This is a genomic window from Foliimonas ilicis (genome assembly GCF_039939195.1).
Taxonomy (GTDB): Bacteria; Pseudomonadota; Alphaproteobacteria; order Rhizobiales; family Rhizobiaceae; genus Foliimonas; species Foliimonas ilicis.
Window position 1 is genome coordinate 173,015 of sequence record NZ_JBDUUH010000005.1, and the last position, 114,652, is coordinate 287,666.

The following is a 114,652-nucleotide window of genomic DNA, read 5'->3' on the forward strand; positions in this document are numbered from 1 at the left end:
TGGGGCTCAATATGATCCTCTACATTGCTGCTTTGCAGGCTATCCCGCGCGATTATGAAGAGGCGGCGCGCCTCGAAGGCGCCTCGCGCCGGCAGATATTCAGTATGATTACCTGGCCGCTGCTCGCCCCGGCGACGCTTGTCATCATGGTCATCACCACGATCGGCTCTTTCAAGGTCTTCGATCACATCTATCAGATGACCGGCGGCGGACCGGAAAACGGTACGTTGGTGCTGGCCTTCTACATCTACCAGCAAGGCTTCAAATTCTTCAATGTGGGTTACGCTTCTGCGCTTGCGATGATCATGTTCGTCATCGTGATGGCCTTGACCCTGGTGCAGGTAATGCTCAGGCGGAAAGGCATGCAATGACGCAGCGGCAGATTCATATCCTTTATCGCATCTGCTGGACATTGGCCTTGCTGATCGTTGCAATACCCTTCGTCTTCCCGTTCATCTGGATGGTGTCGGCAGGCTTCAAGAGCGTAACAGAGATATTCGGTGCGCCAACTCTCATTCCGCGTGTTTGGCGCGGGCAGAATTTCGTCGAGGTCTTCACCTATCAACCGTTTGCGCGGCAGTATTTCAACTCGCTCTACATTGCGATTGTTGTAACCGTACTGACACTCCTGATCGCATCGCTGGCAGGCTATGCGCTGGCGCGGATGCGTTTTGCCGGTGCCGGGCTGCTGATGGTTTTCCTGATTTCAGCACTGATGGTGCCGGAAGAAGTAACGATCATTCCCAACTTTTTCCTGATGCGCGGGATGGGACTGGTGGACAGTCACTGGCCTTTGATCCTGCTGCCGACCTTCGGCCCGCAAGGCGTGATGGCAACATTTCTGATGCGCCAATATTTTCTCGCATTGCCGAAGGAGCTGGAGGACGCAGGAAGAATGGATGGCCTCACTCGCTTCGGCATTTGGTGGAAGATCGCGCTGCCCATGTCACGCCCGGCTCTGGCGGCAGTTGCCATCATCACGTTCCTCCACTCGTGGAATCTGTTCCTCGAACCTCTGATATTCGTGAGTTCGCTTGAGATGTTCACGCTTCCTTTGGCGCTCTCCAACTTCAACGACAGCTATGGTCTTCCATTGTGGAACCTGCAGCTTGCCGCAACCAGCATTGCCGTGGTGCCGATCCTGATCGTCTACCTGATCGCCCAGCGGCAAATCATCGAAAGTTTCGCGCTATCGGGCGTTAAGGGGTGAGGTATCTACTTTCATGACAAGTGTATCAATCAGAGGCCTTGAAAAGCGGTTTGGCACGGTGGACGTCATCCGTGGAGTGGATCTGTCGATCGAGGAGGGGGAATTCGTTGTTTTCGTCGGCCCTTCCGGCTGTGGCAAGTCTACGCTGCTCCGCCTCATCTCCGGGTTGGAATATATCAGCGGCGGCGAACTATCGATCGGTGGCCGGGTGGTGAATGAGGTGCCTGCATCGCAACGGGGAGTGGCGATGGTTTTTCAGTCCTACGCGCTTTATCCGCATCTGACGGTCAGGGACAATATGGGTTTCGGGCTGAAGGTTCGTAAGGTGCCTGCCGCCGAGCGTGAAAGGCGAGTTGGCGAAGCGTCCGCCACTCTCAAGCTTGAAGCGTTGCTTGATCGATATCCACGCGAACTCTCTGGCGGCCAACGCCAGCGTGTCGCCATTGGCCGGGCAATCGTCGGTAATCCTGATGTTTTCCTCTTTGATGAGCCTTTATCCAATCTTGACGCGGAGCTTCGCGTTCACATGCGCGCGGAAATTGCTGCTCTCCACAAGCGGCTTGCGACGACTATGATATACGTTACGCACGATCAGATTGAGGCAATGACGCTTGCAGACAAGATCGTCGTCCTGCGCGACGGCAGAATAGAGCAGGTCGGTTCACCCAGAGAGCTCTACGAGGCCCCCGCCAACGTCTTCGTGGCGCAGTTCATCGGCAGCCCAAAAATGAATGTGTTGCCGGCGGCAAATGCGATTCTGCTGGCGGCCGGATCTGAAGCACCTTCTTCCGCCGAAAATCTGGGTATCCGTCCGGAGCATCTCGTCATTACCGAACCGCGAGAAGACGCGCTGCAGGGAACGGTCAAGCTGTGTGAGTACACAGGCGCGATTTCTCTGCTGCACATTGTATTGCCTGACGGAAAAATATGCCTTGTCACTCACGACAAACAGGAAATGCCTGTTATCGGGAGCGCAGTCGGGCTGACGGCTCACGCGGCCAACCTGCATTTTTTTGGCAGTGACGGGCGTGCCGTCGGCCGTATGGCTGAATAGCTTAGACAATAAGCTCTCCGCTGTTCGTGCATGATCTTCAACGCCAGAAAAAGATGCGTGGCGCTAAAATAAAACTGCAGCGTGGAATCCCTCGGATACCCGACCGGCACTTTCAGACCGCAGCCAATTAGCGAATGACGATCAAAGGGCCAATCCGGGTTGCTTTCACGGCGAGCGCTTGTTTGATGAAGGCAAGGGCGGCGTCGGTGTCGGCAATCGCTATGGTGCCGCTCACTCGGCGTTGAGCGAGTGTGGTGCCGACGATGACGATCCGCCCGGGAAAGTGACGATTCATCTCTTCCACGACATAGGAAAGCGGAGCGTTTTCCACGGCGATCTGTCCGCGCTGCCAGGCCAAGGCCACGAGGCTGTCAATAGGCTGGACTGCCGTCTTGCCGCTGCTTCGGTCATAGGTGGCCTGTTCGCCTTGGGTGACGCGTACGGGCGAGTGGGGGGCGTCGTTCGAGACGACCAGAACGGAGTTTTCGGTCACGGTCACATCCGTATCGGCTTCGCCCAAGCGTACGTCAAAGGCTGTTCCCAGTGCCGTAACACGCGTAGTGCCGGCTTGAACGGTAAAAGGTCGCTCAGGTGCATGCGCCACCTGAAAAAACGCCTGTCCGCGCAGGAGATGAATATTTCGCTGCTTCCCGTCGAAGTCGACGGCGATCGCCGAGGAGGCGTTGAGCTGTACGATGGAGCCGTCTTCGAGAGCAAGGACAGGCATTTCCTCGGTTCCTGCAATCGCATCCGCCTGCAGGCGCATCGGCCCGTCAAGCAGCAGGAAGGCCATACCGAGGCCGGCGAGCAAGAGTACGGAGGCCGTAAGCGGTTTGGCTGTGCTGCGTGGTTTGACGTTGATATTGAGCAGTGCCGGGTCGGATTCAATCGCCGTTCGCGCATCGCCCAGCAGGCGCTCTGCGGCCCGGTAGGCGCGACCGTTTTCCGGGTCCCGGTCCAACCATTCCCTGAAGCGATCCTTGTCTTCGTCTGGTTGCTCGGTATCGGCGTTGCGCAGAATCCAGTCTGCTGCCTCTCGGTTGCGTTTTCGCTGAGCTCGGGTCGCGCGATTGCCCGGCATTGGCTTCTCCAGCAGCATACAGTCCTGCCTAGTAGACGGTTGGCATCGCCAATTAGGGACTCGTACCCGATCTAAAGAAGGCAGTCGAGGCAGTGCGAGAACGCACGACGAAGGTGGCGATCGACCATATTCCGGGAAATGTTGAGTTTTGCGGCAATTTCATCCGGCGAAAGGTGGTGCAGCCGATGCAGGACGAACACGACGCGACGGCGGGTCGGCAACTCGGCAATAGCATCGCGAAGAATAGCGACACGAGCCTCGATCTCGAGCAGACGGTCCGGCGCTGTCCCGACGCTGGCGACAGACAGAGCCTCCCGTGCAGTGCCGGAGAAGAGGCGCGCTTCCATACTTTCTCGCCGTAACCTGTCTATTCCCAGATTGATTGCAGAACGGCACAGGAAAGCCTTTATCGACCGCTTGTTGCGCAGGATATCGGGCTGTGCTGCAAGCTTGATGTAAAGATCGTGAACGACATCCATCGCGGTGGAGCGTGGATGGCCTCTGCGTTTCACTGCTGCCGTGATGTCTGCGTAATACGCTTCCATCGCCCGATTCAGGAGATCATTGCTGTCCAGACTGTCCCAAGCCAGCGGAGAGGAGGGGCTCGACATCGGCACTTTAATTCCCGATCCAAAAATGATGAACGCTCCCCATGAGTGATTTCTAACCCGGACAGCAATATGAAAAATGGCTATAGAATCCGTAAAAAGCCTGCAAGCGCAATAGGTTAGAATGGTTCCAAAGTCACTGAGCACGCGGCGTTAAAACAAGACTAAAAAAGTCATCTTTATATCTGATTTCGTTGGCCGATTCCTTCGATTCCTATGAAGCGGAATGCGATCTTTGACCTTGTTCAGCGTCGAGAAAAGGCGACCGGTGTTGTATATTTGTAACGTAGGAGCGATGGGCTCTCGGTCTTCATACCTACAGAGGTACGCACAGCGGCGTTCCGGCAACCGGGTCGCGGATAATGACCGACTTGACGCCGAACACATCCGCAATCGCTTCCGCTGATATGACATCCTCGGGTGGTCCGGCGGCCGTAATCTTCCCATCTTTCAGCATAACGACATGCTCGGCATAGCGAGCCGCCTGATTGAGATCGTGCAGGACGGCAACGACGGTCTTGCCGTGCTTATGCACCAGCATGGTTATCAAGTTCATCAGTTCAATCTGGTGCGCAAGATCGAGATAGGTCGTCGGCTCATCGAGCAGGAGAACCTCCGCCTGCTGCGCCAATGTCATGGCGATCCATGCGCGTTGTCTCTGGCCGCCGGATAGAGTGTCGAGCGCTGTCTCTGCAAGCGTTGTCATCCCGGTCAGCATCAACGCCTCTTCGCAGGCGTCCTGATCCTGTTTTGACCAGCGCCCGAATAATGACCGGTGCGGGTAACGGCCCTGCTGGACGAGGTCGCGCACGGTCAATCCCTCCGGCGGCACCGGTCCCTGGAGAAGAACACCGACACGTTTCGCCATCTCCTTGGTGGACAAGGTATCGATGTCATGGCTATCCAGCAGGATGGTCCCTTCCGTCGCCGCCATCAGACCAGCAAAGGTGCGCAGAATCGTGGATTTGCCGCTGCCATTCGGGCCGATCAGTGCTGTGAACCGGCGTTCCGGCACGTTCAGATCGAGATTCTCGACGATCCGGTGTTGACCATAGGCAATGAATACCTGCTGTCCTGCGAGTTTCGCCGACATGTTCTTGTCATCTCCGGGCATGACGGCGACCCCATAGAAGATATGCGAAGAAGGGAGCCCCGATTAGACCCGTGACGATTCCTGCCGGTAGTTGGGCAGGCGCAATGATCACGCGTCCCGCAAGATCGGCTGCCGTCACGAGACATGCCCCGATCAGCGCAGCGATCGGGAATATTTTTGTATGAGATGGGCCAACCAACCGGCTTGCAATATGCGGCGCGACAAGGCCGATAAAGCCGACCAGTCCTGCCGCCGCGACTGCTGCGCCGGAAATGAGCGTGCACAGCAGGATCATAAGACCGCGGATCAGGTCGACCGGCTGGCCGAGGCTTCGCGCCGAATTGTCTCCGAAGCGGATGAGGTCGAGTTCGCGGGCCGACATCCATGCCAGCACCAAGGGTATGATCAGCCAGAAAAACAGCAGCCGTACCTTTAGGAAATTGGCGTCGTAAACACTTCCGGCCAACCAGACCATTGCCCGCTGAACATCCCCAATCTCGCCAAAGGCCGAAAGGAAGGTCGTGGCGGCGCTGGCAAGTGAACTGAGACCGATGCCGATCAGAATGATGCGCAGCGACGACGTGCCGCCACGCCAGGACAAAAGATATACTGCCGCTGCCATTGCGACCGCTCCAAGAAATCCGGCAGCGGGCAGCAGCGCGGCGGGAGGATCTTGAAGAAGCACAATAACAACCATCACTGCTGCAGCAGCACCGCTGTTGATCCCCAGCACGCCCGGTTCCGCCAGCGGGTTGCGCATGACAGCCAACGTGATCGTGCCGGCTGTCGCAAGCGCGGCACCGACAAGAAGGGCGAGCAGCACGCGCGGCAGACGCAGGTCGAAAACGATCATCGTATTCTGCACGCTTGCCGCCGGCGAACCGGTGATCGTTTCGAAGAGTTCGTGCCACGATAGGGATATGTCACCCAATGCGAGGCTGGCTGACACCAGACCGATCAGGAGGAGGATGAGGACGGCGAGCAGACGCGTCATGCGGCACTCCCGGCTTTGTTTCGGGCAAGCCAGAGAAAGAAAGGCGCACCGACCAGAGCGACCGTGACGCCCACTGGAAAATTCTGGCTGGCGAAGAGCATGCGCCCGGCCGTATCCGCACCAACCACGAGCAGGGCGCCGCCAAGCGCGCTGAAGGGAAGTATCCAGCGATAATCGACACCGATGGTGATGCGCGCGATGTGTGGAACGACAAGCCCGACAAAGCCGATCGGGCCTGCGAGGGCGACCGCGCTGCCGGCAAGCAGGATGATGAGGACGACGGCGACCGCACGCCAGACCAGGGGGTTTTGCCCAAGGGAACGTGCCGCATCGGCACCAAGACTCAATGTCACAAGATGGCGCCCGAGGAAAAGGGCGCCCGCAAGTCCCGTCAGGATATAGGGCGCCACCGCGGAAGTCTGCGCCATAGTTCGCCCTGATACGGACCCGGCAGTCCAGAGCCGGACGGTATCCAGTGTGCTCTCGTCAAAGATGAGCACGGCGCTCGTCAGGGCTGTCAGAAATGTCGCGACGATCGTGCCGGCGAGAACGAGCCCGACGGTCGACTGGCCAGCCAGGCCGAAGGAGCCGAGCCCGTAAACCACGATGGCGGCGCAGCCCGCGCCACAGAAGGCGAACCACAGATAAATGTCGCTGGTTCCCGCGCCGAAAAGTGTCATGACCAGCACGACGGCAAAAGCTGCACCAGCATTGATGCCGAGTAGCCCCGGCGAGGCGAGCGGGTTGTTGGTCACCGCCTGCATGATCGCGCCGGAGACCGCGAGCGCACTACCGGCAAGCATTCCGGCAAGCACGCGCGGGAGGCGGATTGACATCACCAGCAAATGCTCGCGCGCGCCGTCAAAATGGCAAATGGCATCCCAGACGGTGAGAAGCGGAATATAGACCGTTCCCAGCGTGACGGCCCACATCGATGTCGCGCCCAGCAGACAGAAAAGCAGGAGCAGGGCGAAAAGCCTGCTCCTGCCGGTCATGGCTGCGCGGCCCGGAGGCCTTGCGGCTGCCGTAATCCTGCTGCTGTTCATCGCTCCGCCAGGATATAGCGCTCGATGTCATCGAGCACCCGATTGGCGGAACCGATGCCGTGGAAGCTTTGCCAGGCTGCACGATCGACGCGGTGAGCACGGCCGTTTTGCACGGCGGGCAAGAACTGCCAGAGCGGGTTCTCGGTGACTTCCTTTTCGAGCGCATCGTCCAGCCCCCTCTCAAAGCCGCTGGCAGAAACGTAAAGAAGAATGTCGCCGTCGAGATTGGCAAGTTCCTCCCAGTCGGGCCGCTTGACGATCGTACCGTCGCTCACCGTCTCGTAGGCGGTACGCTTGACGCCGGCTTCATGCAGCACAGCAAAGGGCGCATAGGCGGCAGGGCCGTCGACGAAGACGACGAACCGGCCCGGCGCGAAACGGACGGTAGAGACGGTCACGTCCTTGCCCTTCATGCGTTCACGGATCGACGCGACGCGCTTCTCGTAAGCAGCGAGTGCTTCGTTAGCCACGCCTTCGCTGCCGGTGGCGACTGACAAGAGCTGGAGATATTTCTTCCAATCCATGTGATTGAAAAAGACGGTTGGCGCGATCTTTGATACCTGCTCATAGATGGGCGAATGCCCCTCTGCGCTGCCGATAATGAGATCGGGCTTCAGCGCGGCAATCCGTTCGAGGCTTGGTTCCTTCGGATTACCGAGGTCCACCATCTTCGACTGCTTGATGAAGTCGAGCACCTTGGCGTCCTGGATGGCCATATAGGGCGTGGCGACGACCGGAACCTCAAGTTCGATCAGGAGCCCGAGGGTCAGCAGAGGATCCAGCGTGACGATTCTCTTTGCCTCTACTGGTACGCAGAACGGCGCATTGTACACGCCTTCCGTGATCTCTTTCCCGTGACAGGCAGCGTGCGCAATCGAGAGGGGGAAGAGGATGAAAAGAAGGGCGAGACAGAAGCGCAAGACGGATACCGTTTCAGATGGACATGAAAAAAGGCCGCAGGGCTTTCGCCCCGCAGCCGAAGGCAATCAGAACTTCGTGCGAAGGTTCAGTCCGAACGATCGTCTTTCGCCAGTCTGACCGAAGGGCAGGGCTGCATCCGGATCGACGATGGTGAAGTATTTTTCGTCGGTGAGATTTTCCACGAAGGCAGTGATCTCCCAATTGTCCTTCTTGAAGCCGGCTTGCGCGTTCAGCAGGAAGCGAGAGTCGATCTTGTACATCCCACCCGTGCCGAAACGGGAATTGTAGTCGGTGACGTACTTGGCATCGGCGCCGACAAAGACGCCATTTTCAAATTCGTATCGACCGCCGAAGCCGAACGTCCATTCCGGTGCTTCCGGGAAAGCTTTTCCAGACTGGTCGCCCAAGCCGCCATGATCGAATCTGAGGAATTTGGTGTTCAGGTATCCAATCGATGCGAATGCCGAGAACTGGTCGGTGACCCGATAAGTTGGTTCGATTTCGAAACCCCAGGCGCGAGAGGACGCTGCATTTTCCGTTATCCGATAGCCCGGAATTGGAGATGGGGGGCGGATTTCGATCTGCTGGTCCTCATACTTCGTATAGAAAAGGTTGGCGTTGAGGATGAGCCGGTCGTCCAGCAGTGTGCCTTTGTAAGAGAGCTCGAAGCTCTGCGAATATTCTGGATCGTACGATACGAGCGGGAATGCCGGATCGCTGCGATTGACATACGAGCCACCCGAACGAAAGCCCTGCGTATAGGTAAAGCCAATCCGTTGGTTGTCACCGAATTCCTTCGCCAGGCCGATTTTCGGAACGAAATTCACTTCGTTGAAAGATGCCGGATCTCCAGTAAGAACCGGCGTGCCGGGGAAAGAGATAAAAGAATTTCTCTCGGTGTTTTTCTCTTCCAGATAGTCCAGCCGCCCACCCACGGTCGCAAACCAGGTGTCCGCGAACTCATATGTCGCCTCGCCGAACACCGCCAAGTTGGATGTCTTGCGAACTTGGTCGTCGTCGAGCTGCGCAACGAAGCCCGGCCCGAAAGGCTCTGCAATAAAGCGCGACCAACCATCAAAGTTCTGATGGCTGCCGAAAACGCCTGCAACCCACTTCCAGCGGTCTCGTTCGTAGTTCAGGCGAAGTTCCTGGGTAAATATGGAGTCGTTGTCCGTACCCCAGATTCCGGTGACATAGCCGGGCGTGCCTGCATCGACGGAGCGCCGCTTGTTTGTACCGTACTGAAAGCCGGTCTGCGAAGTGAATTGCAGTGCGTCGGAGAAATCATGTTTGACTTCAAGGCCGAGATTATGGACCTCGGTCCAGCGGAATTCCGTGTAGGTGTCGGGATTATTGTTGAAATCACCGCGTCCGCTGTAAAGGCCAACCAATCGATCGTTCGGACGATCCTTGGAGTAGGCGTAGGTCAGAAGAGCGCGAGTGTCTGGCATTTCCGACGGAGTGATGAGCAGTTTTGTGCGAATGGTGCCGCTGATGTCTGTGGTCAGATCGTCAAAGCCGGCGTAGTTCTTGAAGTTCGCGTAGGAAACGTCCGTATGGGAACGCTCGAACGCACCCGAAATGCGCAGCGCGACCTGTTCCTCGACGAGCGGCGTGTTTATGACGAAGGCTGAGCCCGCCAAATCGTTGCTGCCGACGGTGCCTGACAATTCGAACTCCTTGTCGAAGGTCGGGTCCTTCGACTTGATATAGACTGCGCCCGACATGGCGGCGCGGCCGGAGAGGGTCGACTGCGGGCCACGATAGACCTCGACCTGTTCGATGTCCCAGAGGTTTCTTGCACCGAAACGGGCATTGTAGCGGGTCTGGAGAATGCCATCGACATACAGAGAGCCGACCGGCGCTCCGCCCGGAACGAAACCCTCGGAACTCATGCCGCGGATGACGAAACCGGAGTTGACCGTCGCGCTGTCCAGCACGTTCGCAAGACGCCGGTAGGCGTCCTGCGTATGTCTGACCTGGCCGTCTTCGATAGCCTTGGCATCGACGATGCCGACGCTCGCGGTCGTCGCGTTCAAGGTCGTCGCGTCGCGTGCGCCATAGATCGTGATCGCAGAAAGCGCGATTGCCCCACTCGCGTCTACGTCAATTCCCTCAGCCGACGATGTGTCGACGCTGAGAGTTACCTGATTGCTGCCGGCAAAACGTGCATCGAGGCCCGTACCTGCGAGGACCGCGTTCAAGGCCTGCTGAGACGTCAGATTCCCGCTTACCCCGGCAGTTCTCTTTCCTTCGGCAACAGTTGCATCATAGAGAATTTGAAGCCCGGTCTGGGCGGCGAGGCTGTTCAAAGCCGGAGTAAGAGATCCTGCCGGGACCGAAATCGAACGCTCGGCGGACGCTGCAGTCTGCGCTGCAGCCGGCGTTACCGGATTGAACACCAGCATCGCCGTACTTGCCAGAAGCGCGGCGCGCAGGCTGGCCTGTGCCGTCTGTGAAATTGCCCTGACGGAAATATTAATGGTCATTAAACCCCCAATCATACGGCGTTCAAGGCGCCGCAGTCACCACAAGAAGCGGTCACACACTCCGCTCGTTGAGGAGACGGTTGGCATCGGGTATTTGGGACTCAGGCTAGAAAAAATCTTACGATTTTGGCACCTGCGCAAGCCGAGATCCGCGCCACACTGGCTCGGTGATCGTCGTTGGGGGTGGCAGGTTCTTATGATTACGCATTTATCCGATCTGAAGCCGGTTGGCAGGTCTCGCGCATGACGCTTCATCTTGGCGAGGAGAGCGGCGATCGTGAGCTTGTCGAACTGCTGCCGCCAGGGTCGCAGATGCCAAATGATTGACAGGCTGATCAACATGGGCGGAGAGATGTGGTGGTCAGCGTGCAGAGGGGGAGCACCACTGGATGGAACTTACTTGGTAATGGAGCGGTCACCGTCCTCATGAGAGGACCGAGAAACGGTACAGTGGGGTTTGAAAACAAGTGACTGATATCGGTATGATGTCAAAAGAGAGTGTAATTTCCAAGCTTCGGCCCATCCCCGTGGGGAAAGGAATATCGATCTGTGTACGTGGATCAGGGAGTTCGGTTCCGACACAGGTTCTTTACCGCAAATCGATGTCGAATACCTGATCTCTATATGGACGAACCGGACTGAGGCGTTCGAGATGGCGTTCCTGCCATCGCGGTTCCGCGAGATTGGATCGGCGCATAGAGACCCTGAGTTTTATCGAATTCGATTGGCAAGCTGAGCGAGGCTTGCGACTGTCATTGATCCCGAAACGATGGTGCGGCAGACGCTCTGTCGGCCTCGGGCACATTGAAGGTCCATCGGCCGAGCAGGTCGATCAGATGGGTGCAAAACCCTTCGCTCATCGGAGGCAGGGATCGTCCCCGCAAGGTCACGACCGAGACTTCGCGGGTGAGACGCGGTTCCACCACGGGTACACTGTCGAGATCCGGGAACGCGAGCACCTCCCGTGCCGAGGCTGGTAAGAGCGCTATGCCAAGGCCGGCGCTGACCATGCCGGCGACCGTCATCATATAGGTCGCCTCGCAGGCGATGACCGGCGCGCGCGGTGCACCTTCCAGCCATTCATCGACCACCGACCGTACGCTGGTTGACGGTTGGAGCGCGACCAGCGGATACTTTACCAGGTCGGAACGGGTGACCGAACTCCGGCCTGCCAATGGATGGTTGCGCGGGAAGACGACGTTGAACGTTTCCGCGGTTCTGAAGACCTGAACGAGATCTGCGCCGACAAGATCGCCGCCGGTTATCCCGAGGTCCACCGTTCCGTCGCGGACGAGTTCCACCACCCGGCTGGCCACGACGTCGCGAACGACGAACGATGCTCCCGGATGATGGCTGCGAAACGTGTCGATCGCCTGCGGAAGGATTGCGGCCGCGACGGAGGGCAGGGCGGCGATGCGCACGACGCCGCGCGTCATCGCGGTGACTTCTTTCGTTTCGTCAATCGCGGCATCGAGGTCGCCGACCATGCGCTCGAACACGGGAAGGAGGTTGGTGCCGAGACGCGTCAGAGCCACGCTTCGCGTCGTGCGATCGAACAGGCGAATATCGAGCGCTTCCTCCAGCCGGCGGATTTGTACCGTTAAAGTGGGCTGGGTGAGATTCAACGCCGCCGCCGCACGCGTGAAACTGCCAAGGCGGGATACAGAGACGAAGGCACGAATCTGACGCAGGGTAATATCCATAGAGTATGTCTATTAATTCAATACAAAAAATTCAATTGTTTAAATTGTCGAGAGATGCAATTTCTCCCGCCGGGAAGAGAGGGAGACTGCCGTGGGAGGAATCGGGTCAGAGCCCGTACCAAGTCGCCGTGATCGCGACGCCTCGGCAACGAGGCCGGTGCGGATCGGTGCCGGTGCCGGCTATTCCGGTGACCGTATCGAGCCTGCGATCGATCTCGTTGAACGTGGTCGGCTCGATTATCTGGTGTTCGAGTGCCTGGCCGAACGCACGATCGCCAATGCCCAACAGCAGCGCTCTACAGTGCCGGATGGCGGGTATGACCCGTTTCTCGACGCGCGAATCCGCGCTGTGCTCAACCCCTGCCGCAGGAACGGCACGCGGATCATCTCCAATATGGGGGCTGCCAATCCGCTTGCGGCGGCGCGGCGCGTCCGGGAGATCGCTGTCGACCTCGGCCACCCGGATATCGTCATTGCCGCTGTTACCGGCGATGACGTTCTTGCTGCATGTCGCACGCAGGATGTTGCACTCGACAATGGGCTGACGGTCGGCGTACTTGGCGACCGGATAATTTCCGCAAACGCCTATCTCGGCGCAGGTCCGATCGCCGAAGCCTTGGCAGCAGGAGCGGATGTCGTGATCACCGGCAGGGTTGGCGACCCTTCGCTGTTCCTCGGTCCCCTCATCCACGAGTTCGGCTGGAGCCTCAAGGATTGGAGCAGCCTCGGCAAGGGCACGCTCGTCGGCCATCTCCTCGAATGTGCGGGCCAGATCTGCGGCGGCTACTTCGCGGACCCGGGATACAAGGATGTTCCCGGCATGGCGCAACTTGGCTTTCCCTTCGCTGACGTTGCCTTCGATGGAACGGCAGAGATCGGTAAGCTCGACGGCACCGGCGGACGGATCGATGCGGCGACCGTTAAGGAGCAGATTCTTTATGAGATCCACGATCCGGCGCTGTACTTCCAGCCTGATGTCGTGGCGGATTTCAGCCGGGTATCCGTCGCTGAAACCGGCCCCGACCGGGTCCGTGTCTCGGGCGCTTGCGGTTCGCCGCGCAGCGGGACACTAAAGGTCTCCGTCAGCTATCACGACGGCTATGTCGGCGAGGGGCAGATTTCCTATGCCGGACCGGGCGCGGTGGCGCGTGGAAGACTGGCGCTTGAGATTGTGCGGGAGCGGCTTGCCAACGCGTCGGCTCTCAAAGATGCGCGATACGAGCTGATCGGTGTCGACTCCCTGCATGGCACGAAATTCGGCCAAGACAGGGATCCGTACGAGGTGCGTGCGCGCGTCGTTGCACGGGCAGCGGCCCGCGTCGATGCCGAACGCATCGGCAACGAAGTGGAAGCGCTTTACACCAATGGCCCGGCTGGCGGCGGCGGTGCGTTCAAGTCCGTTCGCCAGGCCGTTGCTCTGGCCTCGGCTCTCATTGATGAAAGTCTGGCGACGCCGACCGTTACCCTGCTGCAGGGAGAGTTCGCATGATCCTTCGCGATATCGCGCATAGCCGCAGCGGCGATAAAGGCAACACCGCCAACATTTCGGTCATCGCTTACCGCGCGGAAGACTATCCGCTGCTCGTCCGCACGGTCACCGCCGAGCGGGTCGCCGAACATTTCAGCGGCATCGTGCTCGGAGAAGTCGTCCGCTACGAAGTCCCGTCTCTCGCGGCGCTCAACTTCGTCCTTTCGGACGCGCTGGCTGGTGGGGTCGTCGGTTCGCTCGGCCTCGACACACACGGAAAGTCCCTTGGCTCCGCCATCCTTTCGATGGAAATAGACGAACCCCAGGAAAGATCAGGAGATCACCCATGAACGTATCGGCGCGTGACACTGCGATCGTGGACCACGGTTGTCTGATTGACGGCACCTGGCGGCCGGCGGAGAGCGGCGAATGGATCGAGATGAGCGATCCTGCTGACGGGACGACGCTTGCGCGCATAGCTCGCGGCGGAGCGGCCGAGATCAACGCCGCGGTGGCAGCGGCGCGGCGCGCGCAGCCGGCCTTTACCATGCGGCCGCCCGTCGAGAGAGTCCGCATCCTCAATGCTATTGCCCGGCGCATCACTGCCGACGCCGAGCGGCTGGCCCAGATCGAGAGCCGCGACACAGGCAAGCCAATTACCCAGGCGCGCAACGATGCGGTCGCAGCGGCCCGGTTCTTCGAATTCTATGCCGGCTTGGCGGACAAGGTGCTCGGCACCTCGATACCGATGGGCAGCGACTTTGTGGATTTCACGGTGCGCGAGCCGCTGGGCGTCACAGCCCAGATCGTACCATGGAACTACCCGCTGCAGATCGCGTGTCGAGGCATAGCGCCGGCGCTCGCTGCGGGCAACGCGATCGTGGTGAAGCCGGCCGAACTTGCTTGCCTCAGTGTTCTGGAGATCGCACGGATTTGTGAGGCCGAAGGTCTGCCTAAGGGCGTGCTCAATGTGGTTCCCGGCTACGGCGCCGAGGCCGGTGCCGCACTTGCCTCCCATCCCGATATTGATCTCGTGGTCTTCACCGGCTCCGTCGCCACCGGCAGCCAGGTAATGCAGGCCGCCGCGAAGAACATCGTCCCGGTGTTGCTGGAGCTTGGCGGCAAGTCGCCGAACATTCTGCTTGCCGATACCGAGCTCGATGCGGCGATCCCCATCATCCTCACGGCGGCCTTCCCTCATTCTGGCCAGACTTGCTCCGCCGGAACGAGGCTGCTCGTCGAGCGGCCGATCCTTGGCGAGGTGATGGACCGGCTCGCCGCGCGATTGCCGAAGCTGACGCTCGGACGCGGGCTGGACGACCCTGATCTTGGTCCTCTGGTCAGTGCCGAACAGCGGCGCAAAGTGGAAGATTACATTTCCCTCGGCATGAAGGAGGGTGCGGATGTGCTGTCTGGCGGTAGCTTTATTGGTGATTGCGACCACGGCGTTGGTCACTTTGTCCGCCCCACTGTGCTTTCGCTCGACACTGCGGATGCACGGGTCGCGCGCGAGGAGATTTTCGGCCCGGTGCTGACGGTCCTGCCGTTCGATACGTTGGACGAGGCCGAGACGATAGCGAATGCCACGGAATACGGTCTCGTGGCCGGCGTATGGGGGCGGGATATCGGCCGTCTGCATCGGCTCGCCCAGAGAGTCCGCTCCGGACAGGTCTTCATCAACTGCTACGGAGCAGGGGGCGGCGTGGAGATTCCTTTCGGCGGCACGCGCAAGTCCGGCTTTGGCCGGGAGAAGGGCGTTGAGGCGATTGCGTCCTACACGCAGGTCAAGAATGTCTGTCTGCGCGTCGACCTCCCGGCGGAGGGCTGATCCCATGGCTGGTATCGCTGAGTTCGGTATCCCTACGCGTATCCATTTCGGCATTGGCGCCCGTGACCGGATTGCCGGTATCGTCGCCGCGCGGAGCTTCCGCCGCGTGCTGCTCATCTGCGATCCGGCATTGCTCGGCGGCGAAATCTACGACGCAGTCATCGGCAATTTGAAGGGTGTCGAGACCGCCCTGTTTTCGGGCATAGACCCTGAGCCGAAGGACAAGAACGTCGTGGCCGGGTTCGATGTCTGCCGGTCCCATGATGCCGATGCGATTGTCGTTCTTGGCGGTGGCAGCGCCATCGACGTTGCAAAGGCGGTCGCCATTCTCGCCACCAATGGCGGTGTCATCTCCGACTACGAAGGCGACCAGAGATTTTCGACGCCACCACTGCCGATCATCGCTATACCGTCGACAGCCGGGACGGGCTCGGAGGTATCGGGTGCCGCCGTGATCTCCGACACTGTACGCAACGTGAAGATGGCGATCCGCCATCCCCTCTATGGGCCGACCGCCTATGCCGTGCTCGATCCGCTCGCCATCCGTACCACGCCGCACAAGGTCGGCGTCTATTCGGGCATTGATGCGTTCGTCCACGCGCTTGAATCGTATGTGTCGAAACTTGCCAATCCGCTGACCGACGCGATCAACCTTCATGCCATGCGCCTGATCTCCGGCAACATCCGTGCCTATATTGCCGATCCGGCGAATGAGGAAGCGGCGCTGAACATGCTGTGCGGCTCGTCGATGGCCGCGATGTCCTTCGGCATCACGGGTACCGGCAATGTCCACTGCATGGCCATGTCGCTCGGCGGCTTTCACGCAGTGCCGCACGGGTTGGCGATCTCGCTGATCCTTCCACATGTGGCCGCCTTCAATCTTCCAGCCGTTCCGAACCGGTTCGCCAATGTCGCCCGCGCCATGGGCGAGAATGTCGACAACCTGTTCGATGAAGAGGCTGGCGCGAAGGCGCTCGATGCGATCGGCCGAATGTGCGGCGATCTCGGCATCCCCTCCGGCCTGCGCGAGGTCGGAGTGGTGCCGGAGACGCTGCCCATGGCAGCCGATCGCTGCTTCGAGATCAACTACAACCGCTGGAATCCCCGTTTCACCACGCGTGACGAATATTTCGATCTCTTCGAGCGCGCCATGTGAGGCGTACGCGAAATTTCACAATGGGCAACAAGGAGGAAACGTCCATGAAATTCAGATATACGCTTACCGCAGGCCTCGCCTTAGCGCTGCTTGGCACTAAAACTTCATGGGCGGAAACACTCGACGTCGCCTCGACCTATCCGAAGAACATGCCGTTCCTTGGCGAAAGCGCCGAGGTGCTGGCAAAGAACGTCGAGATCGTCACTGGCGGAGCACTGAAGCTCACGATTCATGGTGCCGGTGATCTGGTGCCGCCGCTGGACGTTCTGCCGCAAGTAAGTTCCGGGGCCATTCCTGCGGGCTGGGACTGGATCGGCTACTGGGGCGGAACCCTCCCTGTGACCAGCCTTGCCGGCGCGATGCCGTTCGGCCTCAGCCCCGCCGAATTCGTCGGCTGGATGTGGGAAGGCGGCGGCATGGAAATTGTCCAGAAGGCGTATGATCCGCTGAACGTGAAGTTCCTGCCTTGCTCGGTCACTGCTCCCGAACCTGGCGGGTGGTTCAATAAGGAGATCAACTCCGTCGAAGACCTGCGAGGACTGCGCATGCGCATCTCGGGACTTGGCGGCCAAGCCCTCAATAGACTCGGCGCGTCCACGCAGATGATCCCGGCAGGAGAACTCTACGTGGCACTCGAGCGTGGTAGAATCGACGCCACCGAGTTCTCGCTACCTTCGATCGACAAATCCCTCGGCTTCGCCCAGATCGCGAAATACTACTACTTCCCCGGCTGGCACCAGCCCGCAAGCTGGAACAGCTTCATCATCAACATGGATGTGTGGAACGGCTTCGACGAAACGACTCGCAACGCTGTCACCATCGCATGTCAGGCTACCGTAGCGTGGTCGCTGGCAGCGGGGCCGCAGCCGCAGCCCGACGTCATCGAGGAGTTTAAGGAAAAGGGCGTGGAGGTGCGGCGCTTCCCCGACAACGTGCTCTTGGCGCTGCGCGAAGCCTCGACTGCCGTTCTCGAGGAAGAGGCCGCGAAGGATGCCGTGTTCAAGGAAGCCTATGAATCGATGATGGCTTATGCCGAGAAATCCAGGACATGGACCGATCTGCAAGTCCTGCCGGTTTCCGAGTGAGCGCCATCCAATCCATTGGCCTTGGGCTCGTCCGCACCGGACGGGCCCTTGCCGCTGCCGGTGCCTGGCCCGGACGGTACGTGGGTTGGCTGCTCGTTCCGCTGACTGTGCTCGTCATTGCCAGCGTCGTCGGATCGCTCCTGCGGCTGAGCGACATCGTTCGCTGGGGCGTTGACCTGCCAGTGCTGGGGACGGGCCTCAACCTGAACGGCCTCACCGAACTGCAATGGCACCTTCTGGCGGTCATCACCATGCTGGCGCTGCCCTATGCGCTGGTCGAAAACCGGCACATCCGCGTTGATATTCTCTACGAGACGCTATCGCCAAGATCAAAGGCAGCGATCGACCTGGTCGGCGACCTCATACTGCTCCTGCCCTTCTGCATGGTGATCGGCTATCTCAGCATCAACTTCGTTGCTTTTGCCTATAAGACCGGTGAGCAATCCACCTATGGCGGCCTCGTCGATCGGTGGGTGGTCAAATCCTTCCTGCCGCTGGGGCTCGGACTTCTCGGCCTGACGGCGGTCGGCCGGATCATCGCCGGCATCGGCACCCTCCTGGCTTCTCGATCCGAGGTAACTCATGACTGAGATTCTTCTGCCACTCGGCATGGTCTTCGCCTTGATTGCGGGTATTTTCAGCGGCTATCCGGTTGCCTTCATCCTCGCCGGCACCGGCATCCTGTTCGCCTTTCTGGGCGGGATCCCTCTGGCTTTCCTGAATACGGCGTCTGCGCGCATCTTTACCGGCACGCTGACGAACTGGATCATGCTCGCTGTCCCCCTCTTCGTCTTCATGGGGCTGATGCTCGAGAAGTCGGAGATCGCGAAGAACCTGTTGCTCAGCCTCGAACGGCTCTTTGCCGGGCGACCGGGCGGCCTGGCGCTGTCCGTCACTATGGTTGGAATCATCATGGCAGCGGCGACCGGCATCGTCGGCGCGTCGATCGTCATGCTCGGCCTCATGGCTCTGCCGGTCATGCTGAAGAACAACTATTCGATGTCGCTCGCCGCAGGAACGATCTGCTCGGCGGGGACGCTGGGGATTCTGCTTCCCCCTTCCATCATGCTGGTGCTCGTCGGAGACATACTCTCAATCTCCATAGGGGACCTGTTCATGGGCGCTGTGTTCCCCGGCCTGTTGCTGGGCGTTCTCTACCTGGTCTACATCTTCGTCGTGACGACCATCTGGCCGGAAATGGCACCGCCGGTCGTTCGGGAAGATGAATCTCCCCTGAGCCGTTCCGAGATGGTGATGGATCTCCTGCGCAATCTCGCTGCGCCGATCGCCCTGATCTTCGGCGTTCTCGGATCGATCATCGCGGGTATCGCCACACCGACCGAAGCGGCCGCGATTGGAGCCGTGGGCGCAACGCTGTTGGCCCTTGCCACCCGGCGGCTCACCATTGCCACCTTCGTCCAGTGCATCCGTGACACGACACTGACGACGGCGATGATTCTCGCCGTGGCGATTGGCGCGACGGTGTTCAGCGCCATCTTCAAGCGGCTGGGCGGCGACAAGATGATCGCCGATGCGGTATTCTCCGTGGCTTCTGGCCCTTACGAGACGCTGTTCCTTGTTATGGCGCTGGTCTTCGTGCTGGGCTTTTTCCTCGAATGGATCGAGATCAGCTATGTCGTCCTGCCGCTGTTCGCGCCGATCATCGCCGGCTTCGACTACGGCATCGGTGGAACGGCGACAGTTTTGACTTGGTTCGCCGTGTTGGTGGCAGTCAATTTGCAGACGTCGTTTCTTACGCCGCCCTTTGGCTTCGCGCTCTTCTATTTACGAGGCATCGCTCCGCCGGAGATGGGCATCGGCCAGATTTATCGAGGGATTATTCCTTTCGTGCTGATCCAGCTTTTCGCTCTCCTCCTTTGTGTCCTCATGCCGGGAATCATCCTGTGGCTGCCGGGACTGCAATGAGGGGTCATTCCATCATGGCGAACGCATTATCCGGGTTGTCAGGGTCGTCGACGAGATGGGCGAACACCTCTCCCCTACTTCAGCTTTGTCCCCGCGGGTGGAGTGCTTGTGGGCGGTTTTGTAGCTGCCCCAGCAGGTTCGCGGGAGCCCCGAGCGCTCGACCCGTAGAGCTAAAGAGACCTTGGGCAGACGCAACGTCAGTCTTGGCCACCGTTACGATCGTTTTTGAATAGCTGTACGGCGGTCCAGTTGCGCAGAAGAAAAAGCTGGATCCGACAATCTAGGGATTGACCCGGACAAAGTGATCACTAATGATCACGGTATGGATCATGAAGCCCGAAGAGAAGTCCGGTTTCCGCAAGAGCGCCATCGGCGGATGGGCAATTTGATCCTTGAGCGCGGCCATGTGAGCGTCGACGAACTTATCGACCTTTTTTCCGTTTCAGGCCCTACAATACGTCGCGACCTTGCCTTTCTCGTGCAGGCTGGAATCGCCGTGCGCACGCATGGCGGCGTGACGGCTGCAAACAGGTCCGGCGGACAAGAACCGCTTTTCATGGAAAAGTTGCGCCGACAGCAGTCGGCCAAGAGTTGCATTGCAAGGGCCGCCGCGCGCCATATTCACGATGGCATGCGGGTTGTCCTGGATTCTGGCACCACCTGCCTTGCATTGGCTCGTCTTATCGCTGGCCGTCCAGTGACGATTGTTGCGCTCGATATCAAGACTTCGGAAGCGGTTGCAACGGGGGAAACCGAGGTCGTGGCGATCGGCGGGCGGTTGCGCAACGGCTATTTCAGCGTCGTGGGAGATGAGGCCGTGGCCGCGGTCGCCATGCAGGAGGAAGTCGACATCTTCTTTCTGTCGGCAGATGCGGTGGATCGGCAGGGCATTTCCAATGTGACGCTGGAAGAAGCGAGCGTGAAACAGGCGGCGATTGCGCGCGCCCGCCGTACAATTCTCGTAGCAGACCACACGAAGCTCGATCTCCGCGAAAAGGCTGACGTCTGCGCCTGGGATTCAATCGATATATTCATAACCGACCGGCATCCGGCCGCCGTATCCTACGAGAATGCGGCGTCTAGGATCGAATACTGCAATCCCGATGCCGGCAAGCAAGGAACAAAGACGAAATGACGAAATTCAGCGCCCTTTTCGGCAAGCGCAAGCCGGTAATTGCCATGATGCACCTTGCTCCGCTGCCGGGCACACCGCTTTATAATGCCGATGGTGGTATCGACGCCATCGTTGAGGCGGCGCGGCGGGATCTCAAGGCTCTTCAGGCGGCCGATGTGGACGCTGTCATGTTCGGCAACGAGAATGATCGCCCCTATGAATTGCAGGTCGATACGGCTTCGACGGCAACGATGGCCTATGTGATCGGTCAATTACGCAATGAGATCGAGAAGCCTTTCGGGGTGAATGTGTTGTGGGACCCGATGGCCTCCGTTGCGCTTGCTGCCGCGACGGGCGCGTCCTTCCTGCGGGAAATTCTGACCGGTACATATGCATCCGATATGGGTCCATGGACGCCGAATGCCGGTGCTGCGATGCGCTACAGCGACCGCTTGCGGCGACCCGATCTGGTGATGATGGCGAATATATCGGCCGAATTCGCCTATTCGCTCGACCGGCGCGAGCTCCCAGACAGAGCCCGTTCGGCCGTGTTTTCCTCGATCCCCGACGCAATTCTGGTTTCCGGCACAATCACGGGTGAGGCGGCGGAAATGTCGGACCTTATCGCGGTGAAGAAGGTGTTGCCGGATACAGCGGTTCTGGCAAATACCGGAGTCAAACACGCGACCGTCGCCGATGTCCTCAAGGTGGCCGATGGATGCATTGTCGGTTCCTCCTTGAAGGTGGACGGCGATACGTGGAAGGCTGTCGATGCTGAACGAGCCGCCGAATTCATGCGGCTTGCCAAGGCAGCGCGAGGAGAGTGAGCGCATGAATGCACGGCGCGACACGATCGGCGCTTATATTCTTGGCCTTGGCATGCTTGCCCTGGCGATATTCATAACGCTGAGTTTTTACGCGCCGAACTTTCTGTCGAGGGCCAATCTGAGTTCGATGGGGTCACAATTCCCCGAATTCGGTGTGCTCGCGCTCGCACTTCTGCCGACGATGATCTCAGGCGGAATAGACCTTTCCGTTGTTGCCATTGCGAACCTGTCGTCGATTATTGCCGCGCTGCTTTTGAGGGCGGGACCGGAGTATGCCTGGATGGCAATCCCGGCCGCTTTACTGACGGGACTCGCGTGCGGGGCGCTCAATGGCTGTCTGATCGCCTATCTGCGACTGCCGCCGATCCTGGCAACGCTCGGCACGCTGCAACTCTTCGGCGGGATTGGCATCGTGATCACCGGCGGCCCGGCCATAACCGGCCTTCCGGCGTGGTACGGGGCATGGGGCAACTGGTCGATCGGCGGGTTCTTGCCTGTGCCTCTTGTGATTTTCACCGTTGTCGCGCTTCTGATGGGGCTGTTCCTGCGATTCACGGCGACCGGTATGCGCACCCGTCTCTACGGGGCCAATCCGCGCGCGGCGCGCTTCGTCGGCATTCAAGAGCAGAGGCTCGTCATCAAGATCTACGCGACTGCCGGCTTTATCGCCTCGATCGCAGGTCTGATTATCCTGGCGCGGGTCAATTCCGCCAATGCCGATTACGGCGGCTCCTATCTGCTGCTCGTCATTCTGATCAACATACTGGCGGGCGTCAGCCCCTTTGGCGGGATCGGCTCGACGCTGGGCGTGGTTATGGCGGTTCTGACACTCCAGCTCATCTCGTCGGGCCTGAATTTTCTGGCCTTCACCGCCTTCGCGCGCGACCTTTTCTTTGGCGCGCTTCTTATCACCATCATGTCGCTACGCGTCATCGTCGAGGACCGCATCGGCGATCTCAAAGTTCTGTTTTCGAGGCCATCTCCATGACCGACCGCCTACGTCAAGATCTCAATGCATTGATGCTAATCCCGGGTCTGTCGGGCCATGAGGACAGGGTTCGACGATATATCCGCGACCTGATGGAGGAAGCAGGGATCGCCTGCCGCACCGACAGGCTCGGCAATTTGATCGCCACGCTCGACGGCGACGAAGGTGCGCCAAGCGTGATGCTTTTTGCCCATACCGACCAGCTCGGTTTCATCGTTCGCAAGATAGAAGCCAACGGGCTGATCCGCGTCGAGCGTCTCGGCGGCATACCGGAAAAAGCGCTGCCGGCGCAAAGTGTGCTTCTGTGCGTTGGCGAGGGACGCGATGTTCGCGGCATCGTCGCGAACAAGAGCCATCACGCGACCCCGCCGGAGGAGAAGTACAAGGTCACGCCTTACGCGGATCTGTTCATCGACATTGGTGAAGAAAGCGCCGATGCGGTGCGGGCGCTGGGGATCGAGATTGGCACACCTGTCGTCTACGAGCCAAACGTCTTCGATCTCGGTGAGCATCGCATCGCGGGTACATCTGTCGACGACCGGGCGGGATGCGCTGTCATCGTGGAAGCGGCGCGCCGTTTGAAGCAACTGCCTTCACGTCCCACGATCCATTTCGTTTTCGCCGTATTGGAGGAGTTCAATCTGCGCGGGGCTATGGTGGCCGCACAGTCGCTTCATCCCCACATTGCGATCCAGCTCGACCTCGCGCTTACCTCCGACACGCCCGACATGCTGCATCGCGGCGAGGTGCGTATGGGTGCCGGACCGGCGATCTCGCATTATTCTTTTCACGGGCGAGGCACGCTCAATGGCACGATCCCGCATCCTGCTGTCGTCGATGTGGTGCAGCGCGCCGCAAGCGAAGACGGTATCCCTCTCCAGCATACGGCCCATGTCGGCGCGTTGACTGACTCGTCTTATGTCCAGCTCGTCGGCGAAGGCGTGGCTTGCGTCGATCTTTGCTTTCCTAGCCGGTATACGCACACCTCATTGGAGGTTTGCGACATGCGCGATCTGGAGGGACTGACGGCGCTCGTTGTTGGTGCCATCGGGCGCATGGGGAAGAATTTTGACCTCGATCGGGATCGCTACACATGAGCGATGCCTTTCTCGGCATAGACATAGGCACGTTCGAAACGAAGGGCGTCATCGTGTCCGATACTGGCGAGATTCTCGCATCGGCACGCCGTTCGCATCGTATGATCGTGCCACGTTCTGGCTGGGCCGAGCACGATGCGGAAACCCATTGGTGGGGCGAGTTTCGGGACATAGCGCGGGAGGTGATCGCCACGTGCGGCCTGCCTGCTTCGGAAATTCGTGCGGTTGGCGCCAGCGGCATCGGCCCGTGCATGCTGCCGGTGGATGCCGACGGCGCGCCGTTGATGAACGCTGTACTCTATGGAGTTGACACGCGCGCCCATGCGGAGATCGTGGACCTGACCGGTGCGATTGGCGAGGAGACACTCTTGCTGCGGACCGGCAATGGGCTGACTTCGCAGTCTGTTGGGCCGAAAATTCTCTGGCTGAAGCGCAATCGGCCCGACATTTACGAAAAAGCCGCAGCTTTTGTGAATTCGTCGACCTTCATCGTCGAACGTTTGACGGGCGAGCGCGTGCTCGATCATTATTCGGCGTCGAGTTTCTCGCCGCTCTACGATATGCGCACCAATGATTGGGCCGATGACCTCATGGACGGTATCGTCGAGCGTGAGCGGCTGCCACGTCTTCTCTGGTCGAGCGAGATCGCCGGCCACGTAACCGCGCGCGCCGCTGAGGAAACCGGGCTGGCTGCGGGCACCCCTGTCATCGCCGGTACAATCGATGCCGCCGCCGAGGCGCTGAGCGTCGGTGTTTCCCGGCCCGGCGAAATGATGCTGATGTACGGTTCTACGATCTTCATCATCCTCGTAACGGACGAGGCTGCGACCGATCCCCGGCTGTGGTACGCACCGTGGCTCTTTCCTGGTCGCCACGCGATGATGGCGGGCCTTGCCACAAGCGGTACGCTGACACACTGGTTTCGCGACCGCTTTGCCCGCGAACTTGCCGACGACGAGGCGATGGCCAAGCTGGCGCAGGAGGCTGCCTCGTCGCCGCCCGGAGCGAACGGCGTGATCGTGTTGCCCTATTTTTCGGGTGAGCGCACGCCGATCCATGACCCCCACGCCAAGGGTCTGATCTTCGGGCTCGATCTGACCCACGAGCGGGGCGACATCTATCGCGCGGTTCTGGAGGGAATTGCCTACGGCGTTCGCCATGTCCTGGAAACGTTTGGCGAAACGGGAAATCCGCCAAAGAGCGTCACTGCGGTTGGCGGCGGCGTGCGCAACAAAGTCTGGTTGCAGGCCGTTTCCGACATTTCTGCAAGTGCGCAGGTTCTACGCAAAGAGAGTTTCGGCGCCAGTTTCGGAAGCGCGTTCCTTGCCGCCATCGGCGTAGGCGCGGCGCGGGAGAGCGACATCGAACGCTGGAATGCGCCTGCGGGACGCGTGGACCCGCGAAGCGACCTGATGGCGCTCTATGACGACGGTTTTCATACATATCGTGGCCTCTACGAGGCGACACAGAGCTTCATGCGTGCCGAGCGCAAGGCATGATTGGGGAACGGCCTTCCCGAAAGGCCTAAAATGGGAGAGTGAAATGGCTTTTGGATTGAGAAAGGTAATCATCGGGGCGATGGCCGCCTCCTTGCTGTCAGGCGGCTACGTCCTAAGTGCAGGTGCACAGGACACGCGCGAGATCGTGACGGTCGTCAAACTATCGGGCATCGCGTGGTTCAACCGGATGGAAGAGGGCGTCCGTAACTACGCCAAAGCCACCGGCAACAACGCAACGCAGGTCGGCGCGGCTACCGCCGATGCCGCGTTGCAGGTGCAATTGATCGAGGATCTGATCGCCCGCGGCGTGGACGCCATCACGGTGGTTCCGAACTCGCCACAGACACTGGAGCCTGTGCTTGCCCGCGCGCTCGAAAACAAAATTGTCGTGATTGGTCACGAGGGCGCCACGCTCCAGAATATCACCTACGATCTCGAAGCGTTCGACAACAAGGCCTATGGCGAACATCTGATGGAACGCCTGGCGACCGAAATGGGCGGCGAGGGCGAATATGTTGCGTTCGTCGGCTATCTGACCTCGGTGACGCACAATGAATGGGTCGACGCGGCAATTGCCTATCAGGAAGCCAAATATCCAAAAATGAAACTCGTCGGCGGCAAGCAGGAATCGGCCGAACAGCAGCAGACAGCGTATCAGAAAATGCGCGAATTGCTGCGCACCTATCCGAACCTGAAGGGCATGCAGGGCTCCGCCGGTGAGGATGTCGTTGGTGCAGCGCTCGCGGTTGAAGAGGCTGGCCTTTCCGATCAGGTCTCGATCGTCGGAACCAGCCTTGCGTCCGTTGCAGGGCCCTATGTCGAAACCGGCGAGATCGACATGATCTCCTTCTGGGATCCGGCGCTCGCTGGCTACGCGATGAACGTGCTGGCGGAAAAAGCGCTCAAGGGCGAGACAGTTAAAACCGGCGACGATCTTGGCGTCGAGGGTTACAACAATGTCCGCGTCGACGGTAAGGTTGTTTACGGTCAGGCCTGGGTCGACGTGACGAAGGAAAATCTCGATCAGTACGACTTCTGATACTTGCGAAGGGACCGCTGCGCCGTAGCGTGGCGGTCCCGCGGCAGGAAACAGATCGGAGCTTCGATGGCCGAACCCATTCTTCAGATCGACGGCGTTCGAAAGGCTTACGGGCCGGTTCGAGTGCTCGAGGACGTGTCCTTGACCCTACAGCCGGGTGAGGTGCGATGCCTTGCGGGTGAGAACGGGTCGGGAAAATCCACCCTGATCAAAATACTGTCAGGCATCGTGGCGGCCGATGCAGGCACCGTGCGCATCGCCGGTCACGAGCTTGCAAATGATCCCGCTGCCGCCATCGATGCCGGTCTGTCGGTGATCTACCAGGATTTTTCACTGTTTCCCAATCTGCTTGTGGCCGAGAACATTGCATTCCTGCGCAGCGTGGCCCGGGGCGACCGCTGGCACAGGCGCGGAAACGACACCAGGCTTGCCACCGATACGCTTGCGCGAATGGGCGTCGACATCGATCCGTCAATGCCGGTCGAATTCCTTCCCGTCGCGTCGAAGCAGCTTGTCGCAATTGCCCGCGCGCTTGCCAATGATGCGCGCATCATCGTTATGGACGAGCCAACCACGGCGCTGACGCGCTCGGAGGTCCGCCGCCTGCAGGGCATCATCGAAGCACTCAAGAAGGACGGCGTTGCGTTCCTGTTCGTCAGTCACAAGACGGAGGAAATCTTTGCTTTCTGCGATACGATCACCGTGTTGCGGGACGGCCGCGTCGTGGCCGAAGGCCGGGCTGACCAGTTCGACCCCGCCCGGCTGGCTCGCGACATGACCGGACGTGACATCGAGACCCATCGACTGGTGCGCGAGACGGCGCCGTCAGCCGGACCGGTAATTGTCACGCGAGGCCTGACGCACTTCGGAGCTTACGCCGACATCGATCTGTCGATCGTTCCTGGCGAGATCGTCGCGCTGGTCGGCCTGCTGGGCTCTGGCCGCACCGACCTTGCGCTTTCGCTGTTCGGCGAGATCCAGCCCGACCAGGGCACCATCGAGTTCAAGGGTGTGGAACGCCGCTTTCGGAAGCCGATCGAAGCGATGGACGCGGGCATTGCCTATGTGCCGGAGGATCGCCTGACCGAGGGCCTTTTTCTGGATCAGCCGATCGGTGACAACATCGCAATTGCATCTCTGCAGAAGAGCGGTCTGGTCGATCGCCGCGCGCTCAACCAGCGCGCCAGGGATGCGGTGAAACGGTTGCGCATCAAGACGCCGGGTATCGAGCCGCCCGTCGCTACGCTTTCGGGCGGCAACCAGCAGCGTGTCGTGCTCGCGCGCTGGATGGAGCGGGCACCCGAACTGATGATCCTCAACCGACCGACCGTCGGTGTCGATATTGGCTCGAAGCGCGAAATCCATGAGATTTTGCTTCAGTTGCGCGGCGCAGGGACCGCCGTGCTCGTCGTCACGGACGACATCGGCGAGGCGCTTGCGTTGTCTGACCGTATTCTCGTCATGGTCCGCGGACGCATCACCGCCACGTTCGACGCTGACAGCGTCGACGAGGAACGTCTATCATCGGCAGTGACCGAGGAGGGATCGGTACGATGAATGCCGCCACACGAATATTGATGTCGCCTCAAAGCGTCGTCGTCATCGCCGCGATTGCATTTGCCCTGGTGATCGGCATCATCAATCCGAACTTCCTGTCGGTCGCGACGATCGTCGACTTGTTGCGCAATTCGCTGGTAACGGCGATCTTCGCGCTCGGCGTGATGATGGTGCTGGCGTCCGGCGGCATCGACGTCTCCTTTCCGGCCATTGGCGCCTTCGCCATGTACACGACCATCACGCTCGTACTTGGCGTCGATTTCAACGTCCCGGTCGTCATGCTCTTCGTCGTCAGTGCGATGATCGGCGCCGCGCTCGGCTTGGTGAATGGCATCCTCATCGGAGGCCTCGGCCTGCCGACGCTGATCGTGACGCTCGGTACACTCAGCCTCTACCGCGGTATGCTGCTGACTTTCGTGGGCACGACCTACATCACGAACGTGCCGCGCAATGTCATCTCTTTCGCACGCACCATGATTGTGCGCATGGAGAACGCCGTCGGCCAGCTCGCCTCGCTACCGCTCTCCTTCGTCGTTCTGGTCGGCGTCACCGCGTTCGTCGCTTTCCTGATGAACCTGACGAAGTTTGGCCGCGCCATCTATGCGATTGGCGGTTCGGAGGAGGGCGCACGACGCATCGGCATTAGGGTCGGCCGCACCAAAGTCATAATCTATGTCATCGTCGGTGCGATCGCGGGGCTTGCCGGAATGACGCATATGACGCTTTCGCGCATGGCCAATCCGTTCGACCTCGTCGGCATGGAGCTCAACGTCATTGCTGCGGTCGTCCTGGGCGGCGCAAGGATCACCGGCGGGTACGGAACCGTCACCGGTACATTGCTGGGTGCACTGCTGATCACGATGATCAACACCTCGCTGCTTAGCGCGGGCGTGCCGTCCTACTGGCAGCGCGTCGTCGTCGGCATGCTTATCATCGTCGGCACCGGCTTGCCGATCATCATCGACCGGCTGGCCAAGCGCCGCGAGCGCCTCGCGCAGACGTCGATCTGAATATTGGGAAGGAGCTCATTGCCATGAAGAAAATCCTCAACGATCCGGTCGACTATGTCGATGAGATGCTGGATGGTTTTATCGCTGCGCATCCCGAATTCTATGCCCAGCCCGAACGGCGTGTCATAGCGCGGCCGGAAGGTGCGACGAAGGGGAAGGTCGGTATCGTCACAGGTGGCGGGTCCGGCCATTTGCCGGTCTTCACCGGCTATGTGGGGCCTGGTTTCCTCGACGCTTGTGCCATCGGTGATGTCTTCGCCAGCCCATCGGCAGAGCAGATGGCGAGCGCGATCCGTCATGCCGACGGCGGCGCTGGCGTGCTGCGCCTTTACGGCAATTACGGCGGCGATGTCATGAATTTCGACATGGCTGGCGAGATGGTGGAGATGGAAAACGACATTGTCACCAGCACCGTACTTCTCGCCGATGACATCGTCTCTGCGCCGAAGGAAGAGGCTGCCAAGCGCCGCGGCGTAGCCGGTATGATCTATGCGTTCAAGATTGCTGGCGGCTGTGCCGATAAGATGGCCGATCTCGACGAGGTGACACGCGTCGCGCAAAAGGCTGCGGACGCTTGTCGGTCGATCGGTATGGCGCTGACGCCCTGTATCGTGCCGCAGGCAGGCAAGGCGAATTTCGAGCTCGGCGAGAACGAAATGGAAATGGGTATGGGCATCCATGGTGAGCCCGGCATCTGGCGCGATGCGCTACGCCCGGCCGACGAGATTGTCGATGAAATGATCGACCGCATCCTGGACGATCATGCTTTTGCCAAGGGCGATCGTCTGTCCGTTCTCGTCAATTCGCTCGGCGCGACGCCGCTCGAAGAACTCTACATCATGTATCGGCGCGTGCGGCAGCGTTTCGCCGATATTGGTGCTGAGATCGTCATGCCGCTGGTCGGGCGCTACGCGACTTCTATGGAAATGACCGGCGCAACGATAACGACCGTCGCGCTCGATGAGGAGCTAGAACGCTATCTGAAGGCGCCCGCCGCCTGCGCTTACTGGCGCGTGTCATGACGAAGATAGATAGCACAACACTCGAGAGCGCCTTGCAAAGGGTTGCAGAAGGTGCCGCCGGCGCGGCGGCGGAATTGAACGCGGCGGACGGCCAGCTTGGCGATGGCGATCTGGGCATCACCGTTTCCAAGGGCTTTGCAGAGGCGGCCGCGGCTGCGTTGCCCGCCGATGTCGGGCTTGCCTTTCTGGAGTGCGCCAAGGCATTTCAGCGGGTTTCGTCTTCGTCATATGGAACACTGGTCGCTACTGGCTTCATGGCGGCCGCGAAGGGTGCGAAAGGCAGCCAAACGCTCGATGTGGCGGCCATACCCGCACTGGTGGTAGCGGCACGTGACGCGATGATCGCGCGCGGTAAAGGAGAACTCGGCGCGAAATCGGTTCTCGACAGCTTGGATGCCTGCGCCAAGGCGATTGACGGGGTGAGTGCGGAAGATATGGGTGAGAAGGCGGTTGCATCGGCCCGCGACACGCTTACTGCTTTCAAAGGACGCCCGTGCAAGCTCGGACGTGCGCGCATGTTTGCCGAAAAGAGTGCTCAGCTCGACGATCCCGGCCAACTCGCCTTTCTGCGTATCGTTGAAGCGGCGTTCCCGGAAGCTGCCTAGAAAGCGGAGGTGCCTTCCGCCGCAGCTTCCCATAATGAATGAAACTCCCGGTGAATTATGCTCATCAGGGTTTGGGAACGACGGTCGCCAGCTTTCTGAAAGGTGTGAGAACTTCCAGCGATATTGGCGAGCCCTTCGGCACACGCACAATCGAGCCCGGCTTCAGGCGCACTGCTGCAGCGGAGCCCAGCGTGCATATTGCCTCGCCTTCGAAGACGACGAATGTCTCTTCGATCGGTCTTGCCGGATAGTCATAGACACCGGGCTCAGCCTTCCAGACAGCGACGATCGTTCCGGCGTCGCCTTCGTCTTTCCAGATTGGTCGGCGCCATGACCCGCCATCACGGCCTTTGGCAGCGAGGCCGGGTTCCAGATCCTTGTCGTCCATTATGTCGAGTATCATTTCGTTTCCTTGTCGGTTGAAGTGATTGTTCAGGCGTGCGGCGGTAGCGGCACGCGATCTCGTTTGGTGCGGATCCAATCCGCCACACGGTAGTAGCGAAGGCTCAGTTGCGGCCCGAAGCTCATGTAGAAGGGAGCGGCACGAAGTGGCTCGACTTTCAACGAAAGATCCTGTTCGGGCACACCCATCGCCCATTCGGAAAGAATGCCTCCGAGCATGCTTCCGGTCGGCACTCCGCGCCCTGAAAGGCCGGTCAGGCCGATGACGCCGGGTGCGAGCGAATAGAGACGCGGCACGGTGCGATACTGCATGTCGAGTTCGCCGAACCAGAGATATTCCCAGCGTAGCTTCTGTTTTATCTGCGGATTGAGCCATGTCAGGCGATCAGTCAGAACCTGCCGCGTGTAGTCGAGATCGCGACCGCGACGTCCCATTGGAAACATCGAAGCGACGATGCGCCCGTTGGCATCGTATTTGTAAACGAAGATATCGCCGCGCCCATCATGAAGTGTAGTGTTTTGTGGCAGGACGTTTCTGCGCTCTTCGTCCGATAAAGGCTGCGTGGCGGCGACGAAGACGCGCATGATCTTGAAGGTCTGGTCGAGTTTTGGCCAACCTTCGACCGTGTAGGCGCCGGTCGCGAAAATTACTTTGTCTGTATTCACCGAACCGGTCGATGTTTTTACAAGCCAGCCCGAACCCTCTCGCTCGACACCCGTCACCTTCGATTTGGTGTAGATCGCTCCGCCTTCCTGCATGACGGCGCGGGCAAGGCCGCGCGCATAGCCCAGCGGATTGAGGTGGCCTGCTTCACTATGAAACCAGCCGCCGTGAAAACGCGGGCTGCCGGTTATGCGCTCGACTTCATGCTTTTCGATAAGTTGAGTCTTTGCTCCGACCGCATTGTATTCGCTTACTTTCTTCTCGATCTCCGCAAGCGCACTCGGGCGGGCAGCGGCTTGAACATAGCCATTCTGCTGCCATTCGCATTGCATCTGATACCCATTGATCATTTCGCTGACGCGATCGTTCGCGCGGGTCTGGCGCGCGATCAGGCGTTCGGCCCAAGGCTCTCCTAGAATGCGGCGCAGATCTGAAAGGCTGTAATGCGTAAAGGTCGGCGTACAATGGCCGGCATTTCGACCGGAGCCGCCGAAGCCGGCTTCCTCGGCTTCGAGCAGCACGACCTTCACACCTTTGCGTGCAAGCTCCAAGGCCGTGGTCAGACCGGTATAGCCCGCGCCGACCACGCAAACATCTGCCTGAACGAGCTCTTCCAACGCGGTCGTTTGGGGCGCTGGAGCCGCTGTGGCGAACCACAGTGAGTCCTGAAACGGTGAGAATTTGCTCATCGTATCATGCCCTCAATTCAGATCGCTTCGCGCGTCGAGCGCATCGCGCAACCCGTCGCCAATGAAGTTGAAGCTGGTGACGGCAAGCGTGATTGCGATGCCCGGCACGATTGCCAGCCACGGTGCACTGGCGAGATATTGCTGCGCGCCGTTCAACATGTTTCCCCAGCTTGGAAGCGGCGGCTGGATGCCATAGCCGAGGAAGCTGACATAGGCTTCGAGCAGAATTGCGCGCGCGACTGTCAGCGTGGCAGCGACGATAATCGGGCCGATGGCGTTGGGCAGCAATTCGCGGAACATGATCCATCGGTTCGACAGGCCGACCATCCGCGCCGCCATGACAAAATCGCGTTCTCGCAAGGAACGGACTTCCGCCTCGACAATCCGGGCGATTTCCATCCAGCTTGTGACCGCGATGATGACCGTGATCATCAGCGGGCTGGGCTTGATGAAGGCAGCAAGCGCCAGCAATAGAAAGATGCTTGGAAACGACAGGAATGCATCGACGAAACGCATGAGGACGGCACCTAGGCGTCCGCCATAATAGCCAGCGACGACGCCGATCACCGCGCCGATCAACGTGCTGAGAAGCATGGCGAAGAAGCCGACAAGGAGCGAAATTCGCCCGGCCATGAAGAGGCGGACGGCGAGATCGCGCCCAAGCGGGTCGGTTCCGAAGATATGATAGCCGCTGAATGGCGGTGCAAAGCGGTTTCTGACGTCGATCTGCAATTCCGTGTAGGGGATGAGATAAGGGCCGAAGACGCAAGCCAGTATCAACAGGACGATCATTGCAACGCCGAGCATCGCAAGCCTGTGGCGGGCAAAGCGGCGAACGGTGCGGCTTCGCCACCAGCGCGAAGGCGGTTCAGCGTTTACGGGAATTTCGATGGCTGTGCTCATTGCGCTGCTCCTAGCCTAGCCGGATACGAGGATCGACGATGGCGACCAGAAGGTCGGCTATCAGATTGCCGATGAGGACGAGGATGGCGGAAAACATCAAAAGCCCCATCACGACCGGATAGTCGTTGTAGCCAAGGCTATCGAGAAACAGCCGCCCCATGCCGGGCCAGGTGAAAACCGTTTCAGTTACGAGCGCGCCTCCGAGGATTGCAGGCACCTGCAATCCGGCCAGTGTGATCATTGGCAGAAGAGCATTTCCGATGACATGCTTGGAAAGCACGCGGCGCGGGCTGACGCCTTTGGCTTTTGCGGTTCGTACGAAATCCTGATTGATAACGTCGAGCGTGGCACTGCGCATATACCGGCTCCACACCGCAACGTTTACCAGCGCCAGAACGAGGCTCGGCATGACGAGGTGGATTGCATAGTCGCTCAGCGAGCCGTTTCCGATCGTGTACATGTTGCCGGCTGGCAGCCACTGAAGTTTTACCGAAAACAGGTAGATGGCGACGAGACCAAACCAGAAGGTCGGGATGGAAAGCGCGACCATCGCGCCGACAGTCGCTAAATAATCGAACACCGAATAGCGTCGCGTCGCGCCCTGTATGCCGACCCATGTGCCGACAATGATCGAGATGATTGTGGATGTGCCCATAAGCAGCAGGGTTGCGAACAGATGCCCGCCGATGACGTCAAGAACAGGCCTGCTGTCACGGTAGGAGCGGCCCCAATCGCCGCGCACCAGATTCCACAGCCAGTCGAGATATTGAATCGGAAGAGGGCGGTTCAGTCCCATCTGCTCGGCGATGCGGTCGAGCGCTTCCTGTGTCATTCCCGGTGTGAGCGTATATTGCGATAGCGGCCCGCCCGGAGCCAAATTCAGGATAGCGAAGCCGATCACGGACACCAGCAGCAAAAGCACAAGGCTTTGCCACAGGCGGCCCAAAAGATAACGCAGCATGACATCTGTCTCCACATGTCGGGGAGCGGCGGCAACGCCTCTCCGAGATCAGGACCTGCCGCCCGCCGCAGATGCGGCGAGCGACAGCGGGAGGTGCGAGGCTGTTTAAGCCTTGCGCCAGGTGTTCACGTTCCATGTGTCGATGCGGACATTGATGTTTGGAAGCACACCCTGAACTTCCTTCTTCTGTCCGCGTACGATCGTGTACTGGAACATCGGAAGCAGAGGCAGTTCTTCGCGGACGATCTCCTGGATCTTCATATAGACCGCCTTACGCTCTTCCGGCACGAAGAGCTTGCCGCCTTCTTCGAGCAGTTTGTCGACTTCGGGATTTGCATATTGCCAGGTGTTCTGGCCGGAGCCGCCCTTCGCAACACTGGATGTCGAAGCCATGTAGTCCGAAGTGTCAGGATCGGAGCCGGTTACGAAATTGATGCCGACAACGACGGAATCGAATTCCGACTTCATCCAGTAATCGCCCCACATAACTGCGGGGGGCAGGTTGGAAATCGTCATTTCGACGCCGATTTCGACGAAGTTCTGCTGAATAAGCTGCTGTACCTGCTCACGGATCTGGTTGCCTGCCGTGGTCGAGTTTGTGAAGGAAAGACGCACGCCATCCTTCTCGCGAATGCCGCCAGAGCCTGGCACCCATCCTGCCTCATCAAGAAGCTGGTTTGCTTTTTCGATGCTGAACTCATGCTTCGGCAGGTCGGCATTGTAGTAGAAAGACTGCTGCGGCATGTAGCTTTCGGTTGGCGTTGGCAGGCCATAATAAAGCGCATCGATGATCGAGGCTTTGTCGATGGCGAGATAGAGCGCGCGTCGAACGGCAGGGTCCTTGAACTGCGGGCGCTCCATATTGAGGCTGATGGATTCGACAGTCGAGTTCGGAACGACCTGCACGTCCTTGCCGTCCAGAGCCTTGGCTTCCTCATAATGATCCGGCGTGATCCACTGGAGACCGGTGACATCGATGTCGCCTGTCTTGAACTGCGTATAGAGCACGGTGAGATCCGGAATATACTTGACGACCAGACGTTCAATATACGGTCCATCGCCGAAATAATCGGGGTTGGCCGTCAGTTCGATGTGGTCGCCTGCAACGCGGTTGGTCCATTTGAACGGGCCGGTGCCGATCGGCGCATTGTTATAGGCGGCCTTGTTCTTGTCTTCCTCCGCACCCAAAGCATGTTTCGGCACGATGAAGGTGGCGGCAAGGATCGACGCATAAGGCGCGAAGGGCTGCTCCATGCGCCAAGTGATTTCGGTCGGCGAAACCACTTTGATGTCGCGCACAAATTCATGCCCGGTGCGGCGCCAGCTCAGGAAGTTTGGATCGACCAGCAATTCCAGTGTGAACTTGACGTCCTCCGCAGTGAAGGGCGTGCCGTCATGCCATTTTGCGTCGTCGCGGAGCTTGATTTTCCACTGAAGGCCATCTGCGGAAATGCCGCCATTTTCGACGGTCGGCACTTCGGCGGCGAGTGAGGGTGTGAATTTGCCGTCGCCATCGACCGCGAAAAGCGGGTCGAAAACGGCAAAATGTACGCCTTCATCCACTTCGATATGAAGCAGATGCGGATTGAAGACAGTAGGTTCCTGCGAAAAGCCAATGACGATCTGGCCTGTCGGCGTTTCGGATGCGGCGTATGCGCGGCTCTTGCCGAGCAGGCTTGGCACGACGAGGCCGGATGCGCCGGCAAAAACCATCATCGACAGGGCTTGGCGGCGGGTTGGATTCAACAGGGAGTTCTTGGGTTCAGACATAGCGTGTTCCTTTGCTTTGCTAATGCATTCGCAACTCTGGAGGCATTTTCTGAGCACTGCTTTCTTTGAGCAGCTTGCATGCGGCCGGGTCTCAATCCGGCTTCTAAAATCCGCTGATCAGCTCGATCTTCGAACCGTCTGAAAAGCGGGAAAAACGGAAATTCGCAGGATCGACCAATGGCGCTCGTCCCGTAACGATATCGGCCATCAGGCGTCCGGCGGCAGGACCGATGCCGAAGCCATGACCCGAAAAGCCGGTGGCGATGTGAAAGCCGGGAATGGTATCGATGGCTGAAATGACTGGAACCGCGTCCGGTGTCACGTCGATCATGCCTGCCCAGCGCTGCGCGATCTGAGCGTTTGCGAAAGCGGGGAATGCCTTGCGCAAATTGTCGAACGCGACGTCGGATAGTTTGGTCGATGGCTTGGGGTCGAGAACGCGGCAATATTCGAACGGGCTCGGTTCGTCGAGCGACCACTTGCTCGCAATGCGCGCCTCATCAAAGAAGCGTCCGCCGACGCGGAATTTGAGCGAACGCCATTCCTTGGTGAGTGCAGGCAGAAAATCCAGCGCGAAGCGGAACGATTTCGGTACGATGTCGACGATGTTCTCGTGGCCGGAGGCGATCGTATAGCCTCCGTCCTGGCGCTTGCGAACGGCAAAGCCGTTCGACCAGATCGCTTCGTCCGGCCCGCCTTCCAGAGGCTTTGTGCGGATGACCGAGTTCAGGACTTTGAGCTGCGGCAGGCGAAGACCCAGCGTTCCGGCAAAAAGGCTCGACCATGCGCCGCCCGCGAGAACGACGGATTTGCAGGCGATAGGCCCGCGCTCCGTCACCACGCCGCTAATCGCGCCGCCTTGCGTTTCGATGCCGCGCACCGCGCATTCGGTCAGGATGGCAACACCCTTTCGGCGTGCTGCTTCGGCGATAGCCGGGGCTGCCTTTTGAGGTTCGGCCCGTCCATCGGCAGACGTGTAGAGCGCGCCGGTTACATCCAGCTTCGAATCTGGAAATTTCCGGGCGAACTGCGCGCGGTCGAGCATTCTCGACTCTATCTGATAGCCATCGAGATTGCGCTGCCAGCGTTCGTGATCGGCGAATTCGGCTTCGGTCTTGCACGTGAAGATGATTCCGGCCTTCTTGTAGCCGGTGTCCGCGCCGAGCCGCTGATCCATCCCGCTCCACATGCGCAGCGCTTCGGCCATGAGCGGTACTTCCCGCGGGTCGCGACGGGTTATGCGTACCCAGCCCCAATTGCGGCTCGATTGTTCATGCCCGATGCCGCCTTTCTCGCAAAGCGCAACACGCAGGCCGCGTTCGGAAAGTTCGAGGGCGGTGGATGCGCCTATTATGCCGCCGCCGATGACGACGACATCGACTTCCTTGGGCAGTTCTGCATCGCCATGTACGGGTACGACGTATGGGCCGGGCATCAGAAGGTCTCTTCAAGTTGGCAATTGATTGCGAATTCGGCGACGCTCGCTTCATTCGGAAGATCGAGCAGCATGACGATGATGCGGGCAATGTCGCGGGGATCGGTCATCAGCTTTTCTTCACGGTCGCTGATGCTGCGCGCCATATCGGTCGCGACGAAGCCGGGGCAGATTGCGGTGGCACGTATGCCGAGATCGAAGCCCTCATGGCGTATGCCGTGCGCGAGCGCAACGGCTGCGAATTTGCTCATCGCATAGAGACCTGAGCGGATCGATTTCACCCGCTTGCCGGACAGCGAAGCAAGAATGATCACGCGCCCGCGTCCGGTCTTTCCGAGTTCGGCCCAGGCGGCCTTCACCAGCCGTCGCGGGGCTTTCACATTAACGTCGAGCAAGTTGTTCAGCTCATCGTCTTCGGCAGCGATTACCCCGCTTGAGCTCACAATTCCGGCATTGGCGACAACAGCATCGATACCGCCGAATTTAGCGACGGTTTCTGCAGCCCACGCATTTTCGAGACCTTCGCGAGCGTCATAGCGGTAGAGGCAGATGCGGGCAGGGTCTGCCGCCCACGTAGGCATTTGAGGTTCGCGCATACCCAGCGACACGTTCCATCCGGCGGCATAAAGAGCTTCGGAAACTGCTGCACCGATGCCTCTGTTGGCACCCGATATCATTGCAATGCGTGGGCTGCTCATTGCTTTTAGTCCTTAAAACCGACCATCCGCCGGTAAACCTTGCGAAGCGCGCGCACGACCAACTCGTGCTCCTCGTCTGTCAGATCGCAAAAGAACTGCCGCGACTGCGTCTGGATGATTCCTTCCACGGTGACCGAAAGCGCAGCACCTTTCTCGGTTATGTAGAGTTCCTGCGCGCGGCCATCTTCCGCCGAATCTTCACGACGCAGGAGATCATGCGCTTCCATCTGATCGATGAGACGACCCATGGCGGAACGGTCCCGCTGGATGATCTGCGCAATGGTGGAAGACCGTATGCCGGGATAGGTATTTACAAGCAGAAGGGTGCTGATCTTGCCGGTGCCTTTTGCGACATCCAGCCCTTCGAGCTTCTCATCCAGATCGCGCGAAACCGCTCGGTTCAGGGTTCTTATAAAAAAGCTCAAAGTGTCGTTGAAAACGCCCAGATCCACCTCATCGAGGCTTTTCGGCGGAATATTCTGCGTTTTAGCGTCCATAAATCAGACCTCCAGGCACAAGGGATCGTTCCGCTTCCGGCAACGGAAATGCGGCACCAACCGTGCGAGATACGCAATTTGAATGTCTGGGTCGAGCTTAACAAAGTGATGGACAATTACAACTATCTTTACGTCAGCCGGAAAATTTCTTTGCGCGAGACTGTGAAGCAGGCATAGAAAATTGCTCGCGCGGAAGCATTCGCGACGAAGTTCATCACTAGACGTTAAATTGCCTGTTCAGGCGGCAGAGGCTGCCGGTGTCCCGCCCGGTATCGCTGCGACCAGCTTGCGGGTGTAGTCGTGCTGCGGTGCCAGAAACACTTGTTCGGGCGGACCGTGTTCGACAATCGTACCCTTGTACATAACCGCGACCTCGTCGCAGATATCGCTGGCGACGCGCAGGTCATGCGTAATGAACATCATCGCGACATTGGTCTCTTTTTGCGCCTTGGCGAGAAGCCGCAGAATCTGCGCCTGAATGGAAACGTCCAGAGCGGAAACGGCTTCGTCGGCGACCAGTAGTGCGGGATCGAACATCAGTGCCCGTGCAATGCCGACGCGCTGGCGTTGCCCGCCGGAAAACTCGTGCGGAAAGCGGTTGTACGAACCCCGGTCCAAGCCGACGAGATCGAGCAAATTCATCGCCTTGTCGCGTGCCTGCACGGCCGTCATGCCTTGTGCAATCGGACCGGCGGTCAGAATGCGTCCAATCGTGCTTCTCGGGTTGAGCGATGCAAATGGGTCCTGAAACACCATCTGGACGCGCGGCCGCAACGGTCTGAATTCTTTTTCGGAAAGTGGAGCGATGTCGCGGCCTTCGAAGATGATCTTGCCGCCATCGCAATCGAGCAGCTTCATCACGACACGTCCGAGCGAGGATTTACCGGAGCCGGATTCACCGACGATACCGAGCGTCTTGCCTTCGCGTATTTTGAAGCTGACGCCATCGACGGCCTTTACCACACGCCCCTTTTGAAAAAGCCCGCTCGGTGAAGCGTATGTTTTTCGCAAGTCCTCGACTTCGAGGACGATCGGTGTATCGGCAACTTCCCGGCGGGCCTGCGAGCGCATTTGGGGAACGGCGGCAATCAGACGTTTGGTGTAGGGATGCTGCGGGTTTTCGAGGACTTCGGCGGCGGTTCCCTGTTCGACCAGAATGCCTTTTTCCATGACCATCACACGATCGGCGATCTCGGCGACGACGCCAAAATCGTGGGTGATGAACATCACGCTCATCTGCTTACGCTCTTGAATCTTCTTGATGAGATCAAGGATTTGCGCCTGCGTTGTGACGTCGAGCGCGGTCGTCGGTTCGTCCGCGATCAGCACTTGGGGATCGAGCGCCAATGCCATGGCGATCATGACGCGCTGCCTTTGCCCGCCGGAGAGCCTGAACGGATATTGATGCTGCAGCGCGGCGGGGTCCGGTAACCCAACCTCGTTCAGAAGCTCCACTACTTTCCCTGCACGGGATTTGGGATTTCCGACCGAATGCGCTTCCATGACCTCCGATATCTGGTCGCCGATTGTCATCAGCGGATTAAGGGCGGACAAAGGGTCCTGAAAGATCATTGCGATGTCGCGACCACGCATGGCCCGCAAAGTTTCGCCGCTCAGGCCGACAATGTCCTTGCCGTTGAAGAAAATGTTGCCTGCCGAAATCGCGATCGATGAGGGAAGAAGTCCCATGATCGCATTAGCGGTCACGGATTTTCCGGAGCCGGATTCGCCAATGATACAGAGGATTTCACCAGCTCTAAGATCGAAGGAGATGTCCTTCACCGCAAAGGCGCGTTCCATATTGAGAGGCAGGGAGACGTTCAGTCCCTGCACTGAAAGAACGGGCTGTTCGGCGGGGCTGGCATCCTGAAGAATCTGCTGCGACATTCTCTTCACATTCCTTCTCAAGGTTCGAATGGACACGCGCCGAGCGGCCGATTGAGAAAAGGCTATGATTTTTAATGGACATTTACAACTATTAGCTCATACGTGGCCGGTCCCTCATTGAGATTCATGCGCGACGTGAAATTACTTGGGGCCGACGAGATATAAAGCTGCGGTGATGTTTTCGTCCTGGGAACGTTAAAACGAATGAATGTCATTTATGATTGTGACATTCACCAAGCCTCTGAATCACCAAACACAAATTGGCGCGACGTTTCCTGCGTAGTTCAGAAAACGCGATCCAGCAGCAATCCCGTATCGTATCATCGTGCCGGTGAATCCGCGATGGAACCCTTACGGGCTCTGGGATCGTTTCGATAACCGGTGGTAGAGGCGGCAAGCGCGCCGCGAAGCAGCAGAACTTCGCCACCGGCCAGAATATCCTCGCGGATCGCGGCGCGGGCGGCAGGACCATTGGCAGTGCGAATGGCCTCGACGACCGAATAGTGGTGCTCGATCATGACGCGTCCGCCTTGCCGATAGCCGGACGAAATCAGTGGACCCATTTGCAGCCAGAGGTTCTCCAGAAGGGCGCGCAGGATTTGCATGCCGCCAATCTCCGGCAGGGCGAAGTGAAACTTCTGGTTCATCCGCAGGCCTTGCAGGTGGTCACCTGCGGCAAGGGCGGTTTCATTGTCGTGCAGAAGACTCTCCAGAAAAAGAATATCTTCCGTGGAGGCGTGCTGCGCGGCACGCTCGGCTGCCAGCCCTTCAAGCTCCAGACGGATGGCCCGGATTTCTAGATAGCGGGAGCGCTCCAGTAGCGGTACGCGGATGTCGCGCGGACTCTGGAATTGAAGCCCTCCATTATTGACCAGGCGCAGGACCGCATCGCGAACAGGCGTCACGCTGACTCCCATCTCATCGGCAAGATCACGGATCTTGAGCCGGGTGCCCGGAGTCAATGCACCGGACATCAACGCATTCGCGAGCCGATCGTAGACTTCAACAGCAAGACCAGTTTTATCTAAGCTTGGCCCACTCAATTATCTTTTTCCCCCAAACTGGAGTGTTCCGCGGGCCAGTTTACGGCGCCATGCAGGAATTGTTCGAGACAATCGCCAATGACCGAGATCTGATATCCCCCTTCTTGGACAACCACGACGGGAATATCAAGAGAGCCGACTATCTGGCCGGCCGTGAGGAAGGCCTCGGTCGTAACCTCAACGAGGCTCAGCGGGTCTTCGGCATGGGTATCATAGCCAAGCGCGAGCACCACGACTTCGGCCCCATAGGCCCTGATCGCATCTGCGCCGCACTGAGTACCTGCGAGGAATGCCTCATTGCCGCTATGTGGCGGGAGAGGGATGTTAAGATTGTAGCCTTCTCCTGCGCCATGTCCGGTCTCATGCGGGCGTCCGGTAAAGAACGGATTATAGTGATCGGTGTCGACATGGACCGAGACCGTCATCACGTCATTGCGGCGGTAGAAGATTTCCTGCGTGCCGTCGCCGTGATGGGCGTCGATATCGAGGACCGCGACTTTCCCGAACTTTCCGCGCAGACGCTGGGCGGCAATCGCAGCATTGTTCATGTAGCAGAAGCCGGTAGCTCTATCGGCACGGCAATGATGCCCGGAGGGCCGGCAGAGCGCATATGCCAGCTTCTCGCCCGCTATCACGGCCTCGGCGGCAGCGGTCGCCGTATGTGTCGAGTGCAGAGCCGAACGATAGGTAAACTCGCTGATCGGAACCGCTAAGTCGCCAAGATAATAGCCGGTCTGCGCCAGAAGCTGGTTGGTCGGGCAGGGGGGACGTGCGTCCTTTGCCGGATCGCCGTTCCAATAAGGAAAGGTGTTGGGTAACACTTCCGGTCCGTGATCTGGCAGTTCGAGCCAGCGCTGGTAGGCGGTTTCGAGATAGTCGAGATAGTGTGCCGGATGAATGGCAGCGGCGGGTGCGCGACCATAATCCGACGGCGTTTCCGCCTTGATCCCTAAGCGCGCCAGCGCATCCAACAGTTTTTCGGTACGCTCCGGGATGTCGGTCGGATCGGCAAGGCGGCCGTACCGCATGAACTGCTTTGGCGAATGGAGAGCCTGATCGGGGTGATAGAAGGCGCGCATGTCTGGGTCCTGGCCGTCAATTTGCCGTGTTGCTGGCCTGCGCGGCGGCGGTAATGCTGCTCAGGCGTGTGTCGGGCGTGATATATTCGACATCGTAACGCAGTTCGATGAGTGCCGGGCGATTGTTGTTTTTCGCGAAATCCCGCGCGCGGGCAAAGGCTGCGGCAAAATCGTCTGTTTTGTCGATCGTTTCTCCCGACGCGCCATAGCTGCGTGCCAAGGCGGCGAAATCCGGATTTTCGAGATTGAGCGCGAAGGATCGTGCGGGATATTCGCGTTCCTGATGAGCGCGGATCGTACCCCAGGCGCCATTGTTGCACACCAGGATGACGATCCCCAGTTCATGCTGCACGGCAGTACCAATTTCCTGCATGGTCATCTGGAAACAGCCGTCGCCTGCGAATGCAATGACTTCACGTTCGGAGAAAGCCAGCTTCGCGGCGATGGCGGCCGGAAGACCATAACCCATCGAGCCACAGATCGGCGATGCCTGCGTGCCAAGATGCGAAAATTGCATAAAACGGTGAGGAAACAACGCGTAGTTGCCCGCGCCGACCGACACGAATGCGTCCTGCGGAAGCACTTCGGCCATGTGCAGGCACGCCCGCGACAGATCGAACGTCGCGTCCGTTTCGGGAGCGATGCGCGAGCGCTGGTAGTCGTCATTGGCGGCTTTCGCCAGCCCGGACCAGTTGAGTGCCTCTGTTGGCCTTAATTCGGAAAGTGCCGCGGCGCTGCCGACCGGATCGGCGTTGATCGCCAACGTCGGACGGTAGACGCGGCCCAGTTCGTTGCCATCGGGATGGATGTGCACGAGCTTCTGGCGCGGCAGAGGGCTTTCTACCAGTTTGTAGCCTTCGGTCGTCGGCTCATCGAGACGCGAGCAGACCGTGATTAGAAGGTCCGCCTCACTGATGCGGGCAGCCAGTGCCCTGTCCGTTCCATAGCCGATATGACCGGCAAAATTCGGATGACGATTGTCGAAAACTTCCTGACGTCGCCATGAAACGCCGACCGGCAGGTCGAAGCGCTCTGCAAAGGCTGCGAGATCGGCGCGCGCTTCATCGGTCCAGCCGGTCCCGCCGGCAATGACGAATGGCCGCTGGGCGTCTTTGAGCAGGTTGAGCAGCTTGTCGAGTTCCTGCTGCACGGGACGCGGATGCGCGCGCTCGAACGGTGCCACATCGGCAACGGCTGCACGGCCCCAAAGCGTGTCTTCAGGCAGCACGAGCACGACCGGACCGGGCCGTCCGCTCCGGCTTTCCGCAAAGGCGCGGGCCACGAATTCGGGAATGCGATCCGTGCGATCGATCTGCGCCACCCACTTTGCCACCGGGCCGAACATTTGCCGGTAGTCGATTTCCTGGAAACATGCGCGCTCGGTCGTATCCGATCCGATCTGGCCGACGAACAAGATCATCGGCGTGCCGTCCTGGTGAGCGACGTGCAGGCCGATCGAGGCATTGGTGGCGCCGGGTCCGCGCGTGACGAAGCATATGCCGGGCTTGCCCGTCAGCTTGCCATACGCTTCGGCAGCGTAGGCCGCGCCGCCTTCTTGCCGGCAGGGAACCGTGCGAATCTTGTCCTTCCGGTCGCCAAGTGCGTCGATGCAGGGCAGAAAGCTTTCGCCCGGCACCATGAAGACGGTATTGACGCCATGCAATTCTAGCTGTCGTACGAGAAGTTCGCCGCCTTGTGTTTCGACGGGAGACGCATTGGTTGCAGGCATTATACTGTTTCCTCGTAAAGTCCCTGGACGGCCTGTTGCGGGTCCCATTCCTTGCCGGGAATGGCCGCGATGAGGCGCTGGGTGTATTCGTGTTGCGGTGCGTCGAAGATTTGCGACGGCGGCCCCATCTCGACTATCTCGCCGCGACGCATGACGGCGATGCTGTCGCAGATTTGCGCGGCAACGCGCAGATCATGGGTGATGAAGATCATCCCGAGTTTCAACTGATCTTGAATTTCCTTCAGCAGCTTCAGGACCTGCTCCTGCACGGAGACGTCGAGCGCGGACACGCTTTCGTCGGCGATCAGCAATTCCGGATCGAGCATGAGGGCTCGGGCAATGCCGATGCGCTGGCGTTGGCCGCCCGAAAATTCATGCGGGTAGCGCTTGTAGGCAGATGCGTCGAGACCGACGCGTGCCAGCAATTCTTCAGCTTTGCGCTGGGCGACCGGCAGGCTCACACCATTTGCCAGCGGGCCATCGACGAGAATACGCCCGACTGTTTGCCGCGGATTGAGCGAGGCGAACGGATCCTGGAAAATCATCTGGATCTTCTGGCGCATAGGACGAAACGCGCCGGGTGAGAGCGGCGCGATGTCTTTGCCATTGTAAAGGATCTGGCCGCCATCGCTGGGCGTCAGCTTTATGATCACGCGGCCGAGCGTCGATTTACCTGAACCGGATTCGCCTACAATACCGAGCGTCTGTCCCTGCCGAAGCGTGAGGCTGACGTTCTGAACCGCCGGCACGATGCGAGGCTTTGAAAACAATCCGCCGCCGCTGCGATAGGTCTTGTTGAGATTGCGGATTTCGAGCAGAATCCGGTCGGGATCGCCCGCCGCATCGACCCGATCTTCGGCCCGGCGATGCGGGACAGCCTTGATAAGGCGACGCGTGTAGGGGTGCTGCGGAGCGTTCAGTACCTCAGCGGCAGGCCCTGCCTCGACCACAAGCCCCTTTTCCATCACCACCACACGGTCTGCGATGTCGGCGACGACGCCGAAATCATGCGTGACGAATATGACGCCCATTCCCTTGGCTTGCTGGATGCGTTTGATGAGGTCGAGAATCTGCGCCTGGGTGGTCACGTCCAGCGCGGTCGTCGGCTCGTCAGCGACAAGGATCGACGGTTCGAGCGCCAGCGCCATCGCTATCACCACGCGCTGGCGTTGGCCGCCCGACAGGCGGAACGGATAGGAATCCTTCAGCGTCTTCGGGTCGGGCAGACCGACATAATCCAGCAAATCCATGACCCGCCGCGCACGTACCGACGCATCGGTTTCACCGTGAACGAGCATCACTTCGTCGATTTGGTCGCCGACTGTCATCAGCGGGTTCAGCGCGGACAGCGGCTCCTGGAAGACCATCGCGATTTCGCGGCCGCGCAATTTGCGCAATTCTTCTTCCGAACGCGAGAGAAGATCGCGCCCCTTATATTCTATGGAACCGGTGGAAGGCTTGAGATAGCTCGGCAACAGACCCATCAGCGCATTTGCGGTCATGGATTTGCCCGAACCTGACTCGCCAACGACACACAGGATTTCACCCGCGTTCAGATCGTATGTGATGTCCTTGACGGCATATTCGCGATCGAAGCCGGGCGGCAGCGGGATCGATAGTCCCTTCACGCTGAGCAGCGGCACATCGGCAGAGCTCATTTTTTCCTCCCACGCAGATGCGGGTTCATCAGGTCATTGATGCCTTCGCCGATCAGGTTGATGGCGAGCACTGCAAGCAGGATGGCAAGGCCCGGAAAGAAGCTCATCCACCATGCCTCGCGCAGCATGGTGCGTGCGGCGCCGATCATGAAGCCCCAGCTCATCATGTTGCGGTCCCCGAGGCCAAGGAAGGAGAGGGCGCTTTCGGTCAGGATCGCGGTTGCCACCATGAGCGACGCGGTGACGATGATCGGTGAGATGGCATTGGGCAGCACCTGGGTCAGGATGATCCGCGGGCCACTCTGGCCGATGACGATCGCGGCCTGCACGAATTCGCGTTCCCGCAGGCTGAGGAATTCCGCCCGTACGAGACGTGCCACGCCGGGCCATGACACGACCGAGATGGCGAGCGTGATCGACACGATGTTCGGGCTGAAGATCGCCACGAGGACGACCGCCATAGCGAAGGCTGGAATGATCTGGAAAAACTCGGTGAAGCGCATAAGCAGATCGTCGACTCGTCCCCCGTAAAAACCGGCCAGCGCGCCGATGCTGACGCCGATGAGAACGGCAACGAGTGTGGAGATGACGCCGATCAGCAGCGATACCTTCGCGCCATGTGCGATCCCGGCCGCGATGTCCCGGCCCAGCATATCCGTACCGAGCAAATAGTTGGGGTCTTCCATTGGCCGCAGGAGCGGCATGGCAACGGTGCGCCATGGATTGCCGGGAAAAAGCAGCGGTGCCGCCAGCGCCATCACGATGATCAGACCGAGAATGATCAGACCCAGCACGGCGCCATAGTTTTGTGAGAAACGTTTCAAACTTTGCATGGTCTGGCCTCAGGCGATGCCGATACGGGGATCGACGATGCGGTAGAGCAGATCCGCGATGAAATTGACGACGACGACAACGATGGCGGTGACGAGGAAGACGCCGAGCAGCACGGGATAGTCGCGCTGCATCAGGGCGTCGAACATCAGCCGCCCGATGCCTGGCCACGCAAAGACCGTCTCCGTGAGGATTGCGCCACCCACGAGCTGACCGGCCTGCATGCTGGCAAAGGTGAAGACCGGCAATACGGCATTGCGAAGCACATGGCGGCGGATGATGCGCTTGTTGGGAACGCCTTTCGCCCGTGCGGTCTTGACGAAATCGAACCCCATAACTTCGAGCATCGAAGCGCGGGTCAGGCGCGTGTAGACGGCTGTGTAGAACAGGCCCAGCGTGACGGCGGGAAGGATAAGATGGTGCGCAATGTCGAGCGCGCGCCGCCAACCGGTGTAATTTGCTCCGATGGTTTCCATGTCGAAGGGCGGCAGCCAGCCGAGATTGATCGAAAACAGCAGGACGGACATCAATGCAATCCAGAAAAGCGGAGTTGCATAGAATACCAGGGCAAGCGTGGTGATGATGCTGTCGAGCGCGCTGCCGCGATAGCGTGCGGCCATCACGCCGAAAAGCACGCCCGTTGCCAGCGAAAACACGAATGCCGCGCCGGTCAGAAGCAGGGTCGCGGGTAGGCGCTCCAGAATAAGACTGAGAACGGGCACCTGATTGCGATAGGAGAATCCGAGATCGCCGGTCAGGACACCTGAAAGATAATTCCAGAGCTGAACGGGAACGGGGCGGTCGAGCCCGAATTGGGTGCGGAGATTTTCCAGAAACTGCGGATCACCGGAACCTGCCTCTCCGGCAAGAATGGCTGCCGGATCCCCGGGCGCAAGTTTAATCAGCAGGAAGTTCAGGATGATCACGCCAATGATCACCACGACTGCCTTGCCGATCCGTTGCAAGGTGAAGGCTAGCATGAGCTGCGGTTCCCGTTTCTACTCGACGACTCAAGAAATGCGTCATCCTGGAAAGGCAAACCTTCCGGGATGACTGGCTTCAGTTACTTGGCGATCCAGACGTCATCCATCGGCTCATTAAGACCGATAGCCGTGCGCACGAGGTTCTTCACCTTGTCGCGGTAGATCGTGGTGTTCTGCATGTCGAACATCCACAACAGCGGAACGTCTTCGGCGAGGATTTCCTGCACCTGGGTATAAGCCTCGGCGGCGTCTGCCTGATTTACGGCGTCTGCTGCCTTGGTGAACAGCGCATCGACTTCCGGATTGGCGTATGCCTGGTTGTTGCCCGCATGCGTTCCCTGAACGATATTGTCGCTATAGTAATTGCGCGACACACCCTGAGCCGGATGGCCGAACTGGTAGAGGAAGTTGAAGGCGAGGTCGAAGTTGAAGCTGCCGATATTCTGGAGCCATCCGCCCGCATCGACCGCCTGAATGGTGACTGTGAAGCCAAGATCTTCGAGCTGCTGTTTTACATATTCAGCCAGACGGTCCCAGGTCGATCCATAGGGCAGGCCCATTAGCCGGATGGGATGCTTGCTGAGATCGACGCCGGAGTCCGCCACCAGCTTCTTCGCCAGTTCCATATCGAACGGATATTGCTGGAGATCGGGATCGTGGAACATCGTGGTTTCGGAGAACGGGCCTTTAGCGACCTTGCCCTGACCGAAGAAGATCGCGTTCACGATGAAATCCCGGTCCAGTGCGTGGTACATCGCCTTGCGGATGTTCTTGTCGGCAAACACTTCGAGGCGAAGGTTCGGCTGGATGAACATCTGCGGCGAGAAATATTCCCAGCCTGCGGTGGTGCTCTCGACGCCTGGCAAGGCCGTCAGTGTGCGAATGGAGAAGCCTTCGACATCGCCGCCGCGCAGCACATCAACGGTTCCCTGCTCGAATGCGATGCTTCGCGAAGCCGAATCCGGGATTACGCGGAAATAAAGCTCGTCAAGGTAAGGCTTGCCATCTTTCCAATAGTCCTCGTTGCGCACGAGATGGATGAAGCTGCCGCGCTGCCATTCCTTGAATTTGAACGGACCGGTGCCGATCGGCGTGCTGTTGGCCGGATTGGTGCGATAGTCGGTGCCCTGGTAGATGTGCTTCGGCATGATCGGGAACGAGCTAAGCTCGAAGCCGTAGAGAAATGCCGAGAACGGCTTTTTCATTTTGAAAACGACCGTCAGATCGTCCGGTGCGGTGACGCTCTCGACATAGGCTTCCGAAATCAGCCTCCAGCGAGGGTGCGCATCGACCAAAAATTCCGTGGCGGCGAAAACAACGTCCGCCGAGGTGAAGGGCTTGCCATCATGCCACTTCACGCCATCCTGCAGCGAGAAGGTGTAGGTCAGGCCGTCTTCGGAGACTTCCCAGCTTTTCGCAAGCTGCGGCAGAGGTTTGAGGCTGGCGTCATAAGTCAGCAGGCTTTGATAGATCTGGCCCGCGACATAGAGCGTCGGTCCCTGAGTGTTCAGGCCGACCACGAGCATCGGCGGCTCCGGCTGCACGATCATGTTCAGCGCGCCGCCCGGTGTAACTTCGGTCGCAGCGGCTTCCTGGGCCATTGCCTGCCCGGCAATGGGCGCGCACGCTAGAATAGCGGCCGTCGTCAGACGGACCAAGGTTTTCAACATATTGGAGTCTCCCATTCAGAGCGCGCCGTGCGCTGCCTTTCAGATCAATCAGGTAGGGTTCTTATTTTCTTTTTACATTAAGATGCATCTTAAAGAGCTGTCAACTGAAACTTCAGGGACGCCATAATCAATTGAAATAACACGAATAAATATTGAAATCGATAATTCGACTATATGCCTCGCGTCGAGGTGCGCGAATTTTTCTAAATTAGATGCATCATTTTTTGAGATTCAGAATCGCTCTCGCAGCAAGGCAGACGCGACGGGACGAAAAATGCGGGAAGGGCAGCTTGCGATTTCACGAATTCTGGAGCCGCCGCCAGAACCTAGCGCCGCGCGGAAGCGCGGGGCGTATGCCCTTGGGCGGCCGTTATTCCGGCCGCCCAAGGGCCGGATTTTTCGAAGAAGAAGGTTACGCCTGACCGTTCCAGGCCGAGATCTGCTTGGAATCCATGAATTCTTCCAGACCCGTTATTCCGCCTTCGCGCGCCCGGCCAGATGCTTTGACGCCGCCGAAAGCCGAACCTGCACCTAGCCCTTCGCCGTTCATTTCGATCATTCCCGCGCGCAGCCGGCGAGCAAGGCGGTTGCGCCGCTCCCCATCCTGCGACTGGACGTAGTTCGTCAGGCCGTAGAGCGTATCGTTGGCCATCTCGACTGCTTCCTCTTCACTGTCGAAGGGGATGATCGACAGAACCGGTCCGAAGATTTCCTGACGGGCGATCGTCATGTCGTTATTGACATCTGCGAAAACCGTGGGACGCACGAAATAGCCGCGATTGACGCCTTCCGGCAGGCCGGGACCGCCAGCGACCAGGCGTGCGCCTTCGCTGATGCCCTGCTCGATCAGGCCCTGGATCTTGTCCCATTGCAGCTTGCTGACGACCGGGCCGATATGCTTGCCAGCCTGATGAGCAGAGGCGACCTGAGTTTCCTTCGCCACCTTTGCCGCAGTTTCGACGGTCTGGTCATAGATCGAACGCTCGACAAACATACGCGTCGGTGCATTGCACGACTGACCGCTATTGTTGAAGCAATGCTTCGCGCCGCGCTCGACCGCCTTTTGGTCGGCATCTGCGAAGACCAGATTGGCGCCCTTGCCGCCGAGTTCCAGTGTGACTTTCTTCAGCGAGTCCGCGGCGGCCTTGGTGATCGCAATGCCTGCGCGGGTCGAGCCGGTGAAGGAAATCATATCGACGTCCGGATGTGTCGAAAGCTGCGTGCCGACTCCCGTTCCGTCACCATTGACGAGGTTGAAGACGCCCTTCGGCAGCCCGGCCTCATGGACGATCTCGGCAAAGAGCATCGAGGAAAGCGGCGCGATCTCGGAAGGCTTCAGTACGGCCGTGTCGCCTGCGAGCAGCGCAGGGATTACCTTGAGCGTGACCTGGTTCATCGGCCAGTTCCAAGGCGTGATCAGGCCGACGACGCCGACCGGTTCCCAGGCGACCATGGTGGTCGGGGCGTGATCGCCGAGCGGGCGGACGAACTCGAAATCCTTGAAGGCGGTAATGAAGTTCTCGATATGGTAGGTGCCTGCGCCGACCTGCGAAGCCAGCGACATGTCGCTGGGTGCGCCCATTTCCACAGTCATGGCCGCAGCCATGTCCTTTGCACGACGCTTGTAGATCTCGAGAATCTTCTCGACATAGGCGAGACGTTCCGCCGGTGGCGTCTGCGACCATGCCGGGAAGGCGGCCTTCGCCGCGGCCACGGCGCGATCGGTATCCGCCTGATCGCCAAGGCTGATGATGGCGACGGCTTCTTCGGTCGACGGGTCGATGACCTCAAGATCGTTCGGCTTGGAAGGCTCTATCCATTCGCCATTGATGTAGAATTTCCGCTTGTCCGTTAGTTCAACCATCGTATCCTCTTTTTTTAGCCGCGGATGAATGATGCGGCGCTTAGTCTGGAGCTTCCGAAGCTACACGCAGCGTTGATATCACTCAAAGGGGATTCGTATACGCGGTTTTCGAAGTGGTGAAGAACTCGCGCGCTGCACGCCCCTGCTCACGTGGACCATAACTCGAAGCTTTGCGGCCACCGAACGGAACATGATAGTCCACGCCCGCCGTCGGCAGATTCACGAAGACCATGCCGGAAGTGGAACGGGTCTTGAAATCCTCCGAATATTTCAGCGACGTCGTGCAGATTCCCGACGACAGGCCGAGATCGGAATCATTGGCGATCGCAAGTGCTTCGTCGTAGTCCGCCGCTTTCAGGACGCTGACGACCGGCCCGAAAATTTCCTCGCGCACGTGGACCATATCGTTGGTACAATTCGCATAGACCGCCGGGGAGAGATAGAAGCCGCGTTGCGGTCGATCCAGTACCTCGCCGCCGCAGAGCCTTTCCGCGCCTTCGCCATCGGCAATCCCGATATAGCGCAGATTGGTGCTCAACTGGCGCTCATCGACCACCGGTCCGATCTGGCTTGCTGGATCGAGCGCATTGCCCACGACGAGCTTGCGAGCACGGGCAGCCATGCCCTCCGCCAATGAATCGTAAATGCCTGGAGTGGCGATGATGCGGGTGTTGGATGTGCAGCGCTGACCGGTCGAGATGACCGATCCGCCGATGGCGCAATCGATGGCGTTTTCCAGATTTGCGTCATCCAGCACGACGAGCGGGCTCTTTCCGCCCATCTCTTGCTGGATTTTGCCGCCGCGCTCGGCCACGATCGTACGGATGCCGCGACCGGTCGCTTCCGAACCGGTAAAGGACACCGCATTTACATCGGGTGATTTCGCGATGACATCGCCCACCACGCTGCCGCGCCCCATGACGAGGTTGAACACGCCGGCAGGTAGGCCGGACCGCGACAGGATTTCCGCAAGTGCCCATCCACAAGCAGGGGTGAGGTCGGCCGGTTTGAACACGACAGTATTGCCGAAGGCCAGCGCCGGAGCGATCTTCCAGGCCGGAATGGCGATGGGGAAATTCCAGGGCGTGATGAGGCCGACGACGCCCACGGGCTCGTTGCGGACTTCGACGCGCACGCCCGGACGGATCGACGCAATCGCCAGGCCTTCCACGCGCAGGGCTTCCTGCGCATAGAACTTGAACAACTGGGCGGCGCGGGTGACTTCGCCGATGCCTTCGGAAATGATCTTTCCTTCCTCGCGCGACAGCAATGCACCGAGTTCCTCGCGGCGCGCCAGCAATTCGACGCCGACCCGCTCGAGGATTTCGGCCCGCAACTGAGGCGAGGCGCCCGACCATGACGGAAGTGCTGCCTTTGCCGAAGCGATCGCGTCATGGGTCTGCTGCGCGGATGCCCGCGCATAAAGACCGACCAGATCGTCGAGGTCCGAAGGGTTGCGGTTCTCGGTGAGATCATCGCTGCCGACCCATTCGCCAGCGATGTAGTTGGCTTTTTCCAAGTTTGTCATATCAGTCATTCCGTTCATGCCACGCCGATTTCGGTTTCTACTTCGCGCAGCGACTTCGCGATGATCTCAAACATATCGTCGGCTTGCGCCTGCGTGATGATCATCGGCGGGCAGAAAGCCACGGCATCGCCCATGTTGCGCGAAATCAGGCCGTTGCGCTGCATCGCGGCGTTCATCAGGCCGCCGAGCTGACCGACGCTTTCGACGGTCTTCGCCTGCTTGTCGTTGACGAGTTCGATCGCTGCGATCAGACCCACGCCGCGCACTTCGCCGACGAGCGGGCTGCTTTTTAGTGTTTCCAGACGGCCACGGAAATGTGCGCCGACATCGCGGGCGTTGCCGACAAGATCGCGCTCCTTGATGATTGCAAGGTTTTCGAGCGCGACCGCAGCGCCCAGCGGATGGCCACCGGCCGTGAAGCCGTGACCGAACGTTCCGATACGGCTGCTTTCCTCTGCGATAGGTGCGAACACGCGGTCATTGACCATGATGGCCGAGAACGGAACGTAGCTCGACGTGATCTGCTTAGACATGACCATGATGTCGGGCCGGATGCCGTAGGTGCCAGAGCCGAACATCTGCCCGGTTCGGCCGAAGCCGCAGATGACTTCGTCGGCTACGAACAGGATGTCGTACTTCGCAAGCACTGCCTGGATTTTCTCGAAATAGGTCGCCGGCGGGGTCACGACGCCGCCTGCTCCCATGACCGGCTCGGCGAAGAATGCCGCGATCGTGTCTGGACCTTCGCGCTGGATCAGTGCGTCCAGATCGTCTGCGCAACGCGTGGCGAAGGCTTCTTCGGTTTCGCCCGGCTTGCCGTCCTTCCAGTAATGCGGTGCCGTGGTATGCAGCACGCGGTCGATCGGCAGATCGAATGAGCGGTGATTGTTGGGCAACCCCGTCAGGCTGCCGGAAGCGATGGTCACGCCGTGATAGCCGCGCTGGCGGGCGATAACCTTCTTCTTCCCAGGCTTGCCCATCGCGTTGGAGCGATACCAGATCATCTTGAGGACGGTGTCGTTCGCTTCCGAACCCGAATTCGTATAAAAGACCTTGCTCATTGGCACAGGCGCGAGTGCGATCAGTTGCTCCGCCAGATCGATCGCCGGTCCGTGGCTCTTATGGCCGAAATTGTGGTAGAAGGGCAGCTTCTGCGCCTGTTCGGTCATGGCCGTGATCAGGCGCTGTTCCTTGAAGCCGAGGCCGACGCTCCACAGACCCGCCAAGCCCTCGATATAGCGGCGGCCTTCATTGTCGGTGACGTAGATGCCTTCGCCGTCTTCGATGATCATCGGGCCGACTTCCATATGCCGCTGGGCGTTGGTGTAACCATGGAAGTGATAGGCGATGTCGCGCGCTTCGGCTGTCTGGTCGAAATTGGTCATGTCGTTCATCGTCTGGAACCTTGCATGTTCGCCGGACCATCGATGGCCGGCTGTTCGTATCAAATGCGGCGCTTCTTACGCCGGGCGGAGGCCGTTCAGCTCGAAATCTTCTGCAGGACCTGTTCTCCGATTTCCGCGCCAATCGGAAAGGCCGAGGTGGCAGCGGGCGAGGGGGCGTTGCAGACATGGATCGTGCGGGCCGTCTGGCGCAGCAGAAAATCGTCGATCATCTTGCCATCGCGGTTTACAGCCTGCGCGCGTATTCCCGGTGCGTAAGGCTGCAGATCGTCCAGCGTCAGGTCAGGGCAATAGCGGCGGCAGCGATCCAGATAAACGCGGCGCGATAGCGTGCCTTGTAATTCGTGTAGGCCCGGACGGACGGAACGCGCCATGAGCTTCCAGAAACCCGGAAAAGCCAGACTGCGCGCCAGATCCGCCACGGCTATGCCGTTGCGCTCATAGGTTTCGCGGCCAAAGGAGAACACCGCATTCGGCCCGACGGTCGTGTAGCCGCCGATCATCTTGGTGAGATGTACGCCGAGGAAGGGCAGGGATGGATCGGGAACCGGATAAATCAGATGCCGCACCAGTGCGCCCGCCCTTTCCGACAGGCGGAAATACTCACCCCGGAAGGGGATGATGCGGAAATCGTCGGCCAATCCCGACATGTCCGCGATACGGTCGGCCTGTAGTCCGCAGCAGGCGACGGCCATTGCGCCTGCAATGTCACCTGTATCGGTCTCGACGGTCACGCCATCGGATGTCTCGCGCAGTCCGGTGACGGCTGTCCCGAAACGGAACTCGACGCCATCGGCGGAGAGGCGATCGCGAAGCACCCGGCAGATCCGGCCGTAGTCGACTATGCCGCTGGCCGGGCTGAGAATAGCGCGCACACCGGTCACGTTGGGCTCGATCTCGGCCATCTCGGCCGCATCGATCATGCGAATGTCGAGGCCGTTCGTCTCGGCCCTCTGGCGCAAATTCTCCAGCGCGGCGAGTTCGCTGTCATCGGTCGCCACGATCAGCTTGCCGCAATCGTCGAACGGAATCTCGTTTTCGTGGCAGAAACGCTTCGTCTGCTCGGCACCCGCTTTGCAGAGGCGCGACTTCAAGCTGCCGGGTGCGTAATAGATGCCTGCATGGATGACGCCGGAATTATGCCCGGTCTGATGCTTGCCCGGCGCATCTTCCTTCTCAAGCACCACGATCCGCATGTCCGGGCGGGCGCGCCTCAGATAGTGCGTGGTGGCAAGGCCGACGATTCCCGCTCCGATTACGATGATGTCATATCTTGCCACGCAGTCGTCGCTTCCATCCGTATTTCTGGAGACCTCCAGCTAGCCAATCAGTTCGTGAAGTTCGATACTAAAGTGCTTGACGTCGGTTTGACGATTTGAAAACTATCGCGCTCCGAGACCTGGAGCCGATTTTGACACAGCCTTTCAAGCCCTTCCGAGGCAACCCCTCGGATGCCGACATTGCGCGCCTACGTGAATTCGTGGAGATCGTCGCGGCAGGAGGCGTAACCGCGGCTCAGGCGCGGCTTGGTAAGGGCAAGTCGGCCATCAGCCTGGGTCTTACACGCCTGGAAGAGCGTCTGGGCCTGCGTTTATGCGAGCGTGGCCGATCCGGTTTCCGGCTTACCGAGCAAGGCCAACTGGTGCATTCGGCCGCCGTTCAACTGCTCAACGAGATAGGCCGTTTCAGCGAATTTGTCGGCGCGGCGACGCGGCGGCTGGAAGACGAGATCACGATGCTGGCCGATGACAGCTTCGTGTTCGCATTCGCCGATCCTCTGGCGCGCGCGATCGCGCGCATCAGCGATCGTTATCCGGATCTGAAACTGAACATCCGCATGACATCGCCAGATCAGGTCTATGCATCCGTATTGGAAGGATCGGCGGATCTAGGATTCACCGCGCTGATCCGCAATAGCGATGCGCTCGATGCCACATCCGTTTGCGCCGAACGCATGGGGATTTTCTGCGGCCGGGGCCATCCCCTGTTCAACCGGGACGATGCGACGCTGAGTTACGACGAATTGCGCCGGCATGGCTTTGTCGCCGCGGAAGTCACGCAGGAGGAGGCGTTCTCGGAATTTGTTCGCGGCCTGATGATCAAGGCGGTGGCGCCGACGATTCTGTCGCGGATGATCATGATATTGTCCTCGCGCTATCTCGGAATGGTCCCTATCGAATTCGCCCGCTATTGGGTGGAAAAAGGGGCAATTAGGGAGCTTCGCATCAATGGCGGCCAGACTGAAAACATGTGCTATCTCATCCATCGCAAGGCCCGGCCTCTCGGTCTTGGAAGCACCATCTTCCGCGGAATTCTGGTCGATGAGCTGCGCGAGCAATGACTAAACGCAAATAGGCCCACCACTCCTTCCGAAGTGGCGGGTATCAATAAACGGAAAGAAGCTATTTTTTGAGCGTTCCGATGCTGTCTCGAATTTTTTCCATCCATGCTTGCATGACGCTGATCGCCTGACTGCCCTTGCCGAACAGCCCGGCGAGCTCCCCTTCGACAGCTTCATGTTTTGTCGCTTCGGGCAGCGGCGGAAGTATGTGGGAATAGTAGGTTTTGTCTAACAGCCGATGCAACAAGCGCTCACCGGGGAAGGGTTCGCCATTGTTCAGTGCGCGCACCGCTTTCAGCAGCGTGCGTATGTCATATTGCGTCGGACTTATGTCAGGCACCTGCTTACGCAAACCAAGCAACGTGTAGACGGCAACCCTTGCGGTGCGGATTGAACTGTCCATCGTAAATATGATGTCGTTCGATGTTTCGACGAACTGCCCCATAAGGCCAAGATTGGTGCATCCCGACGGGACGACATGCGGCCGGTCCCCAGCCGCGCGCGGCATGAACATAGAAGTAATGTACGGCATCAACGCAAGGCGCGCCTTGGTATTCGCGACCACCTCTTCAAGCTGATCTTCGATGCCCAGATGATAGCAAAGCTCGGCCAGTATCTCACGCCCGTTGCATTCCGGCATCGGCTTTTTGACGAAGTTGCCTTCCTTGTCCATCAGCAGCGCATAGACCCAGATCACCAGCACATCGCCCGGCTGGTCGGGGAAATGCGGCTGGCGGTTGCATGTGAAGCTCATCACCCAGTTCGAGTCTGTGAAAGTGATGATGCCGCCAGTTGCAGTTTTTCCGGAATAAGGATCGTTGACCGAAAGCTCTTTAAGCTTCTCCACGAAGGGAGACGGCTTGCATGTGAGCGTGACCGATTCCCACATCGACCGGTCAATATCGCCGTAGAATTTTTCAGGTTTGCCAAAGATCGGTGATTTCTTTGATAGGTTCTTCCACAGCGCCCAATCGCTTTCATCGCCCGGATCGTGCTTGCCTCGGTCCAGCACCGGTGCATTGTCCATGTCACCGTAAGCGGTGCCTTCGGTCATTGAGCCGGTGAGCGCGTAGACCACGTCTTTCGGCCCGACGGTGATCGTCGTATCGGCGCCCTTCACCTTGGCGCGGATGGCAGTCACCGTGCGGGTCTCGCCTTCCACAGCCATATCGAGATCATAGGCGCGCGTGTCGAATTGCACTTTTACGCCGCATGCCTTGAGATGCTTCACCAATGGGCTGACAAAGCTGTCATGTTGATTGTATTTCGGGAATATCAGGGCCGACATATCTGCCAAGCCGTCGATGGCATCAAGGAACCGATGCATATAAAGCTTCATCTCAAGAAGGCTTTGCCAATTCTCGAAAGCAAACATTGAACGCCAGAGATACCAAAAATTGGTGTCCAGAAAACCCGCGCTGAAATATTGCTCGATCGTGATGTCATCGAGGTCTTCCTTGCGCTTCAGCATCAGGCGGATCAATTCCCACTGCTGGCTCCTCGACAGGCCCAATGTGGAGAAATCACGGATTTTGCCTCGCTCGTGCATGAGCCGTGCTTTGGAAAAATTTGAATCGTTGTCGTTGACCAGCCGATATTCGTCCAGAACGCTGTATCCCTCAGGAAGTTCAAGCGCCTGAATGTCCTGAAACATGTCCCAAAGATTGTCGTAGTTCCAGTTCATCTCGCGGCCGCCGCGAATGATATAGCCGTCTTCGGGATTGCCGGCGCCGTCAAGCGAGCCGCCCTCGATCTGCATGGCGTCCAGAATGGTAATGTCTTTACCGGCCATGCCGCCATCGCGGATCATATAGAAAGCTGCCGCAAGACCGGCGATGCCGCTCCCAATAATCCAAGCTTTGCGATCCTTCACCTGACCGGCAGGAACAGGCCGATTGCGCATATACGCACCCATCATATCGGGTGGCGGCAGCGTATTTTCCGCGCTGTTGTGCCAATAGCCGGCGGTAGTGTCGGCTTCGACCTTGAACTTCGATTCTGAGATGGCTGCGGCTTTTTTCACGATAGGCCTCTCTGGGCCGAGTAGATTTCAGCCCTCTCGCGTTTCGGAATTGCAGTACATCGAATAGTTTACAGAGCGAAAACGCGAGATGACAACAGTTTATCTCAGATGCTTCGCCTGCCGGAGCCGTTGACGGTCACATTGCCCCGGACTTTATGTAGAAGGTGAGGTGAGTTGGCATCGACGTTGTGACAAAACGACAAAATGCAATCCATATGGTCGAAGTCTTCGAGATGAACAGTGTCGACCAAAATGCTAATGTTCTGCGGCAGATCGTTGTTGCCGTGGAGCGGCACGAGCTGCTGCTACATGTAGAAAGTTTCGAGGGATACCAATGTTCGTAAGACACGGCGGCTGGTAAAGAACATGCTCACTCTTAGACAAATAGAAGTCATCCGCGCGATTATGGTGACCGGCAGTATTGCCGGAGCTGCCAAATTGCTAAACGTTGCGGCACCGGGAATAAGCCGCCTTATGAAGTATTCCGAGGATTCGCTTGGTGTTCGTTTGTTCGATCGCCGCGCTGGCCGTTATGTGCCAACGCCGCAGGCGCGCAATATATTCGATCTGCTTGATACCGTTCACCGCAAGATCGAAGATCTCCAATCGGCTGTAGGCGACCTTGGCCGAGGCAAAAGCCAGGAGCTTTGCATTGCTTCGGTTCCGAGTATCGCGAATGTCATGATGCCGCGTGCAATATCGAAGCTGCGAAAAAAGCGTCCCGATCTCGGGCTGGACATAAACATTCTCAAAATCGAAGAGGCCATTGATTATCTCCTGCTTGGACGCGGAGAGATAGTTGCGATCTCGTCGCGTTTTGATCACCCGTTGATCGACTTTGAGCTTCTCGCCACTGGCAGGCTTCTGTGCATCGTACCGGAGGGTACTCCGCTTTCGGGGCGCAGCAAGATCACACCGGCGGAGATGGCCGAGCACCCTCTGATCGGGATCAATCCGAAAGACCCGTATGGCGCGATCATGGCCGCGATGTTTACCGACGCGGGTATCGAGTACCGGATGAATGTCAAAGCGCGCTTCGGAACCACTGTTTGCAGTCTCGTTGCCGCGGGATTGGGGATAGCGATCATCGATGAGTTCACCGTCGCCTACGGTGCGGTGCCCGGGCTGAAATGCATCGAGATAGACGCACCGAGCGACTTCCACACCTATGCTGCTTACCGCAACGACGTGCCGCTTTCCGCCTATGCCGAGCAGTTTCTTGAAATACTTCAAAAAGAGATGGTGAGTGCAAGCTCGCACGCCCAATCATCACAACCAACGGTACGGAAGCGACTTAGACAGACATAACATCATGTTATGAATATCATCAAAAATGGTATTCGAAATCATTTTCCATCGCCGCTACCATGCCTGCAGGGAGGAAAGGTATCGGCAGGAGGAGCCGTAAATTGCCTTGGATCGGCCAGAGCAACGGCGTTTTCTTGAGCCAATCTGATCCCCTGCGTGAAATCTCGAAGATATGGCCGCAAGCACAATGCCGGCGGCAATGCGCAAGGATTGGGCAAGGCAAATCTTATGTTGAATGCAGTGCCATCAGGCGAAACGAGGATCTTTCCGGTCATCGGTGATCCGATCGATCAGGTGAAGTCGCCGGGTTCAATTACGCCGATACTTTTCGCCCGCGGCAAGAATGCTCTTGTCGTGCCGCTCCATGTGGATGCGGTAGACATGGGTGCCCTTGTCGAGGCAATGCGCAGAGTGAACAATATCGATGGGATGCTGGTAACGGTGCCTCACAAGTTCGCCGCTCTCAGTTTTTGCTCATCGGCAACGGAACGCGCGAGATTTGCCGGTTCTACAAATGTTATGCGCAAGACAAAAAGCGGCTGGCATGGCGATAATACTGACGGTATGGGCTATCTGGATGGGGTCGCGAGGGAGGGCTTCGAGATTAAGGACAAGCGCGCGCTTCTGATCGGGTGCGGTGGCGCTGGATCGGCGATTGCGTTCGAGATATTGAACCGTGGCGCGCGCGAGCTTGCCGTTCATGACATCGATGCGGTACGCCGCGATGATATTCTCAAGCGTCTGGCGGATAGATTTCCAGGAAGGGTACAGACCGGCAGTGACGATCCGTCCGGTTTCGATTTCATCGCGAACGCAACGCCGATGGGTATGCGTCTGGATGATCCTTTTCCTGTCGATGTGACCAAGCTCGTGTCAACGCAGTTCGTGGCCTGCGTCATCACCAAGCCGGAGGTGCCGTCGCTCATTGCCGAAGCGCGAAGCCGCGGGTGCATGACGATGACGGGTAAGGGGATGTTCGACGCGCAAGCCGAGACGCTCGCGGATTTTCTTCTCGGGCAAGGACTGTCTGACGAAGTGTTGCAAAAGACAAATGCTAGTTTTGTCTCCTGAATGAACTAAGGGGTGGGTGGCGCATGACGGAGACGGCGCCTTGAAAACCGATCGCTGATAATGGGAGGACCCAAAATGAACTTCAGATCCATACTTGCTGTGACCGCAGCTCTGCTCGCAAGCGCGGGTGCGGTGCAAGCACAGGAAACCGTCAATATAGGAATGGTCGCCGAGCTTTCCGGCCCAGGCGCACCGTCGGGCACGAATTGGCGCGACGGCATCAGGATTGCTGCCGAAGAAATCAATGAAGATGGCGGTATTCTTGGCAAACAAGTGAAAGTTTCCGAATACGACACGCAGACCGATCCGCAGGTTTCCCGCGCACTTGTTCAAAAGGCGATCGACGAAGGCGCGTTTGCGATCCTTGGAACGATCTATTCCGGTTCGACAATGGTCAATATGCTTGTCGCACAGCAGAACAGCATACCTCAATTCGTTGGCTCCGAAGCGCCCGGCATCGTCGAAAAAGGCAATCCTTTTGTCTATCGTACGTCTTCGGGCGCGCAAAAAGGGGTGCCGGCGCTGACAACGTATTTCGTGGATACACTCAAAGCCAAGAAGGTCGGTGTTGCCTGGGTAAACAACGAATTCGGCAAGGGCGGCCATGACGTCTTCATCGCCGAGATGGAAAAAGCTGGCATCGAAGTGACCGTCGATGTGCCGTCAGAACAGGCGCAGAGCGATTATGCCGCCGACGTGTCGAGGCTGAAACAGTCCAACCCGGATGCCGTTTTCGTTTATATGAATCAGGAAGAGTCGGCACGGTTCCTGATCGAAGCGAAGAAGCAGGGCCTGGCAATGCCTCTCGTGGGTGAAGTCACTTTGACTGAAGCCAAGGTCATCGAATTGGCTGGTACGGCGGCCGAGGGCGCAATCGCCCATGTCGGGGTGACTGCTACTGCCACGGATATTGCGGGCATCGCAGCATTCGCAGAAAAATTCGAGACAAAGTTCAAGCGCAAGCCGACGCATGATGCCATCAAGGGCTATGTGGGCGCATGGGCAACGAAATACGTCACGGAACTGGTCGGTGAGTTTGACGGCGAGGCGTTCGCCGAAAAGATGAGCGGGCTTTGCCTGAAGGTTGCTGAACATCCGAAGATGCTCCTTGATACCTGCTGGGATGAAAAGGGCGAAATGTCCCGTCCGAGCTTCATGGTTCAGGTAAAGGACGGCAAGCCGGAAGTCATCGGCACCATTCCTGCCAACTGATCTCTCGAAGCGTCACCGCGACGGCTAGTGCCGTCGCGGTCTTAAGCGAAAGACACGCAATGTCCCAGTTCCTACAGGTTCTGCTGTCCGGTCTAGCGACCGGCTCGATCTACGCTCTTGTCGCAATCGGCTTTACCCTGGTGTGGCAGGCTGCACAGACGGTGAATTTCGCCCAGGGCGAGTTTGTCGTTGTCCCGGCATTCATGGTCCTTGTCGGCCTCAACTATTTCCACATGCCGCTATGGGGCGCGCTTGTCTTCGGACTTGTCATGTCGGTCCTGATCCTTGGCGTGCTTTTCAAGAAGCTGATTGTTGAGCCGATACTTCCCCATGGTGGGATCACGCTGATCATAGCGACGATGGCGCTGGGCATTCTGCTTAAGGAAAGCGTGAAGGAGTTTTACGGTGCGGAAGCACAAGCTTTCCCGGCTTTACTCCCAAGCAACACGATCGACTTTTTCGGTGCAGTGGTCTCTACTCAAGACCTGCTGAACCTCGCGCTGTCTCTGGGAATTGTCTTCCTTCTGACGCTGTTTCTTAACCGCACGCGCACCGGCCGCTGCATGCAGGCCACTGCGCAGAACCCGGCGGTCGCGGAAATCCTCGGCGTCAACATCAAGCGAATGGTGCTCTACACCTTCGTTATCAATGCTGCGCTTGCGACCTTGGCTGCATATTTGATCACGCCCGTATATCTCGCCAAATTCTCCAACGGCGAAACGCTTGGTCTCATTGCGTTCATTGCAGCCATCGTGGGCGGCTTCAACCAAATCCGAGGCGCATTGGTTGGAGGTCTGCTTATCGGCGTTCTCGACAATATGACGGCCACTTACATAACCGCGGAATATCGCGCCGCCCTGCCATTGGTGTTGCTCATCGTGATTATTCTGGTGCGCCCGCAAGGCATCATGGGTACGTCCGAAGGGAGGTCGGTATGATGCGTGGCTGGGTTCGTCCTCTGCTGATAATCGGTCTGATTGTTCTGGCGATGCTCGCGCCAATCGGACAGGGAAATTACATCATCTACGTTTTGACATCGTGGCTGATATTCTCAATCGCCGCGATGGGGCTCAATCTCACTCTGGGCTACGCCGGTCAGATTTCGCTCGCGCAGGCATCGTTCATGGCCATCGGTGCCTACACGACGGCTATCCTGACGCTGGCCGGCTGGCATTGGGTGTTGGCGATGCCGCTCGGTCTCGTCCTTTGTTTCATCGTCGGTCTGGTGTTGGGATACCCGGCGTTGCGCGTGAAAGGCCATTTCCTTGCCTTCGTGACACTGGCCTTCAACACGCTGGTTTTCCTGGTGCTGCGCAATGAGGAATGGCTGACAGGCGGAACGTATGGTCTCGTCGGGATGCCGCGGCCTGATTTCGGCCTGTTCGCGACCATGAAGCAGATCCATTTCTACTACTTCACGCTTGGGGTTACGGTGCTTTCGGGGCTGGTCATGTGGGGTATTGTCCGCTCGCCCTGGGGGCGTGCGTTCAAGGCATTGCGCGAAAACCAGATCCGCGCCGAAAGCCTGGGTGTGGATACAAAGCGCCTTACACTGCTGGCCTTCGCTATCGGATCGACTTATGGCGGTCTGGCGGGGTCGCTTATCACGCCGCTGGTGCAATTCATCGAGCCCGGTTCGTTCGCCCTGGCGCATTCCTTGCGTATTTTGTTGATGGTCGTAGTCGGCGGAGCAGGTTTCTTTTTTGGGCCATTTCTTGGTGCTGGCGTGGTTATCCTGCTGCCGGAGTTCCTGCGTTTCACCCAGGATTACTACCTCATCGTCTACTCGGCTCTTGTCATTGTCATGCTGGTTTTCGTTCCGGCAGGTCTGATCGGCATATGGGGCAAAGTTCGCGACCGTTTCTGGCCTAAACAGCAAATACGTGGCGATATTAAAGAAGGAGCTCGGCTGAAATGACGGGTCCAGTGCTTTCTATTCGCAATATCGAGAAAAGCTTCGGTGGAATTCAAGCCGTTAGCGGTGTGTCCTTCGACGTCCATGACGGCGAAATCCTTGGCCTCATCGGACCCAACGGTTCTGGAAAATCGACGCTTTTCAACTGTATCCTTGGCCAGCTGAAGCCTGATGCAGGTGAGGTCGAAGTGAACGGCCAGAACGTTTCTGGAAAGCGTGCATCCGAACTCAATAAATTGGGTGTTGGACGCACATTCCAGCAGCTTTCGGTTTTTCCGCAGATGACGGTACTCGACAACATCGTGCTTGCCGGTCAGGAGCATCACGGCACGATGCTGTCGCGTCTGTTCGGAAAGCCTGATGCGGGGTTGACGGAAGAAGCTGACAAGCTGATCGCGTTCTTCCGCCTGACGCATCTTCGCGACACGCTTGCCGGGTCTCTATCCTACGGGCAGCAAAAGCTGGTGGATGCGGCCATGGCATTTATGGCTGGTCCGCGGCTTGTGCTGCTCGACGAACCGGCTGGCGGCGTGAACCTCACAATGTTGGCCAATCTGCGGGAGCGGCTTGTCGCCTATAATTCCGAGCATGGAACGACATTCGTCGTCATCGAACACAATATGGAGTTCGTGATGAGCCTTTGCACGCGCATCATCGTTCTGGCGGAGGGCGCTGTCATCGCAGAGGGAACGCCTGACGAGATAAGGTCGAACCAGACCGTCATCGACGCATATCTGGGAGGATGACCGATGCTTGAACTCAAGAATATCTATGGCGGTTACGGCAAAGTCACGATCCTGAACGGGGTATCCTTTACCATTCCAAAAGCCTCGATTACCACAGTTATCGGGCCAAATGGCGCAGGCAAGTCGACTGTCTTCAAGGCCGTGTTCGGCCTCCTCAACATCCATTCCGGTCAGATTCTTCTGGACGGCAAAGATGTGACCGGGCAGACCCCGCGCCAGATGATCGCGCATGGCGTGACCTATGTGCCGCAGGGCAGAAATGTCGTGCCGCAGCTTTCTGTCTACCACAATCTCGAACTGGGCGGCATTACAGCTCCCGACCAATCCAAGGTTCGCCAGCGCATAGATGCGGTGATGGATCAGTTTCCGATGCTGCGGAAATTCCGCGACAGAAAAGCGGTTGAACTGTCTGGCGGCCAACAGAAACAGCTCGAAGTGGCGCGATCGCTTCTACTGGATCCGAAGCTGATACTGATCGATGAACCGTCGATCGGTCTGTCGCCCAATCTTGTGCAGGAAGTTTTCCAGACACTTATCCGGCTGCGTGATCAGGGTGTCACCATCCTGATGGTGGAACAGAACGCCAAGGCCGCACTTGCGATGTCGGACTACGGTCTTGTCCTGGAACTCGGCCAGACACGGATGCACGACGACGCGGGAAAGCTGCTCGTCGATCCGCGCGTCGGTCAGCTCTTCCTGGGAGGGCATGTCGAGCAGAGCCCTACGGCCAATGCAGTTTGACGTTCTAGACGCCGAGGCAAACCGCCTCGGCGAATGTCCGATCTGGTGTGAGCGGACCGAACGTCTCTGGTGGGTCGACGTGCTTACGCCTGCGCTTTGGAGCCACGATCCCGCTACCGAGATATGCCTAAGTCATCCCATATCCGCGCGCCGGCTGGGTTCTATAGCTTTGCGTCAGGCAGGCGGTCTTCTTCTTGCCTGCGAAAATGGGCTGTTTTCCTACGACCCGGAAACGGGGGAGCAGGCCTTCTTGATCGATCCCGAACCCGGTCGTGCGGGTCATAGAAAGAATGACGGGCGCACCGATCCTGATGGTAATTTTTGGATAGGCACCCTTCAGGAGGATGCTTATTCTTCTGTCGGGTCACTGTACCGTGTCACACCCGACCGCTCGGTGAGCGTGGAAGCCACAAATTTGGCGATACCGAATTCACTTGCCTTCGACCCGGAGCGTTCGCGTGTTTATTATGCTGACACAAGAGCTTACACGATTTGGTACCGTGAGTTCGCGGCGCCGGATAGCGACCGCAAGGTCTTCGCTAAAACGACAGCTCCGGCCCGCCCCGATGGAAGTTGCATCGATGCCGAAGGCCATTTGTGGAATGCGGAATATGCCGGGGGGCGGGTTGTCCGTTACGCGCCTTCGGGCGAGATTTCGATGACGATCGATCTTCCCGTAAGTCATCCGACATGTTGTTGTTTTGGGGGTGCGGATTTTCAGACGTTATATGTCACATCCGCAATAGAGCCTCTTACAACGGATCAGATGACCAGTGAGCCTTTCGCGGGGAAGGTTCTCGCGCTGAAAGTCGGTATTTCCGGAAGAGCAGAATTTCGAACCCGAATTTGACAGACGAGCCGCGAAAAGACGCGGCTTTGGCCTCCCGCAAGGGAGTGACGGAACGAATACGGTCTTGATTGCTTTCTTCTCAGCGTCCAGCACAGGGAGGAAACGCAATGAAATCACTAGCCGAACTATTCGAACATACGCTGAAAGACGTCTATTACGCCGAGAACGCCATCATCAAGGCTCTGCCGAAAGTCGCGAAAGCGGCTAAGGATGCGAAGCTGAAGAAGGCGGCCGAGGATCACCTTGCAGAGACCAAAGACCAGATCAAAAAGCTCGAACTGGTCTTCAAGTCGATTGGCAAGAAAGCCTCTGGCGAGAAATGCGATGCCATTGAGGGGCTAATCAAAGAAGCTGACGGGCTGATGGAAGAGGCGTCCGGCACGGCTCTTGATGCCGGCTTGCTTGCGGCATGCCAAGCTGTCGAGCATTACGAGATTGCCCGCTATGGATCGCTGCGCGAGTGGGCGAAAGACCTTGGTAACGACGCGGCGCACAAGCTCTTGAGCGAAATCCTAGATCAGGAGAAGGCGACGAACAATAAGCTGACGAATCTAGCGGTGACGTCGATCAATAAGACGTCGGGTGCTGCGAAGGCTGCTTAGAAAATTCAAGGGGACGCTATCCGACCCCCGGTCTTGAGAGAAATTCGGCAGTGACGCTCCGATTGGGATAGCCGCCCGGTTGAATGCCGGGCACTGGAATATCGGCGGATGGTCAACGTGAATGGTCGCGTCCGCATCGGGAGCACATCTTGTTTGGCCAGGGATGGTTTGCCTTGAAAAAGCTGCCCTCGCTTCTGAATAGTGAAAATCCGCAGTCGGGGCATGCGAACAAGAATATCATAACGAGGCCATGGCTGATCCAGAACGTCAATCCGATCATACTGCCCGCTGATCCGAAGATGTTCTGGAGAACCTTTTGCCAGACCGGGAACGTGGACAGCACGCTGAGCGTCCACGCCACGAACAGCCATGATTTCGCGTAGAGTGACATTGATAACTCTCTTCTATTTCTTCCTGACGCCGGCCGTGTTCAACGCGCAACCCAGCGCTATAAGGCAGTCGATAACGATGAATGTGCGGTTGCGAGCATGGCATTTACGATGATGAGAGCAGTTTTCATGCCGAACGAAGCTCAATATTGGCGTGATCTGCGATGATTTGCAGGACGATCTCGAAATATGTTGGACCGATGCCGCTTTCCAATTCTGCGAGATGCTGTCTGATTCGTCCGACGTCGAAATTGGAAGGTTGTTCAAGTTTCTTGAGGTAATAGCTTCTCGTGGCATCAAGCCCAAGATCGTCTCGGCTCTTTTCGATAGCTTTCCAGGTCAGGATAACTGCTTCATCGCCTTTTAAAGCGCCGAAGCCGCCATAGAGCATGTCATCTAGCGCATCGAGACTCGGGCCTATCTTCCAGTCTTCCCCGGCCATGAATACGCGGTTGATTTCGTCATAGAACGAGGAGATGTCATGAACATTATTGCCGTCGATGATTAAGGTTTTGAACGTCACGTGCAGACCTTTGGATTAGATCGCAAGGCAATCAGGAGGTCTTTCGCCACTCTGCAATGGCTTCTTTCACCGAATTGTCTTCGCGGGTAGCTGGAACGGTCAGATTTCGGTGCTTGTATGGCGATTTGCTGCCTGTCACGGCCGGTGCACTATAATGGATGTCGTGCGCAAGGCGATCCAGATATGTCCTGCCGATCTTTCGGTATGCAGCAGCCTCATCCGCGTTGAGCGAGATGAGCACTGTGTAATCGAAAAAACTGTGACTGCAGAACGCGTCCAGATAGAGCTGACCGTCTTCTTCCAACAAGAACCAAGCGTGTTCCTGATGGTCGAGAATCTTCATTGACCCTTGATCCGAAGCATAATGGCGAGCGTGAGCAAGACCGCTCCAATACCGCCAAAAGCGACGCCCATCACCGTCATGATCCGTCTGACAGCTTCGGCCTGATCAAACGTTCTCCAGGCCCCGGAAGTAACCTGCATGAGCATGTAGGCAGCGCCGGCGACAATGAGCACTTCGATCCCTGCAAGCAGGATAAATATGCGGGTGGATTTCTTCAATTAACCCTCTGTCCCGTTCACGGGATACTAACGCCGGTTCGCAGATCGGGCGACGACTTTTTCAATGGTATCGGCGCAACGTCATTATTCGCCTGCGTTTGGCAAATGCAGCGGCGACTTTCTCTGAAGAGCGGCAAGCAGGTGCTGCTTCATTAAGTAGGAGGCCTCGATGATTTCGTTGCGTTCGAGTACATCCAGAATACGCAGGTGATCAGCGCATTGTGTGCTCAATCGTGCGCGATCGACATTCGAACGATACTCCAGAAGCCGGCGCATTCGGTTCACCCGCACCAGCGACATGTGAAGGAACGCGTTTCCGGACATGCGCATCAATTCTTCATGGAAGCGCGCGCCATTGTCGAGTAACTGCTCGCCGGAAAGGTTCTCTATATCGCATTCGAGCATCCTTTCTTGAATCTGTCGCTGTTCGCGAAGCGCGTCCAGATCTATCTTGAAAGTTGGTTCAAGAAAGCCGGCTGGCTCAATGATCACTCGAAGCCGGTAAATTTGTTCGAATGCTTCTGAAGATTTTGCCACCGGAAGCAGCCGCCATCCGTACCCCTGCTTCCGCTCGGCCCAACCCTCCCTGGCTGCACGTATCAAGATGTCGCTAACCTGACCCTTCGTTAGATCATAGCGCTCACGCAGCATTTGCTCGGTTATTTCGTCCGGGATTCTATCTGTGAGCCAATCTTCGGCAACAAGCTGGTAGGCGTTGCGGCCCTCGCGAGGCGAGGGTGCCGACGCTTGACGCATAGCCGAAGGGTCGTCAGTCCTGACGAAAAAACCGCGATGATGGAGTTGTTCGACCAGCCCTTCGGTCTGGAGAATGTCTAAAGCTTCACGAACAGGCGATCGCGACACGCCAAACTTGTCTGCCAGCCATTGCGTCGTCAGGCGCCCACCCGCTTCGATTTCCCCTGATCTTATTAAATCACCGATTCTGCGCGTGATGTCTGAAACCAGCGAACTTGCGTTCGATCTTAGCTCGTCACTCATCTGTTTCTCGTCTGATTTGAAGGCGTTCGGATGTGGCAACAGTGATTTTTGAGTTTAGAGCGCCCGTGGGCAAAAAGCCAATTATACGAAAAAGCACTAAAATCCAAAAAAATGCTTGATCCAAAATGACTAAAAGCCAATAATCAAAAATGTCCTTATTGCTTGCCGATATACGGGAGGTCGACAGAGGCATCGCTAAGGCGAGCATTTGAGCTAATATGATGACCATTATTCAGCCAATCCTGAGATTTAGGTCAGGCAGGATTTAAGCCAAATTCTGGAAACAAAAGTCAGAAAACCAAATTAACTGAGAGTCTTCGGGGAAATTTTTGTAAAGTTTTTTCGACGGCGCACGAATGTATGTTCATTCGCGTGAAGCGGTGGACTTTAGTGGGAGGAATAAAGTGAAATCGAATAAGCTTGCACTTCTAGGCGCTTTTTTCATCGGTATGTCCGCCGTCGCGCCATCCAGCGCGCAGGAAGTCCCTGCCGGTTATCCGGAGGGGTATGCAGATACCATTGCTGCTGCCAAGGCGGAGGGAAGCCTCGTAATTTACACCGCAACGGATGCTGCGCAATCTCAGCGCTTGGTCGATGCTTTCACCAAAAAATACGGCATTAAGGTCGAGTATAACGACCTTGGGAACAACGGTGCGTACAATCGTGCAATTTCGGAAGCTGCCGCAAAGCAGGTCGGCGCGGACATCGTCTGGAGCGGCGCTATGGATCTCCAGATGACGCTGGCCGCCGAGGGCTACGTTGAACCCTACAAGTCGGCAGAGCTGTCCAACATTCCCGAATGGGCAAACTACCAGGAAACACTCTACGGGACGACCGTCGAGCCGATCGGCATGATTTATAACAAAGGTGCTATTTCAGACGAAGATGTGCCTGCCACGCGCGCGGATCTCATCAAGTTTTTGACCGATAACAAGGACAAGCTGCGCGGCAAGGTGGCCACGCTGGATCCTGAGAAGAGCGGCGCGGGCTTCCTGCATCACACGAACGATGCGATCGAAACTTCCGACTTTTGGGATTTTGCGAAAGCACTGGGCGCTGTAGGCCTCAAGACTTACTCCGCATCAGGCTCGATGCGTGAAACGGTGGTCTCCGGCGAGAACGTCCTGTCTGTTAATATCATCGGCTCGTATGCGCTTGATTGGGTCAAGGAAAGCCCAAATCTTGGCGTTGCTTTCGGCAAGGATTATACACCCGCTTTCTCGCGTCTCGCTGCCATCATGAAGGATGCGCCGCATCCGGAAGCGGCCAAATTGTTCGTCGATTTCATGCTGTCCCAGGAAGGTCAGAATGCGTTGGCTGCTGGCGGATTGCCCTCGATACGTGATGACGTCACTGAGGGGCTGAATTTCGTCTCTCTCAACGAGCGCGTCGGTGGCAATTTGAAGCCGATCGGTATCGACAACGATCTGCTCGATTACATGAAGCCACAGAAGCGTGTCGAATTCTTCCGCGAATGGAATGCGGCGACCAAGCCGTAATAATCGCCTTCGCCTGCTCGCCGCGGCAGTGCCTGCCGCGGCTCCCTTTTCAAACAGATGAGTTGCCATTTATGTCTATTGCCGCAACAAACGGCTCCGGCAAGTTCGCAAAGCGAGAAGCTGCCGGAGGCGGACCGCCGCCGCCTATTCGATCGGTTATCGACGCTCGATGGTATCGCAACATCACGATCGGGCTGTTGGCGATCGCGGTTCTCGCGCCGGTCGGATTGATCGTATATCAGAGCTTTCTGGACGGTCCCTTTTTCAGCCCCCGGTCCAGCATTGGCCTTGACGCCTATCGCTATGTCCTGACCGATCCGACGTTCTATTCTGCGCTTGGTACGACAATTCTCTTTGCATTCGGAATGGTGGCTGTTGCTGTGCCGCTTGGTGGAATGCTTGCGTTCCTGCTGACCCGAACAGACATCAGGTTCAAGCGCACGCTCGAAATCCTTGTTCTCGTTCCGATGTTCATTTCGTCGATCGTGCTCGCCTTTGGGTACACGGTCGCCGTGGGTCCGTCTGGCTTCGTCACGATCTGGATGAGGGAAACTTTCGGCTTCGTTCCGTGGAATATCTACACTTTGACGGGCATCACGGTCATCGCCGGGCTAAGTCATGTCCCTCACGTCTATCTCTATGTCTCGGCGGCCATGCGCAATCTACCGTCTGATCTGGAGGAAGCGGCAAGGACGAGCGGTGCAAGTATCTGGCAGGTGTCTCGCGATGTGACGCTGCCGATGGTCATGCCGGCGTTGATTTTCGCGGCGGCACTCAATCTTCTGCTCGGTTTCGAGACTTTCGGCATCCCGCTGGTTCTGGGCGACCCGAACGGGATAATGGTTCTGACGACCTATATCTATAAGCTTACGACATTGTTTGGCGTCCCGACTTATCAGCTCATGGCTGTCGTCGCGATGCTGCTCATACTGATAACGCTTCCGCTGGTTTTCTTTCAGAGAAGATTGCTCAGAAACAGTCGTCGGTATGCGGCGCTGGGCGGCAAGGGCGCACGAGCGACACCTCTGAAGCTCGGACGAAACGGCCAGACGATTGCCTTGTCTTTGATCGGCCTTTGGCTGCTGATTTCTGTGGTGCTGCCCATAGGCGGGATAACCATCCGTGCATTTGTCAGTGCCTGGGGGCAGGGTATCAATCTGCTCGACTACGTGACGCTGGCAAACTTCAATCGGCTTTGGGAGGTTCCGAGCCTTTTCAGAGGCATCGTCAATACGGTTCTTATCAGCGTTATCGGCGGTGCGGTTGCAGTCTTCATATACCTATTGGTGGGACTTGCCGGTCATCGCAATCACGGTGCGAGCAATACGTTGCTCGACTATATCGTGCTGCTGCCAAGAGCCTTGCCGGGCTTGGTCATCGGCCTGGCATTCTTCTGGGTATTCCTTTTCGTGCCCTTCCTTACGCCGCTTCGTCCCACGCTCATTGCACTCTTTATAGCGTATCTCGTTGTCGGGCTTTCGTATGGCCTGCGCCTTCTTCAAGGTACGCTTATTCAAGTTGCACCTGAGCTTGAGGAAGCCGCACGCACGAGTGGTGCCACCATCGGGCAGACATGGAAGGACATCGTCATCCCGATAGTTCGTCCGGGTCTCGCAGGCGCATGGGCACTGATCATGATCATCTTCCTGAGGGAGTACGCGACAGGCGTATACCTGATGGGTGCGGGCACGGAGGTCATTGGCTCGCTTATGGTCACGCTCCTGCAAACAGGTGCGATGGACACGATCGCGGCACTTGCCTTCCTAAGCATTCTCATGACGGCCGCTGGCCTCACTCTTGCCCTACGATTGGGAGCAAAAATCCATGACTGAACTTATTGTCAAAGACGTCCAGAAATGGCTGGGCGGCCTGCAAATCCTCAAAGGTGCCTCGTTTACTGCCGAACGCGGCTCGATCGTTGCACTGCTGGGAGCCTCCGGTTCCGGTAAAACCACGCTGCTTCGATGCATAGCCGGTTTGGAACAACCTGAAATCGGCCATATCAAGATCGGGGATAAGATTGCGCTCGACAGTGAGAAGCGCGTGCTTCTGCCACCGGAGAAACGCAATATTGGCCTGGTTTTCCAGTCATATGCACTATGGCCGCATCGGACTGTTAAGGAAAATGTAGGCTACGGACTTAAGCTGCGCGGCGTATCCAAAGCCGACATAGACAAGCGAATTCAGCACATCCTCGAACGTATGGGGTTGGGGCATCTGGGAGATCGTTATCCAAGCCAACTTTCCGGCGGGCAACAGCAACGCGTCGCCATCTGCCGGGCGTTGGTTTACGAACCACGGGTCCTGCTTCTCGATGAACCTTTGTCGAACCTCGATGCGAAACTTCGCGAGGAAGCGCGCTACTGGATACGCAAGCTGATCCTCGATCTCGAAATCTGCGCAATCTTGGTGACGCACGATCAGACTGAAGCGCTGGCCGCTGCAGACCATATCCTGCTCTTGCAGAACGGCCGCATCGTTCAGGAAGGCGCTCCGCATGAGATCTATACAAACCCGACGAGCTTCTATGCGGCAGATTTTCTGGGTGCCAACAACATCGCCCGCGGAAAAGTCATTTCTCTTGACGGCGACAGAGCGACGATCGGTGGAGAAGGGTGGACGCTTAAGGGGGTGGTACGTGAAAAAGAAAGCCTTTCTGCGGCTTCCGATGCCCAGGCGGTCATACGTGTTGAGCAGATCAGCATATCCGAGACGGCCGGGCCTAACAGCATAGAAATGCAATTGGACGACAGCCTCTATCTTGGCGATCGATGGGAGTATCGTATTCGACGTGGAAATTTCTCGGTAAAGGCGAATGGCTCCTGCCGCTTGGAACCCGGTGTCGTTTACGCCGATATACCGCAGGAAAGCGTGTGGGTTTTTCCTGTCGCGAACTAGCGGGCCTTTGCCGCTTGAAGTCGTCCGCAAATCTTTGTCTGCAAAATCAATTCACCGGTGAGCCAAAGGGCTCGCCGGCGTGGAGCTCGCATGTCTACCACTAGCTTTTCATTATCTGACGAGGCGTATGAGATCGTCGATTTGAAACGGGTTTTCGGCGATGATTTGATCAAGCTGCCACACGTCCTGCGTATTCTGGCTGAGAACCTCCTCCGCAATGGCAGCGACAATTCAGAGACTGTACGGCGAGTCTTTCTGAAATGGCTTGAGACAGGGACGAGCGAATCCGAGATCGAATTTCACCCAGGTCGTGTCTTGATGCACGACACGACATGCACGCCAGCTCTGGTCGATATTGCGGGTATGCGAGACGCGATAGCCGAAGCGGGAGGAGATCCCGATATCCTTCGCCCAAGAATCCCTGTCGATGTTTCGGTTGATCATTCGGTCGCCGTAGATCGCTACGGCAGTTCGGAAGCTTTTGCCTCGAATATGGCAATCGAGATGAAGCGCAACGCTGAGCGCTATCGTCTTATGAAATGGGCAAGCTCAACAATGCCGGGCTTCCGGGTGAACCCGCCCGGCACAGGCATCATGCACACGATCAATCTCGAGCAACTGGCGACGGTAATCACCACTGAACGCCGCGGTTCGAAAACGTTCGCCGTTCCAGACACGCTGATCGGCACCGATAGCCACACACCGATGATAAACTCTATCGGTGTGTTGGGATGGGGTGTCGGCGGGCTGGAAGCTGAAGGAGTAATGTTCGGATTACCGGTGACCTTGCGCTTGCCTGAAGTGGTGGGCGTGCATTTGACCGGGGCGCTCAGCGATGGGGTGCTTTCTACCGATGTCGCGCTGGTCGTGACAAAATTGCTGAGAGACCACGGTGTCACGGGCGAGTTCGTTGAGTTTTTCGGACCGGGGGTGGTCTCGCTTACGGCAGGCGACCGTGGCGTCGTGTCAAACATGGCACCTGAATACGGGGCCACGACGGGCTTCTTTCCCATCGACCGTCAGTCCGTGAATTACCTGATCGATACGGGCCGCGACGCCAAACATGTGCAGTTTGTGGAGGCGGCAGCAAAACAACTTCATCTTTGGTTCGATCCGCAAGAGCGTCCGACGTTTACGCGTGTCGTTAAGCTGGATCTTTCTAAAATCGAGCCAAGTTTGGCAGGGCCGAGAAGGCCGCAGGATCAGATCGAAGTTTCGAAAGCGCAAAGTGCCCTTGAGAATGCAATCGGACGTAAGCTTAAAAGTCCGGCCGATGGTGAGGAGATCCCCGACGGCGCTGTCGCGATTGCCGCGATAACGAGTTGCACCAATACGTCTGATCCCAGATTGCTAATCGCTGCCGGACTGGTTGCAAGAAAGGCGCGGGCTTTCGGTCTTCAGCCACCCTCCTGGGTTAAAACGTCGCTTGCGCCCGGTTCTCCTGCAGCAAGACGGTATCTTGAACGCGCTGACCTGCTCGATGATCTCAAGGCTGTCGGCTTCGACATTGTAGGTTTTGGCTGCACGACCTGTATCGGCAACTCCGGGCCTCTCCCGAAGTCTATCGAAAATGCCATCTCGCAAGGAAAAGCGAACGTTGCGGTACTTTCAGGCAACAGGAATTTTCCTGGCCGGGTTCATCCGTTTCTGGATTTGGGGTTTTTGGCATCTCCACCGATGGTCGTCGCCTTTGCTCTTTGTGGTGATATGCAACGCGATATAAGGCGAGATGCGATCGCAGTTTCTGCCGATGGCCATGAGGTGTTGTTGTCTGACCTATGGCCCACAGGCGAAGAGATCGATGCCTGCCTAAGGTTATCGGCGGATGCCGCGGATTTTTCCGGCGCGTTCGACGAAGCGTGGAACAACAAGTCCTGGCAAAATCTGGATGAGCCGAAGACCAAGCTTTTCCCTTGGGACGAAAATTCGACATATATCCGTCGCCCGCCATTCACGTTCAGCGGTGGCGAAACCCGATTGGGCAAATACGAGGCGGCACCGCTTCTCGTGCTCGGTGATGACATTACAACAGACCATATTTCTCCGGCCGGTCAGATTCCGAAAAAAAGTGAAGCTGGACAGTACCTTATCAACGAAGGCGAGAACCCGATCGACTTGAACGTGTTTGCGGCAAGACGGGGAAATTTCGAGACGATGGTGCGTGGCCTGTTCGAAAACCGCTCCGTCAAAAACCTCTTGGAGAAAGGACTGGCACCAGCCACGACAATCCACACGCCAAGCAATCAGATTATGACATTGCGGGAAGCTTCGCAGAAGTATCGTGAGGACGGTCAGCGTTTCATCATAATTGCCGGGGAGCGATATGGGATGGGGTCGTCTCGTGATTGGGCGGCCAAAGGTGTTGCGTTACTCGGTGTGTCGGCCGTGCTAGCAGCAAGTTTTGAGAGAATTCATCGCACAAATCTGATCGCTATGGGTGTTCTTCCGTTAATTCTGCCAAGCAATTTCGCGAAAGACATCCTTCCGATAGCGCCCGGCGATCGGCTGGAAATCAATGCCGATCCCGAACTCATAGAGCCGCGTGGGTCAGTAAAGATGCAGTTGAAACGTGCGACGGGTGAAGTGCGGGAATTCGATGTTATTGCTGCTGTGGAAACCGTGATGGAAATCGACCAACTCGTCGCAGGCGGTGTAATTCCATTGATATTGTCACAGGCGAAAGCTCGGCATGGTGGTGGGAGGCATAACGAAAATAATACCTTTAATTGTGTTCAGCACCCGAAGTCGACCTAACGTGAAGTCCCCGGTCTCAATTTCCCAACCTTCGGCCTGACTAACCTGCAATTGCCAGGCGGCGTCGCAGTCTGACGGTGCGGACATCGCCTTTGGCGGCCGACATCTTCTCGAATACATTGAGATAATTGTCTTTGGTCCGAAGGATATGTGCCCGCAATGTTGCCGACAGGCGGCCCCGTTCGCCGCTGGCAAGAAGAGCAATCATTGCCTTGTGATCCAGATAGGAGCGATCTGGCTCGCCTTCCGCCGTTATGGCGAGATGGGTGCGCAGTGCCGCGACCCTGCCGAGGACGAGATTATACGCGTTCTGCAAATAACGGTTGCCGCAGCCGCGCAAGAAAACGAGATGGAATTCCGTGTCTGCCCGGCCATAGGCGCGCATGTCGTCATTGTCGACTGCCTCGGTCATAGCGCCAAGCATTTCCTGGAGTTTGGCGGCCTGTGATGGAAGCTCGTGATCGGGAGTCAACATGACGGCTTGCTGCTCGAGGCCGGTGCGATAATCGCAGAGCTCGGCAATATCTTCCAGTGTCGGCGTGAAGACGTAGGTGCCGGATTTAGGCACGATACTAACGAGGCCTTCCATTTGCAGGAGGTTCAAGGCTTCGCGAACCGGAGTACGGCTGACTTCGAAAGCATTGGCCAGAATGTCCTCGGAAAGATTTTCGCCGAACTCGAATTCCGCATCGACGATAGCCGCGCGAATCTTGTCCGCAATCGTAATTGCGAGTCCCTTCTGAGGCTTTTTGGCCGGTTTCCGCATTCTTGATGGGGCCCTTCTTTCGGAGCAGGTATCGGCGGCGACCCTGGAGCAGCCGCCGATACCTTCGACTAATCCCTTCTGGCTTTCAAGCTGATGCAGACGAAGAAGCCGATAATCGGGAAGATTGCCAGCGTCAGCAGCGCCAGTGAGAAGCTGTCAGTGGCGGTCTTGACCCAGCCGACGATATAAGGACCGGTGAAGCCGCCAATCTGGGCAAAGCCGTTGATGGCCGCAAGTCCGCCGGCTGCAGCGGCGCCCGAAAGGAACTGCGTCGGCAGCGTCCAGAACACGCCGAGATAAGACCACAGGAAGAAGGCGCAGGCACAAAGCAGCAGCATGGCGACATAGGTATTCGGAACCAGCGCGCTGGCAGCAAGAAACAGGCCACCGAAAAGCCCGGCGATCGCCGTGTGATACTTGCGTTCGCCGGTGCGGTCCGAGTTTCGCGAGATGAGGACGAGGCCGAGTGCCGCAAAGACGAACGGTATTGCAGAGACGAAGCCCGTCTGAAGCGTCGTCAGATTGCCAATGCTTTTGACGATCTGCGGTAGCCACATGATGACGCCGTAAACCGCGATGCCGTTGAACATGTAGACGATCGTCAGCAGCCAGACGCGATGGTCGCGGAAAATCTCTCGCAGGCTGTGGCGCGTGTCGGGCTGAGTGTTCTTCTCATCTTCGGCAAGCTGCTGGAGAAGCCAGGCGCGCTCGTCAGGCGCCAGCCACTTGGTGTCCGTCTTCGGAGAATCGACCAGATAGAAGAAGGTCATGATTCCAAGCAGGACGGCGGGAAAGCCCTCAAGCAGGAACATAGCCTGCCAGCCATGCAGACCGGCAAGGCCTTCACCCGCATCGATCAGCCAGCCGGAAAGCGGAGCGCCTATGACGATCGAAATGACCGTAGCGGTCATAAACAGCGCGGTCGCCCTGCCGCGTTCCTTGGCCGGGAACCAGTAGGTCAGGTACAGAAGGATTCCGGGGGCAAAGCCGGCTTCAGCAACGCCCAGAAGGAAGCGCAGGATGTAGAAGGATATCGGACCCTGCACGAATGCCATGGCGCAGGACACGATGCCCCAGGTTACCATGATGCGGGCGATCCATATCCGCGGACCGACCTTGTGCAGGATCATATTGCTGGGAATTTCGAACACCAGGTAGCCGATGAAGAAGATGCCTGCGCCAAGGCCGAACATGTAGGGCGTAAGCCCGATGTCTTCGTTCATGTGAAGCGCGGCGAAGCCGATGTTTACGCGGTCGAGGTAGTTGATGATGAAGCAGACGAATGCGAACAGCACGATCCGCATATTGAGCTTTTTGATAGTGCGATCGCGCAGGCTTGCATCGACCACGGCAGTTTGAGCGCTGACGGCATCCGCCATGGCATCCTCCCAGATATGTGACCTGCGACTGCAGGCCTCCCGATCGGCGATATAAACCTACAAACTAGAATGCGCAAGTGGAGTACTTAATCTAGTACCCTAGTTGACATTCCGCCTTGTGCAGCGTTTCTTTGACGAAACCGCAAAGGTGCGAACCGGCTATCAGGAGGAAGCATGCAGCATTTCCAGCCAGGGAAAATCCAATCGACCTTCTTCAACGATCGCGTGGTTCTGGTGACCGGTGGCGCCTCTGGTATAGGCCGAGCCGTCTCAGACAAGCTTGTCGCGCTCGGCGCCCGGGTCGTGATCTGGGATATCAACGCTGAACGGATTTCTGAATGCGAGGAACGTTATGGAGACCGGGCGCTCGGCGCGAAAGTCGATGTTTCAAGCAAGGCGGCGGTCGATGAAGCTGCGGCGGCTGTCGCATCGAAATGGGGCGGCATCGATCATCTCTTGAACAATGCCGGCATTATCGGCAATCGCATGACGGCGGCGGAATTCAACGAGAGCGAGCTTGATCGCGTCCTGTCCGTCAATCTAAAAAGCGTCTTCAACGTCTCCAGTGCCTTCATCCGCACGCCGCGAGCGGAATCAGATCGGTCCATCGTCAATCTCTCGTCGATTGCGGCGCGCACGGGCGGCATGGTCGGCAACATCGCCTATGCCACGACGAAGGGCGCGATCGCGTCCTTCACATACGCGCTCACCAAGGAATTGGCACCGCATATACGCGTCAACGCGTTGGCGCCGGGCGTGATCAACACGGAAATCCAGAAGGACGTGTTTGCCGATCCGGCCAGTATCGAGGCGATGGCCAATCTCATCCCGCTGAAGCGGCTCGGCACGGCCGACGAAGTCGCGGATGCGGCTGTCTGGCTGATGTCGCCGGAGGCCGCCTATATTACCGGCGTGGTTCTCGATGTTTCGGGCGGACGCTGAGAGTAAAATCATGACAGAGACACGTATGACACAGGCAGGCAAGCTCAAGGCACTTATTGCGTCTGGCTCCATACTTCAGGCACCGGGAGCTCCAGATACACTCACCGCTCGGCTGATCGAACGCGCGGGCTTTCCGGCCATTTACATGACCGGCTTCGGCGCCACCGCATCGCGGCTGGGGCTTCCGGATATCGGTCTGCTCACCCAAACTGAAATGACCACCCACGCCCGCGATATGGTGCGAGGGGTCAATATTCCGGTCATCGCCGATGCTGATACCGGCTATGGCGGTCCTGCCAGTATAAAGCGCACTGTGGAGGAATATATCCAGGCGGGCGTTGCGGCGATCCATCTTGAAGACCAGCAGATGCCCAAGCGTTGCGGACAACGCAGCGGCGTGCGTGTCATCTCGGCGGAAGAGAATGTTCGCCGTCTGCGCTCGGCGATTGAAGCGCGAGGCACGGACGACATGCTGATCATCGCGCGCACAGACGCGCTGCCGGTCGAAGGTGTGGAGGAAGCCATCCGTCGCGCCAAAATGTACCAGGATGCCGGCGTCGATCTCGTCTTCGTCGATGGAATCAAGAAGATCGCTGATATCGAAGCAGTGGCAAAACATGTCAGCGGCCCCAAGGTCGTCAGCATCGTCGATGGCAACGAGACGACGGCGCTAACCGCAGCCGATCTCGAAGGCTTGGGCTTCAACGTCATCTTCTACGCGCTTTCGACGCTGTTTTCGGCGGTAAAGGCGATCGAGGATACGCTGACCGTCCTGAAGAACGACGGAACACCGAAAGCGCGAGCTGGCGACATGATTAGCTACCCGCATTTCAGCGAGATCACCGGACTTGCGGCCTACGATGAATGGGACGATCAGTTCGGCTGGCCGGCCAAAGGGTAAGCCACGCCGACGTTCCAAGATGCGGGCTTCGATGCATGAGAGGCTATGCGAGGTAACGTTCAAACCAGGCGATGGTACGCTCCCAGGCAAGCTTGGCTGCCGCCTCATCGTAGCGCGGCGTAGAGTCATTGTGAAAGCCGTGATTGACGCCCGGATAGATGTGCGCCTCGTATGTCTTGCCACCTGCCTTTAGCGCTTCCTCATAGGCTGGCCAGCCTTCGTTGATCCTCGTATCTTTCTCGGCATAGTGGATCAACAATGGCGCATTGATCCGCGGTACATCTTCCGATCGCGGCTGCCGCCCGTAGAATGGCACCGCGGCTGCAAGTTCAGGGTAGGCGACTGCTGCAGCATTGGAGACACCTCCACCGTAGCAAAAACCCGTTATGCCGATTTTGCTTGTCGTAAGATCGCTTTTCGTCATGAACTCGATGGCAGCAAAGAAGTCGTTCATCAGTTTCTCTGGATCAACAGACTGCTGTAGTTCCCGGCCCTTTTCATCATTGCCCGGATAGCCGCCAACGGAAGTGAGACCGTCAGGTGCGAGAGCTACAAAACCCGCTTTGGCAACGCGTCGTGCCACGTCCTCGATATAGGGATTGAGGCCACGATTTTCGTGCACCACAACGACTCCGGGAACCGGTCCGCTTGCCGCCGCCGGGCGCACGAGATAGGCGCGGACATCACCATGTCCATTCTCTGAAGAGTAGGTAATGTATTCCGGCAAAATGTCGGGATCGGTGAACTCTACCTGCTGAGCCATCGCATAATTTGGGCTGAGTGAACTGAGGATGGTAGCTGCCGTCATGCCGCCGACGGCGAACTTGGCTACTCGATCCATAAACTCTCGTTTGGTGATCTTCCCATGAGCGTAGAAGTCATAAAGTTCCAGCAGTTCCTGCGGAAAGTCCTTTGCTGTGAGCCGGGTCATACTGCCTCCTGCCGTTTTTGCTATGCGCACTATCGGCATCATAGGCCAGGATGTTTCTCTCGGAGTTCACATTTCCGACAGTGATTTTTGGCTTCAACTGCAATATTTGGCCGCTTCGGCGCTATTTCGGTGCCACGAAGATGCGACACAGGGAGCGTCCGCCGCCTGTTCGGACGGCGAACGTGCTTTTATTAGATTGGCTTCTCAGCGCGTTTTGCTTGCGGCATCGATGGCGTCTGACATGATCTCCAGACCGCGATCGATCTCGGCGTCCGACACCGTTAGCGGTGGCGCTATGCGGAACACGCCGCCCATGCCGGGTAGCTTGACGATGTTCATGCTGAGGCCGCGCCGCATCGCTTCCTCCATGACGCGCGCACCGAGCTCGAAGCCGGGCGCCTTGTCTGGCGATCGGTGACGATCTCGAGTCCGAGCAGGAGGCCTCGTCCGCGCACGTCGCCGACGCATTCGAAACGCTGCTGCAGCGAAAGCATTCCGTCCTTCAGCCTCTTGCCAAGCTTGATGGCCTGCTCGACCAGCCCGTCACGCTCCACCACGTCGAGAACGCTGACACCGATTGCCGCCGGCAGAGGGTCAGAAACATGGGTGGTGTAGAAAAGGAAGCCGCGCTCGAAAGCTTTCTGCTCGATCTCGGCCGACGTCATTACGGCGGCGAGCGGCAGGCCGGCTCCCAGTGTTTTCGACAAGGTCAGGATGTCGGGCGTCACGTTGTCCCTCTGGAAGGCGAACATGTGTCCGGTCCGCCCGACACCGGTCTGCGCCTCGTCGAGGATAAGGAGCATTCCGCGCTCCTCGCATTTGCGCTTCAGTGCGGCAAGATAGCCAAGCGGCAGTTCCAGTATGCCTCCGCTCGACAGGATGGGTTCGGCAACGAAGGCCGCAAGGTTGCCTGTCGTCTGCCGGTCGATCAGCTCGAATGCGTCATCGAGTTCAGCCTGCCAGTCGTTGGAGCCATCGGGCTTTGTAAAGCGTGGGCGATAGGCGTTTGGCGCAGGAATGACGAAGGATCCCGCTGCCGCCGGGCCGTATCCACGCCGGCCGGCACTGTAGGTGGCGGAAGCCGCCGCACCGGTCATGCCGTGCCAGCTCTGCGCGAAGGCAACGACCTCGTGGCCGCCTGTAACGAGCTTTGCCATACGGATGGCAGCCTCGTTGGATTCGCCACCGGTCGTGAGCAACTGCACGCGGTCTAGACCGGGCGCATGTCCGGCAAGCCGCTGGGCAAGCTCGACAACGGGGCGAGAAAGCATTCCGCTGAAGAGATGGGCGACCGATGCCATCTGCCGTTGGACAGTTGCCACAATGTCGGGGTGCGTGTGGCCAAGCACGGCGCTCATCTGGCCGGAGGTGAAGTCGAGAATCGCCCGTCCATCCGCATCGTAGACATGGCTGCCTTCGGCTTTCTCGACGATGATCGTTTCGAAACTCGGGCCGTAGCGTGTGAGATGCTTATGGGCGGACGCCCAGAATTCCGGATCGTCGTTCAGCGACATTGGATTACCTCTTGGATGGCCGTCTCCAACGCGTAGCTGCTCTTGCTACGTCAGGCAAATTGATATTGTTCTATTCGGATATCAATCGGATTGATCCCGTGCAGCCTCTCGACCTCGCCGTCCTTCGTAATTTTGCGGTTGTCGCGCATATGCGCTCGATCAGCCTGGCTGCTGTGCAAATAGGGCGCACGCAATCTGCACTGAGCATGCAGATGCGCCGTCTGGAAGACCAGATTGGACAGGCGCTCCTGCATCGCAGTGGCTCGGGCGTGCGTTTGACGACGGCGGGCGAGAAGCTTCTGGCGCACGCCGGGCAACTCCTTTCCCGGCACGACGAGATAATGGCCGAGATGAGCGGCACCGCGCTTAGAGGTTCGGTGAGCCTCGGCTGCCCGGAAGACTATTCCATGAGTTTCCTTCCTGCGTTGTTGAAGGGGTTCTGCGCGCTCAATCCCGATGTCGAGCTGCGCATGGTCTGCGCGCCCACAACCGAGCTTCGACCGCTGCTTCACCAGCGGCGGCTCGATATAGCTCTGGTGTCTCTGTCCGATCCGGCAAACCCCGACGCCATTACGAAGGAAAGCTTCGTCTGGGTTGCTGACACCGCGCGGCCGGAGGTACTCGGCCACGCCACTCTACCACTGGCGCTGTCTGCGCCGATGACGCTCGACTATCGTGCCGCGTGCGACGCCATGGAGGCTGCCGGTCGCCGTTACAGGGTTGCCTTCGCCAGCAACAGCCTCGCCGGTCTGATCGCGATCGCGCGCTCGGGCCATGCAATCAGCGTGTTGACGCGGACTGCCGTCCCGCCGGATCTGCACATCGTCACGAACGGCCTTCCACAACTGCCGACAATCGGTATCGGAATAGAGTTCGCTGAGCCACGACCGTCTTTGGCGGCCCAGACCTTGGGCGACCATATCCGTGCCGTTCTACCTATGTTGCAATAACGGCTTCGAAGAAAACACCAGGCAGTTGATCACACAGGTTGTCTTATCGACGCGGTGGCGGCAAGGTCGAAATGCCCTATGCATCTTCACTACGTAAGGCGTTCCGTCGTCACCATGGCATTCATGACTTCGCGCAGACTGATGGTGCCGACGGGAATGTTCGTGTCGTCCACGACGGTCAGCTTGTCGACGTCATTTTCTCTAAAAGTATAAGCGGCGGTCTCAAGAGTTGCTTCTGCCGCAATGGAAACGTTCGATCCGGTGTCGCCGTTTTTGAGCAGCGTCATCGCTGATGCTACGCGAACAACACGGCCGCGGTTTACCTCCTTCACGAAGGAGGCGATGTAATCGTCTGCTGGCCGCAGAACGATATCCTGGCTGGTTCCTTGCTGAACGATCTCGCCGTCTCTCAAAATGGCGATGCCGTCACCTAGCCGCAGTGCCTCATCCAAGTCGTGAGTGATGAAAACGATCGTCTTGCGGATTTCCTTTTGGAGGTCGAGCAGTACCGATTGCATGTCGGCGCGTATCAATGGATCGAGCGCCGAGAACGCCTCGTCCATCAACAGGATTGGGGCATCGTTTGCGAGCGCCCGCGCTAGCCCTACTCGTTGCTGCATGCCTCCTGACAATTGATTTGGGTAGCGGTCCTCAAAGCCTGTTAGGCCGACACGCTCGATCCATCTCATAGCGGCATCGACTTGGCGTGCGCGCGGCATGCCCTGCACCTCAAGACCGTAGACGGTGTTTTCCAGAACGTTTCGATGAGGCAAGAGCCCAAATTTCTGGAAGACCATTGCGGTCTTGTGGCGCCGGAAATCACGCAGGTCGCGTGGATTGAATGTAACTACATCCGTTCCCTCTACCAGGATTTGGCCGACGGTGGGGTCGATCAGCCGATTGATATGCCGGATCAACGTTGATTTTCCCGAACCCGACAGACCCATGATCACCTGTATAGATCCGGCGGGCATATCAATGTTGATGTCTTTGAGGCCAAGCACATGTCCATGCCTTTCGAGCAACTCCGTCTTACTCATTCCGCGCTGGACTTTTTCGACGTGGTCGACCCCGGACCGGCCAAAGATCTTGAACAGGTTGCGTATCTGGATGCCCGTGCTGTTTCCGCTGGAGCTATCCATGTGCCACCTCCATGTGCTGCTGCAGACGGCGTCCATAAGCCTGGCTAACGCGGTCGAAGATGATGGCGATGCCGACGATGGCGAGACCGTTAAACATGCCGAGCGTGAAATATTGGTTGGAAATGGCTTTCAGCACCGGTTGTCCAAGGCCTTGCACGCCGATCATCGCCGCGATCACCACCATGGCGAGCGCCATCATGATAGTCTGGTTGATGCCCGCCATGATTGTCGGTAGCGCCAGAGGCAATTGCACTTTGAAGAGACGTTGCCAGCCCGATGAGCCATAAGCGTCGGCAGCCTCCAGTACGTCTTTATCAACCAGTCGGATACCCAGATTGGTCAACCTGATCATAGGCGGGATCGCGTAGATGACGACGGCGATAAGCCCCGGTACGCGACCAATACCAAGCAGCATGACCACGGGGATCAGGTAAACGAAGCTTGGCATGGTCTGCATCACATCCAGCACAGGATTTACCGTGTTCTGGAGCCTGTCGGAGCGCGACATGGCAATGCCCAGCGGAAGGCCGATAGCAATGGCAAGAACCGTGCAAACGAAGATCATCGAGATGGTCTTCATCGTGTCGTCCCACATGTCGAAGAAACCGATCAACAAAAGCATCACGACACATCCAAGCGCCAGTTTTATGCTTCGGCTGGCAAGCCATGCCAGTACTGCGATTACGAGAATGACGATCGGCCACGGCGTGCGCGTCATCAGGCGCTCGCAGTAAATCAGGAAAAACTGCAGTGGCTGAAAGAAGGTTTCGATCCCGCCGCCGTAGGCGCGGGTAAAGGCGCGGAAACCTTCATCGATGGACTTTTTCAGTGCGGTCAGTGACGCATCGTCGAGATGCGGGAACGTAGTCAGCCATTCCATCGCTTACACCCCTCTTATTTTTATGGTGTTGGCTTCGGACTTCATTTGTCCGTTATGATATTGGGGCGGGCGGCATGATCTGCCGCCCGCCCGGTATGCTTAGAGGCTCGCTTTGATCTTCTCAGCGGCGTCAGCAGAAACCCATTTGCTCCACAAATCCTCGTTCTCCTGCAGGAAATGCTTGGCGGCTGCTTCGCCCGTAGCCTGATTGTCGGTCATCCAGGCCATCAGCTTGTTGACCGTATCGTTGCTCCAGGAGCGCTTGTTCAGGTAATCCATGACCTCTGGTCCGGCGCGATCCGCGAAGGATTTGGCGACAAGCGTGAATACTGGGTCCGTGGCCCACGCATTTTTCTTTGGATCAGAGCAATCTGCCACTGTGATGCAGCGCTTCCATTCGGCTGCATCGACAGGAACACCGGGATCGAGCCGGAACATTTCATATTTTCCGAGCAGTGCGGTGGGTGCCCAGTAATAACCCAGCCAGCCTTGCTTTCGCTCATATGCCTTGGCGATCGAGCCATCGAGACCTGCTGCAGAACCGGTGTCAACCAGCGTGAAATTGGCTTTTTCGACTTCGAACGCCTTATAAAGCTGCGACGTCACAACCGTTCCGCCCCAGCCCTGCGGCCCGTTGTAGAGCGCACCTTTGCTTGGGTCTTCCGGATCGGGGAAGAGTTCTGGATGCTTCAGGGCATCTTCGATGGTCTTGATGTCGGGGTTGGCGTCAGCGATGTATTTCGGAATCCACCAGCCTTGAACGCCACCATCGGGAAGTGACTGGGCGGCCTTGATGATCGTGCCTTCCTTGAGGCCGCGTTCTACGACCTCTGGCTGCAGGTCGATCCAAGCCTCAGGCGCAATATCGGGCTGACCTTTTTCCGACATTGACGTCAGTGTCGGAACCGTATCGCCAACTGTAATTTCGGCGCTGCATCCGTAACCCGTGTTGAGGATGTATTTGTCCAGACTGGAGAGCACTTCTGCGCTCTGCCAGTTCATGCTGGCGATGGAAACCTCACCGCACTCTGCGGCTGAGGCGGCGGATGCGAGACTGAGGCTGGCGAAAGCCAGACAAGATGCGAGTAAGATGCGTTTCATTCTTTATGCTCCCATTTTTTTAGCGTCAGTAACTCTGTAAAGCCGACGGCGACGCATCCGCGGCTTCCGTTCCTTCAGGAATATCCTGCAGGCTTATTTGTCTTGGACGCCATGTCAGCGGCGGCTGATGCTGCGGCTTGCAGTCCCGCGTGGACCGCGCCGGGAAGACCGGCACGGATCATTTCACGCAAGGCTGCCGCCGTCGTACCCTGATACTCCATGAAGGTTTCGACGATTTTGCCCGGCATAAATTCATCGGTATTAATCAGGCCGCTTGTCCCGCAGATTACGCCGCGAACAGCTTTTTTTGCGACGTGCGACGGTATTCCATTTTCTTCGGCATGTGACAGCATCGCGCTAGCCAAAAGCGCGGGAAACGCCGGGCCTGATCCGCTCAGCCCGGTCAAGTAGTCGATCTGCAGCTCTGTCGTGACTTCGTCTTCTTCTCCGCAACTGGACATCAGCGCGCCAACGAAGCCACGATCAGAAGCAGTAACGCCGTCTGCTGCGACCCAAGGCGTGTATGAGCGGCCGATTTCGGCAGCGGCATTGGGCATGGCGCGGACAATGCGGTTTGTCTTCAATCGCTGCTCAAGCGTCGCCATGGAGACGCCAGCCATGACTGAAATGACCAGACGATTTTCAAGATTAAGCGAGAGATTTGCAAACTGGTGCGGTCGCACCGACAAAATGACGACATCCGCGCGGCGGACCAATTCTTCGTTGTCGGCGGTCCAGATAATTTTCGGCCAGTCTGGAAACCGGGATACTCTAGGTGATCGAGAGGAAATGATGAGAGATGATGAGTTGAGAACTCCCGCCGACAATCCCCGCGTCGCAATGGCACTTCCCAACCAGCCGGCGCCGCCGACAATGCCGACGACCCCTGCCGCGCTCATTGAGCGAGTTCCTCGGTCGCCTGTGCGGGGTCAAGTATAAAGTTGTGGCGAGATGCAAATCTTTCCATTTCGCGTCTTTGCGGAGCATGACCGGTGTAGATTTCCACGTATGACGGTATGCGCCTCATACGCACTGCAAGGCTCTCTTTCGTGTTCGTTGAAATGTATCCGATCTGGACGAGATAGATCGTACGGGCGCGTACCTCGGCTGCCAGTTGCGGAAAGCCGAACCGAATGAACATTGCGGTTAGAGCGGCAATTCTCGCTTCGTCAGCCTCTTCAACTTCTGCAGCCACTTCCGGCGACTGAAGAGCCCAACTGCGCACCGCAAACTCGAATTGTGAATCGAAAAGCGAAGTGTCGAGCCAGCAGTCGAATACGTTGAGCATCGCCTCCGCTATCGTCTCGGCATATGCTTCGCAGCGTTGCTGGATTCCAAGAGTGTTGCGGCCCTTCCAGCTCTCCCTGAGAGTGCTTAGAAGCGCTTCGCGATCAGCAAAGAACCAGTAGAAGCTCGTTCGCGACAGATTAAGCTTTTTAGCAATGGGGAGGATTCGTACGGCATCGACGCCTGCATCAATCAAGGCGTCGTAGGCGCTTGTCAGCCAGACTTCTTTTGAACCTCGCCATACTGTCTCGTTCAAATCTGCCTCCAGGCAATTTCCACTTCGACACCTGGAGGATGCACGCTGTCAACACATGTGTCAACTAAGTTGACGATAGTATACGGTATCTTGACATAGGTGTACATTTTGGGATTTGATCGGCCTGATCCCTTTTCAAGGCAGGTAAAAATGTCCGGCGATCCACTGCTGCAGCCCTACAAACTCAAGCATCTCACGCTGAAGAACAGAATAATGGTGACGTCGCACGAGCCGGCGTATCCTGAAGACGGAATGCCTAAGGAGCGCTACCGCGCCTACCATGTCGAGCGTGCAAAGGGCGGCGTGGCGCTGACCATGACCGCGGGGTCCGCCGCAGTATCGCTCGACAGTCCGCCCGTGTTCAACAACATCCTGGCGTATAAGGATGAGGTCGTACCTTGGCTCAAGGACCTTGTGGACGCCTGCCATGAACATGGCACGGCGGTCATGATCCAGCTAACGCATCTGGGTCGCCGGACACGTTGGGACAAGGGCGACTGGTTGCCCGTCGTGGCTCCGTCACACGAACGGGAGGCGGCCCACAGGGCGTTTCCAAAAAAGATGGAAGACTGGGATATCGCGCGCGTCATCAAGGACTTCGCCGATGCCGCGGAACGTATGAAAGCCGCTGGCATGGACGGCCTTGAGCTCGAGGCCTATGGCCACCTCATCGACCAGTTCAACTCCCCGCTGACGAACACGCTGGATGGGCCATATGGCGGCACGCTTGATAACCGCATGCGGTTCATGTTCGAGGTGCTGCAGGCAATTCGCGACAGGGTAGGGCAGGAATTCATTGTCGGCATTCGTTACACTGCCGATGAGAAACTTGCTGGCGGCAACGCAAAGGACGAAGGCTTCGAGATATCCAAACGTCTCAAAAGCAGCGGGCTCATCGATTTCCTGAACGTGATCCGCGGGCACATCGACACAGATGCGGGTCTTACGGACGTCATCCCGATTCAGGGTATGGCCAATTCTCCGCATCTCGATTTTGCCGGAGAAATCCGCGCGGCCACTCAGTTCCCGACATTCCATGCCGCCAAAATCCCGGATGTTGCTACTGCACGCCACGCCATTGCGACGGGCAAAGTAGACATGGTCGGCATGACCCGTGCTCACATGACGGACCCGCACATCGTCCGGAAGATCATCGAAAAGCGCGAAGACGAAATCCGCCCTTGCGTCGGTGCGAACTACTGTCTGGACCGGATTTATCAGGGAGGCGCGGCATACTGCATCCACAACGCCGCGACAGGGCGCGAGCTTACAATGCCGCACACCATTCCCAAGGTTGCAAACAAGCGAAAGGTTTTGATTGTCGGTGCGGGACCAGCAGGGCTTGAAGCGGCGCGTGTCGCGGGCGAACGTGGCCACGACGTCGTCGTGCTGGAAGCAGCCGGACAGGCAGGTGGCCAGATCAGGCTGACCGCTCAAAGCTCCAGACGCCATGAAATGATCAGCATCATCGATTGGCGGCTGGCTCAGTGCGAGAAGCTTGGCGTTCAAATCCGCTACAATGTATGGGCGGATGCAGACGCGATCCTCGCCGAACAGCCTGACGTGGTCATAATCGCGACAGGCGGGCTGCCGCACACGGACGTACTTTCGAGCGGAAACGAGCTGGTCGTGTCGTCATGGGACATTATCGCGGGCGACGTGAAGCCCGGATTGAACGTCCTTGTCTATGACGATGCCGGCGACCACTCCGGCCTTCAGGCGGCCGAGGTCATCGCGGCGTCAGGGGCCAAGGTCGAGATCATGACTCCCGACCGCGCGTTTGCACCGGAGGTGATGGCCATGAATCTGGTGCCATATATGCGATCGTTGCAAAAGCTCGACACGGTTTTCACCGTGACCTTCCGGCTGGAAGAGGTTCGCAAGGAAGGCAACCAGTTATTGGCAATTATAGGCAGCGATTATGGCGGGGTTCGCAAGGAGCGGAAGTTTGACCAGATCGTCGTCAACCACGGCACCATTCCCCTTGACGAGCTGTACTTCGACCTAAAGCCGATGTCGCGGAACCTTGGCGCGGTATCTCACGAAGATCTCGTTGCAGGACGACCGCAGTCGCGCGTCGACAATGCCGATGGCGTTTTCCAGCTCTTCCGCATAGGCGATGCCGTGGCAGCGAGAAATACGCATGCGGCCATCTACGATGGGCTGAGGATCGCAAAAGACATCTAACAATTGAGATAGGCCGAATTTCAAAGTTTGAATGTTCCGGGGAGGCAGGCAATGGCAGCGCGCAGTGAAAGTTTGCAGTCGTTTCTGGATGCGGCATCTGCGGCCTATGGTCAGTTCGCGAGCACGTCATCGTCACGAGCATCGGTCAGCCAAGTCTTTGCCGCTCTTGAACATCCGGGCGAGCAACGCACCGGACCGGGCGTCCGTCTGGCGGTTTGCGAAGAGCTGGATACGGCCCTTGCTGTAAATACACATCATGCTTCCCTGCAGAGGCTTATAGACAGCTTCAAGGGGATCGAGCCAAAGCTCGAATGGCGCGTTCGTACGAAGAATGACGGCACTGCGAGCGCGAATTTCGCAAAGGGTCATGCCAATGCAATGATCATCGGTCCGGGAGGTCTGGAGCAAAGCGACGACGTTTGGCTTGGCGTTAGCCTACTGGCCCCAAATGTTCGTTATCCCGATCATGATCACGCGCCTGAAGAAGTGTATCTCGTGCTGTCGGAGGGTGAGTTCCGGCAAGGCGACGGGGATTGGTTTTCTCCCGGTATCGGCGGATCGTTTTATAATTTACCCGGCATAAAGCACGCGATGCGATCTCTTGATACGCCGCTTTTTGCTTTCTGGCTTTTGCGCGCACAAGTCGATTGAGAGTTGAACAATAACCCGCGCTTAACGATCGATCACGAGATCGCTCATAGGCTTGGAGCAGCAGGGCAGGAACAATCCCGCATCGATTTCTCGCTGGCGGATTCCTCCATTGTGCTTCATATCGACTGCGCCGGACACAAGCCGCGACTTGCAGGTGCCGCAGACGCCGTTTGCGCAGGATGAGAGAATCCTGACGCCCGCCTTCTTGGCGCATGACAGCACCGTCTGCTCGCTCGACACCTCGATCCTGCGCGCCTGTTTTGAGAATTCGACCGCGAAAAGTGTCGTTGTTTCCATCTCTGCGGCGATGTTTGGGGCAATGTCGATTACCGCGGCGTCGAAGCTCTCCTCGATGTAATTCGAAGCTGCAACTCCCGCATCGGTGGCAATCTTGCGGGCCGCCAACATGAAAGGCGCTGGCCCGCAGCACATGACGATGCGCTCGCTGAGATCCGGCACTGCGAGCTTCAAGAACTCCGGCGAAATTCGACCGGCCAATCCGGGCCATGATGGCTCATTTTCCACTTGCTCCGGCAAAAAATGGAGACGCAGGTTTTTGAGCTTGCCAGCCAAACAGGAGAGTTCTTCCCGAAAGATCAGATCCTTTGGCGTACGCGCCGCATGCACGAAAATCACGTCGGCCTGCTCGCAGGTATCCGCCAGTTCTCGAACCATGGACATAACTGGAGTAATCCCTGAACCGCCCGAAAGAAGCAGGAACTTCCTGTTCCCCGCCGACGGCCGGACAAAGCTGCCCAATGGGCCATTAGCCTTGACCGTAAAGCCCGGAGAAAAATTGTCGTGCATCCAGTTGGAAATCCGCCCTCCGGCTACGCGCTTTACAGTTATCGAGAAAGTGCTGCTGCGCTTCGGCGATGACGAGATGCTGTAGCACCGGCTCTCATCTTCGAACCCGATCTTGAAGTCGAAAAGAAAATACTGGCCCGCTTTGAAATTGAAGTGCTTGCCATCAGGCGATGCAAACGTGAACGTCTTTACGTCGTGTGTCTCTTGATGGACATCCAGGCACAGCAATGTGTCGTCCGTTTCCGGGTCCCAAAAACCCATCGAACGGACATCTTCCAGCGTGGGTGACAGCGTTTTAGTATCCATGCGCCCGCATCCGGTCGATGTACCACGTCGCGAATTTATCGAGGCTAGTTTCTGAAAAGGGAGAATAAGGGCCGGGTGTATAAGCAGGATCCATAATACCTGCCTGTGAGCGGGAAACGAGCTCTGAATCCTGATCGGTTGTCGCGAGCCAGACACTCGTCAACTTGTCCAGATCGTAGTCGACGCCCTCCACGGCGTCCTTGTGAACGAGCCATTTTGTCCGCACCAGTGTCTTTCCGGCAGAGAGCGGAATGACGATCGACACGACCGCATGGTCGCCCATGAAATGCTTCCAGCTATTGTGTCCCCACAAATGGGTATCGCCGAGATCCTTGCGCGTCATGGTTCCAAGCAGCTTGGACGACGCTGCGGTGGCATCTGGCGTCTGGGATTCGCCGGCGCCTGCAATGATCAGGCGTTGTGTGCGGAAATTGGTGGCGCAATCCAACAGTTGTTCTACAGCTGCCGATGGATGACCCTCCATCTCCCATCTGCTGGTTCGTTCGGCGTAAAGAGCCAGATGCTCCTCTGCCTGCGCCCTGTCCTCAGGGCTCAAACTATCCGGGTCAAAACCGAAATCGAGATCAACGAAAGATACGCAAAGTTCGGGATGGTTTGCCGAGCAATGGTAGCATTCACGGTTGTTCTCCAGCGTGAGCTTCCAATTGCCATGTTCGATCACGTCGCACTGGTGAGCGACTTTTGCGTTGCCAATATCGTATGGCGCGAGACGCTCCGCCATAACTTCTTCAAGCCGATCGATATCCGCTGGCGGATCGTCTGAAAGACAGACGTAAATGAGCCCGCCAATCGATCTGAATGCGATCTGCTTGAGCGAGCGGCATTCCTTGTCGAAGTCGCGGCCCATATGCGGTGCGTAGACGAGTTGGCCCGAAAGCTCGTAGGTCCACTGATGATAGGGGCAAACGAGCTTCGATATGATCGTCGTGCCCTCGTCGAGCAATCGTGAGCCACGATGACGGCAGACATTGTGCAGGACGCGGATTGCTCCGTCATCATCACGAAGCAAGATCAGGCTGCTCTTGCCAATATCTATGACGGTTGCATCTCCGGGTTCCGGAACGTCACATTCAAGGCCGACACAGATCCAATGTTTGCGAAAGAACACGTCGAGGTCCGCCTCGAAAACGTCCTCGCTTGTGTACAGTCCGGCCGGCAAAGAGTGCCCTTGCACACGAGCGTTCAGAAGCGAGCTGATGGTGGGTACTACTCTGTCCAGCATGACATTCCCTAAAGTCAGGTCAGCCTCATGGTGACACCAAGAACCACCGGTCTCAACGGCACAAATGTGCTTGCCTCACATAAGGAAAAGTGATGCAAATGAGGTGGCACGTGCGGCAGTGTAAGTGACGCAAACGGTGCGAGTTTCGATTAAGATCGATCGGTTGGAGCTCTCGTAATGACCGGACTGAGAAGACGGCTTCCTCCACTGACCGGGCTGACCGTTTTCGAAGCGGCGGCGCGCCTTGGGAGTTTCACGAGGGCAGCGGCGGATCTGGGCGTCACTCAGGCGGCCGTCAGCCGGCAGATTCATCTGCTCGAAGTAGCCTTGGGCTTTCCTCTGTTTCGCAGGCTTCATCGAAGAATCGAGCTGACTGAAAAAGGCTTGGCGCTGTCTTCTTCCACAACGAGCGCCCTCAATTCGATTGCCGAAACCATTTCGAGCATCACCAGAGACGCTTCAGAGGAAGAACTCGCCATATCGGCCACGGTGTCGTTCTCGCAATTCTGGCTTTTGCCGAAGGTGTCCGGCTTTTCACGGCAATATCCCGACATAAAAATCAGGATCATATCTCAGGACAAGTCACCCAGCGTAGGCGATGGCGACGTCGACCTTGCCATTCGTTACGGCAATGGCATGTGGCCGGACGGCAAAGCCGATTTCCTGTTCGACGATGAAATATTTCCCGTATGCAGCCCGGAATATGCAGAGCGGTTGGGAGACATTTCGGATTTGGCAGAACTGGTCCGCTGCCCGCTCATCTCTCACGACACGGACGATCCCGCCTGGACCGGATGGAACGAGTGGCTGGCAGCATTCTCCGTTCAAGCTCCGAAACGCTCATCCGGTATGCGCTGCAGCTTCTATACCGAGACCATACATGCCGCATTGAACGGGCAGGGGATCGCGCTCGGTTGGCGGCGGCTCGTTGATGATTTGTTGAACCAGAATAGGCTCGTTCGGATAACGCCTCATTCGATGGTCACCCGCAACGGGTATTTTATCGTCGTTCCCGGACGCCGTGCGAAAACCAGCCCAGTCGAAAAATTCGCCGAATGGCTGAAACGTGAGGCTGGAGTATCTTTCGAGGCCAGCCCTCTATGAGATAGGCCTCGGCCCTTTCAGACACTGCTGAGCAAGAGACTTGTCTCGCTGTTTGCGACCCCATCGATCATCCTGACCTCACGCAATACGCGATCGAATTCGGCAAGACTCGATGCTCTGATATTTGCGACGAGATCCCAATTGCCATTGGTCGTGTGAAGCATGTGCATTTCGGGTATGCCGCGAAGCTTGCGGATCACCTGCGTCGTCGACTTTCCGACTACTTCGATCATCATCACCGCGTGGACGGCTTTATCGTCATAGTCCTGCCGGACCCGCACGGTAAAACCCAGCAGCGTTCCAGACGACAGCAGGCGATCGAGTCTGTTCTGAATTGTTCCGCGTGCAACTCCGATTGCTTCCGCGAGCTTTGCAAGCGATGCCCGGCCATCGACGCGCAGATGTGCGATGATCATCTGGTCAAGCTGATCGGGAGCGTATTTGGCGATGTCGTCGATCATCGATTTTCCTGATGTGAATTTTGATATTCCGAGTGTCAAAAATTACAATCTACTGGCCGAAATAGCACAGAATTGAGATTTCGGCGAGCATGATGAGGTTGTAGCTTTTGCTCACAGAAGTCCTGTTTCCAGGAGAGCAAAGTGACAATGTCCATACCATCCGACAAGGCAACGGTGCCTTTTGTCAGCGTCGACAACATGATGCGTCTTATCCACCATATTGGTGTTGAGACGCTTTTGCGTGACCTGACGGATGTTATCGAAGAAGATTTTCGACGATGGGAAAGTTTCGACAAGACGCCGCGCGTTGCGAGCCATTCGCATGATGGGGTGATCGAATTGATGCCGACCTCGGACGGCAAGATTTACAGCTTCAAATACGTCAATGGTCACCCTAAAAATACAGCCGAAGGGCTTCAGACCGTCACCGCTTTCGGTATGCTTGCCGACGTATCTTCAGGATATCCGATACTTCTCACCGAAATGACGATGCTGACTGCGCTGCGGACTGCGGCGACGTCGGCAATGGCTGCAAGACATTTGGCGCCATCAGGCGCGCGCACTCTGGCAATGATCGGCAACGGCGCACAAGCCGAATTTCAGGCCCTTGCCATGAAAGCGGTCTGCGGTGTCGAGACGGTAAAGCTTTACGATATTGACCGTAGCGCCACCGAGAAGACGCTTCGCAATCTCGCGGGATTCGGACTTGAGATTATTGCATGTGCCTCTGCAGAGGCGGCAATTGAAGGCGCCGATATCATCACAACCTGCACGGCCGACAAGCAACTTGCTACGATCCTTACCGACAATATGATTGGATCCGGTGTGCATATCAATGCGATCGGCGGCGACTGTCCGGGCAAGACTGAGCTCCACAAAGACATTCTGCTGCGGTCGGATATTTTCGTCGAATATCCACCCCAGACGCGCATCGAAGGAGAAATTCAGCAGATGCCGGCGGATTTCCCGGTGACTGAGCTCTGGCGGGTTGTCTCAGGCGAATTGCCAGGCCGCAAGGATCAGCGTCAGATCACACTATTCGATAGTGTTGGTTTCGCGACTGAGGATTTCTCCGCGTTGCGTTACGTTCGCGACCGTCTGGCTGGCACCGACTTTTTTCAGAACCTCGACATCATAGCCGATCCGGACGATCCGCGCGATCTGTTCGGCATGCTGCAGCGCGCGCGCTGATTTTTCAGGAGCAAGAGCTATGTCCAAACGTCCGACATATTCCATTCAGGCGCCCTCCGCCGTCGTCATGGTGCGGCCGCACCATTTTACCGTCAACACCGAAACGGCGGCCGACAATTTGTTTCAAGCCAGGGACGACGGCAGCATCGACGTCGCGCCGCTTGCCTATGCAGAAGTAACGCGAGCTGCGGAAATCCTGCAAAACCACGGTGTCACCGTGCATGTTTTCGAGGATACGGGGACGCAGACGCCGGACTCGGTCTTCCCAAACAACTGGTTTTCCACCCACGCTGGCGGCCATGTCGCCATATATCCGATGAAAGCGGTCAACCGGCGTCTGGAGCGGCGCAACGATGTGATCGAACTGCTGAAACAGCGCTACCGCGTTCAGGAGGTCATCGATTATTCCGGCCTTGAACCTGACGGCCTGTTTCTCGAGGGCACGGGTGCGATGGTTCTCGATCATATCGACCGTGTTGCTTATGCGGTGCGTTCCGATCGGACAGATCCGATCGCTCTTGAACGCTTTTGCACCCAGTTCAACTTCGAGCCGATGGCATTCGACGCCGCTGACGGCAATGGCGTCGCGGTCTACCATACCAACGTACTGATGTGCGTAGCGACGGACTTCGCGATGATCGGACTCGACATGATCACCGCCGAGGCGCGGCGGCGGGAAATCGTTGCGCGTTTCGAACGCTCTGGCCGTCAGGTAATCGCGCTCAGCAATGCACAGATCGTTCAGTTCGCAGGCAATGCGATTGAACTTCAGGGGAAAGAGGGACGAATTCTGGCGCTATCGACAACAGCGCTTGCGGCTTTGGATGTCGATCAAATCGCTGCAATCGAAGAAAGCGCGAAGCTTGTTGCGCTGGATATCCCGACCATCGAGCGCGCTGGCGGATCGGTACGCTGTACGCTTGCCGGCATCCACCTGATGCCGCGTGGCTAATCAGATTGATAAAAGCCGCCAGTCAAATCCCGGCGGCTTTTATCTTGCACTGTAATCAGATGCTCAGGCGACCTGGCGGGCAATGATGCCGAGCGCCGAGGTAATCACGCGCGAGAAGGTGAAGGCGCCGAGACCGTCGACATCACGCTCAGGCATGAACTCCACGAAGTCCATGGCTGCGATCTTGCCACGTCCTGCCGCACCCCGGATGAGATCGACCACCTGATAATAGCTTAGCCCGCCGGGAGCACGGCCAATGACGCCCGGAACGAGCGCAGGGTCGAGCGCATCGGCGTCGATGCAGATAATCACGTTGCTGCCTTCCGGGATCAGTTCCAGCGCTGCTTCTACGCCGCGCTTGTGCAACTCGTAGGCTGTGATGAAATCGACACCCCAGGCAACCGCGTCTTCGTAGTCTTGTGTAGCGGCAGAACCAATACCGCGCGCGCCGACCTGGATGATGCGTTCGATATGCGGCATCTCCGACGAGCGGCGCATTGTCGAAGACAAGCCCATGCGCTCATCCATGTGGATTTCACGCCAATCGATATGCGCATCGATCTGGAGAATGGTGTATTTTTTCCCGTCGGCCAGAGTGCCGATGGCTTCGATCATCGGGATCGGAATGGAGTCGTCACCGCCAAGCAGAATAGGAACGGCACCACGCTTCAGCACCTTCGACACCGCCTCGCAGATGATCGTGCGGTTTCCGGCGCCATCCGCCTCGTCGTAAGGCAGATTGCCGCAATCGACTGCACGCAGACGTGGTTCCGGGAAGACCTTGCCGCCATTGTCGAAATCATGACGATCGACATTGGCCGTCAGCGAACCGGTTGCCTGCCGAAGAGCATCAGGACCGTTGCGGCAATAAGCTCCGACCGACCGGTACGGTGTCCCGCAAGGCACGCCGATTATCGCGATCGGTGCGCTGAGCGTGTCGAGGTCGGTGCAGGCATCAAGGCCGAGAAAAGTCGTGGTTTCGGATGCTGCACCAAAGAGTGCACCAAGGTCAGCTTTTTGGTTCATGGAGAGTTCCTCTTTTATCGGTCGTTGCTTGTGGGTGTGGGCTGCTTGTTAGCCGCGTCTTTGGTCCAGGTAGCCGACCCATCTACGCTCGATAAGCTGAAACGCCGAGACGAGCACAAATGTCAGAACCAGATAGATGGCTGCTGCCGTCGCATAGGGCTCGAACTGAATGTAGTAGGTCAGCGTGATGTTGCGGGCGACGCCCGTCGTCTCCAGCAGGGTCACTGTGCTTGCAAGGGATGTCGCCTGCAGCATCATGATCGTTTCATTGCCGTAGAGCGGCAGCGAGCGCGTCAGCATCGAGGGAATGAAGATGCGGCGCGCGCGCGTTAGCGGGGACATGCCGTAGGCCCGTGCGGCCTCGACTTCGCCGATCGGAATATGGCGCAGTCCGCCTGCGAAAATCTCGGTGGTATAGGCAGTGGTGTTCAGAACGAAGGCGATCAACACGCAAATCAGCGGGCTTGAAAGCCACGGCCAAAGGATGCTCTCGCGGACCAGCTCGAACTGGGCAAGGCCGAAATAGATGAGAAATAGCTGTACCAGTAACGGTGTGCCGCGAAAGATCAGCGTGTAAACGAAGACCGGATACTGGATCAGGCGCGACGGGCTGTTGCGAGCAAAGGCGAGGGGCACGGCAATAAGGAACGAGATGCCGAGGGATGCCACGGTCAGCAGCAACGTCAATTTTGCACCTTCGGCATAAAGGCCAAGGTTTTCGACGATGATATCCCAGTTCATAGCGAAAGCTGCCTTATGCCACGGTTGAAGCGGTGAGCGACCGCGATGAGCACGAGCATTGAAAGGACGGTGATGGCCAGATAAAAACCTGCAGCAACCAGATAGAAGGTAAAGGGTTGTCCGGTTGCCTCTGCAGCGCCCTTGGCCCGGAACATCACATCCTGAAGACCGATCAACGAAACGAGCGCTGTTGCCTTGACGAGCACCAGCCAGTTGTTGGTAAAGCCCGGCAACGCCAGACGGATCATCTGCGGCAGCACGATATGCGTGAAGATGCGTGTGGGGCGAAGCCCATAGGCGACGGCCGCTTCCACTTGCCCTTTGGGAATATTCATCAGGGCAGCCTTGAAGGTTTCGGTCATGTAGGCACCGAAGATCATGCCGAGCGTCGCGATGCCGGCGAACAATGGTGAGAATTCGATGCGGATGTCAAAACCGGCATTATCCGTCAGTTGATTGAGCAAAGAAGGCAGGCTGTAGTAGACCAGTAGCATCACCACCAGGTCCGGTATGCCGCGGACGATGAATGTGTAGGTTCCTGCGCCGGCGCGAAGCAGCCTGCTCCGCGACAGCTTGCAATAAGCTGCAACGAGCCCGAGGATCACTGCAACGACAAGCGATGCGAAGGCAAGCAGCAGGGTTGTTGCCCCTGCTGCAAGGATCGTTCTCGTAAAATCAGCGATCATGATCGCTTTATTCGCCGAAATATTTTGTATTCAGCGCTTCCAGCGTGCCGTTTTCCCGCACAATAGAGAGGCCCTTATTGATTTCGCCGAGAAGTTTGTCGTTCTTCTTGTTGATGGCGATCGCAACGCCTTCACCGAACTCCTTGGCGTCCTTTCCGGTCAGTTGAGGCCCGGTCAGCTCGAAGTTCTTGCCGTTATCCGTGGCCAGGAACCCGTGGGTGATCTGCGCCTGGTAGCTGATGTGAAGATCGGCGCGGCCAGCGGTCAGTTCCAGATAGGGCGCGCTGCCGGTATCATAGCGCTTGATGGTGGCTGTCGGATAATGAGCGGTGACATAGGCGTCCATAGGCGTTCCTGTCTGAACCGCAATCGTCTTTCCGGCGAGCCCGTCCGGTGTGAATTCAAAAGACGCGCCCTTCTTGGCGACGAAGCGGAAGATCGGGTGATCGTAGATATCGCTGAAGGCGATGATCTGGCGGCGTTTGTCGGTGACTGTCAGCTGCGAGATCAGCGCATCGTATTTGCCGTCCATCAGGCCGGGGATCATGCCATCCCAAGCGGCGTTGAAAATATCGCAGTTCAGTTCGGCAGCATCGCAGACCGCCTGCATCAATTCCACATCATAGCCAACGAGCTGGCCTTTCGAATCGATCGATTCAAAGGGCGGGAAAGTTGCGTCAGTTGCGATTTTGACCTGGTCGGCGGCGTGGGATGCGGTGGAGGCGAGTGCGATCATCGCAGCAGCGAGAATCGATTTGACGGCAATTTTCATAATTTTGTCCTCTGGATGGTGGGTGATAGTTTTCTTTTTGAAGCTTGATCCGGCAGTCATCATGGACTTGGGGGCTAGTGTTTGAGGCGCCCTGCCATGAATTGCTGAAGTCGTTCGCTGCGGGCTTGTGCGAATAGTTCGCCAGGCGTGCCCTCTTCCTCGATTGCACCATTGTGCAGGAAGATCACCTTGCTCGAAGCCTGTCGTGCAAATCCCATCTCGTGCGTGACGACGATCATCGTTCGGCCCTCGTCGGCGAGGGTCTGCATGACTTTCAGCACTTCGCTGACAAGCTCAGGATCGAGGGCCGATGTCGGCTCGTCGAAAAGCATGACGTCGGGGTTCATGCTGAGCGCGCGTGCGATCGCCACGCGTTGCTGTTGCCCGCCGGACAGGTGAGAGGGATATTTGTTCAGGACATCATATCCGAGTCCGACCTTGGAAAGATTGGCTTTCGCTCGCTCGGTCGCATCTGCCCGCGAAAGGCCGAGCACGCTCATTGGAGCTTCGCTCACATTCGAAATGACCGACATGTGCGACCAAAGGCAGAAATTCTGGAAGACCATTGCAAGTTTGCTGCGGATCCGCTGCAATTGCTTCTTGTCTTTCGCCTTTAGAAGACCGTCGCTGTCCTGAGCGGTTTTCAGCAATTCACCGTCGATGACGATGCTGCCGGCATTCGGACGTTCCAGGAAATTGATGCATCGCAGGAAAGTGCTCTTGCCGGAGCCACTGGCTCCGATGATGCTGATGACATCGCCTGCATTCGCGTCGAGAGACACGCCTTTCAGCACTTCAGTCGTACCGTAGGATTTTCGAATTCCGGTAACCGAAAGCTTTTCCATTATTCGCCTTCCAGCGTAGTTCAAGCAAGTTGTTGGACATCTGCAAGCGATGCACCAAATGACTCTGCCTCATTGTTGCGCGAGTTAAAGACATGATCGAAAATTCGGCAATTGATGAATCTTCAGCCGATACATGATTTTAAATCATCTATGGACCTGCCGCTTCGATCGATCCAATTGTGCCGTGGTGCGCGTCTTAGATGATAACCTATCAGGGTTGTGCGTCAGCGGGACGTGTTAAAGCTGCATCGAGAGCGGCGTCACGACCGAAACGACCGAGCAGCCAGCGCAGGAAAATCCGCGCACTGGATCGCTGCAGACTTGCTGGACTGCACACCACGTGCCAACCGCCGAATGCATCGATCGAAAAAGGAAACGGCGTGAGCAACGTTCCTGCCGCAAGATCGGCAGCGGACAGGGTGTCGCTGACAAGCGCCATGCCTGTGCCATTGATAGCAAGGTCGATGGCCATTCCGAGATCGCTGCAATAAAGCCCGCGAGAATAACTCAAAGGGTCCGCCGCGCCCGTTTCCGTTAGCCATCTTCGCCACTCCGAACCGTCGTCCCAATGCAGCAGGATAACGTCGTGAAGGTCCGACACGTTTGTGATGGTCTTGCCGATTCTGTTGAACAGCATGGGGCTGCAGACAGGGGTGATGTTGACTGGCGCGAGCAGCGTTGACCATTTGTCCTGCCACCCGCCGCTTCCGAAAAGGATGCCGATGTCCACATCGGGAATCTCATGAATGCGCTGGTTTTCCGACAGTCGGATATGGCACTCGACATTCGGGTGCGCCTGGCAAAAGTCTTTCAGATGTTTTGCGAGCCAGCCGCCCGCAAACATCGGCGGACAAGCGATATCCAGCTTGCCGCCTTCCTGCCCGGCCTCCGAAAGCAAAAGCGCCGTGGCAAAGATATCCTGAAGTGCGGTGGCGATGGTTTTGGCAAATATCTGTCCCGCATCGGTCAGCACAACACCTCTGCCAGCCTTGCTGAACAGTTCGTAGCCAAGCGCATTTTCCAAACGGCGCAGCTGATGGCTGACAGCGCTGTCCGTCAAGTGCAGCTCAGCCGCAGCCTTTGACAAGCTTTGATGCCGGGCGGCAGCTTCGAAGGTTCGCAATGTCGGCAGCGGGAGATTTCGTAAATCACTCAATGAAACTATACTTCTATGGGAACAGCTCCTTCAGACCCAACTCCGAAATTTCGTCCTTTGCAAGTCCAACCAGGTTGCGTGACCATGTCCTACCGGTTGACGAGCAGATCCTCGAGCCGGATCGGGAAACGCCGGACGCGCACTCCGGTCGCATGCCAGACCGCATTGGCGATTGCACCCACGGTGCCAGTGATGCCAATCTCGCCTACGCCCTTCACCCCGAGCGGATTGACGTAAGGATCGTCCTCCGGAATCAGTATCGCATCGAGTGAAGGCACATCCGCGTTGACCGGAACATGATACTCGGCAAGGTCGGCATTCATGATCCTGCCGGTCCTGTGATCGGTGATCGCCTCTTCCTGCAGAGCGAAGGAGACACCCCAGATCATGCCGCCGAAATACTGGCTACGCACAAGCCGGGGGTTAATGATGCGTCCTGCCGCAAAGGCGCCGACCAGGCGCGTCACGCGTATCTGACCAAGGTCGGGATCGACTTTCACTTCGGCGAAGACGGCTCCATGCGAATACATCGCATGGGCCTCGGCAACTGCCGGATCGCGGGCGGCTTTTGCCGTGCCAACCACCTCGGTATGGCCTGCGCGCCCGAGAATTTCAGAATAGCTTTCGCTCCGTCCTTCGTCATCGCGGCGATGAAGCCGCCCGTTGTGCGCCACAACGCCGATGTTACCGGCGCCGAACAGTGGGGACGCGGGATCGGCGGTGGCGAGTTCTGCAAGCCTGGCGATCGCGTCCTCGCCGGCATTGTGGAGCGCCAACCCGGCACTCGCCGTGTGGCCGGAGCCTCCGGCAATACCGCCATCGGGCAGGCTTGAGATGCCCGAATGAAGCTCGACCTGATCGGGATCGAGGCCGAGCGCCTCCGCCGCGATCTGGGCCAGAGCCGTCCATGCGCCCTGTCCCATGTCGGCGCCTGCCGTTTCCACCAGTGCTGTGCCATCGGCGCGCAAGGTAGCACGCGCCTCAGCGGGGAAATGCGGGCAATGGAAGACCGCAGTGCCCATGCCCCAGCCAACTAGGAAACCATTCTCGTCGCGCATCTGGCGCGGCTCAATTGGCCGGCCCGACCAGCCGAAACGTTTGGCGCCTTCGGCATAGCACTCGCGCAGGGCTTTGGATGAAAAGGGCTTGCCGGTGCCTGGCTCGGTTTCAGCGTAATTAGTCAACCTGAATTCCAGCGGATCCATGCCGCAGGCAATTGCGGCCTCGTCCATAGCCACTTCGAGGGCGGCCGATCCGGATGCCTCGCCTGGCGCGCGCATCGGTCCGGGCGTGCCCGTGTCGAGACGTAAGCCATCGTGCTCGGCAAGGATGGCGGGGCTGGCATATAATGGCAGTGAGGCGTTGGCCGCCGGTTCGATGAATTCGTCGAAACTCGAGGTCGCAGCCAGTGTATGATGGTGAAGAGCGGTGAGGCGTCCTTCAGCGTCGGTGCCAATGCGCAGCTTCTGCCATGTCTGACCGCGGTGCCCGACCGGGCCGTACATCTGTGCCCGCGTCAGCGCCAGCTTGACCGGCCTGTCGAGCATACGCGCAGCAAGGATCGCGAGTATCTGCGGGCCGTTTATGATCGCCTTCGAGCCGAAACCTCCGCCGAGGAAGGGCGAACGGATGAGTACATTCTCGGCGGGGATTCCGAAGTAAGCCGCATAAGCTGCGCAACTGAGCGCCAGCGCCTGATTGGGCATGTCGAGGGTCACTCGGTCGCCATCCCACTGGGCAACGACGGCGTGGGGTTCCATCGCGTTGTGGTACTGCGGCGGCGTGACATAGTTTGCCTCCGTCACCCGGACAGCCGCTGCAAGGCCCGCATCGATATCGCCGTAGGCGGTGCGCGACGGCGCGCCGACGCCGACTGTGGCGGTATCGAACCGGTCGCCGCTTTCCAATCCCGTGCGGGGGCTTTCGATTTCGTATCGCGGATTGAGCAGTGCGGCCCCTTCCGTTGCCGCTTCCAGCGTTTCTGCGATAACCATGGCGATCGGCTGGTTGACGTAGCGCACCGTGTCGTCCTGCAGCACTTCAACGCGAAATCCGAAAGGCGGAATTTTCTCGTTGGGGTCATGTGCGAGAGGGGGCCGGTTGGCTGGCGTGAGGACTTCGACGACACCCGGATGTGCCTTGGCCGCTTTGACGTCGAGCGCGATTACGCGACCTCGTGCGATTCTGCTGACGGCTGTCACGGCGTAGAGCATGTCGTCGGGGTGATTGTCTGCGGCATAGGTGGCGCGGCCGGTGACCTTGAGCACGCCGTCGCGGCGTGTCAGCGGTTGGCCCGCACTGGATCCATGCCGGCGGTGTTGCGGGGAGGGGAATGCGATCTCAGACGACATGGTTCGCTCCGGATATTGTGGAGAAGGGCGAAGCCGGAAGCGCGGGTATGGCTTTCGGCGTTCCTTCCAAGGCAAGGCTCAAGGCGCGCGTGACGATGCGGCGCGCCAGTTCGATCTTGAAGGCGTTGTCCCCGGAGGGCCTGGCCTCTGCCAGCGCCAGATCTGCAGCCTTGGCAAAAGTCTGGGCGGTGGCCTGTTTGCCCTCCAGGAGTGCCTCTGCCTCGCGTGCTCGCCAAGGCTTCGCGGCAACGCCGCCGAGCGCTATGCGCGCCTTGCGGATCGTGCCGTCCTCGATCTCCAGCGCGGCTGCCGCCGACACGACGGCAAAGGCGTAGGAGGTGCGTTCACGTAGTTTGATGTAGCGGGCATTGCGCGAGAAGCTGGTGGCCTCGGCAGGGATCCTGAGCGCGACAATTAGCTCGCCGGGCGTTAGTGTCGTTTCTCGTTCCGGCGTGGCGCCGGGCAGGGGGTGTAGCGCATCTACCGAAATCTCCCGTACGCCATGCGGACCCTCCACCTCGACCACAGCATCCAGCGCCACCAGTGGCACACAGAAGTCGGAAGGGTGGGTGGCGATGCACTGCTCGCTCCAGCCGAGCACGGCGTGCAGACGGTTTTCGCCTTCGCGCGCGTCGCAGCCCGACTCAGGTGCGCGCCGGTTGCAGGCGCTCGCCATATCGTGAAAATAGGCGCAGCGCGTACGCTGCATCAGATTGCCGCCCACGGTCGCTGCGTTGCGAAGCTGTGCCGACGCGCCCGAAAGAAGTGCTTCGGCGATGGCCGGGAAGGTTTTGGTGAAACGCTCGTCATAAGCAAGGTCTGAATTGCGGACAAGCGAGCCGATGCGAACGCCGCCATCAGGTTGCCATTCTATGCGGTCGAGGCTCGGTAGTCGCGTAATGTCGACGATTCGCTCGGGCCGTACGACACCGACTTTCATCAGGTCGAGCAGATTGGTGCCGGCGGCAAGATAGGCCGATCCGGGAACGGCCGCCGCCGCCACTGCTTCCGGAACGCTGGCTGGGCGGATATAATCGAAACGGTTCATGCCGCGTCCCTCCGGTTGCGCTCTGCGAGAATCTTCTGCGCTTCCAGCACCGCTTCGGTGATGCCCTGATAAGCGCCGCAGCGGCAGATATTGCCGCTCATCAGCTCACGGATACGCTCGGGGTCGCTTCCGGCGTGACCTTCGGTGATAAGGCCGATGGCGCTCATGATCTGACCGGGTGTGCAGTAGCCGCATTGAAAACCGTCATGCTCGATGAAGGCGGCCTGGACCGGATGCAGCGTGTCGCCCTCGGCAAGCCCCTCGATGGTGGTGACAGCGGCCCCGTCGAGACTGGCAGCCAGTGTCAGGCATGAATTGATGCGCCGGCCATCGATGAGCACGGTGCAGGCGCCGCACTGACCACGGTCACACCCCTTTTTGGTGCCGGTCAGATCGAGCCGCTCGCGCAACAGGTCAAGCAGCGTCACGCGGGGGTCGTCGAGTGCAACCGTGCGGGGCTGACCATTGATGGTAAGGCCGATGGAGAGTGACATGTGGTACTCCATTCAGGATTTGTGATGTATGGATCGGTGCCGCCGAATGGCAGCCATTGATGCTGGCGGGAAATATCTGGCGCGGGCCATTTGTCGGCCTGGACTGGGAATGCGTGCCTTTGTGCGTTTTCCCGATGTGCAACCTATTTATACGGAGGATGCCTCCGTTTATCAAGAGGCATGGAGCCTTATTGGAAGAAAATGGGACCTGAGACCACAAAAACAAGTCGCAAGCCGCGCGCAGACTCGATCCGCAACCGAGAACTCCTGCTCGAAGCGGCAATGCAAATATTCAGTGCCGGTGGCCCACAGGCGAGCCTGGAAGCGGTTGCACGGCAGGCAGGTGTGGGGATTGGCACGCTCTATCGCCATTTCCCGACGCGTGAAGCATTGTTCGAGGCTGTCTATCGTCATGAGGTCGATCATCTAGGCGAACTCGCGGAGTTGTTTTCCCGCGACAGTGATCCGGTCGAGGCGCTACGAAAATGGCTTCACGCCAATGTCCGGCTCGTGGCCACCAAGAAAGGCATGATCGAGGGGCTTCAACTCGTCGCGCACGGCTCCACCGAGCTGAAAGCCTATTCCTTCGAGCGACTGACCAGTGCAATCGGGCTGCTGCTGGATCGCGCGGTTGCGGCAGGCGAAATCCGCGCCGACATTTCTCCGGAAGATTTGCTGCGAACCCTTGTCGGCATCTTCTATTCGCAAGGCATGGTCGATTGGCAGCCGGCAGCATTGCGCCTCGTCGATGTTTTCGTCGATGGACTGCGCAAGCGCTGAAGGTCGAAAATGATCGGATAATGCGCCGATTTCAGCGAAGCCAGGTTTGGGATAAGAGAGATCGGCCAGGACGATCTTGCAAAAGCGCTGAAGGCTTGCGAATTACCGGCTGCGCGTCGCACCGTTTTGTCGGGACTCTTTTGAGAGAATAGCTTGGACATCATCTTTTCCAGTTGCACCGTCCAGTTGGGCGGGCGTGTGGTCCTGCAGCCGCTGACACTACGCCTGCAAGGGCAGAGGATCGGCGTGATCGGCCTCAATGGGTCGGGCAAGACCACCTTCGCGCGGCTGATCAATGGCCTTACCTTGCCGACTGAGGGCAGCGTGACCGTGAACGGCATCAACACGCGCGCGCAACCGGAAGCGGCGAAGATGGAGGCGGGGTTCGTGTTCCAGAACCCGCAGAACCAGCTAATCATGCCGGTCGTAGCGGAAGATATCGTGTTCGGGCTGAAAGCACGCGGAGCCAAGGCTGCTGAAGCGGATGCGCACGCTGCGGCCACATTGAAACGTTTCGGTGTCGAGGGCCTTGCCAAGCGACGCGTGCACGAGCTGTCTGGCGGCGAACTGCAGCTTGCCGCGATGGCGAGCGTTTCCGCGCTCGGCCCACATATTCTTATTCTGGACGAGCCTACCAGCCAGCTCGATCTTAGGAATCGCCGTCTCGTGATCGATGCGATAGAGTCGATGGAGGAGGATACGGTCGTCGTTACGCACGATCTCGATTTCGCCGCACGGCTGCCAAGGCTGCTGCTCCTTCACGAAGGACAGCTTCTGGCCGACGGTGCGCCTGAGGAGACGATTGCGCTGTATAGAAAGATCGTCGGATGCTGAACAGCCTTTATGTGGAAGGACGCGGACCGCTCCACCGGCTCAGTGCCGGTGCAAAACTCGCCTTTCTTGCCTTGGCGGGGCTGGGATTGTTTTTCATCCATTCGCCATTGGTGCTTGCCGCAGCTTTTGCGCTCGCCGCGGCCGTCTATTTCACGGTCGGACTTGCGGCGGGCGCGATGTTGCGGCGCATTCGACCGACGCTGTATTCGCTGCTTTTCCTGATGTTGCTCAACCTGTTCTTCCTGCCTTGGGAGGAGGTGGTAGTGCTCGCCTTGCGGATACTCACGCTTGTTTTTGCCGCGGCAGCCATTACAGCCACGACACCACTTGGCGATATGATGAATGTCGTGAACCGGCTTTTGAGTCCGCTCGAAAGGCTGGGGCTGGTGCGCCCTGGCGATGCGGGCCTTATGGTGGGCCTATGCCTGCGTTTTGTCCCCGAAATCCTTTCCCGCTACCACGCGCTGGTGGAAGCGCATAAGGCGCGGGGTATGAAAGTCCGGCCGTTGAAGTTGCTCGGTCCATTGGTCATCCTGACCTTGAAACAAGCCGACGACGTGGCCGCCGCAATCGACGCGCGGGGCCTGCGCGCCGCTCGAACCGATCCTGTTTTATCGCTGTCCAAAGAGAGTATTACTCGGCCATGACCACTCGTGATCTCGCGCTTTCTGCGCTCTTTGCCGCCATTATCATAGTTCTGGGGCTGGTGCCGCCCATTCCGCTTGGTATCATTCCTGTACCGATCACGCTGCAGTCCATGGGCGTTATGCTTGCCGGCTGTATCATCGGGGCAAAGCGCGGGGCGCTTGCCTATGCCATATTCGTGCTTCTGGTCGCCACCGGTCTTCCGGTTCTGTCGGGTGGTCGTGGCGGTCTTGCCATTATCATGGGGCCGACCGGCGGCTACATTCTCGGCTGGATCGTCGCTGCTTTCGCCACGGGCTATGTTGCGGAACGGTTGGTGCGCGAGAATCAGAGCGAGTGGCGCCAGCTCGGAGGCTTCGTCGTGGCATCGATCGTTGGAGGCATCATAGTGCTCTACGCCATCGGCACGCCTTGGGTGACGGCCACCGCCGGTACACCTCTGTCGGCGGTGGCCTATGGGTCGTTGGCCTTCATTCCGGGCGATCTGCTCAAGGCCGCAATTACGGCACTCGCGGCCCGCGCCGTTCTTGCCGGCTATCCGCTGTTGCATCGCGCCTGAGACCGTAAGTGGCGGTCATCCGCCGCCGCCCATCGTCACGGACATGAAGGCGCGGAAGGTGGCACCGGCTGGGCCGATGGGCCGGTTGCGCGACCACGCCAGGCCGACATCCATGCTGGGGATCGGCTCGACAAGGCCGCGCACCTCGATCCGCTGTCCTTCGAGCGACCATGGCCTGTAGACCATGTCCGACAGCACGGTGACGCCTATTCCGGCCGCCACAAGGGAGCGCACCGCCTCTACCGAACTCGTCGTCAGAACGGTATTGGGTGTGAGACCTGCGGTGTCCCAATAGCGGGAGGCGGTTTTGCGTGCTTCGTCGACGGTCAGCATGATGTAGTCTTCGGCTGCGACATCTGCGAGGGTGATATCCTTGCGGCCGAGCAGGTGATGATCAGCCGAAAGCCATAACCGGCGGTTTGATCGCATCAGCACTTCCTGGACGAGATCGTCAGTATGCGCCAGGTTGGAAACCAGCATGACCGCCATGTCGATCTCCCCCCGTAGCAAGCCTCGTTCAAGATCGTCTCTCGGAAGTTCAAGCAACTCGACGTCGATTTGCGGATAGGTTTTGCGAAAGCGCGCATAGTGCCGCGACATGTAATAACCGACAACCGTATAGGTCATGCCCAGGCGAAGCTTGCCTGTCAGCCCGCTCTTTTCACGAAGAGGGCTTCGCACTGCAGCGGTGACTGCGCTGGTTATGACCCGCGCATGTTCCAGAAATCGCGACCCCTCCATCGTCAGTCTTACGCCGGTGTGGGTGCGTTCAAAAAGTTTCACCCCCAAATCTATCTCCAGCCCCTTGATGGCCGCGGTGACCGCCGACTGAGAGAGATTTAGTTCGGCTGCGGCATGGCTGACCTGACCAGTTTCCGCCGTCGCAATGAAATAATCGAGTTGTTTCAGCGTGATAGTCATGATCTCGATCCGAGTATCTGTTTTTTTTATATCACAATCAAAAAACTACTATTTCACAAGTTCCCTGCATTGCGCAAAAAATGCTGCAACGCCACAAAGATGGCTCTCCAGGGGTAACAACATAATGACCGTCACACTGAACTGTGACATGGGCGAAGGCTTTGGCCTTTATAAAATGGGCGATGATGCCGGCATGATGCCGCTTATCGACGTGGCCAATGTCGCTTGTGGTTTTCACGCTTCCGATCCCGATCACATTCACGCGACCGTGCTTCGCGCAAAAGCCAGCGGCGTCAAAGTAGGCGCTCACCCAGGCTTGCCCGACCTTCAGGGTTTCGGACGGCGCGAGATGCGCATGACGCGCGATGAAGTAAGAAACACTATCATCTACCAGGTGGGAGCGCTCATGGGCTTCCTCAAGGCGGAGGGCGTGGAACTTCACCACATCAAGCCGCATGGCAGCCTATACTTCATGGCCACCCAGCAGGAAGCCGTTGCACATGGTGTGTGCGATGCCGCTGAAATCTTTGGTGTGCCGCTCTTCGGCATGACCGGAACCCTGCACGAGAAAGTCTATCAGGAACGTGGCATTCCGTTTGTTGCCGAGTTCTATGCCGATCTGGATTACGATGCTTCCGGCAAGCTCATCGTGACGCGAGTGCATGACGCCAAGGATCCTGTTGCGATGGCCGAGCGCTGCGTGCGTGCCATCACCAAGGGCAAAGGCACGACCGAAGATGGAGGCGACTTTCCAGTCCGCTGCGAAACCATCTGTGTGCATTCCGACACGCCGAATGCCATCGAAATCGCAAAGGCCGTGCGCGACGCAATCGCGCCTTGGCACTAAAGTCGATCCCGGCCGCCCTTACAGGCGGCTTTTATCAGTCAGTCCGCAGATTTTTGGAGTTCGTTATGGCCCAGATTCTCTCACCTCTTCCAGGTACCTTCTATCGAAGCTCGTCGCCCGACAAACCGCCTTACAAGGCGGACGGCGACGCGGTGGCTGAGGGAGATGTCATTGGTCTTATAGAGGTAATGAAGTCGTTTCATGAGGTTACTGCCGAGACGTCCGGCACCAACATCCGCTTCCTTGCCGACAATGAGGATCCCGTCATGGCGGGCGCTCCTCTCGCGGAAATCGACTGATGTTGAAGAAGCTTCTGATTGCCAATCGGGGCGAGATAGCAGTCAGGATTATCCGGGCCGCGCAGGATTTGGGCATCGCCACCGTGGCAGTGCATTCAGCGGCCGACACAGAGTCACTGCATGTCCAGCTTGCCGACGAGGCCGTCAATATTGGCCCGCCTGCTGCGAAGAAATCCTATCTGAACGTCGAGGCGCTTATAAAGGCGGCTCATGATACCGGGTGCGACAGTGTTCACCCCGGCTATGGTTTCCTGGCTGAAAATGCCGCCTTTTCCGATGCAGTTACCGCTGCCGGATTGGTCTTCGTCGGTCCATCGGGGGATGCGATCCGCCTGATGGGCGACAAGGTCTCGGCGCGTTCGGCTGCCGCTGCTGCCAATGTTCCGGTGGTGCCGGGCTCGGCGGGCCGGTTGGAAGGTGTGGAGGCCGCTCGCGCTGTGCTGGCTGAGACCGGTTTCCCGGTGATGATCAAGGCTGCGGCAGGCGGCGGCGGACGGGGTATTCGTATCGTCAACTCGCTGGCTGAATTCGAACAGGCATTTCCGCAGGCTGAGGCGGAGGCTCTCGCAGCTTTTGGCGATGGTGGACTCTATATGGAGAAAGTCATTGGTAAGGCCCGCCACATCGAGGTTCAGGTGCTGGCGGATGGAAACGATGCCATCCATTGCTATGAGCGCGAGTGCTCGCTGCAACGGCGGCGGCAAAAGGTGTGGGAAGAGGCGCCGTCGCGCGCGCTGCCCGACCGGTTGCGCGAAGAACTCTGCGCTTCGGCGGTCGCACTTGCAAAGGCCGTCAACTATTCCGGCGCGGGTACGGTGGAATATCTTTACGATGACGAAGCCGACCGCTTCTATTTCATCGAGATGAACACCCGTATTCAGGTGGAGCACCCTGTCACCGAGGCAATCACAGGCATCGATCTCGTTGCCGAGATGCTGCGTATCGCTGGCGGGGAGAAGCTGCGGCTTCGTCAGAGCGATATCTCGGTCAAAGGACATGCGATCGAGGTCCGGCTCAATGCCGAGGATCCGGCGAAAGACTTTGCGCCGTTCCCTGGACAAGTTACCGAGCTGCGAATTCCCGGCGGTCCCGGCGTGCGCTTCGATTCCATGCTCTATCAAGGATATAAAGTACCGCCCTTCTACGACTCGCTGCTCGCCAAGCTCATCGTTCATGCCGAGACGCGGGAGGCGGCGATCACCCGTCTCACCCGTGCCCTTCACGAGTTGAAGATCGGTGGTCTCAAAACCACAAAGCCGCTCTTTCTCGCGCTTGCCGCCGATCCCTCGGTGCAGGCCGGGGACGTGCATACTCGCTGGCTGGAAGGCTGGCTCACTGAAAACGCTGCTGGATTGGCAGACTGAAAGGAGACCGATGTCGATACGTTTCAACTTCGGCGGTGACGAGCATATTTTCGGAGAAGTGTCCGAGGAGATGTCGCTAGCCTCCTTCTTCACCGGTCTTTCAATGACCAATGCAGTTCGCGCAGCCGGCATCAAGGGTGTGACGGAAATCTGCCCGGCGAATGCCAGTTTCCAGATACGGTTCAATCCGGACCTGATCGCGCCGCAGGATCTGCTCACCGAACTCAAGTCGATGGAGGAGGCAGCTTCCAAGTCGGATCCGGTGCTGAAGACCCGGATCATCGAACTGCCGGTTTATTTCCAGGATCCGTGGACGCATGAAACCTGCCTGCGCTTCCGCGAGCGTCATCAGGATCCCTCGTCCACCGATCTCGAATATTCGGCTCGCATCAATGGCTATGCCACGGTGGAGGAGTTTATTGCAGCTTATTCCGGCCAACCCTGGTTCGTCTCCATGGTCGGTTTCGTCGCCGGTCTGCCTTTCCTTTATCAGATGGTTGATCGCCCGAAACAGATTCAAGCGCCAAAATATCTGCGCCCGCGCACAGACACGCCGAAGCTCACCATCGGCCATGGTGGGTGCTTTGCGGCGATCTATTCGGTGCGAGGGGCGGGCGGTTATCAGATGTACGGAGTGACACCAGCTCCAATCTACGATCCGGCCAGAAAAGTGCGTTATCTCTCCGACGAGATGTGCCTGTTCAAGCCAGGCGACATCGTCAAGTTCAAGTCCATCAGCCGCGACGAATACGATACTACGCTTGAAGAAATCGAAGGCAATCGTTGGCAGCCGGTGGTGCGCGATTGCACTTTCAGCCTGACGGATTTCAACCGCGACATTTACGGTACCAACGCAAAGCTGATGGAGCTTATCAATGGCCGTTAAGGTAATCTCTCCTGGCCTCTCCACCTCTGTGCAGGACCTTGGCCGTCCGGGCCATTATCATGTCGGTATCCCCGAAGGTGGCGGCATGGACCGCTTCGCCACCCGTATCGCCAATCTGCTTGTCGGCAACGATCCGGGTGCGGCCCTGCTCGAGGCAACCTTCTTGGGGCCAGAACTCGAGTTCACGCAGGCCGCAACCGTCGCGGTCACCGGTGGCGAACTGCCTCCCAAGCTCAACGGCGAGGAACGGCCGACCTGGGAAAGCTTCCCTGTGAAAGCGGGGGATCGGCTTTCCTTTGGCTTCCTGAAGGGTGGCGCGCGCTCTTACATAGCCGTTTCCGGCGGTATCGATGTACCGTCGGTTCTCGGCTCGCGATCCACCTATATTCTGGGCGCGCTCGGCGGTTATCAGGGGCGTACGCTAAAGGCAGGCGACGAGCTTCCGATCGTTCAGGGCGCTGGAAAAGCCGGGCTTTCACTGCCTCAAAACCTGCGCCGTGTGCAAAGTGCTCCATCGGAACTCAGAATGCTGCCAGGCTTATATTGGCACCGTATCACCGAAGCCGCCGGCAAGCGCTTTTTCGAAGAAACATGGAAGGTCGCGCCGGAGGCTGATCGCATCGGCTACCGTTTCCGCGGCGGCACGCCGCTTGAATTCATCGAGCGTGAGCAACCCTTCGGGGCAGGTTCCGATCCGTCGAACATCGTCGACGCCTGCTATCCCTACGGATCCGTCCAGGTGCCGAGCGGAACCGAACCAATCGTTCTTCATCGCGACGCGGTTTCCGGTGGCGGCTACATGATGGTGGGCGTGGTGATATCGGCCGACATGGACTTGATAGCCCAGCTTCAGCCGCACACACCGGCCCGGTTTGTTCCCGTGACGCTGGAGGAGGCGCTC

The 114,652-nt window shown here is 58.0% G+C and carries 106 protein-coding genes and 1 pseudogene (2 of these 107 cut by a window edge); 52 read left to right on the forward strand and 55 right to left on the reverse strand.

Going from position 1 to position 114,652, the window contains the following annotated elements:
• The 3 genes in view from ABFT80_RS13140 to ABFT80_RS13150 are tightly spaced (at most 13 nt apart) and all read left to right on the forward strand, a layout consistent with a single transcriptional unit that may run on beyond the window.
• Positions 1–371: the final stretch of a carbohydrate ABC transporter permease gene (locus ABFT80_RS13140; protein WP_347972376.1), read on the forward strand. It extends 544 nt beyond the left edge of the window; 371 of the gene's 915 nt are visible here — the last part of the coding sequence; its start codon lies off the left edge, out of view; its stop codon occupies positions 369–371.
• Positions 368–1,210 carry a carbohydrate ABC transporter permease gene (locus ABFT80_RS13145; RefSeq protein WP_347972377.1) on the forward strand — a complete coding sequence of 281 codons (843 nt, stop codon included), beginning with the start codon at positions 368–370 and terminating at the stop codon, positions 1,208–1,210. The genes ABFT80_RS13140 and ABFT80_RS13145 overlap by 4 nt, the downstream gene beginning before the upstream one ends.
• A 13-nt stretch (positions 1,211–1,223) precedes the next feature.
• Complete coding sequence (locus ABFT80_RS13150; protein WP_347972378.1) at positions 1,224–2,264, forward strand: ABC transporter ATP-binding protein; 1,041 nt, start codon at positions 1,224–1,226, stop codon at positions 2,262–2,264.
• Positions 2,265–2,391: 127 nt separating this feature from the next.
• On the opposite strand, the gene ABFT80_RS13155 is transcribed toward ABFT80_RS13150, so the two are convergent.
• The 8 genes from ABFT80_RS13155 to ABFT80_RS13190 all read right to left on the reverse strand — a co-directional run bounded on the left by ABFT80_RS13155 (position 2,392) and on the right by ABFT80_RS13190 (position 12,199).
• Positions 2,392–3,345 carry a FecR family protein gene (locus ABFT80_RS13155; RefSeq protein ID WP_347972379.1) on the reverse strand — a complete coding sequence of 318 codons (954 nt, stop codon included), beginning with the start codon at positions 3,343–3,345 and terminating at the stop codon, positions 2,392–2,394.
• Positions 3,346–3,416: 71 nt separating this feature from the next.
• Complete coding sequence (locus tag ABFT80_RS13160) at positions 3,417–3,956, reverse strand: RNA polymerase sigma factor (protein WP_347972380.1); 540 nt, start codon at positions 3,954–3,956, stop codon at positions 3,417–3,419.
• A 313-nt stretch (positions 3,957–4,269) separates the two neighbouring features.
• A complete protein-coding gene (locus ABFT80_RS13165) occupies positions 4,270–5,046 on the reverse strand; it encodes an ABC transporter ATP-binding protein (protein WP_347972381.1) in 777 nt (258 codons plus the stop codon).
• 7 nt (positions 5,047–5,053) lie between these two features.
• Positions 5,054–6,040 carry a FecCD family ABC transporter permease gene (locus ABFT80_RS13170; protein WP_347972382.1) on the reverse strand — a complete coding sequence of 329 codons (987 nt, stop codon included), beginning with the start codon at positions 6,038–6,040 and terminating at the stop codon, positions 5,054–5,056.
• Complete coding sequence (locus ABFT80_RS13175; protein ID WP_455189936.1) at positions 6,037–7,035, reverse strand: FecCD family ABC transporter permease; 999 nt, start codon at positions 7,033–7,035, stop codon at positions 6,037–6,039. Before ABFT80_RS13175 ends, ABFT80_RS13170 begins: the two co-directional genes overlap by 4 nt.
• A gap of 47 nt (positions 7,036–7,082) precedes the next feature.
• Complete coding sequence (locus ABFT80_RS13180) at positions 7,083–7,919, reverse strand: iron-siderophore ABC transporter substrate-binding protein (protein ID WP_347972384.1); 837 nt, start codon at positions 7,917–7,919, stop codon at positions 7,083–7,085.
• Positions 7,920–8,072: 153 nt separating this feature from the next.
• Positions 8,073–10,496, reverse strand: a complete 2,424-nt coding sequence (locus ABFT80_RS13185) for a TonB-dependent receptor (protein ID WP_347972385.1) — start codon at positions 10,494–10,496, stop codon at positions 8,073–8,075.
• 752 nt (positions 10,497–11,248) lie between these two features.
• Positions 11,249–12,199 carry a LysR family transcriptional regulator gene (locus ABFT80_RS13190; protein WP_347972386.1) on the reverse strand — a complete coding sequence of 317 codons (951 nt, stop codon included), beginning with the start codon at positions 12,197–12,199 and terminating at the stop codon, positions 11,249–11,251.
• A 91-nt stretch (positions 12,200–12,290) separates the two neighbouring features.
• Here ABFT80_RS13190 and ABFT80_RS13195 point away from each other — a divergent pair, with 91 nt between their 5' ends.
• From ABFT80_RS13195 to ABFT80_RS13275, 17 genes are all read left to right on the forward strand, one after another.
• Entirely contained in the window at positions 12,291–13,688 is a 1,398-nt protein-coding gene (locus tag ABFT80_RS13195) for an acyclic terpene utilization AtuA family protein (RefSeq protein ID WP_455189929.1), read from the forward strand.
• Positions 13,685–14,017, forward strand: coding sequence for an AtuA-related protein (locus ABFT80_RS13200; RefSeq protein WP_347972387.1), 333 nt, complete (start codon positions 13,685–13,687; stop codon positions 14,015–14,017). The genes ABFT80_RS13195 and ABFT80_RS13200 overlap by 4 nt, the downstream gene beginning before the upstream one ends.
• The gene (locus ABFT80_RS13205) at positions 14,014–15,495 is read left to right on the forward strand and encodes an aldehyde dehydrogenase family protein (RefSeq protein WP_347972388.1); all 1,482 of its coding nucleotides are present in this window, start codon (positions 14,014–14,016) and stop codon (positions 15,493–15,495) included. The genes ABFT80_RS13200 and ABFT80_RS13205 overlap by 4 nt, the downstream gene beginning before the upstream one ends.
• A 4-nt stretch (positions 15,496–15,499) precedes the next feature.
• Positions 15,500–16,651 carry an iron-containing alcohol dehydrogenase gene (locus ABFT80_RS13210; RefSeq protein WP_347972389.1) on the forward strand — a complete coding sequence of 384 codons (1,152 nt, stop codon included), beginning with the start codon at positions 15,500–15,502 and terminating at the stop codon, positions 16,649–16,651.
• 44 nt (positions 16,652–16,695) lie between these two features.
• The gene (locus tag ABFT80_RS13215) at positions 16,696–17,736 is read left to right on the forward strand and encodes a TRAP transporter substrate-binding protein (protein WP_347972390.1); all 1,041 of its coding nucleotides are present in this window, start codon (positions 16,696–16,698) and stop codon (positions 17,734–17,736) included.
• The gene (locus tag ABFT80_RS13220) at positions 17,700–18,326 is read left to right on the forward strand and encodes a TRAP transporter small permease subunit (protein WP_347972391.1); all 627 of its coding nucleotides are present in this window, start codon (positions 17,700–17,702) and stop codon (positions 18,324–18,326) included. The genes ABFT80_RS13215 and ABFT80_RS13220 overlap by 37 nt, the downstream gene beginning before the upstream one ends.
• The gene (locus ABFT80_RS13225; RefSeq protein ID WP_347972392.1) at positions 18,319–19,662 is read left to right on the forward strand and encodes a TRAP transporter large permease; all 1,344 of its coding nucleotides are present in this window, start codon (positions 18,319–18,321) and stop codon (positions 19,660–19,662) included. Before ABFT80_RS13220 ends, ABFT80_RS13225 begins: the two co-directional genes overlap by 8 nt.
• A gap of 376 nt (positions 19,663–20,038) precedes the next feature.
• A complete protein-coding gene (locus ABFT80_RS13230; RefSeq protein WP_347972393.1) occupies positions 20,039–20,797 on the forward strand; it encodes a DeoR/GlpR family DNA-binding transcription regulator in 759 nt (252 codons plus the stop codon).
• Entirely contained in the window at positions 20,794–21,603 is an 810-nt protein-coding gene (locus tag ABFT80_RS13235) for a BtpA/SgcQ family protein (protein ID WP_347972394.1), read from the forward strand. Before ABFT80_RS13230 ends, ABFT80_RS13235 begins: the two co-directional genes overlap by 4 nt.
• 4 nt (positions 21,604–21,607) lie before the next feature.
• Entirely contained in the window at positions 21,608–22,591 is a 984-nt protein-coding gene (locus ABFT80_RS13240) for an ABC transporter permease (RefSeq protein ID WP_347972395.1), read from the forward strand.
• Complete coding sequence (locus ABFT80_RS13245; protein WP_347972396.1) at positions 22,588–23,688, forward strand: M42 family metallopeptidase; 1,101 nt, start codon at positions 22,588–22,590, stop codon at positions 23,686–23,688. The genes ABFT80_RS13240 and ABFT80_RS13245 overlap by 4 nt, the downstream gene beginning before the upstream one ends.
• Positions 23,685–25,187 (forward strand): FGGY-family carbohydrate kinase, encoded by a 1,503-nt coding sequence (locus ABFT80_RS13250; protein ID WP_347972397.1) that lies wholly within the window; start codon positions 23,685–23,687, stop codon positions 25,185–25,187. The genes ABFT80_RS13245 and ABFT80_RS13250 overlap by 4 nt, the downstream gene beginning before the upstream one ends.
• Positions 25,188–25,230: 43 nt before the next feature.
• Positions 25,231–26,226, forward strand: a complete 996-nt coding sequence (locus ABFT80_RS13255) for an autoinducer 2 ABC transporter substrate-binding protein (RefSeq protein WP_347972398.1) — start codon at positions 25,231–25,233, stop codon at positions 26,224–26,226.
• A gap of 66 nt (positions 26,227–26,292) precedes the next feature.
• Positions 26,293–27,783, forward strand: a complete 1,491-nt coding sequence (locus ABFT80_RS13260) for a sugar ABC transporter ATP-binding protein (protein ID WP_347972399.1) — start codon at positions 26,293–26,295, stop codon at positions 27,781–27,783.
• Positions 27,780–28,793: an ABC transporter permease gene (locus ABFT80_RS13265; protein ID WP_347972400.1), complete on the forward strand. Its 1,014-nt coding sequence runs from the start codon at positions 27,780–27,782 to the stop codon at positions 28,791–28,793. The genes ABFT80_RS13260 and ABFT80_RS13265 overlap by 4 nt, the downstream gene beginning before the upstream one ends.
• A gap of 23 nt (positions 28,794–28,816) precedes the next feature.
• The gene (locus ABFT80_RS13270; RefSeq protein WP_347972401.1) at positions 28,817–29,815 is read left to right on the forward strand and encodes a dihydroxyacetone kinase subunit DhaK; all 999 of its coding nucleotides are present in this window, start codon (positions 28,817–28,819) and stop codon (positions 29,813–29,815) included.
• Positions 29,812–30,420, forward strand: a complete 609-nt coding sequence (locus ABFT80_RS13275; RefSeq protein ID WP_347972402.1) for a DAK2 domain-containing protein — start codon at positions 29,812–29,814, stop codon at positions 30,418–30,420. The genes ABFT80_RS13270 and ABFT80_RS13275 overlap by 4 nt, the downstream gene beginning before the upstream one ends.
• Before the next feature lie 64 nt (positions 30,421–30,484).
• Here the strand turns inward: ABFT80_RS13275 and ABFT80_RS13280 are convergent, their stop codons facing one another.
• From ABFT80_RS13280 to lhgO, 20 genes are all read right to left on the reverse strand, one after another.
• Positions 30,485–30,823 (reverse strand): cupin domain-containing protein, encoded by a 339-nt coding sequence (locus ABFT80_RS13280; protein WP_347972403.1) that lies wholly within the window; start codon positions 30,821–30,823, stop codon positions 30,485–30,487.
• Positions 30,824–30,852: 29 nt separating this feature from the next.
• Positions 30,853–32,175, reverse strand: a complete 1,323-nt coding sequence (locus tag ABFT80_RS13285; protein WP_347972404.1) for an NAD(P)/FAD-dependent oxidoreductase — start codon at positions 32,173–32,175, stop codon at positions 30,853–30,855.
• Positions 32,176–32,187: 12 nt separating this feature from the next.
• Positions 32,188–33,078: an ABC transporter permease gene (locus ABFT80_RS13290; protein ID WP_347972405.1), complete on the reverse strand. Its 891-nt coding sequence runs from the start codon at positions 33,076–33,078 to the stop codon at positions 32,188–32,190.
• A 10-nt stretch (positions 33,079–33,088) separates the two neighbouring features.
• Positions 33,089–34,039 (reverse strand): ABC transporter permease, encoded by a 951-nt coding sequence (locus tag ABFT80_RS13295; protein WP_347972406.1) that lies wholly within the window; start codon positions 34,037–34,039, stop codon positions 33,089–33,091.
• Positions 34,040–34,144: 105 nt separating this feature from the next.
• Positions 34,145–35,809, reverse strand: coding sequence for a peptide ABC transporter substrate-binding protein (locus ABFT80_RS13300; RefSeq protein WP_347972407.1), 1,665 nt, complete (start codon positions 35,807–35,809; stop codon positions 34,145–34,147).
• A 103-nt stretch (positions 35,810–35,912) separates the two neighbouring features.
• Positions 35,913–37,244, reverse strand: a complete 1,332-nt coding sequence (locus tag ABFT80_RS13305) for an NAD(P)/FAD-dependent oxidoreductase (RefSeq protein WP_347972408.1) — start codon at positions 37,242–37,244, stop codon at positions 35,913–35,915.
• A complete protein-coding gene (locus ABFT80_RS13310) occupies positions 37,244–37,942 on the reverse strand; it encodes an SDR family NAD(P)-dependent oxidoreductase (protein WP_347972409.1) in 699 nt (232 codons plus the stop codon). The genes ABFT80_RS13305 and ABFT80_RS13310 overlap by 1 nt, the downstream gene beginning before the upstream one ends.
• A gap of 5 nt (positions 37,943–37,947) precedes the next feature.
• Positions 37,948–38,439, reverse strand: coding sequence for a MarR family winged helix-turn-helix transcriptional regulator (locus ABFT80_RS13315; protein WP_347972410.1), 492 nt, complete (start codon positions 38,437–38,439; stop codon positions 37,948–37,950).
• A 237-nt stretch (positions 38,440–38,676) separates the two neighbouring features.
• A complete protein-coding gene (locus tag ABFT80_RS13320) occupies positions 38,677–40,326 on the reverse strand; it encodes an ABC transporter ATP-binding protein (protein WP_347972411.1) in 1,650 nt (549 codons plus the stop codon).
• A gap of 320 nt (positions 40,327–40,646) precedes the next feature.
• Positions 40,647–41,369 (reverse strand): GntR family transcriptional regulator, encoded by a 723-nt coding sequence (locus ABFT80_RS13325; protein ID WP_347972412.1) that lies wholly within the window; start codon positions 41,367–41,369, stop codon positions 40,647–40,649.
• Complete coding sequence (locus tag ABFT80_RS13330) at positions 41,366–42,448, reverse strand: histone deacetylase family protein (RefSeq protein ID WP_347972413.1); 1,083 nt, start codon at positions 42,446–42,448, stop codon at positions 41,366–41,368. Before ABFT80_RS13330 ends, ABFT80_RS13325 begins: the two co-directional genes overlap by 4 nt.
• A 16-nt stretch (positions 42,449–42,464) precedes the next feature.
• Complete coding sequence (locus tag ABFT80_RS13335) at positions 42,465–44,177, reverse strand: thiamine pyrophosphate-dependent enzyme (RefSeq protein WP_347972414.1); 1,713 nt, start codon at positions 44,175–44,177, stop codon at positions 42,465–42,467.
• Entirely contained in the window at positions 44,177–45,835 is a 1,659-nt protein-coding gene (locus tag ABFT80_RS13340; protein WP_347972415.1) for an ABC transporter ATP-binding protein, read from the reverse strand. The genes ABFT80_RS13335 and ABFT80_RS13340 overlap by 1 nt, the downstream gene beginning before the upstream one ends.
• Entirely contained in the window at positions 45,832–46,668 is an 837-nt protein-coding gene (locus tag ABFT80_RS13345) for an ABC transporter permease (protein ID WP_347972416.1), read from the reverse strand. Before ABFT80_RS13345 ends, ABFT80_RS13340 begins: the two co-directional genes overlap by 4 nt.
• Positions 46,669–46,677: 9 nt before the next feature.
• Positions 46,678–47,646 (reverse strand): ABC transporter permease, encoded by a 969-nt coding sequence (locus ABFT80_RS13350; protein WP_347972417.1) that lies wholly within the window; start codon positions 47,644–47,646, stop codon positions 46,678–46,680.
• A gap of 83 nt (positions 47,647–47,729) precedes the next feature.
• A complete protein-coding gene (locus ABFT80_RS13355; RefSeq protein ID WP_347972418.1) occupies positions 47,730–49,319 on the reverse strand; it encodes an ABC transporter substrate-binding protein in 1,590 nt (529 codons plus the stop codon).
• Between the two features lie 412 nt (positions 49,320–49,731).
• Complete coding sequence (locus ABFT80_RS13360; protein WP_347972419.1) at positions 49,732–51,183, reverse strand: aldehyde dehydrogenase family protein; 1,452 nt, start codon at positions 51,181–51,183, stop codon at positions 49,732–49,734.
• An 82-nt stretch (positions 51,184–51,265) separates the two neighbouring features.
• Positions 51,266–52,711 carry an aldehyde dehydrogenase family protein gene (locus tag ABFT80_RS13365; RefSeq protein WP_347972420.1) on the reverse strand — a complete coding sequence of 482 codons (1,446 nt, stop codon included), beginning with the start codon at positions 52,709–52,711 and terminating at the stop codon, positions 51,266–51,268.
• 14 nt (positions 52,712–52,725) lie between these two features.
• Positions 52,726–54,096, reverse strand: coding sequence for an aspartate aminotransferase family protein (locus ABFT80_RS13370; RefSeq protein ID WP_347972554.1), 1,371 nt, complete (start codon positions 54,094–54,096; stop codon positions 52,726–52,728).
• A 95-nt stretch (positions 54,097–54,191) separates the two neighbouring features.
• Positions 54,192–55,394 carry an L-2-hydroxyglutarate oxidase gene (lhgO, locus tag ABFT80_RS13375; protein ID WP_347972421.1) on the reverse strand — a complete coding sequence of 401 codons (1,203 nt, stop codon included), beginning with the start codon at positions 55,392–55,394 and terminating at the stop codon, positions 54,192–54,194.
• Between the two features lie 131 nt (positions 55,395–55,525).
• On the opposite strand from lhgO, the gene ABFT80_RS13380 reads away from it, so the two are divergent.
• Positions 55,526–56,455 (forward strand): LysR family transcriptional regulator, encoded by a 930-nt coding sequence (locus ABFT80_RS13380; protein WP_347972422.1) that lies wholly within the window; start codon positions 55,526–55,528, stop codon positions 56,453–56,455.
• A 61-nt stretch (positions 56,456–56,516) separates the two neighbouring features.
• Here the strand turns inward: ABFT80_RS13380 and ABFT80_RS13385 are convergent, their stop codons facing one another.
• Positions 56,517–58,478, reverse strand: coding sequence for an oleate hydratase (locus ABFT80_RS13385; RefSeq protein WP_347972423.1), 1,962 nt, complete (start codon positions 58,476–58,478; stop codon positions 56,517–56,519).
• A gap of 366 nt (positions 58,479–58,844) precedes the next feature.
• Here ABFT80_RS13385 and ABFT80_RS13390 point away from each other — a divergent pair, with 366 nt between their 5' ends.
• The 10 genes from ABFT80_RS13390 (at position 58,845) to ABFT80_RS13435 (ending at position 67,306) form a co-directional block, all read left to right on the forward strand.
• Positions 58,845–59,786: a LysR family transcriptional regulator gene (locus ABFT80_RS13390; RefSeq protein ID WP_347972424.1), complete on the forward strand. Its 942-nt coding sequence runs from the start codon at positions 58,845–58,847 to the stop codon at positions 59,784–59,786.
• Positions 59,787–59,942: 156 nt separating this feature from the next.
• Complete coding sequence (locus ABFT80_RS13395; RefSeq protein ID WP_347972425.1) at positions 59,943–60,857, forward strand: shikimate dehydrogenase family protein; 915 nt, start codon at positions 59,943–59,945, stop codon at positions 60,855–60,857.
• Between the two features lie 75 nt (positions 60,858–60,932).
• The gene (locus ABFT80_RS13400; protein WP_347972426.1) at positions 60,933–62,069 is read left to right on the forward strand and encodes an ABC transporter substrate-binding protein; all 1,137 of its coding nucleotides are present in this window, start codon (positions 60,933–60,935) and stop codon (positions 62,067–62,069) included.
• Positions 62,070–62,128: 59 nt separating this feature from the next.
• On the forward strand, positions 62,129–63,007 hold the full coding sequence (locus ABFT80_RS13405; RefSeq protein WP_347972427.1) for a branched-chain amino acid ABC transporter permease: 879 nt from the start codon (positions 62,129–62,131) through the stop codon (positions 63,005–63,007).
• The gene (locus ABFT80_RS13410) at positions 63,004–63,987 is read left to right on the forward strand and encodes a branched-chain amino acid ABC transporter permease (RefSeq protein WP_455189930.1); all 984 of its coding nucleotides are present in this window, start codon (positions 63,004–63,006) and stop codon (positions 63,985–63,987) included. Before ABFT80_RS13405 ends, ABFT80_RS13410 begins: the two co-directional genes overlap by 4 nt.
• Positions 63,984–64,730: an ABC transporter ATP-binding protein gene (locus ABFT80_RS13415; RefSeq protein ID WP_347972428.1), complete on the forward strand. Its 747-nt coding sequence runs from the start codon at positions 63,984–63,986 to the stop codon at positions 64,728–64,730. The genes ABFT80_RS13410 and ABFT80_RS13415 overlap by 4 nt, the downstream gene beginning before the upstream one ends.
• A 3-nt stretch (positions 64,731–64,733) precedes the next feature.
• Positions 64,734–65,471 (forward strand): ABC transporter ATP-binding protein, encoded by a 738-nt coding sequence (locus tag ABFT80_RS13420; protein WP_347972429.1) that lies wholly within the window; start codon positions 64,734–64,736, stop codon positions 65,469–65,471.
• Positions 65,461–66,321 (forward strand): SMP-30/gluconolactonase/LRE family protein, encoded by an 861-nt coding sequence (locus ABFT80_RS13425; protein ID WP_347972430.1) that lies wholly within the window; start codon positions 65,461–65,463, stop codon positions 66,319–66,321. The genes ABFT80_RS13420 and ABFT80_RS13425 overlap by 11 nt, the downstream gene beginning before the upstream one ends.
• A 107-nt stretch (positions 66,322–66,428) precedes the next feature.
• On the forward strand, positions 66,429–66,923 hold the full coding sequence (locus tag ABFT80_RS13430) for a ferritin-like domain-containing protein (RefSeq protein WP_347972431.1): 495 nt from the start codon (positions 66,429–66,431) through the stop codon (positions 66,921–66,923).
• Positions 66,924–67,096: 173 nt separating this feature from the next.
• Complete coding sequence (locus ABFT80_RS13435; protein ID WP_347972432.1) at positions 67,097–67,306, forward strand: hypothetical protein; 210 nt, start codon at positions 67,097–67,099, stop codon at positions 67,304–67,306.
• 133 nt (positions 67,307–67,439) lie between these two features.
• On the opposite strand, the gene ABFT80_RS13440 is transcribed toward ABFT80_RS13435, so the two are convergent.
• From ABFT80_RS13440 to ABFT80_RS13455, 4 genes are all read right to left on the reverse strand, one after another.
• Entirely contained in the window at positions 67,440–67,835 is a 396-nt protein-coding gene (locus ABFT80_RS13440) for a barstar family protein (RefSeq protein ID WP_347972433.1), read from the reverse strand.
• A 31-nt stretch (positions 67,836–67,866) separates the two neighbouring features.
• Positions 67,867–68,178, reverse strand: coding sequence for a hypothetical protein (locus ABFT80_RS13445; protein WP_347972434.1), 312 nt, complete (start codon positions 68,176–68,178; stop codon positions 67,867–67,869).
• Complete coding sequence (locus tag ABFT80_RS13450; RefSeq protein WP_347972435.1) at positions 68,175–68,396, reverse strand: hypothetical protein; 222 nt, start codon at positions 68,394–68,396, stop codon at positions 68,175–68,177. Before ABFT80_RS13450 ends, ABFT80_RS13445 begins: the two co-directional genes overlap by 4 nt.
• Before the next feature lie 84 nt (positions 68,397–68,480).
• A complete protein-coding gene (locus tag ABFT80_RS13455; protein ID WP_347972436.1) occupies positions 68,481–69,395 on the reverse strand; it encodes a GntR family transcriptional regulator in 915 nt (304 codons plus the stop codon).
• 404 nt (positions 69,396–69,799) lie between these two features.
• Here ABFT80_RS13455 and ABFT80_RS13460 point away from each other — a divergent pair, with 404 nt between their 5' ends.
• The 4 genes from ABFT80_RS13460 to acnA all read left to right on the forward strand — a co-directional run bounded on the left by ABFT80_RS13460 (position 69,800) and on the right by acnA (position 76,546).
• Positions 69,800–70,894, forward strand: a complete 1,095-nt coding sequence (locus ABFT80_RS13460; protein ID WP_347972437.1) for an ABC transporter substrate-binding protein — start codon at positions 69,800–69,802, stop codon at positions 70,892–70,894.
• A gap of 71 nt (positions 70,895–70,965) precedes the next feature.
• Positions 70,966–72,726, forward strand: a complete 1,761-nt coding sequence (locus ABFT80_RS13465) for an ABC transporter permease (protein WP_347972438.1) — start codon at positions 70,966–70,968, stop codon at positions 72,724–72,726.
• Entirely contained in the window at positions 72,719–73,792 is a 1,074-nt protein-coding gene (locus tag ABFT80_RS13470) for an ABC transporter ATP-binding protein (protein WP_347972439.1), read from the forward strand. The genes ABFT80_RS13465 and ABFT80_RS13470 overlap by 8 nt, the downstream gene beginning before the upstream one ends.
• A 90-nt stretch (positions 73,793–73,882) precedes the next feature.
• Positions 73,883–76,546 carry an aconitate hydratase AcnA gene (gene acnA / locus ABFT80_RS13475; protein ID WP_347972440.1) on the forward strand — a complete coding sequence of 888 codons (2,664 nt, stop codon included), beginning with the start codon at positions 73,883–73,885 and terminating at the stop codon, positions 76,544–76,546.
• A 40-nt stretch (positions 76,547–76,586) separates the two neighbouring features.
• Here the strand turns inward: acnA and ABFT80_RS13480 are convergent, their stop codons facing one another.
• On the reverse strand, positions 76,587–77,312 hold the full coding sequence (locus ABFT80_RS13480) for a GntR family transcriptional regulator (protein ID WP_347972441.1): 726 nt from the start codon (positions 77,310–77,312) through the stop codon (positions 76,587–76,589).
• Positions 77,313–77,380: 68 nt separating this feature from the next.
• Positions 77,381–78,691, reverse strand: a complete 1,311-nt coding sequence (locus tag ABFT80_RS13485; RefSeq protein WP_347972442.1) for an MFS transporter — start codon at positions 78,689–78,691, stop codon at positions 77,381–77,383.
• A gap of 174 nt (positions 78,692–78,865) precedes the next feature.
• Between ABFT80_RS13485 and ABFT80_RS13490 the strand changes: the two genes are divergently transcribed.
• The gene (locus tag ABFT80_RS13490; RefSeq protein ID WP_347972443.1) at positions 78,866–79,633 is read left to right on the forward strand and encodes an SDR family NAD(P)-dependent oxidoreductase; all 768 of its coding nucleotides are present in this window, start codon (positions 78,866–78,868) and stop codon (positions 79,631–79,633) included.
• Positions 79,634–79,643: 10 nt separating this feature from the next.
• Positions 79,644–80,534, forward strand: coding sequence for an isocitrate lyase/PEP mutase family protein (locus ABFT80_RS13495; RefSeq protein WP_347972444.1), 891 nt, complete (start codon positions 79,644–79,646; stop codon positions 80,532–80,534).
• A 43-nt stretch (positions 80,535–80,577) separates the two neighbouring features.
• On the opposite strand, the gene yghX is transcribed toward ABFT80_RS13495, so the two are convergent.
• On the reverse strand, positions 80,578–81,465 hold the full coding sequence (gene yghX, locus ABFT80_RS13500) for a YghX family hydrolase (RefSeq protein WP_347972445.1): 888 nt from the start codon (positions 81,463–81,465) through the stop codon (positions 80,578–80,580).
• A 204-nt stretch (positions 81,466–81,669) separates the two neighbouring features.
• A pseudogene (locus ABFT80_RS13505) lies at positions 81,670–82,979 on the reverse strand (aspartate aminotransferase family protein).
• Between the two features lie 59 nt (positions 82,980–83,038).
• Here ABFT80_RS13505 and ABFT80_RS13510 point away from each other — a divergent pair.
• On the forward strand, positions 83,039–83,929 hold the full coding sequence (locus ABFT80_RS13510) for a LysR substrate-binding domain-containing protein (protein WP_347972556.1): 891 nt from the start codon (positions 83,039–83,041) through the stop codon (positions 83,927–83,929).
• An 89-nt stretch (positions 83,930–84,018) separates the two neighbouring features.
• Here the strand turns inward: ABFT80_RS13510 and ABFT80_RS13515 are convergent, their stop codons facing one another.
• The 5 genes from ABFT80_RS13515 to ABFT80_RS13535 form a co-directional block, all read right to left on the reverse strand.
• A complete protein-coding gene (locus tag ABFT80_RS13515) occupies positions 84,019–85,071 on the reverse strand; it encodes a quaternary amine ABC transporter ATP-binding protein (protein ID WP_347972446.1) in 1,053 nt (350 codons plus the stop codon).
• Positions 85,064–85,951: an ABC transporter permease gene (locus ABFT80_RS13520; RefSeq protein WP_347972447.1), complete on the reverse strand. Its 888-nt coding sequence runs from the start codon at positions 85,949–85,951 to the stop codon at positions 85,064–85,066. Before ABFT80_RS13520 ends, ABFT80_RS13515 begins: the two co-directional genes overlap by 8 nt.
• 99 nt (positions 85,952–86,050) lie before the next feature.
• Complete coding sequence (locus tag ABFT80_RS13525; RefSeq protein WP_347972448.1) at positions 86,051–87,052, reverse strand: ABC transporter substrate-binding protein; 1,002 nt, start codon at positions 87,050–87,052, stop codon at positions 86,051–86,053.
• Positions 87,053–87,126: 74 nt separating this feature from the next.
• Positions 87,127–87,951 (reverse strand): pyrroline-5-carboxylate reductase family protein, encoded by an 825-nt coding sequence (locus ABFT80_RS13530; protein WP_347972449.1) that lies wholly within the window; start codon positions 87,949–87,951, stop codon positions 87,127–87,129.
• Positions 87,948–88,607 (reverse strand): TetR/AcrR family transcriptional regulator, encoded by a 660-nt coding sequence (locus ABFT80_RS13535; protein ID WP_347972557.1) that lies wholly within the window; start codon positions 88,605–88,607, stop codon positions 87,948–87,950. Before ABFT80_RS13535 ends, ABFT80_RS13530 begins: the two co-directional genes overlap by 4 nt.
• Before the next feature lie 138 nt (positions 88,608–88,745).
• Here ABFT80_RS13535 and ABFT80_RS13540 point away from each other — a divergent pair, with 138 nt between their 5' ends.
• Complete coding sequence (locus ABFT80_RS13540; RefSeq protein ID WP_347972450.1) at positions 88,746–90,782, forward strand: NADH:flavin oxidoreductase; 2,037 nt, start codon at positions 88,746–88,748, stop codon at positions 90,780–90,782.
• Between the two features lie 51 nt (positions 90,783–90,833).
• Positions 90,834–91,433, forward strand: coding sequence for a dimethylsulfoniopropionate lyase (locus tag ABFT80_RS13545; RefSeq protein ID WP_347972451.1), 600 nt, complete (start codon positions 90,834–90,836; stop codon positions 91,431–91,433).
• A 21-nt stretch (positions 91,434–91,454) separates the two neighbouring features.
• Here ABFT80_RS13545 and ABFT80_RS13550 read toward each other — a convergent pair whose 3' ends face one another.
• Positions 91,455–92,546, reverse strand: coding sequence for a hybrid-cluster NAD(P)-dependent oxidoreductase (locus ABFT80_RS13550; protein ID WP_347972452.1), 1,092 nt, complete (start codon positions 92,544–92,546; stop codon positions 91,455–91,457).
• Positions 92,536–93,789: an aromatic ring-hydroxylating oxygenase subunit alpha gene (locus tag ABFT80_RS13555; RefSeq protein WP_347972453.1), complete on the reverse strand. Its 1,254-nt coding sequence runs from the start codon at positions 93,787–93,789 to the stop codon at positions 92,536–92,538. Before ABFT80_RS13555 ends, ABFT80_RS13550 begins: the two co-directional genes overlap by 11 nt.
• Positions 93,790–93,966: 177 nt before the next feature.
• Between ABFT80_RS13555 and ABFT80_RS13560 the strand changes: the two genes are divergently transcribed.
• Positions 93,967–94,893 (forward strand): LysR substrate-binding domain-containing protein, encoded by a 927-nt coding sequence (locus ABFT80_RS13560; RefSeq protein ID WP_347972454.1) that lies wholly within the window; start codon positions 93,967–93,969, stop codon positions 94,891–94,893.
• Between the two features lie 17 nt (positions 94,894–94,910).
• Here ABFT80_RS13560 and ABFT80_RS13565 read toward each other — a convergent pair whose 3' ends face one another.
• The gene (locus ABFT80_RS13565; RefSeq protein WP_347972455.1) at positions 94,911–95,354 is read right to left on the reverse strand and encodes an Lrp/AsnC family transcriptional regulator; all 444 of its coding nucleotides are present in this window, start codon (positions 95,352–95,354) and stop codon (positions 94,911–94,913) included.
• Positions 95,355–95,501: 147 nt separating this feature from the next.
• Here ABFT80_RS13565 and ABFT80_RS13570 point away from each other — a divergent pair, with 147 nt between their 5' ends.
• Both ABFT80_RS13570 and ctlX read left to right on the forward strand, forming a co-directional pair.
• On the forward strand, positions 95,502–96,545 hold the full coding sequence (locus tag ABFT80_RS13570; RefSeq protein ID WP_455189937.1) for an ornithine cyclodeaminase: 1,044 nt from the start codon (positions 95,502–95,504) through the stop codon (positions 96,543–96,545).
• 19 nt (positions 96,546–96,564) lie between these two features.
• The gene (gene ctlX, locus ABFT80_RS13575; protein ID WP_347972457.1) at positions 96,565–97,497 is read left to right on the forward strand and encodes a citrulline utilization hydrolase CtlX; all 933 of its coding nucleotides are present in this window, start codon (positions 96,565–96,567) and stop codon (positions 97,495–97,497) included.
• A 63-nt stretch (positions 97,498–97,560) separates the two neighbouring features.
• Here the strand turns inward: ctlX and ABFT80_RS13580 are convergent, their stop codons facing one another.
• From ABFT80_RS13580 to ABFT80_RS13620, 9 genes are all read right to left on the reverse strand, one after another.
• Entirely contained in the window at positions 97,561–98,523 is a 963-nt protein-coding gene (locus ABFT80_RS13580; RefSeq protein ID WP_347972458.1) for an arginase family protein, read from the reverse strand.
• A gap of 48 nt (positions 98,524–98,571) precedes the next feature.
• Positions 98,572–99,264 (reverse strand): ABC transporter permease, encoded by a 693-nt coding sequence (locus ABFT80_RS13585; protein ID WP_347972459.1) that lies wholly within the window; start codon positions 99,262–99,264, stop codon positions 98,572–98,574.
• The gene (locus ABFT80_RS13590) at positions 99,261–99,950 is read right to left on the reverse strand and encodes an ABC transporter permease (RefSeq protein WP_347972460.1); all 690 of its coding nucleotides are present in this window, start codon (positions 99,948–99,950) and stop codon (positions 99,261–99,263) included. The genes ABFT80_RS13585 and ABFT80_RS13590 overlap by 4 nt, the downstream gene beginning before the upstream one ends.
• A 7-nt stretch (positions 99,951–99,957) precedes the next feature.
• Positions 99,958–100,722: a transporter substrate-binding domain-containing protein gene (locus ABFT80_RS13595; protein WP_347972461.1), complete on the reverse strand. Its 765-nt coding sequence runs from the start codon at positions 100,720–100,722 to the stop codon at positions 99,958–99,960.
• 74 nt (positions 100,723–100,796) lie between these two features.
• A complete protein-coding gene (locus ABFT80_RS13600; RefSeq protein WP_347972462.1) occupies positions 100,797–101,567 on the reverse strand; it encodes an ABC transporter ATP-binding protein in 771 nt (256 codons plus the stop codon).
• Positions 101,568–101,778: 211 nt separating this feature from the next.
• Positions 101,779–102,723, reverse strand: a complete 945-nt coding sequence (locus tag ABFT80_RS13605; protein ID WP_347972463.1) for a LysR substrate-binding domain-containing protein — start codon at positions 102,721–102,723, stop codon at positions 101,779–101,781.
• 89 nt (positions 102,724–102,812) lie between these two features.
• On the reverse strand, positions 102,813–105,074 hold the full coding sequence (locus ABFT80_RS13610; protein WP_347972464.1) for a xanthine dehydrogenase family protein molybdopterin-binding subunit: 2,262 nt from the start codon (positions 105,072–105,074) through the stop codon (positions 102,813–102,815).
• Positions 105,064–106,122: an FAD binding domain-containing protein gene (locus ABFT80_RS13615; RefSeq protein WP_347972465.1), complete on the reverse strand. Its 1,059-nt coding sequence runs from the start codon at positions 106,120–106,122 to the stop codon at positions 105,064–105,066. The genes ABFT80_RS13610 and ABFT80_RS13615 overlap by 11 nt, the downstream gene beginning before the upstream one ends.
• Entirely contained in the window at positions 106,119–106,616 is a 498-nt protein-coding gene (locus ABFT80_RS13620; protein WP_347972466.1) for a (2Fe-2S)-binding protein, read from the reverse strand. The genes ABFT80_RS13615 and ABFT80_RS13620 overlap by 4 nt, the downstream gene beginning before the upstream one ends.
• Positions 106,617–106,817: 201 nt before the next feature.
• Here ABFT80_RS13620 and ABFT80_RS13625 point away from each other — a divergent pair, with 201 nt between their 5' ends.
• The 4 genes from ABFT80_RS13625 (at position 106,818) to ABFT80_RS13640 (ending at position 109,434) form a co-directional block, all read left to right on the forward strand.
• Positions 106,818–107,396, forward strand: coding sequence for a TetR/AcrR family transcriptional regulator (locus ABFT80_RS13625; RefSeq protein WP_347972467.1), 579 nt, complete (start codon positions 106,818–106,820; stop codon positions 107,394–107,396).
• A 153-nt stretch (positions 107,397–107,549) separates the two neighbouring features.
• A complete protein-coding gene (locus ABFT80_RS13630) occupies positions 107,550–108,230 on the forward strand; it encodes an energy-coupling factor ABC transporter ATP-binding protein (protein WP_347972468.1) in 681 nt (226 codons plus the stop codon).
• Positions 108,224–108,877 carry an energy-coupling factor transporter transmembrane protein EcfT gene (locus ABFT80_RS13635; protein WP_347972469.1) on the forward strand — a complete coding sequence of 218 codons (654 nt, stop codon included), beginning with the start codon at positions 108,224–108,226 and terminating at the stop codon, positions 108,875–108,877. The genes ABFT80_RS13630 and ABFT80_RS13635 overlap by 7 nt, the downstream gene beginning before the upstream one ends.
• Positions 108,874–109,434, forward strand: a complete 561-nt coding sequence (locus ABFT80_RS13640) for a biotin transporter BioY (protein ID WP_347972470.1) — start codon at positions 108,874–108,876, stop codon at positions 109,432–109,434. The genes ABFT80_RS13635 and ABFT80_RS13640 overlap by 4 nt, the downstream gene beginning before the upstream one ends.
• Before the next feature lie 15 nt (positions 109,435–109,449).
• Here ABFT80_RS13640 and ABFT80_RS13645 read toward each other — a convergent pair whose 3' ends face one another.
• Positions 109,450–110,355, reverse strand: a complete 906-nt coding sequence (locus ABFT80_RS13645; RefSeq protein ID WP_347972471.1) for a LysR family transcriptional regulator — start codon at positions 110,353–110,355, stop codon at positions 109,450–109,452.
• Positions 110,356–110,479: 124 nt separating this feature from the next.
• Here ABFT80_RS13645 and ABFT80_RS13650 point away from each other — a divergent pair, with 124 nt between their 5' ends.
• The 5 genes from ABFT80_RS13650 to ABFT80_RS13670 all read left to right on the forward strand — a co-directional run.
• On the forward strand, positions 110,480–111,202 hold the full coding sequence (locus tag ABFT80_RS13650; protein WP_347972472.1) for a LamB/YcsF family protein: 723 nt from the start codon (positions 110,480–110,482) through the stop codon (positions 111,200–111,202).
• Positions 111,203–111,267: 65 nt separating this feature from the next.
• Positions 111,268–111,501: an acetyl-CoA carboxylase gene (locus ABFT80_RS13655; protein WP_347972473.1), complete on the forward strand. Its 234-nt coding sequence runs from the start codon at positions 111,268–111,270 to the stop codon at positions 111,499–111,501.
• The gene (locus ABFT80_RS13660) at positions 111,501–112,865 is read left to right on the forward strand and encodes an acetyl-CoA carboxylase biotin carboxylase subunit (protein WP_347972474.1); all 1,365 of its coding nucleotides are present in this window, start codon (positions 111,501–111,503) and stop codon (positions 112,863–112,865) included. Before ABFT80_RS13655 ends, ABFT80_RS13660 begins: the two co-directional genes overlap by 1 nt.
• Positions 112,866–112,875: 10 nt before the next feature.
• Positions 112,876–113,751, forward strand: coding sequence for a 5-oxoprolinase subunit B family protein (locus tag ABFT80_RS13665; RefSeq protein ID WP_347972475.1), 876 nt, complete (start codon positions 112,876–112,878; stop codon positions 113,749–113,751).
• Positions 113,741–114,652, forward strand: partial view of a 5-oxoprolinase subunit C family protein gene (locus ABFT80_RS13670; RefSeq protein WP_347972476.1) — the 5' portion only. Its footprint extends 60 nt past the window's final position; the window shows 912 of its 972 coding nt (coding positions 1–912); its start codon is at positions 113,741–113,743; its stop codon lies beyond the right edge, outside the window. The genes ABFT80_RS13665 and ABFT80_RS13670 overlap by 11 nt, the downstream gene beginning before the upstream one ends.

Excerpts from the sequence above, each read along its gene's own strand:
- ABFT80_RS13230 (WP_347972393.1), top strand. The coding sequence starts at position 20,039 with ATGGGCAATTTGATCCTTGAGCGCGGCCATGTGAGCGTCGACGAACTT.
- ABFT80_RS13150 (WP_347972378.1), top strand. The coding sequence starts at position 1,224 with ATGACAAGTGTATCAATCAGAGGCCTTGAAAAGCGGTTTGGCACGGTG.
- ABFT80_RS13335 (WP_347972414.1), bottom strand. The coding sequence starts at position 44,177 with ATGCCTGCAACCAATGCGTCTCCCGTCGAAACACAAGGCGGCGAACTT.
- ABFT80_RS13520 (WP_347972447.1), bottom strand. The coding sequence starts at position 85,951 with ATGGAATGGCTGACTACGTTCCCGCATCTCGACGATGCGTCACTGACC.
- ABFT80_RS13225 (WP_347972392.1), top strand. The coding sequence starts at position 18,319 with ATGACTGAGATTCTTCTGCCACTCGGCATGGTCTTCGCCTTGATTGCG.
- ABFT80_RS13650 (WP_347972472.1), top strand. The coding sequence starts at position 110,480 with ATGACCGTCACACTGAACTGTGACATGGGCGAAGGCTTTGGCCTTTAT.
- ABFT80_RS13420 (WP_347972429.1), top strand. The coding sequence starts at position 64,734 with ATGCTTGAACTCAAGAATATCTATGGCGGTTACGGCAAAGTCACGATC.
- ABFT80_RS13160 (WP_347972380.1), bottom strand. The coding sequence starts at position 3,956 with ATGTCGAGCCCCTCCTCTCCGCTGGCTTGGGACAGTCTGGACAGCAAT.
- ABFT80_RS13285 (WP_347972404.1), bottom strand. The coding sequence starts at position 32,175 with ATGAGCAAATTCTCACCGTTTCAGGACTCACTGTGGTTCGCCACAGCG.
- ABFT80_RS13355 (WP_347972418.1), bottom strand. The coding sequence starts at position 49,319 with ATGTTGAAAACCTTGGTCCGTCTGACGACGGCCGCTATTCTAGCGTGC.
- yghX (WP_347972445.1), bottom strand. The coding sequence starts at position 81,465 with ATGACCCGGCTCACAGCAAAGGACTTTCCGCAGGAACTGCTGGAACTT.
- ABFT80_RS13560 (WP_347972454.1), top strand. The coding sequence starts at position 93,967 with ATGACCGGACTGAGAAGACGGCTTCCTCCACTGACCGGGCTGACCGTT.
- ABFT80_RS13275 (WP_347972402.1), top strand. The coding sequence starts at position 29,812 with ATGACGAAGATAGATAGCACAACACTCGAGAGCGCCTTGCAAAGGGTT.
- ABFT80_RS13300 (WP_347972407.1), bottom strand. The coding sequence starts at position 35,809 with ATGTCTGAACCCAAGAACTCCCTGTTGAATCCAACCCGCCGCCAAGCC.
- ABFT80_RS13555 (WP_347972453.1), bottom strand. The coding sequence starts at position 93,789 with ATGCTGGACAGAGTAGTACCCACCATCAGCTCGCTTCTGAACGCTCGT.
- ABFT80_RS13370 (WP_347972554.1), bottom strand. The coding sequence starts at position 54,096 with ATGACCAATTTCGACCAGACAGCCGAAGCGCGCGACATCGCCTATCAC.
- ABFT80_RS13620 (WP_347972466.1), bottom strand. The coding sequence starts at position 106,616 with ATGTCACTCTCCATCGGCCTTACCATCAATGGTCAGCCCCGCACGGTT.
- ABFT80_RS13595 (WP_347972461.1), bottom strand. The coding sequence starts at position 100,722 with ATGAAAATTGCCGTCAAATCGATTCTCGCTGCTGCGATGATCGCACTC.
- ABFT80_RS13400 (WP_347972426.1), top strand. The coding sequence starts at position 60,933 with ATGAACTTCAGATCCATACTTGCTGTGACCGCAGCTCTGCTCGCAAGC.
- ABFT80_RS13610 (WP_347972464.1), bottom strand. The coding sequence starts at position 105,074 with ATGTCGTCTGAGATCGCATTCCCCTCCCCGCAACACCGCCGGCATGGA.
- ABFT80_RS13565 (WP_347972455.1), bottom strand. The coding sequence starts at position 95,354 with ATGATCGACGACATCGCCAAATACGCTCCCGATCAGCTTGACCAGATG.
- ABFT80_RS13580 (WP_347972458.1), bottom strand. The coding sequence starts at position 98,523 with ATGAACCAAAAAGCTGACCTTGGTGCACTCTTTGGTGCAGCATCCGAA.
- ABFT80_RS13255 (WP_347972398.1), top strand. The coding sequence starts at position 25,231 with ATGGCTTTTGGATTGAGAAAGGTAATCATCGGGGCGATGGCCGCCTCC.
- ABFT80_RS13295 (WP_347972406.1), bottom strand. The coding sequence starts at position 34,039 with ATGCTGCGTTATCTTTTGGGCCGCCTGTGGCAAAGCCTTGTGCTTTTG.
- ABFT80_RS13165 (WP_347972381.1), bottom strand. The coding sequence starts at position 5,046 with ATGTCGGCGAAACTCGCAGGACAGCAGGTATTCATTGCCTATGGTCAA.
- ABFT80_RS13485 (WP_347972442.1), bottom strand. The coding sequence starts at position 78,691 with ATGGCGGATGCCGTCAGCGCTCAAACTGCCGTGGTCGATGCAAGCCTG.
- ABFT80_RS13185 (WP_347972385.1), bottom strand. The coding sequence starts at position 10,496 with ATGACCATTAATATTTCCGTCAGGGCAATTTCACAGACGGCACAGGCC.
- ABFT80_RS13600 (WP_347972462.1), bottom strand. The coding sequence starts at position 101,567 with ATGGAAAAGCTTTCGGTTACCGGAATTCGAAAATCCTACGGTACGACT.
- ABFT80_RS13525 (WP_347972448.1), bottom strand. The coding sequence starts at position 87,052 with ATGAAACGCATCTTACTCGCATCTTGTCTGGCTTTCGCCAGCCTCAGT.
- ABFT80_RS13570 (WP_455189937.1), top strand. The coding sequence starts at position 95,502 with ATGTCCATACCATCCGACAAGGCAACGGTGCCTTTTGTCAGCGTCGAC.
- ABFT80_RS13345 (WP_347972416.1), bottom strand. The coding sequence starts at position 46,668 with ATGCAAAGTTTGAAACGTTTCTCACAAAACTATGGCGCCGTGCTGGGT.
- ABFT80_RS13645 (WP_347972471.1), bottom strand. The coding sequence starts at position 110,355 with ATGACTATCACGCTGAAACAACTCGATTATTTCATTGCGACGGCGGAA.
- ABFT80_RS13470 (WP_347972439.1), top strand. The coding sequence starts at position 72,719 with ATGACTGAACTTATTGTCAAAGACGTCCAGAAATGGCTGGGCGGCCTG.
- ABFT80_RS13410 (WP_455189930.1), top strand. The coding sequence starts at position 63,004 with ATGATGCGTGGCTGGGTTCGTCCTCTGCTGATAATCGGTCTGATTGTT.
- ABFT80_RS13660 (WP_347972474.1), top strand. The coding sequence starts at position 111,501 with ATGTTGAAGAAGCTTCTGATTGCCAATCGGGGCGAGATAGCAGTCAGG.
- ABFT80_RS13270 (WP_347972401.1), top strand. The coding sequence starts at position 28,817 with ATGAAGAAAATCCTCAACGATCCGGTCGACTATGTCGATGAGATGCTG.
- ABFT80_RS13625 (WP_347972467.1), top strand. The coding sequence starts at position 106,818 with ATGGGACCTGAGACCACAAAAACAAGTCGCAAGCCGCGCGCAGACTCG.
- ABFT80_RS13495 (WP_347972444.1), top strand. The coding sequence starts at position 79,644 with ATGACAGAGACACGTATGACACAGGCAGGCAAGCTCAAGGCACTTATT.
- ABFT80_RS13480 (WP_347972441.1), bottom strand. The coding sequence starts at position 77,312 with ATGCGGAAACCGGCCAAAAAGCCTCAGAAGGGACTCGCAATTACGATT.
- acnA (WP_347972440.1), top strand. The coding sequence starts at position 73,883 with ATGTCTACCACTAGCTTTTCATTATCTGACGAGGCGTATGAGATCGTC.
- ABFT80_RS13545 (WP_347972451.1), top strand. The coding sequence starts at position 90,834 with ATGGCAGCGCGCAGTGAAAGTTTGCAGTCGTTTCTGGATGCGGCATCT.
- ABFT80_RS13350 (WP_347972417.1), bottom strand. The coding sequence starts at position 47,646 with ATGCTAGCCTTCACCTTGCAACGGATCGGCAAGGCAGTCGTGGTGATC.
- ABFT80_RS13215 (WP_347972390.1), top strand. The coding sequence starts at position 16,696 with ATGAAATTCAGATATACGCTTACCGCAGGCCTCGCCTTAGCGCTGCTT.
- ABFT80_RS13245 (WP_347972396.1), top strand. The coding sequence starts at position 22,588 with ATGACCGACCGCCTACGTCAAGATCTCAATGCATTGATGCTAATCCCG.
- ABFT80_RS13315 (WP_347972410.1), bottom strand. The coding sequence starts at position 38,439 with ATGGACGCTAAAACGCAGAATATTCCGCCGAAAAGCCTCGATGAGGTG.
- ABFT80_RS13360 (WP_347972419.1), bottom strand. The coding sequence starts at position 51,183 with ATGGTTGAACTAACGGACAAGCGGAAATTCTACATCAATGGCGAATGG.
- ABFT80_RS13405 (WP_347972427.1), top strand. The coding sequence starts at position 62,129 with ATGTCCCAGTTCCTACAGGTTCTGCTGTCCGGTCTAGCGACCGGCTCG.
- ABFT80_RS13455 (WP_347972436.1), bottom strand. The coding sequence starts at position 69,395 with ATGAGTGACGAGCTAAGATCGAACGCAAGTTCGCTGGTTTCAGACATC.
- ABFT80_RS13640 (WP_347972470.1), top strand. The coding sequence starts at position 108,874 with ATGACCACTCGTGATCTCGCGCTTTCTGCGCTCTTTGCCGCCATTATC.
- ABFT80_RS13175 (WP_455189936.1), bottom strand. The coding sequence starts at position 7,035 with ATGACCGGCAGGAGCAGGCTTTTCGCCCTGCTCCTGCTTTTCTGTCTG.
- ABFT80_RS13250 (WP_347972397.1), top strand. The coding sequence starts at position 23,685 with ATGAGCGATGCCTTTCTCGGCATAGACATAGGCACGTTCGAAACGAAG.
- ABFT80_RS13200 (WP_347972387.1), top strand. The coding sequence starts at position 13,685 with ATGATCCTTCGCGATATCGCGCATAGCCGCAGCGGCGATAAAGGCAAC.
- ABFT80_RS13665 (WP_347972475.1), top strand. The coding sequence starts at position 112,876 with ATGTCGATACGTTTCAACTTCGGCGGTGACGAGCATATTTTCGGAGAA.
- ABFT80_RS13445 (WP_347972434.1), bottom strand. The coding sequence starts at position 68,178 with ATGAAGATTCTCGACCATCAGGAACACGCTTGGTTCTTGTTGGAAGAA.
- ABFT80_RS13615 (WP_347972465.1), bottom strand. The coding sequence starts at position 106,122 with ATGAACCGTTTCGATTATATCCGCCCAGCCAGCGTTCCGGAAGCAGTG.
- ABFT80_RS13170 (WP_347972382.1), bottom strand. The coding sequence starts at position 6,040 with ATGACGCGTCTGCTCGCCGTCCTCATCCTCCTCCTGATCGGTCTGGTG.
- ABFT80_RS13265 (WP_347972400.1), top strand. The coding sequence starts at position 27,780 with ATGAATGCCGCCACACGAATATTGATGTCGCCTCAAAGCGTCGTCGTC.
- ABFT80_RS13515 (WP_347972446.1), bottom strand. The coding sequence starts at position 85,071 with ATGGATAGCTCCAGCGGAAACAGCACGGGCATCCAGATACGCAACCTG.
- ABFT80_RS13290 (WP_347972405.1), bottom strand. The coding sequence starts at position 33,078 with ATGAGCACAGCCATCGAAATTCCCGTAAACGCTGAACCGCCTTCGCGC.
- ABFT80_RS13210 (WP_347972389.1), top strand. The coding sequence starts at position 15,500 with ATGGCTGGTATCGCTGAGTTCGGTATCCCTACGCGTATCCATTTCGGC.
- ABFT80_RS13490 (WP_347972443.1), top strand. The coding sequence starts at position 78,866 with ATGCAGCATTTCCAGCCAGGGAAAATCCAATCGACCTTCTTCAACGAT.
- ABFT80_RS13530 (WP_347972449.1), bottom strand. The coding sequence starts at position 87,951 with ATGAGCGCGGCAGGGGTCGTCGGCATTGTCGGCGGCGCCGGCTGGTTG.
- ABFT80_RS13655 (WP_347972473.1), top strand. The coding sequence starts at position 111,268 with ATGGCCCAGATTCTCTCACCTCTTCCAGGTACCTTCTATCGAAGCTCG.
- ABFT80_RS13425 (WP_347972430.1), top strand. The coding sequence starts at position 65,461 with ATGCAGTTTGACGTTCTAGACGCCGAGGCAAACCGCCTCGGCGAATGT.
- ABFT80_RS13390 (WP_347972424.1), top strand. The coding sequence starts at position 58,845 with ATGCTCACTCTTAGACAAATAGAAGTCATCCGCGCGATTATGGTGACC.
- ABFT80_RS13240 (WP_347972395.1), top strand. The coding sequence starts at position 21,608 with ATGAATGCACGGCGCGACACGATCGGCGCTTATATTCTTGGCCTTGGC.
- ABFT80_RS13365 (WP_347972420.1), bottom strand. The coding sequence starts at position 52,711 with ATGACAAACTTGGAAAAAGCCAACTACATCGCTGGCGAATGGGTCGGC.
- ABFT80_RS13320 (WP_347972411.1), bottom strand. The coding sequence starts at position 40,326 with ATGTCGCAGCAGATTCTTCAGGATGCCAGCCCCGCCGAACAGCCCGTT.
- ABFT80_RS13145 (WP_347972377.1), top strand. The coding sequence starts at position 368 with ATGACGCAGCGGCAGATTCATATCCTTTATCGCATCTGCTGGACATTG.
- ABFT80_RS13465 (WP_347972438.1), top strand. The coding sequence starts at position 70,966 with ATGTCTATTGCCGCAACAAACGGCTCCGGCAAGTTCGCAAAGCGAGAA.
- ABFT80_RS13260 (WP_347972399.1), top strand. The coding sequence starts at position 26,293 with ATGGCCGAACCCATTCTTCAGATCGACGGCGTTCGAAAGGCTTACGGG.
- ABFT80_RS13590 (WP_347972460.1), bottom strand. The coding sequence starts at position 99,950 with ATGATCGCTGATTTTACGAGAACGATCCTTGCAGCAGGGGCAACAACC.
- ABFT80_RS13415 (WP_347972428.1), top strand. The coding sequence starts at position 63,984 with ATGACGGGTCCAGTGCTTTCTATTCGCAATATCGAGAAAAGCTTCGGT.
- ABFT80_RS13585 (WP_347972459.1), bottom strand. The coding sequence starts at position 99,264 with ATGAACTGGGATATCATCGTCGAAAACCTTGGCCTTTATGCCGAAGGT.
- ABFT80_RS13430 (WP_347972431.1), top strand. The coding sequence starts at position 66,429 with ATGAAATCACTAGCCGAACTATTCGAACATACGCTGAAAGACGTCTAT.
- ABFT80_RS13280 (WP_347972403.1), bottom strand. The coding sequence starts at position 30,823 with ATGATACTCGACATAATGGACGACAAGGATCTGGAACCCGGCCTCGCT.
- ABFT80_RS13305 (WP_347972408.1), bottom strand. The coding sequence starts at position 37,244 with ATGCCCGGCCCATACGTCGTACCCGTACATGGCGATGCAGAACTGCCC.
- ABFT80_RS13550 (WP_347972452.1), bottom strand. The coding sequence starts at position 92,546 with ATGGATACTAAAACGCTGTCACCCACGCTGGAAGATGTCCGTTCGATG.
- ABFT80_RS13205 (WP_347972388.1), top strand. The coding sequence starts at position 14,014 with ATGAACGTATCGGCGCGTGACACTGCGATCGTGGACCACGGTTGTCTG.
- ABFT80_RS13540 (WP_347972450.1), top strand. The coding sequence starts at position 88,746 with ATGTCCGGCGATCCACTGCTGCAGCCCTACAAACTCAAGCATCTCACG.
- ABFT80_RS13220 (WP_347972391.1), top strand. The coding sequence starts at position 17,700 with ATGGACCGATCTGCAAGTCCTGCCGGTTTCCGAGTGAGCGCCATCCAA.
- ABFT80_RS13635 (WP_347972469.1), top strand. The coding sequence starts at position 108,224 with ATGCTGAACAGCCTTTATGTGGAAGGACGCGGACCGCTCCACCGGCTC.
- ABFT80_RS13190 (WP_347972386.1), bottom strand. The coding sequence starts at position 12,199 with ATGGATATTACCCTGCGTCAGATTCGTGCCTTCGTCTCTGTATCCCGC.
- ABFT80_RS13340 (WP_347972415.1), bottom strand. The coding sequence starts at position 45,835 with ATGAGCTCTGCCGATGTGCCGCTGCTCAGCGTGAAGGGACTATCGATC.
- ABFT80_RS13155 (WP_347972379.1), bottom strand. The coding sequence starts at position 3,345 with ATGCCGGGCAATCGCGCGACCCGAGCTCAGCGAAAACGCAACCGAGAG.
- ctlX (WP_347972457.1), top strand. The coding sequence starts at position 96,565 with ATGTCCAAACGTCCGACATATTCCATTCAGGCGCCCTCCGCCGTCGTC.
- ABFT80_RS13310 (WP_347972409.1), bottom strand. The coding sequence starts at position 37,942 with ATGAGCAGCCCACGCATTGCAATGATATCGGGTGCCAACAGAGGCATC.
- ABFT80_RS13235 (WP_347972394.1), top strand. The coding sequence starts at position 20,794 with ATGACGAAATTCAGCGCCCTTTTCGGCAAGCGCAAGCCGGTAATTGCC.
- ABFT80_RS13330 (WP_347972413.1), bottom strand. The coding sequence starts at position 42,448 with ATGCGCGCCTTCTATCACCCCGATCAGGCTCTCCATTCGCCAAAGCAG.